63 protein-coding genes (1 of these 63 running past the window's edge) are annotated in these 81,938 nt (G+C 46.8%); 48 read left to right on the top strand and 15 right to left on the bottom strand.

Annotated features, from left to right (window positions below):
- Window positions 1-60 precede the first annotated feature (60 nt).
- From L4D76_RS02370 to yccS, 3 genes are all read right to left on the bottom strand, one after another.
- The gene (locus L4D76_RS02370; protein WP_428439321.1) at window positions 61-3,297 is read right to left on the bottom strand and encodes a DUF748 domain-containing protein; all 3,237 of its coding nucleotides are present in this window, start codon (window positions 3,295-3,297) and stop codon (window positions 61-63) included.
- Between the two features lie 534 nt (window positions 3,298-3,831).
- Window positions 3,832-5,346 carry an AGE family epimerase/isomerase gene (locus tag L4D76_RS02365; RefSeq protein WP_428439320.1) on the bottom strand — a complete coding sequence of 505 codons (1,515 nt, stop codon included), beginning with the start codon at window positions 5,344-5,346 and terminating at the stop codon, window positions 3,832-3,834.
- Window positions 5,347-5,559: 213 nt separating this feature from the next.
- Window positions 5,560-7,749: a YccS family putative transporter gene (gene yccS / locus L4D76_RS02360; protein ID WP_428439319.1), complete on the bottom strand. Its 2,190-nt coding sequence runs from the start codon at window positions 7,747-7,749 to the stop codon at window positions 5,560-5,562.
- Window positions 7,750-8,101: 352 nt separating this feature from the next.
- Between yccS and helD the strand changes: the two genes are divergently transcribed.
- Together helD and L4D76_RS02350 are read left to right on the top strand one after the other, a co-directional pair.
- Window positions 8,102-10,192 (top strand): DNA helicase IV, encoded by a 2,091-nt coding sequence (helD, locus tag L4D76_RS02355; RefSeq protein WP_428439318.1) that lies wholly within the window; start codon window positions 8,102-8,104, stop codon window positions 10,190-10,192.
- A gap of 675 nt (window positions 10,193-10,867) precedes the next feature.
- Complete coding sequence (locus tag L4D76_RS02350) at window positions 10,868-12,484, top strand: WD40 repeat domain-containing protein (RefSeq protein WP_428439317.1); 1,617 nt, start codon at window positions 10,868-10,870, stop codon at window positions 12,482-12,484.
- A 257-nt stretch (window positions 12,485-12,741) separates the two neighbouring features.
- On the opposite strand, the gene L4D76_RS02345 is transcribed toward L4D76_RS02350, so the two are convergent.
- The 4 genes from L4D76_RS02345 to torT all read right to left on the bottom strand — a co-directional run bounded on the left by L4D76_RS02345 (window position 12,742) and on the right by torT (window position 17,208).
- On the bottom strand, window positions 12,742-13,974 hold the full coding sequence (locus L4D76_RS02345; RefSeq protein WP_428439316.1) for an MFS transporter: 1,233 nt from the start codon (window positions 13,972-13,974) through the stop codon (window positions 12,742-12,744).
- 261 nt (window positions 13,975-14,235) lie between these two features.
- Window positions 14,236-15,216: an alcohol dehydrogenase catalytic domain-containing protein gene (locus tag L4D76_RS02340; RefSeq protein WP_428439315.1), complete on the bottom strand. Its 981-nt coding sequence runs from the start codon at window positions 15,214-15,216 to the stop codon at window positions 14,236-14,238.
- Window positions 15,217-15,493: 277 nt separating this feature from the next.
- A complete protein-coding gene (locus tag L4D76_RS02335) occupies window positions 15,494-15,952 on the bottom strand; it encodes a methylglyoxal synthase (RefSeq protein WP_428439314.1) in 459 nt (152 codons plus the stop codon).
- Between the two features lie 161 nt (window positions 15,953-16,113).
- On the bottom strand, window positions 16,114-17,208 hold the full coding sequence (gene torT, locus L4D76_RS02330) for a TMAO reductase system periplasmic protein TorT (protein ID WP_428439313.1): 1,095 nt from the start codon (window positions 17,206-17,208) through the stop codon (window positions 16,114-16,116).
- Between the two features lie 80 nt (window positions 17,209-17,288).
- On the opposite strand from torT, the gene torS reads away from it, so the two are divergent.
- A complete protein-coding gene (gene torS / locus L4D76_RS02325) occupies window positions 17,289-20,243 on the top strand; it encodes a TMAO reductase system sensor histidine kinase/response regulator TorS (RefSeq protein WP_428439312.1) in 2,955 nt (984 codons plus the stop codon).
- A 181-nt stretch (window positions 20,244-20,424) separates the two neighbouring features.
- A complete protein-coding gene (locus tag L4D76_RS02320; RefSeq protein WP_428439311.1) occupies window positions 20,425-21,897 on the top strand; it encodes a C69 family dipeptidase in 1,473 nt (490 codons plus the stop codon).
- Between the two features lie 123 nt (window positions 21,898-22,020).
- Here L4D76_RS02320 and fusA read toward each other — a convergent pair whose 3' ends face one another.
- Window positions 22,021-24,108 (bottom strand): elongation factor G, encoded by a 2,088-nt coding sequence (gene fusA / locus L4D76_RS02315; protein WP_428439310.1) that lies wholly within the window; start codon window positions 24,106-24,108, stop codon window positions 22,021-22,023.
- A 406-nt stretch (window positions 24,109-24,514) separates the two neighbouring features.
- The gene (locus tag L4D76_RS02310; protein WP_428439309.1) at window positions 24,515-25,372 is read right to left on the bottom strand and encodes a PA4780 family RIO1-like protein kinase; all 858 of its coding nucleotides are present in this window, start codon (window positions 25,370-25,372) and stop codon (window positions 24,515-24,517) included.
- 194 nt (window positions 25,373-25,566) lie between these two features.
- On the opposite strand from L4D76_RS02310, the gene L4D76_RS02305 reads away from it, so the two are divergent.
- Complete coding sequence (locus L4D76_RS02305) at window positions 25,567-26,028, top strand: RNA-binding S4 domain-containing protein (protein WP_428439308.1); 462 nt, start codon at window positions 25,567-25,569, stop codon at window positions 26,026-26,028.
- 707 nt (window positions 26,029-26,735) lie between these two features.
- Window positions 26,736-27,644, top strand: a complete 909-nt coding sequence (locus L4D76_RS02300; protein ID WP_428439307.1) for an aldo/keto reductase — start codon at window positions 26,736-26,738, stop codon at window positions 27,642-27,644.
- Between the two features lie 88 nt (window positions 27,645-27,732).
- On the opposite strand, the gene L4D76_RS02295 is transcribed toward L4D76_RS02300, so the two are convergent.
- Window positions 27,733-29,022: a rhodanese-like domain-containing protein gene (locus tag L4D76_RS02295; RefSeq protein WP_428439306.1), complete on the bottom strand. Its 1,290-nt coding sequence runs from the start codon at window positions 29,020-29,022 to the stop codon at window positions 27,733-27,735.
- Window positions 29,023-29,176: 154 nt separating this feature from the next.
- Here L4D76_RS02295 and L4D76_RS02290 point away from each other — a divergent pair, with 154 nt between their 5' ends.
- From L4D76_RS02290 to L4D76_RS02195, 20 genes are all read left to right on the top strand, one after another.
- The gene (locus L4D76_RS02290; RefSeq protein WP_428439305.1) at window positions 29,177-30,085 is read left to right on the top strand and encodes an META domain-containing protein; all 909 of its coding nucleotides are present in this window, start codon (window positions 29,177-29,179) and stop codon (window positions 30,083-30,085) included.
- Window positions 30,086-30,163: 78 nt separating this feature from the next.
- The gene (locus L4D76_RS02285; RefSeq protein ID WP_428439304.1) at window positions 30,164-31,177 is read left to right on the top strand and encodes a glycosyltransferase family 4 protein; all 1,014 of its coding nucleotides are present in this window, start codon (window positions 30,164-30,166) and stop codon (window positions 31,175-31,177) included.
- Window positions 31,178-31,358: 181 nt separating this feature from the next.
- Entirely contained in the window at window positions 31,359-32,675 is a 1,317-nt protein-coding gene (locus L4D76_RS02280; RefSeq protein ID WP_428439303.1) for a glycosyltransferase, read from the top strand.
- Complete coding sequence (locus L4D76_RS02275) at window positions 32,665-33,822, top strand: glycosyltransferase family 4 protein (RefSeq protein ID WP_428439302.1); 1,158 nt, start codon at window positions 32,665-32,667, stop codon at window positions 33,820-33,822. Before L4D76_RS02280 ends, L4D76_RS02275 begins: the two co-directional genes overlap by 11 nt.
- Before the next feature lies 1 nt (window position 33,823).
- Complete coding sequence (locus tag L4D76_RS02270; RefSeq protein ID WP_428439301.1) at window positions 33,824-35,272, top strand: lipopolysaccharide biosynthesis protein; 1,449 nt, start codon at window positions 33,824-33,826, stop codon at window positions 35,270-35,272.
- Between the two features lie 47 nt (window positions 35,273-35,319).
- A complete protein-coding gene (locus tag L4D76_RS02265) occupies window positions 35,320-36,693 on the top strand; it encodes an O-antigen ligase family protein (protein ID WP_428439332.1) in 1,374 nt (457 codons plus the stop codon).
- Window positions 36,694-37,141: 448 nt separating this feature from the next.
- Window positions 37,142-37,858, top strand: a complete 717-nt coding sequence (locus L4D76_RS02260; protein WP_428439300.1) for an acyltransferase — start codon at window positions 37,142-37,144, stop codon at window positions 37,856-37,858.
- Between the two features lie 10 nt (window positions 37,859-37,868).
- Window positions 37,869-39,011, top strand: a complete 1,143-nt coding sequence (locus tag L4D76_RS02255; RefSeq protein ID WP_428439299.1) for a glycosyltransferase — start codon at window positions 37,869-37,871, stop codon at window positions 39,009-39,011.
- Window positions 39,008-40,453 (top strand): GumC family protein, encoded by a 1,446-nt coding sequence (locus L4D76_RS02250; RefSeq protein ID WP_428439298.1) that lies wholly within the window; start codon window positions 39,008-39,010, stop codon window positions 40,451-40,453. The genes L4D76_RS02255 and L4D76_RS02250 overlap by 4 nt, the downstream gene beginning before the upstream one ends.
- Window positions 40,450-41,571, top strand: a complete 1,122-nt coding sequence (locus L4D76_RS02245; RefSeq protein ID WP_428439297.1) for a glycosyltransferase — start codon at window positions 40,450-40,452, stop codon at window positions 41,569-41,571. The genes L4D76_RS02250 and L4D76_RS02245 overlap by 4 nt, the downstream gene beginning before the upstream one ends.
- 20 nt (window positions 41,572-41,591) lie before the next feature.
- Complete coding sequence (locus tag L4D76_RS02240; RefSeq protein ID WP_428439296.1) at window positions 41,592-42,833, top strand: glycosyltransferase family 2 protein; 1,242 nt, start codon at window positions 41,592-41,594, stop codon at window positions 42,831-42,833.
- Window positions 42,834-42,889: 56 nt separating this feature from the next.
- The gene (locus L4D76_RS02235) at window positions 42,890-43,528 is read left to right on the top strand and encodes a sugar transferase (RefSeq protein WP_428439295.1); all 639 of its coding nucleotides are present in this window, start codon (window positions 42,890-42,892) and stop codon (window positions 43,526-43,528) included.
- A gap of 189 nt (window positions 43,529-43,717) precedes the next feature.
- On the top strand, window positions 43,718-44,026 hold the full coding sequence (locus L4D76_RS02230; protein WP_428439294.1) for an STAS domain-containing protein: 309 nt from the start codon (window positions 43,718-43,720) through the stop codon (window positions 44,024-44,026).
- Between the two features lie 23 nt (window positions 44,027-44,049).
- Entirely contained in the window at window positions 44,050-44,871 is an 822-nt protein-coding gene (locus L4D76_RS02225) for an OmpA family protein (protein WP_428439293.1), read from the top strand.
- A gap of 11 nt (window positions 44,872-44,882) precedes the next feature.
- A complete protein-coding gene (locus L4D76_RS02220; RefSeq protein WP_428439292.1) occupies window positions 44,883-46,997 on the top strand; it encodes an SLBB domain-containing protein in 2,115 nt (704 codons plus the stop codon).
- Window positions 46,997-47,740 (top strand): P-loop NTPase family protein, encoded by a 744-nt coding sequence (locus tag L4D76_RS02215; protein WP_428439291.1) that lies wholly within the window; start codon window positions 46,997-46,999, stop codon window positions 47,738-47,740. Before L4D76_RS02220 ends, L4D76_RS02215 begins: the two co-directional genes overlap by 1 nt.
- A 297-nt stretch (window positions 47,741-48,037) precedes the next feature.
- Window positions 48,038-48,874 (top strand): phosphate/phosphite/phosphonate ABC transporter substrate-binding protein, encoded by an 837-nt coding sequence (locus tag L4D76_RS02210; protein WP_428439290.1) that lies wholly within the window; start codon window positions 48,038-48,040, stop codon window positions 48,872-48,874.
- 148 nt (window positions 48,875-49,022) lie between these two features.
- Window positions 49,023-52,487 carry a PAS domain S-box protein gene (locus tag L4D76_RS02205; RefSeq protein WP_428439289.1) on the top strand — a complete coding sequence of 1,155 codons (3,465 nt, stop codon included), beginning with the start codon at window positions 49,023-49,025 and terminating at the stop codon, window positions 52,485-52,487.
- The gene (locus L4D76_RS02200; protein ID WP_428439288.1) at window positions 52,465-54,054 is read left to right on the top strand and encodes a SpoIIE family protein phosphatase; all 1,590 of its coding nucleotides are present in this window, start codon (window positions 52,465-52,467) and stop codon (window positions 54,052-54,054) included. Before L4D76_RS02205 ends, L4D76_RS02200 begins: the two co-directional genes overlap by 23 nt.
- 20 nt (window positions 54,055-54,074) lie before the next feature.
- The gene (locus L4D76_RS02195) at window positions 54,075-55,529 is read left to right on the top strand and encodes a sigma-54-dependent transcriptional regulator (RefSeq protein ID WP_428439287.1); all 1,455 of its coding nucleotides are present in this window, start codon (window positions 54,075-54,077) and stop codon (window positions 55,527-55,529) included.
- 70 nt (window positions 55,530-55,599) lie between these two features.
- Here L4D76_RS02195 and L4D76_RS02190 read toward each other — a convergent pair whose 3' ends face one another.
- Together L4D76_RS02190 and mobB are read right to left on the bottom strand one after the other, a co-directional pair.
- A complete protein-coding gene (locus L4D76_RS02190; protein WP_428439286.1) occupies window positions 55,600-55,752 on the bottom strand; it encodes a hypothetical protein in 153 nt (50 codons plus the stop codon).
- A gap of 163 nt (window positions 55,753-55,915) precedes the next feature.
- A complete protein-coding gene (gene mobB / locus L4D76_RS02185) occupies window positions 55,916-56,431 on the bottom strand; it encodes a molybdopterin-guanine dinucleotide biosynthesis protein B (protein ID WP_428439285.1) in 516 nt (171 codons plus the stop codon).
- A 369-nt stretch (window positions 56,432-56,800) separates the two neighbouring features.
- Here mobB and L4D76_RS02180 point away from each other — a divergent pair, with 369 nt between their 5' ends.
- The 10 genes from L4D76_RS02180 (at window position 56,801) to L4D76_RS02135 (ending at window position 66,378) form a co-directional block, all read left to right on the top strand.
- The gene (locus L4D76_RS02180) at window positions 56,801-57,286 is read left to right on the top strand and encodes a hypothetical protein (protein WP_428439284.1); all 486 of its coding nucleotides are present in this window, start codon (window positions 56,801-56,803) and stop codon (window positions 57,284-57,286) included.
- 126 nt (window positions 57,287-57,412) lie between these two features.
- Window positions 57,413-58,486: an endonuclease/exonuclease/phosphatase family protein gene (locus tag L4D76_RS02175; protein WP_428439331.1), complete on the top strand. Its 1,074-nt coding sequence runs from the start codon at window positions 57,413-57,415 to the stop codon at window positions 58,484-58,486.
- A gap of 80 nt (window positions 58,487-58,566) precedes the next feature.
- Window positions 58,567-59,700 (top strand): bifunctional 2-methylcitrate synthase/citrate synthase, encoded by a 1,134-nt coding sequence (prpC, locus tag L4D76_RS02170; RefSeq protein ID WP_428439283.1) that lies wholly within the window; start codon window positions 58,567-58,569, stop codon window positions 59,698-59,700.
- On the top strand, window positions 59,687-60,325 hold the full coding sequence (locus L4D76_RS02165; protein WP_428439282.1) for an alpha-ketoglutarate-dependent dioxygenase AlkB family protein: 639 nt from the start codon (window positions 59,687-59,689) through the stop codon (window positions 60,323-60,325). The genes prpC and L4D76_RS02165 overlap by 14 nt, the downstream gene beginning before the upstream one ends.
- A gap of 198 nt (window positions 60,326-60,523) precedes the next feature.
- Window positions 60,524-61,465 (top strand): LysR family transcriptional regulator, encoded by a 942-nt coding sequence (locus L4D76_RS02160; protein WP_428439281.1) that lies wholly within the window; start codon window positions 60,524-60,526, stop codon window positions 61,463-61,465.
- A 317-nt stretch (window positions 61,466-61,782) separates the two neighbouring features.
- On the top strand, window positions 61,783-63,279 hold the full coding sequence (locus tag L4D76_RS02155) for a reductive dehalogenase (protein WP_428439280.1): 1,497 nt from the start codon (window positions 61,783-61,785) through the stop codon (window positions 63,277-63,279).
- A 23-nt stretch (window positions 63,280-63,302) separates the two neighbouring features.
- Window positions 63,303-63,578 carry a tetrachloroethene dehalogenase gene (locus tag L4D76_RS02150; protein ID WP_428439279.1) on the top strand — a complete coding sequence of 92 codons (276 nt, stop codon included), beginning with the start codon at window positions 63,303-63,305 and terminating at the stop codon, window positions 63,576-63,578.
- Window positions 63,579-63,689: 111 nt separating this feature from the next.
- Entirely contained in the window at window positions 63,690-64,898 is a 1,209-nt protein-coding gene (locus tag L4D76_RS02145; protein ID WP_428439278.1) for an FMN-binding protein, read from the top strand.
- A complete protein-coding gene (locus L4D76_RS02140; protein ID WP_428439277.1) occupies window positions 64,898-65,038 on the top strand; it encodes a hypothetical protein in 141 nt (46 codons plus the stop codon). Before L4D76_RS02145 ends, L4D76_RS02140 begins: the two co-directional genes overlap by 1 nt.
- 197 nt (window positions 65,039-65,235) lie before the next feature.
- Window positions 65,236-66,378 (top strand): DUF3541 domain-containing protein, encoded by a 1,143-nt coding sequence (locus L4D76_RS02135; RefSeq protein ID WP_428439276.1) that lies wholly within the window; start codon window positions 65,236-65,238, stop codon window positions 66,376-66,378.
- Window positions 66,379-66,483: 105 nt separating this feature from the next.
- Here the strand turns inward: L4D76_RS02135 and amrA are convergent, their stop codons facing one another.
- Both amrA and amrB read right to left on the bottom strand, forming a co-directional pair.
- The gene (gene amrA / locus L4D76_RS02130) at window positions 66,484-67,071 is read right to left on the bottom strand and encodes an AmmeMemoRadiSam system protein A (protein ID WP_428439275.1); all 588 of its coding nucleotides are present in this window, start codon (window positions 67,069-67,071) and stop codon (window positions 66,484-66,486) included.
- Window positions 67,040-67,828, bottom strand: a complete 789-nt coding sequence (gene amrB, locus L4D76_RS02125; protein ID WP_428439274.1) for an AmmeMemoRadiSam system protein B — start codon at window positions 67,826-67,828, stop codon at window positions 67,040-67,042. Before amrB ends, amrA begins: the two co-directional genes overlap by 32 nt.
- Before the next feature lie 71 nt (window positions 67,829-67,899).
- On the opposite strand from amrB, the gene amrS reads away from it, so the two are divergent.
- The 4 genes from amrS to L4D76_RS02105 all read left to right on the top strand — a co-directional run bounded on the left by amrS (window position 67,900) and on the right by L4D76_RS02105 (window position 71,038).
- Complete coding sequence (amrS, locus tag L4D76_RS02120; protein WP_428439273.1) at window positions 67,900-68,982, top strand: AmmeMemoRadiSam system radical SAM enzyme; 1,083 nt, start codon at window positions 67,900-67,902, stop codon at window positions 68,980-68,982.
- Window positions 68,983-69,349: 367 nt separating this feature from the next.
- Entirely contained in the window at window positions 69,350-69,658 is a 309-nt protein-coding gene (locus L4D76_RS02115; RefSeq protein WP_428439272.1) for a glutaredoxin domain-containing protein, read from the top strand.
- Between the two features lie 443 nt (window positions 69,659-70,101).
- On the top strand, window positions 70,102-70,764 hold the full coding sequence (locus L4D76_RS02110; protein ID WP_428439271.1) for a TPR domain-containing protein: 663 nt from the start codon (window positions 70,102-70,104) through the stop codon (window positions 70,762-70,764).
- A gap of 67 nt (window positions 70,765-70,831) precedes the next feature.
- A complete protein-coding gene (locus L4D76_RS02105; protein WP_428439270.1) occupies window positions 70,832-71,038 on the top strand; it encodes a hypothetical protein in 207 nt (68 codons plus the stop codon).
- A 115-nt stretch (window positions 71,039-71,153) separates the two neighbouring features.
- Here the strand turns inward: L4D76_RS02105 and nrfA are convergent, their stop codons facing one another.
- The gene (gene nrfA, locus L4D76_RS02100; protein WP_428439269.1) at window positions 71,154-72,602 is read right to left on the bottom strand and encodes an ammonia-forming nitrite reductase cytochrome c552 subunit; all 1,449 of its coding nucleotides are present in this window, start codon (window positions 72,600-72,602) and stop codon (window positions 71,154-71,156) included.
- Between the two features lie 638 nt (window positions 72,603-73,240).
- Between nrfA and nrfB the strand changes: the two genes are divergently transcribed.
- From nrfB to L4D76_RS02060, 8 genes are all read left to right on the top strand, one after another.
- Window positions 73,241-73,843, top strand: coding sequence for a cytochrome c nitrite reductase pentaheme subunit (nrfB, locus tag L4D76_RS02095; protein ID WP_428439268.1), 603 nt, complete (start codon window positions 73,241-73,243; stop codon window positions 73,841-73,843).
- Between the two features lie 11 nt (window positions 73,844-73,854).
- A complete protein-coding gene (nrfC, locus tag L4D76_RS02090; RefSeq protein ID WP_428439267.1) occupies window positions 73,855-74,547 on the top strand; it encodes a cytochrome c nitrite reductase Fe-S protein in 693 nt (230 codons plus the stop codon).
- The gene (nrfD, locus tag L4D76_RS02085) at window positions 74,544-75,503 is read left to right on the top strand and encodes a cytochrome c nitrite reductase subunit NrfD (protein ID WP_428439266.1); all 960 of its coding nucleotides are present in this window, start codon (window positions 74,544-74,546) and stop codon (window positions 75,501-75,503) included. Before nrfC ends, nrfD begins: the two co-directional genes overlap by 4 nt.
- A 193-nt stretch (window positions 75,504-75,696) precedes the next feature.
- Window positions 75,697-77,682, top strand: coding sequence for a heme lyase NrfEFG subunit NrfE (gene nrfE, locus L4D76_RS02080; protein ID WP_428439265.1), 1,986 nt, complete (start codon window positions 75,697-75,699; stop codon window positions 77,680-77,682).
- Between the two features lie 21 nt (window positions 77,683-77,703).
- Window positions 77,704-78,240 carry a DsbE family thiol:disulfide interchange protein gene (locus L4D76_RS02075; RefSeq protein ID WP_428439264.1) on the top strand — a complete coding sequence of 179 codons (537 nt, stop codon included), beginning with the start codon at window positions 77,704-77,706 and terminating at the stop codon, window positions 78,238-78,240.
- Window positions 78,237-78,731, top strand: a complete 495-nt coding sequence (nrfF, locus tag L4D76_RS02070; protein WP_428439263.1) for a heme lyase NrfEFG subunit NrfF — start codon at window positions 78,237-78,239, stop codon at window positions 78,729-78,731. Before L4D76_RS02075 ends, nrfF begins: the two co-directional genes overlap by 4 nt.
- Before the next feature lie 228 nt (window positions 78,732-78,959).
- Window positions 78,960-81,053 (top strand): alkyl/aryl-sulfatase, encoded by a 2,094-nt coding sequence (locus L4D76_RS02065; protein WP_428439262.1) that lies wholly within the window; start codon window positions 78,960-78,962, stop codon window positions 81,051-81,053.
- A 225-nt stretch (window positions 81,054-81,278) separates the two neighbouring features.
- Window positions 81,279-81,938: the 5' portion of a sugar kinase gene (locus L4D76_RS02060; protein ID WP_428439330.1), read on the top strand. The gene runs 240 nt beyond the window's last position; the window shows 660 of its 900 coding nt (coding positions 1-660); it begins with the start codon at window positions 81,279-81,281; the stop codon falls past the right edge of the window.

Below are 81,938 nucleotides of genomic sequence, written 5' to 3'. Positions count from 1 at the left end.
CTCCCCCCCCGGCCCGAATAGTTACATAACTACTCGGGCCTGACATTGCATCTGGCGCCGTTAATCAGCGCTCAGAGCCAGCACGGCATGGCTTTCCTGTGTATTGAGCTGTGACTTGCTGTCCAGGAGAAAGATCCGCTCCGGATTGATCTTCTTGTCACCCACCATAAAGGTTTTGATCGCTCGTGCTCTGGCTTCGGCCAGATTCCCCAGTTCGTTGTGGCTGATCTCTTGTGCATTGAGCAACTGGTTATACATGCCTATATGCAGAACTGTTGTTATCTGGGCCGGATCCAGCTCTGCCTTGGTGGTGCTTGCCTTTTCCATCAGCAGCTGCTCCACCTTGGCACGTTCCGCGTTAATGTCCTGCTTCAGCTGTTGAACGAACAGACTTTCCAGCGCCGTGGTCAGTGGGCCGGATGCGGGGAAACGACTGGCGCTGAGATCCTGTGGCAGACTGGCAAGACCGCTGAGATGCAGCAGCTCCTGCTGTAATTTTTCTTCTGCCAATGCTTTGCTGTCATCGGCAAGGGCCACCGAGCCTTCTATGCTGACATTGAGTATAGGCCTGTCATCCAGGGCCTTAGCCAGCTTGCTAAGGCGATCCTGCTCTGCGTCATCAAGGCTGGAGAGCCCTGGCCGGAATTGTACATGACTGAGTTCCTCATCCGTGCCGGCCAGGTCGGCCAACAGGGAGAAGGGCGCCGTCACCGCCTTGGTGAGCACATTGGTGATGGCATTCATTATGATGCTGCCGAAGCTGAAATCGGGGCTATCGACATCACCCGACACTTCGAGTCCCAGATCTATGACCCCATGACGATCCTGCAACAGGGCAATACCCAGTGTCAGCGGCAAACTGGTGGCCAGATCCGATTCGCTTGGTTTACCCAGCTGCAGCTGATCGATGACCAGATGATTGCTGCCCTTTAGCTGATTGTTTTCCAGTTGATAGTTAAGTGCCAACGACAGCAGGCCCTTATCTATGTAATAGCCGACATAGGTACCGGAATAAGGGTTGACGGATGTCAGCTCCACGCTATTGAACACCAGATCCAGATCCAGGTAGGGAGACTCGAGCAGCGGGTTGATTTCACCGCTAAGTGTCATAGGGGCGTATTTGTCTATCTTACCTTTGAGATCAACCTGAGCCTTAGTGCCCGGAGTCGAGGACAGGTGGCTGATGTGACCCTCCAACGACTCTATGCCGGAGGCAAAGTTAGGGGTCAGGGAGTTGTCGGCGAAATAGGCTGAACCCTTGGCGATTTTAATACTGCCGATATCCAGCGCAAAAGCCTGCTCTGCTTGCGGTTCTGTTGTCTTCGGCGCGGATTGGGTGGTTTCAGTATCCTCCGCCAGAACAGTTTTGCTCTCTGGCTTGTTTTCCAATGTTGCATCCGCGGGCGTCTTGGTTTCGGTCGCCAGAATATCGCTGATATTGGTGCGCCTGTCTTTGGCGATCAGCACTTTGGCATAGGGTGCATCCAGCGTAATAGTGTCAATTTTCATCTGCTTGTTCTGCAAGTCAAAATGAAGTGCGTCTATAGACATCTGTTGCCATTTCAGCAGGGGCTGATATTTCAGCCTGTCCTTGATCAGCAGATCACCGATTGCAGCTTGCCCCTGATAAACGACTTTGCCCCGAGAATCGGCACTGAAATCACCGCCTGTACTCAAACTTCCGCGACTCAGTTGCAGGTTCAGAAAAGACTCCAGGTAGGGCTGGAACTGGCTGAGATCCAGCGCAGTTAATTGCAGTTTGCCGTCGATACCGAGTGTATTGGCATCCAGGCTGCCGCTGCTGCTGAACTGACCGCGCTCCTTGAGCGGCAGAGCCTTGGTGTCAGAACTTAAGCTGAGTGCCAGCTGATAATCCAGAGGCTGGCTCAAGTCGCTCAGCACAGCGCCGGTACTTAGTGTCAGCGGGTAGATACGCCAATGCACACCTTGGCTGATGAGATTCTCGGTGAGATTAAGATCGGTGTCTGCCATCTCGAAGCTATTGAGGCGTACCAGCCAGCCTTTGGCGGCGGCCTTATCTGCCTCGTCGGGATTGACCGGCGCAGATTCGACGACTGAAGACGGAACCGCATCCGAAGCCGTTTGCGCTGCTTCATCCGCTGCCATTTCATTGGCTGTGGTCGCTGAGTCTTCTGCCGCTTTGTCGCCGGCGGGCATAAAGAGCTGCTGCAGATCCAGACCTTTGTCGTTCAGGCTGGCATCAACCCAGATCCCCTGCACTTGCAGGGCTTGCAGATCCACAGTTTGCGAAGCACTGCTAAGGGCTATGCCATCGACCACCAGTTGGGGCAGTTTCACTTTTGGTGTTTCATTGTCATTGAACGCCAGATTGGCGAGAACAAAACGGCCCTTGTCAGTATCAAAGCTGAACTGTCCTTGCTCCTGCTTGAGATGAAATCTGGATTCAACATTGACTTCACCACTGCTTAATTTGGCTTTCATCAACTTGGCAGCAAAGGGCCAGAAGGGAGGCAGAGTGACTTTGGCCAGCGTCAGTTCACCGCGAACCTCCAGTGGTTGCAACTGGAATTGTCCCTTCAACTGCAACCGGCCTTGATCTGCACCAGTCACTGCAAAGGCATAGCGATTGGCCTCCGGGCTGAATTCAGGCTTTTTCTTATCCGCGGATGTGGTTTGTGCCTGGTTCAGAGTCAGCGCCTGTGAGTCCAGTTGCTGCAGGCTGAAGTTGAGTCCCTGATATTGAAGGTTGGCGCCGGTCTGCTGATCCTGAAAGCTAAAGCTACCTTGTTCGATCTGGATAATACGAGCGCGAAAGGCAGGAATGCCGGAGGGTGCTTTGTCCGCATCGGGCTGAGCTTCCTCACTCTGCTGCGCGGTCAAACGCTTAAGTATGTCGCTAAAGTTAAACTTGGGGTTGTCCTCGGCGGAGGCCAATCTGGTGATGTTGATCTGTGGCCGTTCAATATGAAGGTGATCCAGGCTTGGGGTCAATTGCAAAAGGCTGCGCCAGAAGCTGAACTCAAGCTCAAGGTGCTGCAGGCTGGCAAAGTTGGCGGGCTTCTCTTGCTCGCTGATTTCGATACCGCTAATCCGGGCCCGCAACAAAAAGGGGTTAATGCTGGCCTCAGCTATCCGGACGTCACGCCCCAGAAGTTCACTGAGTTTTTTTGGCGCTTGAGATTGGATGACTGCAGGTACAAGCAGCCCCAGCAGCAGGGCGTAACAGGCATAGGCCAACAATAGATAAGTGAGAACTCGCACTGATTTAGGAGCCCGCTTGAAGCGGCTGAAGGCGTGTATCAAGGCAATTTTCATACCAGAGTAAGATCCCTTGGTTGTCTTAGAATTATGATTGTCAGAGTTTAACCATTTTTTGTGACCCGTTAAATAAGGGGGCGGCATAGATTTTTAAAATATTTCATTAGAATCGACAGGAAAATCTGATGAATTGTTTGCAGTCTTGGATAAGCGTCGGCAACTTAATCCGGCGGTGCGTTACTGCCAGAAGACTTGAAAGACAATATCAACCATATTGCCGTCTGAACAGGATATGAAGAAAGGCGAGCAAGAACGCAACGAACAAGGAAAAGGCTCTGAAAAAGGTCAGGAACAAAGAGAAGATAACAGTAAGAAGTGGCGGAATTTCTGGGAAGATTGAGAAACCGATATTCGCTAGGATACTCCAAAGTAAAACGGTTAAATAAATCCCCCTCTACTTAACGGAAGAGGGGGGTGTTTATTTTTAAAGTCGGTCCGAAATTAACGAACAATCAGATCAGGCAGAATATCCAGAGCGCTGGAGTTCACATCACTGAGGAATTAAGGTGTCTGTCCAAGATACTTCTTATGTTAAGGGGTAATGTTGGTAAAGCTAATAACCTGCTTCTTAAACCCTTCTAACTCCCCGATCTCTCTACGAGACGTAATATCACCTTGATAATAGTAAGGCTCAATTTTCCCTTTATAGTCACTTGGCAACGCAAAATACAATTGCGCAGGCTTGCTATACCATTGCTGTGCGCTCAGATATCCAATCAGAGCGTGCTCGAATTGGTGGTAAGCATTGCCCCAGTGAAAAGCCTTGGTTTGCTTCGGGTCTAATCCTACACCACCATATTGTTGATCGACCCACACATCCATGTATTGAGTTTGAGTGTAGTAGAGATGATTAGTGGTGGTGCCATCCAGTAGATTGACCGTCATTGCTGCTTGGTCTAACTCAGCCCATTGCCAAGATGAGATAAAGTGATTGTAACGGCCACTTTTCCATGTCGGCACTTCATTAAGACTCTGCCATTGACTAAACAATGATTTAGAAAGAAACGGTTGAGCCTGATCTGTCGGCATTGAGTAGCTTGCACGTTCCAATGTAGTTCTCATACCTTGTTCACCCAGCTTCTGCCACTCATTTTGGTCAAAGTAGCGGCCAACTAAATAAGTCATCCAGAACGCCTTGATGGTATGGCCGTAATCGTTGTGTTTTGCATCTGGCATCATAACGGCTTTATGGTGAATAGCGCCGTAGAAGCGTTGCTCTTTTTCAGAATAGTACTGCTTAACCATCTGATCGGTTAGCCAGTAAAGATCGTCTCGCCACTTATTTTGTACAGATTTAGGCATTATCGGAGTTAACAGCAACAAATAACCGTTAATTTGATCAAGCTGGGCGACCAGCTCACGTTGTTTGTGACTCTGTTCGTCACCATCCTCTATCACCCAAAGCAGATCACTGTTTGCGGCTTGTTTATAGCGTTCAAAAATATATTCCTGCTGGTCTATCAATGCCTGTTCGACCACAGGATCTCTGGTGAGATAATAATAGAATGCCAACCCGACAATTGCGTACGCTTGATCTTGTGCGGTTCGTTGCTGCCACTTTAAGCCCGGTTTACCATCTTTAGTAAAGCTGACAAAACCGCCATTTTCTTGATCGCGTAAGTTCGCTAATAAATAATCAACACCAGCTTTTGCCAGCTTCAATGCCTCTTCATTTCCGGTTAGATGGTAAAGCACGCCATAGCCATATATCTGGCGTGATTTCATGCGTGTATATTCGCGTTCAAAGTAGGGATTTATCCATGACTTGTCTAGCTCAGGACATGGTTGACTGACATCAAGAAGACTGCCGTCGTCGCAACGAAAGGTTGGGAAATTACCAAGTGGAGCACCTTGTGCGGCTTCCATCATCCAATAAGGTTGAAGCCCTTTTGTAACATGGTTTAACCAGTCGTTACCCGATGGAAACTCTACCGTATTTGTCGATGATGCAACCGCACCAGTCGAGCACAATGCAGCCAGCAATAATGTGCTACACGTTCGGCGCATATATTTACCCGATAGACTATATAGAAACGACATATTCATTTTTAAATCAATTCCTTACATAAAATATGAATATATGCATTTGGATTAGCACATTCTGTCTACTGGTTCACAGAGTCGATCTACGGTTCGCATTGAACGCCATCAGCGATAAGAAGTTTTTCAAACTGAAAGCAAAAACTAATAATCCAATCACTTTGGTTTGTGTTGTGCTGCGCTTGACCAGATTGGTATTATTGGTTTTGCAGTTAAGGATCAACGCTGTGGAAGCAATGTCTTTTCTGCCGGTTTCCCGGTTCTGGCGGCAAGCTTATTGGCCAGAGAATGCAGCTCGGGCAGCATGCGGTGGATCAGGTGCAGCTGCTGCAATACCATTCGCACCGAAGTACAGTCTTCATCTCGCCACTGACCTAAGCGCTGTTCAAGATCGTTATCGGTATCGGGTGCCAGAGTGCAGGCATTGCCCGCTAATTGCTCGGCCAGGCAATCAAGGTGGGCATGAATTAGGCGGTGAGCCTTTGATACCAGATGGTTTCGTTCATCTTCCAGACGAGTACGATGAGCGCCTAGCGCGGAAATATAGCTCAGCATGGCATGGTTGAGCGTCAGAAAACGGAAGCTCTCGTCGGTGGCCATACGGTAACGGCCCGGCTCGGCCAGCATATTACTGATCGCGGTGCTTAACTGGGCATCGGTATTGTGGGCATCGCGGCGGGCGATCCGGTAGTTCAGGCTGTCTCTTTTACCAATCCGGTACTGGCCAATGATTTGGGCCAGGTAATCGCGATTGGTGGTGATCGCAGACGCCATCACTTTATGTAAGCGCTTTGCCTGCCAGTCGGGCAAGATGAAACTTACCGCCAGTACGGCTAACAAACAACCGAGCAAAGTATCACCCAGGCGCGGCAGTATTACCGCAAACCCTTCACCCAACTGGTTGAAACAGAATAACACCAGCAGGGTAATGAATGCGGTTGCTAAGCCGTAGCGAACCGTTCTGAATGCAAAAAAGAGGACTCCGGCTACGACCATGAGCACGAGTTGGCCTTCCTGTCCCGGGAATAAGTAGAGCAAAGGGATACCTGCCAGCAGGCCACCCAAGGTCCCCAATACCCGCTGAACCAGTTTCTGACGGGTTGCACTGTAGTTTGGCTGGCAGACAAACAGAGTCGTGAGTAAAATCCAGTAACCGCGCTCAAGTTCCAGCGCCTGAATAATGCCATAACCGACAGTCAGCGCGATGGCCATACGCAGCGCATGGCGAAATAGCATCGAATCAGGTTTGAGCTGGCTGACAATGCGCTGCCACAGATCTTTTGCACTACGGGCTTCGGTATCGGCCAGTTCGGTATCAGGATCCGTTTGCGCTACATCCGGGTTGCTGACGTTCGACATCTGGCGTTCGACGGTTGCCAGATTATTGAACAGATAATCGAGCTGGATCAGGTACGATCGCCATTGCGGATTATGCTGGTTTTTTAAATAGAGCAATGATTCTTGCAGTTCATCCAATGCTCGAACGCTTTCAGGGCCATGCTGATAGGGTTTCCCCATTGCAAGCGCACGAGAAATTTCACGGCAGGCGCGGGCTTGTGATGTCAATAATCGTTGGAAGCGGAACAATACATCACTGCGGTGGAAAGTAGCAGCAAGATCCTGGTAACGATAATGGGATGAACTGGCGCGTTCGTGGATATCTTGGGCCAGAAAATAGATTTTTAGAAATTTGTCGCCAGTGGCATCCGGTTGGCCACGTCGAGCACGGTGCAATAAAGTGGCTTTGGCTGCATTTAGTGCAGCCACTACGCGGGCATTTTTACTGGCCGCTTCTATGCGCAATGGCTGGGGGACCATGTTTGAAACCGGTTCAAACAACTTACTTTTACAATCTAAATAATAAGCAAACTCGCTGAAGACTTTAGACAGATTTTGCTGAACCGGTTGATTTGGCCACAGAACTTGCCAGATCAGCGACAGCAGACCATACCAGGTTGCCCCCGCGAGCAAAATGGTTGGCTGATACCATAGGTTCGGGCTGGTTGCTGCGCCCAGCATTGTATAGACCGCCAGCAATAAAGAGGCAAAGGCGATGCTGGCGTATCGGGCGCCCATGGCCCCGAGCATAATGAAGCCAAAGGTGGAGATAAATAACCCTATGCTGAACAGCACAGGATAATCAAACAGCATTTCGATAGACAGAGAGGCAATCAAAAAACAGGCCAGCGTCATGGCCAACCCTTTAATGCGGCCGGTCAGATTATCTTCAGTTTCAGCCAGTGCGGCAGCAATAATACCTAAGACCAACGGAGTGACTTCAGTCGTTGCCCCCAAATACCAGCAGGGCAGGGCAACACCGACTAAGGCGATAAAGACCCGAATACTGTAGTTAATTCGATCGTTAGCCCAGTAACGGCGTAAATTGGATCTTAAGCGGCTTTTCTGCATGTATGATTAACAATCTTCTGATAAATAGCGGCGAATGAACAGCTAGAATAGCAGGCTGATTATATACGGCCTGTCGTACTCTTTAAACACGGGAGCTAGCGCCCTAAAGATACCAAAGTTACGATAAAACCCTAGAGAAACGAGTGCGTAATGATTTATCAGCAGAAATTTTAAGCAATTAGTAATGGCATATACCCAAACCACTTCAAAATCTGAACTCTGCTCCTTGGGTAATTTGGGTATAGCATAAATTATTGGTAACCTACTGCCTCTTCGCACAACTCTGCGTATATCGACTCGGTGCAAGAAAAGGTAGCGGGATGGAAAATATGAAGCTTTTTTTGGTGACAGAATGCGTTTAAGTGCCGGTTGGTTAGCACAGTGGTTAGTACAGGGTGATTATTACAGTATCGAGCTGAGTGATAACAGTTTGATCCTTGATAGCCAGACAGAAGCAGATGTTATTCCCTTTGATGACTGGGACGGGGCGATCGAAGTCCGTCGCGGTGCCGTATGGGGATCGTTAGAGATAACCTCTGCTGATCAGCAATACTGCTGGACAGTTCATGGTCTGCCATGGCATCAGTGCAAACCCTTTGCGACACATCTGTTGGAAGCTTACCGTAACTGGGCTCGTGGCCGGGTCGATAAGCTTGACAGTTCCTTGCCGGACATGCTGCATCGCATTGATAATTTCGCGGGGCAGCAGGGCTACCTGCGCCAATCTGATCATCATAACTTGTGCCAGTTTCTCACCCATTCGCTGGGATCAACCGGGTTGACTCAGGAGCTGGCCGGATCTTTCCGTCCGATGGCGTTTGAGAAAATCGAACCCTGGCTAGACGATAACAGTGAATGGGTTGAACAAAATAACCAGCAATGGCTGACTCAGGAGTCCGAAAAGTGGGCCTCGTGGTTTGATCAATTTGAATCATCTCCGCTTAATCCTTCCCAACGCGAAGCGGTATTAATTAATCAGGATCACAACCTGGTGCTCGCTGGTGCCGGCACCGGCAAAACCAGTGTGCTGGTCGCGAGAGCCGGTTATTTAGTGGCGAATCAAGCCGCCCAGCCGGAAGAGATCCTGATGCTGGCTTTTGGCCGTAAAGCGGCACAAGAGATGAGTGAACGCCTCGGTAAAAAGGTCAACGACAGAATAAAAGTCGCCACTTTCCATAGCTTAGGTACTCAGATCATTGAGGCGGTAGAAGGTGAGAAACCCAATGTATCGCCGCTGGCGTTAGATGAAAAAGCACGCGGACAGTGGATTGCCTCCCTGCTTGCTGAGCAGTGGGAAACACCGGCCGCTGCGAAACGCTGGCAAAAGCACTTGACCCAGTGGCGTATTCCGGGCTTTAAAGCCGACAACTCGATGGAAAAACAAGCCAAGAGTGAACAGCTTGCAGCCTGGATCTGGCGTCATATTGAATTGCTCGGTCAGCGCGGGGCAAATAAATCGGCGCTGACTCAAGATATCGAGCAGCACGACAATTCAACCAGCAAAGCGCGAATGAAAAGTGAGCTAGGACTGCTGTGGCCTTGTTTTCGTGCCTACGAGCAGTACCTGAAAGCCAATAAACAGATTGATTTTAACACCATGATCCAAAAGTCGACGGAGTACGTTAAACAGGGGAAATACGCATCAAGCTGGCGCTTTATTATGGTGGATGAATATCAGGATATTTCGCCGCATCGTTTAGCGATGATTGAAGCCTTGTGTCAATCCGGTGGCGAAGACAAGCCAAGCCCGACGCTGTTTGCCGTTGGTGATGACTGGCAGGCGATTTATCGTTTTGCCGGGGCCGACGTTAATCTGACTACGGGGTTTGCTGAGCGTTTTGGTGCTTGCCACATTACCGAACTGGATACTACGTACCGCTTTAACAGCATGATCGGGGAAGTGGCAAATACCTTTATCCAGCAAAACCCACAGCAGCTTAAAAAAGAACTGGTTAGCTTTAAAAAACAAAAACGTAAAGCGGTAACCTTGTTGTGTCAGGATCTACTGGAACAGGAGCTGGTGCAACTGGCCTCGCAGAATGAAAAGCCGGTTACGGTGTTATTGCTTGGGCGCAATAACAAACAGAAACCAGAGAAGTTGCGAGCGTGGCAGAAGCAGTGGCCGCAACTGGAACTGTCCTTTATGACCTGTCATGCCAGTAAAGGCCGTGAAGCGGATTTCGTCTTTATTCTGGATGTGAATCGCGGGATATTCCCGGCTTATGATCGTGATACAGGGCTTGCGGCCTGTCTGCAGGCGCGACATGAAGGTTTTGCGGATGCTGAAGAGCGTCGTTTATTCTACGTGGCACTGAGCCGTGCAAAAAAACACGTTTGGATCTGTGCCGATCCAGAGAAGACATCACCGTTTATCAATGAGCTTATTGAGGATAAATATCCGGTAATGAATAAGATCAAGCGTAATAAAAAAAACGGTCGCTAAGGCCTGATGAGAATTATCTGTAGGTGCAGAGATATCGAAGAGTGTACCAAGCACTTGGGTTGCACCTGCTTTCAAATATCAGTTAGACGGTGGTGCGGATATTGAAGCAAGCTACATGATGACCTAGTCAAAGTGATGGAGTTTTATCGGTATTGTTGAAAATGACCTAATAAGGTCATTTACTCCAGTAAAGGTGCTTTCATTATTCACCAGGGAAGGAGTAGCTTTAAGTCTAATCACAATTCTACCAGAAACGTCAGCGAATCGAACCGTATATAAAACACTCAATCCTCTATCAATTTGAGGTTAATATTTTTTGATGACGAACTTTATCTGCCTGTCGACGACCACAACTTTATCATTACAGCTAATTCATTGTTAATAGGTAAAATATATGGGGGCTTCAGGCTTAAGTACCAGAAATCACCCGCTCATTACCCAAGAGTTGTGCTTCTTTTGGTATCACATATACCGTATTTCTCGTTGAAACATCTCTTTTAGAGAATTTATATTCTTATTTTTTTGCAAATTATTACCCACCGGGCTAGACGCAATTTCATTCTTTATGAAGTGAGTCGCAATCGTAGTGACTTCATCAGTAAGTAGATTAAAAAACAAACAGAATACCTTTAATCTCCGTTCTTTAACGGCGCGTTGGTTAATGAGGATGTATCTATGCTTGATGTTTATGGCAAAGGCGGTGTATGGAAGTCTGCTTTGCTGTTAATTGCCGCAGGTTTGCTTACGGCGTGTAATGATGACTCTGGTTCTGGGAAGAAATCGGTTCCAGTTGAAGAAAAGTCTGTACCTGCTGTATTTAATTTCACCACACTGGAAGCCTCGGCAGATAAAGACGGCACTTTTGTATTCACCTGGGATAAATCTAAACATGCAGAAACATATCAGGTGTGCCGCCAAGAGGACTCCCTGGAAGATCTTTGTGATCCAATAGGAAAGCCGGTTACAAGCACCACGCTGAAGTTAGCTAGTTCCGAAATTAAAGCAATTCAAGGGAACAGTTACTTTATCCGGGCTCGTAATGAGGTTGGCTACAAGGACTCCGGTGTACTGGACATGGCGCTAACTGATTTAATTTCATCAATTTCGCGTCTGGAAGCCAGCAATATCAGCGTGGACGCCTACTTTGGACATGTCACCAGTTTAAGCTCCGATGGCAAGACGCTGGCGGTTTCTGCTCCACATAATAGCGCAACCGTAAATAGTGGGGTGTATGTATTTAATCGCGGTGATAACGGCGTCTGGGGGGCTCCAGCGTTCTTGAAACACCAAGGATCCCCAGATAGTCGTTTTGGTAGTAGCATCAGTCTAAGTGGTGATGGCAAAACACTTGCCGTCGGTGCCCCACTTCATGAGGTGATACACAGTCAAGAAAACAACCCAGATGGTTCTATTACTAGATGGGGAGAGTTTTCTGGCAGAGTATTTGTGTATAGTCGTGACAACAAGGGGCGCTGGGGTGACCCTGTTGCTCTGAATAAAGGCGAGAAGCTAGGTGGTCGCGATCAGTTTGGTCATAGTGTAACCCTCAATGATGATGGCACTAGGCTGGTTGTCGGGGCTATATGGGAATACGTAAATCACGTTCAGTCTGGCGCAGCATATGTATTTGACCATCATCTACAAACAGGGTGGGGAGAACCTACGAAAGTTACGGCTCCCCTTACCAATATCAATGAGCAGGACGAGTTTGGCTACAGTGTCAGCCTAAGCGCGGATGGTCATATCCTGGCTGTTGGTGCGCCGTCCTATCGCGGCACTAGTGCTTCTCACCCCGGTAATGTCTATGTATTTGAGTGGAATACTAACGGTAATTGGGAAGCACCGCTGCGCCTTCAATCTAAGCATCCAAGAAACGCTGATCACTTTGGCTGGTCACTAAGCTTGAGTGGTAACAGCAATACATTAGCCGTGGCTCCTCCTTATATGGAGGGTGTGGGCCGAATGACGCATGTCTATCATCGTGATGCCAGCGGAATATGGAATACACAAACTCCAACCCTGCTGCATACGCCAGTAGGTGACTATTGGGGGGATGTAAGCCTGAATAACGATGGTAGTGTGTTGGCTGTTGTAAATGGCTTCAATGGCCGTGTAAATGTGTTTAGCCGAGACGACAGAGGGGTTTATGGTGCTCCAAGATATCTGGAAAACAAAGACTTTGGCAGCATCAGCCTGAGCGGTGATGGCAAAACGCTGGCTGTCGGCGCGAACACGGAAGATTCTAGCGACAACAGCGTGAAAGACGCGGGCGCTGTGTATATCTATCAGTAAACTACGTTAGCGTTAATAGTAGAATTTCCCCTCCGCCACGCTGGTGGAGGGGACTTTTCCTGTAAATGAAGTGTTCAACCTACGCATTAATGATGCGCTCAAAAAAAGCTGTAACTTCTTCTTTCGTTCTGATCCGAAACCATGTTTTTGCACAATCATCATTAACACCATCTGAGCATTAGATAAATTAAACCAAGGGTACATTTGGTATGTTTCCCTTGGTTTATGAGTATATTCGCCTTTTTTGTCAGCTGATACTAGGTTGTTGAGGATTGCAAGCGGCTTTGTGGCAACTCAATTGCAAACATCGATAGTGTGGCAACCACAACAATTATGGCGACCAGTTGCCAACCGGTAGCTATCGTCGTTTGTTGTATCACCCAGCCGATCCCTATACCCGATAAGGTACCGCCAAACTGATGAGTCAGAGAGTTCAATGACATGGCACTGGCCCGATAGTTGTTGGTTACCAGACTGTGAGTCAGGGTTTTCAGCATCGGCCCAATTAGACCTGTGCAGGCATACATGCCGATAAGTGCACAGCAAAACAGGGGCAAGTTCGGTGCTTTTGCCATCAAGAACAGGAAAATACTACTGGCAGCGAATGCTAACCAGAGTGCCAGTCCATAGTGCTGTTTGAGCCAGATCGTATATTTGGATGACAACCCATTGCCGATAGCACCCGCAAATGCGAAGGCGGCAGTGATAAAGCCAAGGATCATGGTTTGTTCAGCATTCTCTTGTAACAGCTGTACGCCGGGTTGCCAGTAGTTTTCGCAACTGGCTAAAGCAAAGCCGAATAAAAGCCTACCCAGCAGTATCAGCCTTAAATTATGATCTGTGCCGATGTATTGGACAGCATTAACTATTCGGCTCATAGGGGTGTGTTGTTCTGCATTATCGATCAGCTCAGGTTCATGAAGTACCAACTTGGTTACCAAGCACAGTAGTAGGTAAGACAAGGCGACAAAGCCAACATTGACAAAGTAGATATTATCCGGAGATAGGTGGATCCCAATCCATTGTGGCAACATCCCTCCGAGCAGTGCCCCCACAGCTACACCGATGGTATTCCACATCGCTGCAGCACCTAGTGCCTTGTGGGTGTCGTTTTCTCTACCCACCAGTTTGAGTTGCTCAACGTACCAGGAGTCTACCGTGCCTGAGCTAAGAGCCCGGCTGGCACCCGCCAGCATAGCTCCTGCCAGCATGGCGGGGAGCGTCAGCTCGACAAATAAGAAAAGTGAATAGGCCAGCACATTGAAAAGCAGTGCCCAGCGGTAGATACGTACTCGGCCATATTGATCGGCTAACCCACCGGTGGGGACTTCCAGAAGAACATTGGAAAGGCCAAATGCTGCACCAAATAAACCCAGTTCGAATAAATTAAGGCCACCATCTAATAAGAAAAGCGACATGATCGGTATCCAAACCCCTACCGTTCCCCAATGCCATCCTTGATGAATTCGATAGCGTAAATCCAGTGTCATTTCAGCACCTTATTTCAAAAAAATATCAATTCTATGCTGGACTTTGGCTATTTTTGCTTTGAAAATCCTGAACTACTTTAACCCTCAGATTTCAATAGATGGAGTGTTCTTTGTTAGCGATAACCTAATGATTTATAAAGAATGACTAAAGCCCAGTTACACAATATAAAATAAGGGTTAGAGTATGCTCTAAGTCAAGAGGTTTATTGCATTAACATTTAGAACTGGCGTTCTAAAACGGCCACCAAGGCCTGATGAGTATTATCCGACCTTGACCACCAGTTTGCCGCTATGGCGATGATCTTTCAGTTGTTGCAGGCCGTCGGTAAGTTGCTCAAAAGGCAAGACTTGTTCAACCATCGGGTCAAGCTTGCCTTCTGCAACGAGATTGCTCAGGCTGTTTCCGATATCGGCGAGGTGGTGAATATGCTCAGCGGTACCATGTGCAAAGGTGCCGTGTAAGGCGACTTCATGTATGCTCAGTGCCTTGGTGGTTGCCAGTAATGGTACTTGGTTGAACTGATCCGCGACCATGACGATTTGACCGTTATAGCGGATCAGGGCACTCATTATACTGCCCGACTTTGCCGATACACAGTCAATCACACTATGCAGTAACTGAGCTTCTGTCAGTTCGAACAGTCTCATTGCTACATTTTCTTTATCTGGATCGATGACGGCATCGACACCATAACCTAACAACCGCTGATGGTGTTTTTTTTCGGCAATGGCGAAAACGGTAGCGCCCGCCAGTTTCGCTAATTGGGCGGCAAACCCGCCGACACCTCCTCCTGCGCCGGTAATGGCAATTTGCTGGCTGGCTTCAATACGTAACTTGTCATAAACCGCCAGCCAGGCACTGTAACCTGCACAGGGCAGCGCGGCAGCATGATGGAATTCGAGTGTATCGGGAATACGGCTGACAGCCATTGCTTTGCAGGTGGCATATTCAGCAAACCCACCGGCAGAGCGGGGGTCGGCAAAAAAGAGAACCCGATCGCCGGGCTTGAAATTGATGACATCTCGGCCCACGTTTACGACAGTACCGGTAACATCAAGACCGATAATTTGCGGGTACTGCCAGGTAGCATAACCCCAGCAGGCCAGCTTATAATCCATTGGATTTAGCCCGACGGCGGCCACTTTTACGCACACTTCACCTGCGGAAGGAGTGGGTATCGGGGCTGTGGTGAGTTTCAGACACGCCAGCCCTTCCGGCAGGGTCAGTTTCCATGCTTTCATATGCCACTACCTCATTTATCGCGCATCGCATCTCAAGCGTTTGAAATAGCAATAACTGTTTATAATCTTATTCTTATACCAATCAGCATATATCCAATAATAAAATCTTGCCTCAATTTGGACTAATAAGTCTTCTTTATGAGAGATGGGTTATGAACTATGAGGTCGTAGAGGGAAAGCCGGGCGGGGTGCTAGGATCTCGAGAGCAAAAAGCCTTCAGTGAACTGAAGGCTTATAGTCTGAATCATACCAATCTGGCTTATTGTCTCTATTGGTATTAAAGAGTGCGCTCAGCCAGATAGGCGTCGTAATCCGGGATTTCGATGTCCACATCCTGAGCCAGCATAGGGGAGGTGATCATAAAGTTGGCGCTGGCGCGGTTGGTAGCAACCGGAACATTCCATACTGCAGAGATACGCAGTAAGGCCTTCACATCCGGGTCGTGCGGCACAGAATTTAATGGATCCCAGAAGAAAATCATCATGTCGATTTTGCCTTCTGAAATCATCGCACCTAACTGCTGGTCGCCACCTAACGGGCCGCTTAGCATGCAGTTGATATTCAGGCCGGTTTCTTTGGTCAACAGATGGCCCGTAGTTCCGGTGGCATAAAGCACATGATCTTTCAGTCTGTCCTTGTGCTCTAGTGTCCAGCGCAGAAGATGTTTTTTATAGTTATCGTGTGCAACTAAAGCGATGTGCTTGCTTTTTTGCATAGTACGCGTTGTGACTTGCATGTAGCGCTCCAATCTTCATATCCATTAATGAATAGAGTTATCATTTATAGCAGCATTAATATCAGAGCTCACTTGCGTTGTACAATCTAAATACTTGAAAGTATAAGCTGGCTCATTGATTTTCAATAAGCACCTCCTAAGAGGAATATCCTCACACACACCTAACGCACGACTTTATGATTAATCACATTGAAAGCCGGTCTGAACTCTGCAGGAGATAAGGATTCAAGGATGACCTGATCGGGTAAATGGTTGGGTGTTAATGGCTCAATTATTGGGGCCAGATCCAATTCCACGGGTTTATTTTCCAGATACCGTATAGCCTGATCGATAGAGAGCTTGGCTTGTTGGGCCATTTTATCGGTTGGAGAAAACAGAATTTTTTCCCGGCGCAGGCCGCGATAGACACCATGACTGAGGTAAGTTGACACGATCTTGATGTCATCTGTTTTCTTTTTTGCCCGTAATTCACTGATAGCCACTTCCGCGGCCACGGCACCTCCTGCAATATAGTCAATGTCCGGATGGGAGGTGAAAAGTTGCTGGATCAGATTACGTTGCAGCTCTTTGCTGTTATCAGCCCATAGGGTGGTTATGATTTCGATATCACTGTTTTTCACTGCGTCGTGAAATCCTTGGGTCACAGGCTTCGTTCCGCCTCGTTGCTTTGGGCCCGGCAGCCAGGCGACCTTCACTTTACCACTGCCTTTGGGGTGGCGCTTAGCCAGAAAATCACCAGTCTGTTTTCCCATGTAATACCAATCAACACCAACCTTCGCTTTAACATGCTGTTGAATGTCAGGATCATTCATGTCGATATCATTAATGGTAGCAAAAACGGGTATATTACCCGTGAGTTGAGAAAGCATCCCGTTGTAGGCTCTGCTGTCTACCGTACCTAAAATAATGGCATCTGCGCCCCATTGACGGCAGTAACTCAGCTGCGTTTGTTGTTTTTCCAGATTAGGGTAACCACCCGCTTCTAACACCGTGAGTTGAATGCCCGTTTGTTTCGCCTGTTCAATCATGCCGTAATTAATAGACAGCCAGTAAGAATCCTTCAGGTGCGGATATACCGCACAAATTTTCCACGGTTTTGAGGCTGACTGAAGTGGCTGATAGAGAATTGACTGTGGTTTTTTATCGACCGCAAATGGTGGCTGATGGGTGATCACCTGCCTCCCATACGCTGAGTGGAAAGATAAAAAGAGGAATAAAAAAGAAAAAACGCGCATTTTGAACATCATTATTAGCATCTATACCTATATCGCTGGCAAAATAGTAATGCTTTCTGTGGTGGGGTTAAACCCAATTTTTAGATATATGGTACCGATCTATGTCATTTACCCGAAACAGTATTGGTCGAAAACTACTGTTAGCCTTCTCAGCCATGGCCGGGCTGATGATGATTGCCGTGATCATTGGTGTGGCCGGTTTCTCGCTGGTTGCTAAAACCGAACGCACCGTTATTAATTCTGCGGTGCCGGCACTGGCAGAAGCGCGGCAACTATCCGATCTTAGTACACGTATTATTTTTACGGCTCAGGTACTGGCGAAATCGAAAGATGAAAGTGAACGCCAACGACAGGGGCGGGCACTCACTATTCATATCGAAGGGCTGAAAAAAAGCCTGAAAGCGTTAGATCGGTATTCATTTGAGACCGATCTGATGACGCCATTGGAAGAAGACGTCAAAAACATTGTCGATAACTTAGCGTTGTTAGGGCTGTTAGTGGGACGCCAGATTGATCTGCAAGAGCAAGTCCATCTTCTGACCGACGAAATGTCGGCGGCGACACAGCAGATTGATTCTTTATCGCAATCTCAGGTTTCTAATGCCAACACCATTGCCGTTGCTAACGTTTCACGTATCTATGATTTAGTGGCAGCGGGAGACAACTCGGCGGTATATCAAGCACTTGATAGCTTGGTTGAAGTCGATATGGATTTATCGGAGCGCTTGTTCGAACTGCGTTTCTTATCGCTTCAGGTGATTAATATACTTGATGATTCTAATCGACAGACAGATATCAAAGCACTTTCCGAGTTGAAAGCCCGCTTTATGAATGCCATTAGCGTGATGAGCCATCGGGTGAAATCGGTTGAAGATCCTAATCGTTCTTTGCAGTTGGGGGAGTTGACCGAAAGATTAAACCGAGGAGGTTTGCTTTTTGCAACATTGGAACAGCTGCTGCACGCCAAACAAGATGTTGAGCGGCTCGATCAACAGAATCTGATTTTGTTTCAACAGCTAAACACCCGGGTTGATGACATCATAGATGCTGCCAATGAGGATACTCAGCTTGCGATATCCGAAGTGGACGACACCCTGACACTGGCAAGAAATAGTCTGATTGGTATCTCAGCGATTGGTATGCTGGCACTGGTATTGATCATGTGGCGTTTTGTGTATGCCCGCGTGATCCGTCGGATCAATGACTACAGCCAGGCACTGCTGTCGCTGGCTCGTGGCGACTTGGAAATTAGCTTAACAATTAAAGGTGACGATGAGCTGGCCCAGATGGGGCGAGCGATCATAGTTGCACGTGATACCGCCTCAGAACGTTATCGTCTGGCGCAAGTTGAATCAAAAATCCGCCATGAACTGCAGCAGCATAAAACCAGTCTGGAAGGTCTGGTGGCACAGCGAACCAGTGAACTGGAAAAAATCAATGCGCGCTTAAATATTGAAGTGAAGAACCACTATCAAGCGCGAGCTGAGGCTGAAAAAGCCAACCGGGCAAAATCTGCCTTTCTCGCCACCATGAGCCATGAAATTCGTACCCCAATGAATGGGGTATTAGGCACCGCATCGTTATTGGGGGATACCGGGCTTAATCACCAACAGGCGAAATATCTGGAGGTGATCCACCGCAGTGGTGAAACCTTGCTCGATATCCTTAACGATATTCTCGACTACTCCAAAATTGAAGCGGGACACCTGGATATTCGTTCTGCAGATTTTTCATTGTCTGAACTGCTTACCGATGTCTATAACATGCTTGAGAGCCGCGCATTGGCGAAGCGTATTCAGCTGATCTGCGATATTGATGAACAGATCAATGATATTTGGGTTGGTGATGCGACCCGTATTCGTCAGGTATTGGTGAATCTGGTGGGCAATGCCATTAAGTTTACCGATGAAGGCCATGTGAAAATTCAGGTAGGCATGAATCCGCAGCAGGCTGATGAGCTGTTATTTAAGGTAGAAGATACCGGAATTGGTATTGCAGAGAGTGAGCAAGAGACTCTGTTTAACGCTTTCCATCAGGCCGAAGAGGGCCGCAAAGCGATTGGCGGAACCGGTTTGGGACTCGCTATCAGCAAGCATATTATTGCGGCAATGGATGGTGAGATAGGCCTGCACTCCACATTGAATGCAGGCAGCTGTTTCTGGTTCACGATTCAACTGGAACAAGGTAAGCAGTCTCAAGTTATTGAGAAGCAGGTAATGAACGTACCGTCGGCATTTATTTTGCTGGTGGAGGATAATCCGGTAAACAGCCTGGTAGCGGAAGGCTTTCTTAACCGCCTGGGCCATACCGTTGTTATTGCCGCAGACGGTAAAGCTGCTGAGCAAGCTTATCGCGAGCATGAGTTTGATATGGCACTGCTCGATATACATTTACCCGATACCGATGGGGTGACACTGCTTCACCGTTTGCGCCGAATTGAAGATGCTAAGCACGTTGAATCGTGGCATGAGCCAACCCCGATGGTGGCTTTTTCTGCTCATGTATTCCGCGAAGAAGTAGAAATCTATCTTACGTCCGGTTTTGCAGGTTTCTTACCCAAACCATTGGTTGAAAAGCAGTTAATTGAGACCATCAATAGTATTCTGAAAGGGGATAAACGCGTGGTGATAGAACAAGGAGCACTGGCGGTGGAGGAGAAGCTGGAAGAGGCGGAAACGGTTGAAGCTGACATTTGTGAAGTGAAAACGCTGACTGATGAGCCAATTTTACGAGAATCCGTATTGGGCAATGATCTGCAGGTGTTAGGCGAAGCTCAGGTCCAGCGCCTGATCAAGCTTTTTGCGACATCATCCGGTGAAACGCTGCAAAAGCTCGAAGCAGCAATTGAGGCTGGTGATATGAATGAAACATCCAACCACGCCCATACTCTCAAAGGCGCAGCTGGTACCATGGGGCTGATACGTTTGCACGACAGGTGTTCAGTGTTTGAAAAAGCAGGTAAAGAAGGTTCTGTTGATGGCCTGAACGTTGATGACCTTGCCGATGTATTCGAGCAATCCAAACAAGCACTGGAAGCGGCGTTTATTTCGGAATAATAGTAATAATTGCTCAGTAAAGTCACAAGTTAAGACTAAATCGGGATCCATGCCTTATTTCTTTAATTCTAGTTTCTTGTCTATAAATGGTGTGATTGTCTGCACATAATTGCATTTGCTAGGGGAATAAACTGACCGTGCAATTAATAAGCAAAATAATAATGACGCATGGAGAGATACGATGAACAAAACTTCTGTCACCTTACTGTCGGCTGCGATCTTGTCAGCATTAAGCATGAGCGCTAACGCATGTACTGGATTGATTGTCGGCAAAGGGGCTTCTGTTGATAGCAGTATCATGATTGCCCGAAACGAAGATTTTGGTATTAATAATTGGAATAAATATCTGGCTTACCGTCCGGCACAGATGAATGAAGCGGGCGAGTGGAAGCTTGGCAATGGCCTGACAGTGCCGATGCCTGCCCAGTTCTATGCCTATTCTGCGATTCCAGATTGGGATGCGAATACCGTTGACAGTGCGGGTAAATATTACGAAGAACGTGGTATTAACGAATTCAATGTGGCGGTTTCAGCCACAACCAGTGCGGAATTGAATGATAATGCCAAAGCTGCTGATCCACTGATTGATGATGGCATCATTGAAGCCATTATTCCGACCCTCATTTTACCGCAGGTCAAAACCGCGAAAGAGGGGGTTGAATTACTGGGTCACTATATTGAAACCTATGGGTCAGGAGAAGGGAATAGCCTGTATATTGCCGACGTCAATGAAGCCTGGTTATTTGAGATAGGCTCTGGCCATCACTGGATTGCGGCAAAAGTACCAGACGACAGTTATGCCATGATTGCGAACGGTTTGCGGGTACATGGCGTTAACCTCAATGATAAAAATATCATGCACTCAAAAGGGCTGCTGGAATTTGTAAAAGAGAATCAGCTGCTACAAACCCCCGACCCTAAGTCATTCAACTTTGCCAAAGCCTTTGGTGTTATCGGTGATACGTACAACGTCGACCGTGAATGGCTGGGGCAGAATATGCTCACGGCCTCAAACAAGCAGGAAACCCGTCAGCAACAGTATCCATTGTTTATGAAGCCCGATAGCAAACTCTCAGTACAAGATGTGGCGAATGTTCTGAGTGCAACCTACGAAGGGACAACACTGGCAGAAGATGGCGAGCGTCCCATGCGTGTTGAACGGCAGTTAGAATCGCACATTATTCAGCTGCGTAAAGAGATGCCTCATGAACTGCAGGGGATGATCTGGCAGAGTTATGGTGTTTTGGCTGAATCGGTATTGGTACCGATGTATGGCAATTTGCAAGACTATCCAACCCCATACACTATCGGTAGCGATACCTACACCGATGATTCTGCTTACTGGCAATTTAGAAGCTTGACGGCATTAGCGACAGCTAAGCCCGAGAAATATTTGCCGATGCTGAAAGCCATTTGGGATAAAGAAGAAACCAAGTTGTATAAGCAGGTCAGTAATATGGATCAGACTCTAAAAACGCTGTACAAGTCAGATAAACAAGCCGCATTGGATATGGCATCTGATTATTCTTATGGACAATTGCAGCGCACCTTAACGATGGCCACTGAAATTCGCTACAAAATGATGACCGACTTAACTAAAAGTACCGAGAAGAAATATTCAGAAGAAGAGTTTAAGAAAATTATGAGTTTGTGATCCCAACAGGGATATTCAAATAACGAAAAGCCTCTTCGGAGGCTTTTTCTTTACGCAATACAAAAAATAACCCCGATAGCTTTCACTATCGGGGTTATATCAGTTAAAGCTTAAAGGGAAGAATTACTTCTTCGCGTTAGCTGCTTTAACTTCTGCGATTACTGTTTCAGCAACGTTTGCTGGACATGGTGCGTAGTTTGCGAACTCCATAGAGAACTGACCACGACCAGAAGTCATTGTACGTAGGTGACCGATGTAACCAAACATTTCTGAAAGAGGAACGTCTGCTTTAATACGAGAACCTGTTAGACCAGCGGCTTGGTCTTTGATCATACCACGACGACGGTTAAGGTCACCGATAACATCACCAACGTGATCTTCAGGAGTGAACACGTCTACAGCCATGATAGGCTCAAGAAGTTGAGCACCAGCTTTAGGCATAGACTGACGGAATGCGCCTTTCGCTGCGATTTCAAATGCTACTGCAGATGAATCGACTGCGTGGAAGCCACCATCTAGAAGTTCAATTTCAACGTCAAGAACAGGGAAACCAGCTAGAACACCAGTGTCCATCATGCCCTTGAAGCCTTTCTCGATTGCAGGCCAGAATTCTTTAGGAACGTTACCGCCCACTACTGATGACTTGAATGAGAAGCCAGAACCCGGTTCGCCTGGCTGCATGATGTAGTCGATCTTACCGAACTGACCTGAACCACCAGACTGTTTCTTGTGTGTGTAGCTATCTTCAACTTTTTGAGTGATAGTTTCACGGTAAGCAACCTGAGGAGCACCAACCATAAGGTCAACGCCGTAAGTACGCTTAAGGATATCAACTTTGATATCTAGGTGAAGCTCACCCATACCTTTAAGGATGGTTTCGCCAGTTTCTTCGTCAGTGTGAACTAGGAAAGATGGATCTTCTGCAACCATTTTACCGATCGCGATACCCATTTTCTCAGAACCGCCTTTATCTTTAGGCGTTACAGCAATCGAGATTACTGGAGTTGGGAAGATCATCGCTTCAAGCGTACATTCGTGCTTAGGATCACAAAGAGTGTGACCAGTTTGAACGTTCTTCATACCAACAACTGCGATGATATCACCAGCTTGTGCGCTTGAAAGTTCGTTACGCTCATCTGCCTGCATTTCAACCATACGGCCGATACGTTCAGTCTTACCAGTAGCACTGTTAAGAATAGAATCGCCTTTATTCAGTTTACCTGAGTAGATACGGATGAAAGTAAGAGCACCGAAACGGTCGTCCATGATTTTGAACGCAAGCGCTTTTAGTGGCTCGTCAACAGATACAGTCGCTACTTCGCCAGTTGGCTCACCAGTTTCTGGATCAGTTAGCGGCTGTGGATCAACTTCCGTTGGAGACGGTAGGTAATCGATAACAGCATCAAGAATAAGTTGCATACCTTTGTTCTTGAACGCAGAACCACAGTACGTAGGGAAGAAAGAACAGTCACGAGTACCACGACGGATACACATTTTAACTTGTTCAATCGTAGGCTCTTCACCTTCCATGTACGCTTCTAGAAGGTCATCGTCTTGCTCTAGAGCAGTTTCGATTAGTTCTTCACGGTAAACTTCTACGTCATCAACCATATCCGCAGGGATTTCTTTGATTTCGTAATTTTCAGGAAGACCTGTGTCATCCCAAACGTATGCTTGACGGCTTAGTATGTCAACAACACCAACGAAATCGTCTTCACGACCAATTGGTAGAGTCATAACTAGTGGCACAGCACCAAGAACTTTCTTGATCTGCTCAACAACGTTAATGAAATCTGCACCCATACGGTCCAGTTTGTTAACGAAGATGATACGTGCAACTTCTGAGTCGTTCGCGTAACGCCAGTTAGTTTCTGACTGAGGCTCAACACCACCAGAACCACAGAATACACCGATACCGCCATCAAGTACTTTAAGTGAACGGTATACTTCAACTGTAAAGTCAACGTGTCCAGGAGTATCGATAACGTTAAAACGGTGGTCTTTCCAGAAACAGCTAACTGCTGCTGACTGGATAGTTATTCCGCGCTCAGCTTCCTGTTCCATGAAGTCAGTTGTTGATTCACCATCATGAACTTCACCGGTCTTGTGGATCTTACCAGTAAGCTTAAGGATACGCTCAGTAGTTGTGGTTTTACCCGCATCAACGTGCGCGAAAATACCAATGTTTCTGTATTTAGATAAATCTGTCATTGTCTTACTCTATAGAAAATGAGGTTCACAGTTCGGTGCCGGAGTATATCACCTATTACTGTGAACAGAACATAGGTTTAGGGTCATTTGATGAGCATTCGTGTCGCTTTTTTCAGAAAGACTGCCAAATGTTGCTTTCTAGCGAGTATTTGTTGGCGCAAATGGGCTAGTGAACGGCAGGATCTTGTCGTTTAGTTTAGTCTCTCTGGGGTAATTGTTTTTCGCGGCTGAAGCTTTTTTATCACCAACAGAAAATCTGCATAATAATAACGCAGAAATCACAAGGACATATCTGTAAGTAGTATATCTAAGTCACAGTAGAGAAACTTTCTGGCTGTTCCTTTTTAAAATACGACTGAAACAGCCCAGCCCAGATATTTGCTCAACCCGAGAAAACAGAGCTGGATTATCCCAGCTCTTCGGCTTCGCGCAGTCGTTCCCGACGATCTTGTTCTTCGGCAAAAACCGCTTTAATCTCTTCCAGCACGGAATCGACATCAGCCACTTCTGTACTTTCTTCAAAGTGACCCGTGAGTTCAACGTCAGGGTGCAATTCACCGGCTTCAAACAGGGCCCAGATTTCTTTGGCGTACTGGCTGTCTAGTAGTTCGGGGGCGTACTGAGCGTAGTAGCTCGTCATATTATTGACATCTCGCGCCAGCATCCATTGAGCATTGTTATTGGCTGCGGCATCGACAGCTTGAGGAAGGTCGATAATGACGGGGCCGTATCCATCCACCAAGACATTAAATTCTGACAGATCACCATGTATCAGCCCGGCGCAAAGCATGCGCTTCACATATTGCATCACAATGACATGGTCTTCACGAGCTTGTTCGGCAGACATTGATACATCGTTCAGGCGTGGTGCAACCATACCTTCATCATCAGTGACCAGCTCCATTAGCAAGACGCCGTCAAAGCAGCCATAAGGCTGGGGGACTCGTACACCAGCAGCCGCTAACGTATAGAGCGCATCGACTTCGGCATTTTGCCAAACTTGCTCTTGCTGATCACGGCCGAACTTGGAGCCTTTTTCCATCGCACGGGCGCGGCGGCTATTTCGTACCTTGCGGCCTTCTCGGTATTGCACGGCTTGTTTAAAGCTGCGCTTATCCGCTTCCTTGTAGACTTTCGCGCAGCGGACATCATTGCCGCAGCGTACTACATAGACACTGGCTTCTTTGCCACTCATCAGCTGGCGGATGACTTCATCCACTAAGCCGTCATCAACCAGAGGCTGGATTCGTTTCGGTATTTTCATCGCGTCTTTATACCTTAAACTTGCCATTAGCACGAACTTTTTTATGCATAATGTTATTCCGGCCCAGGTTGATTTTGAACAACACCCTTTGAATTACTCCCGTTGCTACAGCGTACCTTACACATTGCTAACCCTAAGCTGGCTTTGTGCGGTAGAATTCACATTATTAATTGGTAACTATTAGAGCCAGGCAAATGTCTCAGGAAGAAATTGAAGTTGAAGCGATTGGTATTGAGGTCTCTTCTCAGCCAATCGAACTATATAAAGTGTTGAAAATTGCCAATGCGGTGAGTGGTGGTGGTGAAGCCAAATTTGCTATCGCGGAAGGTTATGTGGCGGTGAACGGCGAACTCGAGCAACGTAAACGCCGTAAAATGTATGACGGTGATTTGGTCGAATTTAATGAAGAATACTATGTGGTGCTTTGTGATCAGCCCGTTCAGGAACCGTCAGAAGAAGTCGTAAAGCCGAAATCAAAGAAATCAGTAGATAACAAGCCAAAACAAAAGAATGCTAAACCAAGCAATAAAAGTACGGCCAATAAGAAAGCTAACAAAAGTAATAACAGTAATAAAGGCAGCCAGAAGAAGTCATCACAGCCCAAAGAGGCCAGTAAAGCTGACCAGTCGACAGGGCGTAAGCTAATCAGCTTTTAAGGTGACTGGCCAGGGAATGGCTACACATGAAAGTCAATTCTTGAGCCGGCTTCCACTGCAGTGGCTGGCGGTGCATCTCCTCGGCTCGAATAACCGGTAAAGTTATCAATAGTTGAACTCATGTTTGTATCTTCGATAATGACAGGCTGATGAGCTGTTTTTATCGAATGGGCATTTATGGGTTCTTTACCCTTCCAATACTGATCTCGAACGTTCTATACCCAAACCACCTTAAGATGCGAGATTCAGAGCTTCCTCTGGGAACTCAATTCGAATGAAATGTGTGTAGGAATGGCGCTCCCTTTCAAATACATTTTGTGAAGAAGTGATTTTCCAGAGGAGCTCCCAAAGGGCGAGTTTTATTGGCTTTTATTCTGTGTTAGCCATTCTCTAAATAGAACCACTATTTACTCAAATGGCTGCCTTGACTAAAAGCCAATGAATTCTCGCTGAACTCTGCATCTTAAGGTGGTTTGGGTATACACCTGATACTGTAATATTTGACATAGGGGCACCTTTTTAAACAATGTTTGCATGGTGTTTTTTTATGCTACCAAAGTGTTCAAAAAGTATGCAATAGAGTGAGTGTCAGGTGTTTGTCAATTTGTCCTAACCCGTACTCCAGTTCGAGGTATTCCGTTTGTAGCATTGCGGCTCCTGCGAAACAAGCCTAGGATGGAAACAGATTTTTCGGGAGGAAAAAGATCATGGTTGCAAAAGTTGAATTAACCCCGCAAGGCCCACAATTTTCTGAACTTGTTCAAGGTTATTGGCGTCTGGCTGATTGGGGCATGACAGCGCAGGAGCGTTTGTCATTTTTGAAGCTGCACATTGAGCTGGGAATAACCACGGTCGATCATGCTGATATTTATGGTGGTTATTCGTGTGAGCAGTTATTTGGTGAAGCCATCGTGCTGGAACCGAGCATTCGCGAGCAAATCGAGATAGTGACAAAGTGCGATATCAATTTATGCACAGAGCAATTTCCTAATCGCAAAATCAACCATTACGACACCAGTAAGCAGCACATCATTGGTTCTGTGAATAACTCATTATCTCGTCTGCATGTTGAGAATATCGATGTCTTGCTGATCCACCGGCCTGACGCATTAATGGATGCCGACGAAGTTGCAGAAGCTTTTTCTGAACTCAAACAGCAGGGCAAGGTGAACCATTTCGGTGTGTCGAATTTCTCCCATACTCAGTTCGACTTGTTGCAATCGCGTCTGGATGCACCTCTGGTGACTAATCAGGTTGAAATTAATCCTCTGAACTTTGAAGTCGTTCATGATGGCACGTTAGATCAACTGCAAATGAAACGTACTAAACCGATGGCCTGGTCTTGCCTTGCTGGTGGCGATATTTTCTCTGGCCAGTCAGAGCAACAAGTTCGTGTACGCAACGAGTTAGAAGCCATTCGTCAGGAAGTAGGTGCGGCAAGTATCGATCAGGTGATTTACGCGTGGGTGAAGCGTCTGCCATCGAATCCATTGCCAATCATCGGTTCCGGTAAGATAGAGCGAGTGCAAGCGGCAGTTGAAGCTCTCAGTATTGAGCTGACGCGTGAGCAGTGGTTCCGTGTATGGGCTGCGTCGAAAGGCCATGGTGTGCCATAATCAACGATCCTGAAAAACACTGTACCAATAAATAAGCCACCATAAATTAACTAATGGATGGTGGCTTATTTAAGGCTATTTCTTATCCCTATTGATATGAAATTTCGCCTGTCGAAGTCGGATTGGCTTTATCACCACTCCATTCGAACCAGCCGCCATCAAAAACGCTGATATTTTCCCATCCCATGACATAGGCGTAGAAGAACGTTTCAGAAGCACGCCAGCCGGTACCGCAATAGAAAGAGACTTCCTGTGATTGATTGATATTCCATTGCTGCCAGAGACTTTCGATATCTTTAGCACTTTTCATGGTGTCATCAGGGTTGCGGAAATCTTCAAGATGATTGGCATCGCTACCGGCGTGACCCCATTTAGAACCGGTAATACGTCCTTTGGGTTCGATATACTTATAACCACTGGTATTGCCGATATATTCGTCCCAGGTTCGGATACTGACTAATGATTGCGTATCAGGCGCCTTATTCAGCATGACCTTAGCTTCAGCTACATCAATGATCATATCTGGGTTCGCAGGGATCTTTCGGCCAAAATCGACGGATGTGTTGTTGCTTTTTAGCATCGGTTCGGTGACGTATCCGGCATTAACCCAGGCCTTCCACCCACCGTTAAGCAAACGCACATCTTCAACACCGGCATACATCATGATGTTGGCAGCGCGGGCGGCAGCCATGTTATTACGACCATACAGGATCACCGTGGTGTCGTAACGAATGCCCAGTTCTCGAATAACCTTGGTTAACTTCTCGTCACTGACCCGGTTCCACCATGGCTCAGATTCAATGTCATTGGTATTGAGATACAGCGCAGTTGGAATGTGAGAGACTAAATATTTAGTTGGAGGCCCCCAGGCAACCTCTACTAATTTATACTCTTTTTGGGGGGCATAATGAGGCTGCTTACCTTCCACGACTTGTTTTACCCATTCAGGCGTGACCAGTTGCTGGAAGCGAGGCAAAGCATCGAGTTGGCCAGAATACAGCTTAATTGGTTGGTCGATGGTATTAACCGTGGTTAAACCTTGCTCTTTCAGGGCTGAGCTCACAAGTGCGCTTGCCGTATCGTCACAATATAAATAGGTCGGTTTATCAACCATGACCTTTTTCTCGCTCAGCAGTTGCTTGAATTCCGCGGGTTCGATACTTTTCAGCCAGTCTGCATCTATATTGATTGCACCAGGAAAATGCCCACCATGTTTAGCTTCAGCTTCCGGCCAGCCGTTATAGTAGTTGCTGGAGCGACAGTCTATTACCTGAATATCCGAAGAGGGTTTAACTAATAGGTCGTCAAAGGTGATGGCTTGTAAATCAAAGCTGATAAGCATGATGACAGGTAATGCTGTTTTGCTGATAGCGTGCATCATAAAACCTAATTGATTGAAGAGATCTGATTATAGAGAACTAAAGCTCAGGAAAAAAAGCGTTTGATCATCTTCATGCAAAATACGATATGTATTGCCCCAATTGTTTATATGCTTAAGTGAATATGGCGGAAAAAATAATCAGGAGAAGCCGATGCGGTTAGCGTTATTTGTACTGATGGCATTATTGGCGACAGTCAGCCCGCAGTCAGAAGCTGAGAATGATCCGTTGATGTTGCCGGCACTGAAAAAAGCGAGCTATTCCGGATTCAATGATCAAAAAGAATTTGTGTTACTGACTGACGGTAAATGGGAAGGCGAACCGTATCAGCCCGGTGGTGCTGTCGCTCCACAAGTGCGGCTTATCGAAGATTTAGTGGTAACAGGCGATCTCGATGGTGATGGTAACGATGAAGCTGTTGTCCTGCTTAACTATACATCGGGCGGAACCGGACAGTTCTTGTATCTGGCGGTGGTGGATGAGCAACAGGATCAGTTGGACAATGTTGCCACCGAGTTAGTGGGTGATCGGGTCAGGATCCGCGACTTGCGTATTGAAAACAGTAAGATTGTACTCGATGTGGTGCAAGCCGGCCCTGATGATGCGGCTTGCTGCCCGGGAGAAGTGGCTGAACGCTTATGGCAATTTGATGGCCGCTCTTTGCAAGAAGAACAATCCGCCAAGGCGACCCTCCGATTGGTACCGGAAGTGCTGAGCGGCACCCAATGGGTATTGGAGGATTGGAAACATGATGAACCGGACTCCTCATTAACGGCTATTACACTGGTGTATAAAAATGGAAAATTTATCGGTCAATCAGGTTGTAATAATTACCTTGCTGCGATGAAAGTCGGTGATCTTCCTGGCGAAATAACGGTGTATCAACCTGCAGTTACCCGAAAAGCCTGTAGTGATCCCGATGTATCAGAAGCAGAAACCCGTTATCTACAACAATTACAAAACGTACATCAGTTCTCTTTCTACGCCGGAAAGCTTGGGCTGAGTTATGGTCAGGGATCGGATGCCGGAGTGATGTTGTTTACCGCGACCAGAGAAAAGTGAATCATGGTATCGGGTAAATCCTTCGCTTGGCCTGCTCTTTGCTTGTAGTTTCAATATATGACTCGCAGGGGGAAGACGATGGCACCGAGTAAAGAGATATGGCTATTGGTAGATAGTCAACGTAATGGCGGGATAGAGTCCCATATATTGCAGTTGGCTTCGGGGCTGCACCAGCATCATTTTCCCGTTTCTGTGGTGTTTTTTGCTGATTATGGCAAGCATCCACTCAAAGATGCCTTGGCTGAACTCGGCATCAGGGTACGAACCTTATCGCATCCGGTGTGGGGGCTATGGCCGATGGTTAAGAGAGAGAAACCTCGTCTACTGCATAGCCATGGTTATAAAGCAGGCATTGTCTCGCGTGTCATTGGCTCTCTGCGCGGGATACCTGTGGTCAGTACTTATCATGCAGGGGAACTCACCAAAGGTAAGTTGGCTGTCTATGATTTTATCGATAGATACAGCGCCATGTTGGCTGCGCAATGTTTGACGGTAAGCCAGCCTATTTCACAGCGATTACCCGTCGCCTCTTTGATGTTAAACAACTTTGTACAGACAGATAACGTGGCAATCGGCAGAGGGAAGCAATTGGCATTTGTGGGACGCTTGAGCGAAGAGAAAGGCCCTCAATTTATGTTGGAGATTGCAAAGCAGTTACCTGAATACTGCTTTCATATCTATGGTGATGGTCCTTTGGATCGCCAATTGCGTCAACAGGCACCTGTGAATGTAAAGTTTCATGGTGCCCAGTCAGATATGAGTAATATCTGGCCTGAGATCGGCTTATTAATTATGCCTTCACTGTTTGAAGGCATGCCAATGGCTGCGTTGGAGTCGATGAGCCGGGGTATTCCTGTGGTGGCCACTCAAGTTGGCGCATTGTCCGAGTTGATCAAACATGAAAGCAATGGCTGGCTACTGCCGGTGGCTGATATTGATGCTTTTGTTGATAAAATCCGGAGATGGCTGTTAATGCCGCCGGAGCAGCAAATGAGTATTCGCTTTCAAGCCCGGTATCAGGTAGAGACGAAATTTTCTGTTGATACCGTGATCCCTCAATTGATTTCCATTTATCAAAAGGTGAGCTGTTAATTGCAATATGGTTTTGCAAATTGCACTTCTGCTTAATACCAATCGGGATAATCAGCTGATTTGATTTTCAGTATTGATCTGTAATGCATGATTTTCAGTTAGATTAATAATTTTATTAAAACTTGGTTTGTTCCTTGCTTTTACAAAAGAGATAACGATAAAGAAGCAAGGGGAAACGGCTGTGACGGAGAATAAATTAAACCGAGCAGAAAAAGATAATGTTATTAATAACAGAAAAAATATCTTATTTGTACATTATGGCGAAAAGTGGATAAGAGGCAGTGAGCGTTGCTTATTGGATCTGCTGACTTATCTAGAAAGCCGAAGCTATCGTCCTGTGCTTTGGTGCAACAGTGAAGTTTTAAAAAAGGAGGCGGAAGAATTAAATATTCCAACTATCTGCCAGCCTTTTCCCCTTCTTTTCGCTGAGCAACCACCTCGGTTTGACTGTATTGGCTTTTATCAGTTAGTCAGGCAAGGCATTGCGTTAGTAAAGCAATATAACATTGACCTAATCCACGCCAATAGCGGTGCTCCTTGCCAGTGGCTCAATTGGGTGGCGCGTGCTTGTCATTTACCTCTGGTTGCGCATCTCCATAGCCGATATCCCTTATGGCAGCGCTGGGTACTTGGTCTTCATCAGGTTGATCATGTTATCGGCGTCAGTAAGCCTGTGATCGAACAGCTGCGGTGGGATGGCATGGCAGAAAGCAAGCTATCTGTCATTGCCAATGGCGTTGATATTCAAAACCTCAGCCAGCAACCCGTGGTGGATTTGCGGCAGAAGTTAAATTTACACCCCGGTACTTTTTTGATAGCCGCAGTCGGCTCGCTTATCTTCCGTAAAGGATTCGATATCGCGATAGAGGCGTGTGCAGCCTTAGAAAAACTGGGAGTTGACCTGCACCTGGTGATCATTGGAGAGGGGGAGGAACGGGCAAACTTAGAGCAGCAGCTATCTGAGCTGAAGCTGGAACACAGGGTGACTCTATTACGCGAACAGCCTGATGTTGTTGGTCACATGAAAGGGGGCTGCGATCTTTTGTTAAGCACCGCCAGGGAAGAGGTGTTTGGTTTAGTTTTATTGGAAGCCGCGTTGGCGGGAGTTGCTATTGCCGCCCCCAGAGTGGGCGGTATTCCTGAAGTTATAGTGGACCGGCAGACCGGGTTGTTGCATCAGCCCGGTAATGTTGACGAACTGGTTATTCACTTAAAAGCGTTAATGTTAGCACCAGAGCTGCGCATGCAACTTGCGGCTGCAAGTTACGAAAGACTTCAGGCGCAATTTTCAATTCAAGCCAATGTATTTAAGGTCACTGCGCAATATGAGCAATTGATAACGGAATATAGCAATCAAACGTTAATAAATAACGACATAAAAAGCCGTGGCACATCATGGTTTAACTTGTTTCGCTCAATTGCTCACAGTGGCATTTGGCAAAAATACTGGCCTAAAAGGTCATCGGTGGTTCAAGCGGGAGTTTCGGATGAAAATTAAAAAACATATTCTGGTTTGGGATGGTATCGCTTTTGCTGGCGGCTCCAAAAATGCCACTTTAAGCTTGCTGAAGACCTTAGATAGCAATCAGGTGGTGATCACTGTGATCACCAAAGATCCAACGTCTTGGCAGGGAATGCAATTAAAGAAGCTTCAGTTACTGGAGATGAGGTGGTTAGCCAATAAAACGCAAGGTGTGCTGTTTTTTATTAAACATCTGTTGTTGGTTTTTAATTTGGTAATTGCCAGGCTCAGGTTTGGTAAAATTGACATGGTACTTGGAGCCTCTGGTCCGGGGGGCGATTTCACTCTCTATTTTGCCCGGTTGCTATTTCGATTTGTGCTGGTGCAATTGGTGCATGGGCCTGTTGCATGCTCTCGGAGCATTGGACGCTGTTTAATAAAAGCAGATGCGGTGTTCTATTTGGCATCGACAGAAGAGTCGATCCAAAATGCACTTCACAGGTTCAGAGGCTTTTCAGAAGAGCTTGTTAACACTACTCGCTTTCAGGCGTTTAATAATGGGCTCTCACTGGAGCACTGGCCGCAAGCCTGCCAACAGCAACACCCCCAACTGTATTGGGCGGCATCTCTATTAAAGTGGAAAGGTTTAGATCTCTTTGTTCAAGCGTTGCAACAGCTCGATAGTAACGAACGCCCGCAAACCCATATTTGTTATATCCGACCCAAACAGATCAATCTGTTGATATCAAAAGCGCCGGTGGCATTGGAGCGGGTGCATTGGCATGAAATGCCAGACCATCTTGATAGAATTCGTGCCGAGAGCAATATTTTTGTTTCTACCAGCCACAGTGAGCCGTTTGGTTTATCGATTTTAGAAGCGATGGCGGCGGGTCATTGTATCTTGATCCCTGATGATGGCGCTTATTGGGATCAGGTGTTGGTTGACGGGGAGTGTTGTGTCAAGTATCAAGCGGGAAATGCCGCCGATCTGGCCGAGAAAATTCGTCAGCTCCAGGCCAATGACAAATTACGAAGGCGGTTAGGAAAAGCCGCGTTTAAGATCGCTCAAAATTATGTCGCCGATGATCTCTATCGGCCGTTAACCGAGAGGATCTACCACGCTTTAGGCATAACTCAGCCTAAGCTCAGCGGTTTGCCGCCGTTCGCAACAGAGAGGGTTTAATATGAGAACCCTCAAATTAACTGCATTTCACCAAGCGCTGCTTTATGGCATCGGCATTGTCATTATGAAAGGGCTTTCGATGGTGATGCTACCATGGCTTGCCTATCAATTAACTCCGGCAGAAATGGGGCGATTAGAGGTATTAACCAGCGTGGCGGTTCTGGGTAGCATTGTGTTAGCCATGGGGTTAGAAGATGCCTTGTATCGCTTTGTGGGGCTAGAGAAAAGCAATAGGCAAAAAAAGGAAATTGCTGCTCAGTTCTTTGGGATTTCACTGATTTTATCGGTTCTGGCGGTTTTTTTTGCCCCATTATTAGCGCAATTTATAAGCCAGTTGTTTCTGCAGCTCTGGTCCATTCAGCTTAATCGTTTAGATCTTATCTTCATTTTTTCTTTTTTGGCCTTAGAGGCCTTGGTAGCGGTTTGCCTGGGGTGGCTGAGAATTCAGGATAAAGCGGTTGTTTTTTTTCTGGTAACCGTCGGTCGGGCCTTGTTGCAGGCGATATTGGTTTTTACCTGTGTTGATATGGGGTTTGGTGTGACAGGTATTTTGGCTGCGGGCTTGGTGGCGACCCTGATACAAGCGGTCTGTTTGATCTGGATGCAAATGTTAGATACAGGCATGCAGCTCCGTTTCCGGAAGATAAAACCGGTATTGATCTATAGCCTGCCAATCGTCGGCAGTGGCTTAGTCAGTTTTCCATTGGCGGGGCTAGATCGCTGGCTGCTGTTAGGTGTTGTTGATCTGGAAACCATTGCCCAATATGGCGTTGCCAGTAAGTTTGCACTAGCCACCGTGTTACTTTTACAGCCATTTGGTATGTGGTGGTCGCCAAAACGCTTTGAATATTTAAATCGTAAAAATGGCCATCAGCAGGTTGTGAAATATATCTGTGTCGGGCTCTGCCTGACTTTCGTGATCGCTTTAGTTGTTTCTTTAGCATCGCCTTGGTTAATTCACCAGTTGTTCCCGGCCCATTATCAGCTTGCCGCACAATATACCTTGGGTTTGGTTATGGTGATGGCAGTCAAGGAGGTGGCTGAGCTGGTCAATATTGGCTGTTTTATTGGTAGAACAACCAAAACACAGTTTTTGGTTAACTTGATCGGCACTCTGGTTGGTCTTTCAACTATGGTGGCTTTGCTGTTCTGGGGTAACTACGGTGTCTGGGGGATCATCGGCGGTTTATTGTTGGCGCAGTTGTGCCGTCTGGGTTTGTTTGTGGTACTTAGTCAGGTTTACTTGCCTTTGCGCTATCCGGTTAAGAAACTGGCTTACATTGCCTGGGTTAGTTTTTCTATTCTGGCTTTAGCTCAGCTTACTCATAACCATGAGATACGCTTGTTCATCGCCTTCTCGGGCGGCCTGGTTCTGCTGTATCTTGCCGCGTCTTTGCAGCTGTTTCCGATGGCGACATTGCGTAATACCGTCAGGGAAAAGTGGCAATGAGCAATAGGCCGAAACGGACAGCGAACGATTTGGTATCGGTAGTGAAAATGGTGCCACCCCAACGCCGAGCACCCCCGGGTAACCTGTTGCTGGCGTTTGGTTCCTCCCTCTGCATCGGCGCCGTCTGGTATCTGGTGCCGCATCCTGCGGTTGCTGCTGTATTGGCTCTATTGCCTGGCGTGATTCTAGTGGTACTTGGCTACCCGTTTGTGATGGTGGTCTTTTTTGTCGTGTTTTCATTTTTTAGAATTCATGAGGTCTTTCCCCAGCTTTATTCTTTAAAGATCCCTCTGCTGCTCTCATTAGCTTCTATTTTCGCCCTCTGCTGGCACTTGATGATCAGCCAGAAAATAAAGGTCTATTGGCGCTTTGAATTGAATTTTATCGCCCTCTTTTTCTTTTGGGTGACCCTTGGGGTGATTTTGGCCAGTAATCAGTCGGTTGCTATCAGCTACTTTAAAGGGATTTACTGGAAAATTGCGCTGATGACCTTTGCCATCGCATGGTTGACCCGAACAATCAAAGATTTTGCCTTTGCTTCCCGCTTATTCACAGCGGCAGGATTAATGGTCGCTCTGGTGGCCTTAAACAATAAAATGACAGGTATTGGTTTAGTTGAAGGGGGCCGTGTCACCATCGGCCGAGATATAGGATCTGTGCTGGGGGATCCGAATGATCTGGCTTTGGTACTGATGTTTCCTGCCGCATTTGCTCTTAGTTTAATGCTTAATAAAGGGATTGGTTTTTTCAGCCGAAGTTTGGGCTTTATGAGTTTTATCTCTCTTTTTTCTGCGGTGATTGCCACCCAGAGTCGTGGTGGCTTGCTGGGGATCATGGCCGTTATAGGGGTGTTTGCATATCGGCGAACTCAATCAAAGAGCTTGTTCCTGATTGGTGGTGCGCTTGTTGCCGCTCTGTTATATACGGTTGCCGGAATTTCAGGGCGGGCATCTGGAGGGGCCGGTGAAGCCGGGATAGATGAATCTGCTATGGGGCGTTTATATGCATGGGAAGCGGCCTTTCATATGGCGTTAGAAAATCCCCTGTTTGGGGTTGGTATTGATAATTTCTATTATAATTATTATTTTTATTCAAAACATTGGGACGGGCTGAACCATGCTGTTCACAGCACCTGGTTTGGTGTTTTGGCTGAAACTGGTTTTGTGGGCCTGTTGGTTTTTATCGCCATGATCGCCATTTTAATTCGTAGTTCTCTGCGTAGCCTCGCAATAATTGAAGCGCAAACCTCTGCCGTCAGTCCTGAGATCGTCGCGACGGCACAAGCGGTCTTGACCGGTCTTATCGGTACCGTGGTTTCCGGTACGTTCTTAACCCAGGGATTCACCTGGCCTCTCTATATTTTATCTGCCTTAGTTTGTGCCACTGCCCAGTGGGTTGCTACCCATTTAACCGACGGGTAACTGATATACCCAAGTAACCTCAAGATGCTCGTTTCAGCGAGAATTTCCAGGTACTAAGGTCAGGCGCTGATTTGTAGATATAGTCGCTCTACATCAAAAATCAGCAACGCAACATTAGTGCCTGGAAAACTCGCCCTTCGGGAGTGATTCAGCCAGCCCACTTCTGTGTCAAATGCACTCGAAAGGACCCGTCATTCCTTCGCACATTTTCCTTGAATTGAACTGGCTGGTATCACTCTGAATCCTGCATCTTGAGGTAACTTGGGTATAGTAGCGCGGTTTGCATTTTGCTACTTCTCTCGGCGTTGCACTCGTTTATTTTCAAATGGCAATTCCACCAAGCACCAGATGCTAGTAAGTTGCTGATATTAAATTAATTTTACGGCTCTATGAAATATGGCTTAATCTGTGCAGTCTCTTGAACATTATCGGGTTCAAGAGGAATGTTATGAAAAGGCTCTCTGTTGCAAAGGCAAAGCGTTGGCTGAAAACCAGTAACCATCCATTGGCTCAATTTGTTATTCAGCTTTACTTTAAGATCCGTTTTTTTGAATTGCCAGCACCTCAGTTGCTCGTTAAACCCCTTTATTATATGTATCGAATCGGTCAAGGCGCCTGGGCCCATGCGACACGAATTGCATTGTGGACGCCTCTGTTTAAAAGTCAGCTCAGCAGCGACAAAGGTCAACTCTATCTCTATGGCGGCTTGCCATATTGTGCAGGAACGTTAGAGATCCATTTAGGTAATCAAGTACGAATTTGTGGGAAAACAACCTTTACCGGGCGGGTTTCCTCGCCCAAAACACCTCAGTTAATTATTGGAAATAATGTTGATATTGGCTGGATGACAACCGTGGCGGTAGGACGCCGCATTGAAATTGGCGATAACGTTCGTATTGCCGGGCGCACTTTGCTCGCGGGCTATCCCGGTCATCCGCTTAATTGTGCAGACAGAGCCGCCGGTTTTCCTGAAACAGAACAACAAGTGGGGGACATCATACTTGAGCGGGATGTCTGGCTGGCCACCGGGGTGACCGTCACGGCGGGGGTGTGTATTGGTGAAGGGACGGTTGTGGCTGCGGGGAGTGTGGTGACCAAGGATCTGCCTGCCTATGTGATTGCCGCTGGTGTTCCGGCTCGGGTCGTGAGATCTATCGAGAGGTGAGAAACGGACTATGGCAAAAGATTTGATTGTTTTTGGCGAAGATTGGGGCGGATTACCGAGCAGTACTCAGCACCTGATACGTCAACTGATGTTAAAAGCCGATCGTAAAGTGATTTGGATTAATTCCATAGGGCTACGAAAACCTCGCTTTAGCAGAAAAGATCTCGGTCGGTTATGGCAGAAAATAACGGCCGGTGCCACTGCTGCAAAGCAGGTTGATCCTGATGTTCAGTTATTGCCGGACCGGCAAAAGTTTCGGGTTGTAAACCCCAAGACCATTCCTGTGCCAGAGGGCCGTTTTCAACGACAGATTGCCGCCCAGTTATTAGTGTGGCAAATCAAACCTGTGATGAGAAGTATGGGCATAAAACAGCCCATTCTATGGACATCACTGCCTACAGCTGTGGATGTCGCCGGGCGCTTGGGGGAATCGGCATTAGTTTATTACTGTTGTGATGATTTCTCAGCATTGACTGGTGTCGATCATCAGGTTGTTCGCCAGAGGGAGTGTCAGCTGGTTCAGAAAGCAGAACTTATCCTGGCGGCAAGTGCATCTCTGTATCAGAAATTTCCACCGCTCAAAACACAACTTTTAAGTCACGGTGTTGATTACACGTTGTTTGCAACTCCATGCAATCGTGCCAGTGATCTGCCTGATGATAACAGACCAATCGCCGGTTATTATGGCTCTATCTCCGACTGGCTTGATTTCGCACTGTTAGAGCAGGTGATTCAATGTTTGCCAGATTGGCATTTTGTCTTTATTGGCGAGCAGCATGTTGATTGCTCATCGTTAACCAAGTACCCCCATGTGCACTTTCTGGGCCCCAGAGCCCATCATCAGTTACCTTCCTATGTGCAGCATTGGACGGCGTCACTATTCCCCTTTGTTGATAATGCGCAGATCCGGGCCTGTAACCCGTTAAAGCTCAGAGAATATCTTGCGGCGGGAAAGCCGATTGTTTCAACCTGTTTTCCGGCATTAAAAGAGTATCAGGATCTTATCTACCAGATTGAAACGCCACAGCAGATGGTTACTGCTCTGAACGATGCCAGGCACCATAGTATTCCATCACATGCCCGAGTAGCTGTCGCCACAGAGAGCTGGCAATCAAGAGCGGAGCAGCTTTCAACCTATCTGGAGGCACTATGAGTCTGCATTATCGGTTTTACTGCATCTTGGATGCAGCATGGCGAAGGCGATACCTGATTGTTTTGCCCATGCTGATCTTACCCGTGGTCGGGTTTGTTATTGGCAGCATGGCCCCGGAACGCTACCAGGCTCATACCAGTATGTTGATCCAAGAAACGTCTAAAATGAACCCGTTTTTGGAAGACTTAGCGGTCTCAGCCATGTTGAAAGAGCGTATGGCAGCGCTGAAAACCTTGTTACATAGCCGTCATATTCTAGGGGCTGTCGCTCAAGACCGCGGTTTATTAGATGCGGATACGCCGGATGTAGAGCGTGACTCTGTTATTCAGGAGCTGTCATCAGCCCTGTCAGTAAATATGGTTGGCAAAGATCTGATCCGCATCGATTATCGGTCGAGCCACCCAGAGGGGATGGCACAGACCCTCGAAACGGTCAGTTCGTATTTTGTCGAACAGCTTTTAGCTCCGGAACTATCTTCGATGCGAGATTCGAGCTATTTCCTGGAATTGATGCTAGAGAAAATGCGTCGGGATCTGGATTTAGCAGAGAAAAATCTGGCAGTTTTTCGAGATCAGAATACGACCCAATTACCTGAATACCATGCGGCGAATATCAATCGATTAGCTTCACTCAAACAACGCCTGGCAGAAAGAGAGGCTGAAATAGCTGGCGCTAAAAAAAGTCTGGGTGGTTTGGATCAGCAGTTATCAAAGACTAACCCTGTCGTAGGCAGACTCGAAGAGCAGATTGTTGCTATTCGTAGCCAATTAGCCATGTTGAGAGCCCGCTATCACGATGGACACAGTCAGGTGCAAGCCGCGATTCGCAATATGGCCCGTCTGGAGTCAGAACGGCTTCGTGTTTTGCAACAGGATGATGAATTTGTTGATACAGATAAGCTGTGGGATATCGTCAGTTCAGCGATGCTGGTTACAACGGAGAGTAAACATCAGCCGTTGCTTATTTCTCAACTTGACAGATTACAGCAGGCCCGTAGCCGTGTGGATGGTTTGGAGGAAGAGATCAGCAGCCTGAAACAGATGATTCAGACGTTAGAAATATCGACGTCTGATCTTGGTGAACAAGAGCGCCGCCTTGAGCAGCTAAATCGTGAGATCGCGGTGAAAAGGGAACTCTATCTGGAGCTTTCTAAACGTTATGAGATGGCAAAAGTGACAGGCTCTCTTGGGGATTTTGAGCAAGGGAAAAGGATAAAAGTGATCGATAGGCCGTTTACTCCAACTCGACCGACCAATTTACCCAGTTGGCTATTTGCCATTGTCGGCATGGTTGCGGGTGGCGCTTTAGGCATCGGCCTGGCGCTAATGGTCGAAATTGTCGACATCACGGCAAGGCGAAAGAGAGATGTCGAGTTATGGACTGGCGTTAAGGTTATCAGCCGTATACCTAAACTGGATCTTGAGGCAGGAGCAACGTTATGAAAACAGTTATTCAAGTGGTGCAGCATCTTCAACCGGGGGGGATCGAAACCTTAGCACTCGATCTGCAGCGGTTTAGTCAGCCCGAACAGCACAATTATATTTTGAGTCTTGAAGGGAGTATGGAAGAGGCTTTACAAAGCTGGCCCCGGCTGCAGCCTTATGCCAACAGATTGATTTTTTTAAATAAGCGGCAGGGTGTGGATTACCGTGCTTGCTGGCAGTTAAGGTGCATATTCAAAAAGCTAAAGGTTGATGTTGTTCATACTCATCATATTGGTCCATTGCTCTATGCCGGGTTGGCGGCCAGGGTGGCCGGAGTCGAGACGCTGATCCATACAGAGCATGATGCCTGGCACTTGGCAAATGATCAGCACTGCAAATTGCAAACCCGGGCGATTCGCATATTTAAACCCATTCTTGTGGCAGATGCTGAAAATGTGGCCAGAGGAATGAAGACTCACCTGAATATTGAGCCCGATGTCATTATTACGAATGGGATTGATACCCGTAAGTTTTCTCCGGGCTGCCAGCAAACGGCCAGAGAGAAATTTGGGATGCCGCAACACGCGACCATTATTGGTTGCAGTGGCCGTTTGGAATGGGAAAAGGGCCACACCTATTTGATAGAGGCGTTAACACGGCTCCCAAGAAATGTGCATATTGCGGTTGCCGGCCAGGGCAGCCTAAAAGCCAGGTTAATAAAACAAACCCGGGATTTAATGTTAAATCACCGGATCCATTTTCTGGGACGTATCGATGATATGCCGGCCTTTTATCGCAGCCTGGATCTATTTTGCCAGCCTTCGTTAAAAGAGGGGATGCCGTTGGCTCCATTAGAGGCGCAGGCGTGTGGTATTCCGGCAATTGTGACCACCGCCGGAGCGTCAAGAGAGTCTCTGTGCCATGACACCGGAAAAATCGTGAGAAAAAGAAACCACAGAGCATTAGCGGCCGCCATTACAGAGTTATTCGAACAATCTGTTTTACTGTTTCCTTTTGAGCTGGATCGTAAAAGTCCGAGGGCTTTTGTTACTCAGAAAGCTGATATCCGAGATACCGCTATGGCTTACGCCCGGTTGTATCAGGGAGAGCAGGAACGCCTGCATCCAGTAAGCTGAACTGATCAAAAGGAGGCGTTATGTTAATGCAAGTTTGTGCCACCCTGGCTCTGGTGCTGATTGTGTACCATCACCTGATTTACCCGTTACTGATAAAGCAGTGGTTCAAGAAAGCGGTAAACCGTCAATCCTCCAATCACAATATCTCTCGCCAGCAGGTCAATATACCGGGAATTACTTTAGTGATCCCCGCTTATAACGAAGCTGCCTATATTTCAGAAAAGATCGCAAACTTGGGTTTTATTGATTATCCGGCAGACAAGCTGCGGATCATCATTGCTTGCGATGGTTGTACGGATCAGACGGCGCAATTAGCACGAGTTGCAGCGAAACGGCCTGAAAATAGCCATCTGAATCTAGAGGTACGCGAGTTTAAGAATAACCGGGGTAAAGTGGCCATTGTGAATCAATTGGTGGCATCGCTTGATACGCCTTGGGTCGCTTTAAGTGATGTGTCGGCGCTTATTTCTATCGATGCGTTTAACGTTGCCCATCAGTATATGATCACCCCGGATGTCGGGGTGATCTGCAGTCACTATCAGTTACTGGAGCCGGGCTCAGAGGGGGAGGCGGCATACTGGAAGTATCAAAGCCAGATTAAAGTCTGTGAGGCCCAGGCGGGAGCGACGATAGGGGCACATGGTGCCTGTTATCTGTTCCGGCGGGATCGGTTTACCCCGATGCCTGAAGATACCATTAATGATGATTTTATTTTACCGATGACAATTGTTGCTCAGGGATATCGAGCCGTCTATGAGCCCGATTTGCATGCATTTGAGTTAGAAAAAGCCAGCCACAGCATGGATTATCGGCGCAGAATACGGATCTCTGCCGGTAATTTGCAGCAAGTTTTGCGTCTTAAAAGATTGCTGATGCCTCAATATGGTGCCATCGCCTTCAATTTCTTTTCAGGCAAATTTCTTCGTGTATTGATGCCCTATCTCATGCTGCTTTTACTGTTATTCACCTTGATCTTGAGCCGTGATAGCTGGGTGTGGGGTACATTGTTGATGGCACAACTGCTTGGTTACGCTTCAGCCGCCTGGGTGTATTTTATCCAGCTAGAAACGGCGTCATCTCAAAATAAGCTCGGGGAGATAAGGCCAGTTAGTTGTTTGGCGCGCTGGGGAGAAAAACGGCTGCTGCAACAGCCCGGGATCGGCAAGGTGATGAAGTTGATTAATTATCTGGTCGCGGGGCATTTGGCGAATCTGCTTGGTTCTCTGCGTTATATCTGGGGATTGGAAAAAGGACGCTGGTAAGAAATCAATATCCGTTCACGTTGTTGATAGGTGCAGTCTGATACAAGGAGAGACTTATGAATGTTCAATATGTTGATCGAAAGACACTCATCGGAAAAAGATCTTGCGATATTTTTGCTGCAGTTGCTGGCCTACTGCTTTTTCTTCCTCTTTTCCCGGTAATTGCCATGGCCATTAAGCTTGATTCGAAAGGGGCGGTATTTATATCTCAAATGCGGATCGGCCGTGCTCGACCGGATAGAACCGAGCTTTTATTTATGCTTAAGTTTCGCAGCATGCGACTGGATGCGGAGGCTGCTTCTGGTGCCGTGTGGGCCAGGGAAAGCGATCCCCGCATTACCCGTGTGGGGCGTTTCTTGCGTAAAACACGTTTAGATGAATTACCACAGCTGCTCAATGTATTGCGGGGAGAGATGTCCTTAATTGGTCCTCGTCCTGAACGCCCTTGTTTTTATCAGAAACTTGAGTCTCAAATCCCATATTATGTCGAACGGACCTACGGTTTGGCACCGGGGATCACGGGTTTGGCTCAGGTGAATCAGGGTTATGATACGTGCATTGAAGATGTACGAACCAAAGTTGCCTATGACCATGGTTATGCCATCGCACTTTCAAGCTTTAATAGCTGGATCAAAACTGATCTTGCGATTGCCTTTAAAACCATCGAAGTAATGGTTAAGGGAAGGGGCCAATAAAATCTCGCTGAAATGAGCATCTTGATGTCACTTGGGTAGGTGCATTTGCAATTTGCAACTTGCAAATGCACCTACTTCCTCATAATGCCTCCATTTATCCTATTGAATAATATCGGTTTATTCATTGGCATGCTTTTAGCATTAACCTGTTTAATTGATTGGATTAGTCACAGGAGCAGGCAAACATATATGGATATCAAACGAACTATTACCGAATGTGGTGATTTAATTGTCAAACTCGACGGGGATTTTGATGCGTTGAGTGTGGCTGAGATCCGCCCTGACTTCGAAGCGATAACGGCAGAAGATCAGCAACAGCAGATCATATTAGATCTGAGGCAGGTTGGTTTTATCGACTCATCTGGTATTGGCGCCATTGTCTTTTTATATAAACGTTTAAAAGCCGAAGGTCGCGGACTGGAGCTGACGGGGGCCCGTGGTCAGCCAAAGCAATTATTGGAGTTATTAAGAATTCATCAAGTAATTTCAATCCGCTGAGGACGTCGTAGGGAGCAATACGTATGCGAGGCATAAATGTTATCTGCTTGACTGGACTATTGCTTTGGTTGACTGGCTGTAGCAGCAGTTTCCCCCTTGGTGGATATGGCGGCTTTGCTGAGCATCACTATCAGAGTCTTTCCCCGGTTGAGGCTGGCGAGCCATTAACTCCGGAACATGGTCTGCGGTTTGATTTTGAGTTAAGCCGTCAACTGTTAAAACTGTTAATCGTTGATGGAGCAGAGTTATGTTTTCCTGCCACCGTAGCCCAGGCAAGAGAAAGAGAGCAGCGAATTGGGCGTGAATTAGCTGGTGGCTTAGAGTTTGATGCCGCTAACGATATCCTGATACAACGCAATCAGTTAAATCGGCTGGAACGTCAACTTTCTGCGGCTTTATCTTATCAGACTTGCCGGCTAGATCCGGATCAATTGGATCTGAACCCGGTGTCGGTGGCGACGGAGATTGAACAGCTTCTAAATGCCGACAATCAGTTTGCATTTGGTTCCAGTGAACTAAACCCTAAATATATTGGCCGGTTGGCTCAGGCTGTCGTCTTGCTGAACCAATTTCCTCACTACAGTTTACACGTTATTGGTCATACAGATCAGGTCGGCGATGAGAGCGACAACCATCAGTTATCTATGTTGCGAGCGCGGCAAGTGAGTCGCTATTTGCAAATCTTTGGTATGGATAAAAGCAAAATTGAGGTTTCTGCTCTCGGGGAAACCGCTCCTTTAGCGGGTGGAATGTCTGCTCAGAACCGATTGGTGAATCGCCGGGTTTCAATTGCTTTGGTTGAAAGTATTGGTGTTCACCAGACCACAACTGTTACTCATAAATAAAGGCGCTTGATATGTTCAGATTTATAGCACGAGTTTTATGCATGAGCCTGCTGTTTATCTCTTGTTTTACGTCGGCTTCAGTGTCGAAGCAGACCAAGGTTCAAGTCGGTGATCTGATCGCGGTTTTTTTACCCGGTGAAGAGAATTTGCAACAGGACCTCAATGTGGATAAACAGGGCCGTATTACCCTTCCTGAAGTGGGTACTGTGACCGTTGCGGGTTTAACAGAAACAGAGCTTAAAGCGTTAGTGAAGGAAAAGCTTGGTGGTGTCTTTCGCGATCTGATGCATCTCTCTGTCTATGTTAAAGAGACACGGGTATTGGTGCAGGTGCTAGGTTATGTCGATAAGCCCGGGCAGGTGCTGCTGCCAGCCAGTGCAGGCATTCAAATGGCTTTAGCAAAAGCGGGTGGGGTAAGATCCGGGGCTCAACTCGATAAGTTGCAACTGCGTCGTAAAGATTCAATGCAAGAGTTTAACTATAAGGCTTATTTGGACTCGGGGAATGAATCCTATCTTCCCCAGTTGCGTTCACTGGATACTCTGTTTGTGCCAGCGTCACCGATGATCGGCAATATTGAAGTGGAATTTGATGCAGCTAAAATGACGGATGCCGGGGATGCGGCAGCTGATCGAAATGCGGTGAAGGTCTTTGGTGAAGTGAATCGTCCGGGCAGTTTTTCCTATAAAGCCAATATTTCATTGGTTGATCTTTTAATGCGTGCCGGAGGGGTTACGCGTTATGCCGGTGTGGAGCAGATCCGGGTGATCAACCATAACGAACCCAATCTGTTTAATTTAAAACAGTATTTAGATACAGGAGATAGTCAACTTCTACCGGCACTCTCTTCCGGTGCAACCATCTTTGTTCCGCGTCAGGAGGAGGAGATCAAATCAGGTGCCAACATGGTGTATGTCATGGGTGAAGTCTTTAAGCCTGGTGCCTATGAAGGTAAAGAGGGCGCGACCTTTATGGATATTCTTGCCAATGCGGGCGGGCCGACCCGTTTTGCCGAATCGCGACAAATTCGCATTATTCATGCAAATGGCGAAGTGCGCCCCTTTGATATGGCGGCTTATACCGAAGGTCTGGTGACGCAGATACCTGAGATTGGAGCCGGTGACGCGATTTTTGTTCCTGAAAAAACCGATATGAATGAAAAGTCCTGGCTTAAAGTCGCGCCTAATCGCGCGGTACGGGTGATAGGGGAAGTTGTACGTCCCGGTCGGTTTGAGTGGTCAGATGAAATGAATTTGATGGATTTGCTGGCCCATGCCGGAGGTCCTAAGTCGCGCGCAGACACGGCTAATATTGAACTGCTTATTCCGGATGGGCGTGGGAATAACCGCACGGTCATTTTTGATTTAGATAAATATATAAAACAAGGTCATGGAGAAGCTCGCTTACCGAAAATCAAGGCGGGTACTGTGGTTCGGATCCATGATTTGCCGCAAGGCCCTTCAGATAATAAATCGCAATGGGTGCGCCAATCCTCCGATAAGTCGATATATATCATGGGGCAGGTCGGTGCGCCTGGCCGTTATCGATTTAATAGTGAGATGACTTTTTTAGATATTTTGGCGGCGGCGGACGGACCTACCGACAAAGCCGATATTCATAACATCCGGATCAGCCATAGCGACAAAGGTCGTCCCAAAGTCACCAAGCTGGATCTCGGTCTCTATTTTGAAACCGGAGATCAGCAGTTACTGCCGCAAATTACCACCGGCGATACCATTTATATTCCAGAAAAAAATAGAATTTGGCTGAATCAGACCAAGGAAACCACAGTTCGAGTGCTCGGTGCGGTGAATCGCCCCGGCCGCTACCGCTTTAATGACTCCATGACCTTGTTAGACCTGTTAGCAGAGGCTGGCGGAACTAGCTCTGATGCCTACATCAATAAAATAACGGTGGTGAATCTTTCTTGCTGTAAAGATCAGGCGCGTAGTTTTGATCTGACGGAGTTTAGTAAAACGGCAGATTTCACCACCCTGCCGGTGATCAGAAATGGCGACACGGTTTATGTGCCAGATAGGAAAGACTCTCTTGGTTATAAAACCCGACAAACGGTTGGTGATATTTTCCGCCTGGTTTCCATTGCTTCCTTGCTGGGGGTGTTTTAATGAACGTTGTACATTATCAACAAGAAGTTGAACAGCTCTATTCTCGAACCTTAGCGCAAGGTATTCGCTCATTGGCTATCTGCTCTGCGCTGCCTCAGCAGGGGGCAACAACCATATTAAGAGTGTTAGCACAGCGTAATGTACTGGCTGGTTATTCAACCTTGCTGGTGGATCTCAATATAGCCAGTCCGGGTATTTTAAAGGTGATCGATCTGCCTTGCGAGTCGACCTTATCTCAGGACCATAAAACGCCTTTAAATGCGGTTATCCCTTGTTTGTCAACGCCGCAACTGGTGTCCTTTGCCGATAGTGATTCAGTGTTTAATGGCATTGGTATTCCTCAGGACAAGAGCAGTCTGATGAGGTTGCGAGAGCCGGAGGTATTGCGACAGCTGATCCATAGCTGGCAGCAAGAATATGATACTGTTTTAATAGATACGACGGCATTACTGGCAACGGGTGGCCATGCGGTTCCGGCTCAACAGGTGGCCAGTGCCTGCGATGCCTGTTTGCTGGTGGTACTTTCCGGGCATTGTACGCAAGCACAGCTCGTAGATGCCGTTGAATGCCTTAACCATCAGCAGGCCAATTTGGTTGGCACTGTGATGAATGATCAATATCAGCCAAAACTGATTGATGAGTTAAAAAGAGAATTACATCGTATAAACAGGCAGCTTCCAAGATTGGTACGCTGGGCGAGCGGAAAATTAAACGGTCTGTCTCTGCTTTCGATGGACATTTAAACTATACCCAAGTTACCTCAAGATGCAGGATTCAGAGTGATGCCAGCCAGTTCAATTTAAGGAAAATGTGCGAAGGAATGACGGGTCCTTTCGAGTGCATTTGACACAGAAGTGGGCTGGCTGGCATCACTCCCGAAGGGCGAGTTTTCCAGGCACTAATGTTGCGTTGCTGATTTTTGATGTAGAGCGACTATATCTGCAAATCAGCGCCTGACCTTAGCACCTGGAAATTCTCGCTGAAACGAGCATCTTGAGGTAACTTGGGTATAAAGGGCAATCATAAGGAAAGGGGGGAAGATGGTAAAACAAACTTTCATCAAATGGGGGCCGGTCTTACTGCTTTTAGTCGCCCAGGCGTCTATGGCAAAGACATATACTTTTGGAGTTGTGCCCCAACAGTCAGCCAGTAAGCTGGCCCAGCTTTGGACTCCGATTGTGTTGCATTTAAGCGAGCAGACCGGACTGGAAATTCAATTTGCAACCGCACCCAATATCCCAACCTTTGAAAAAAGGCTGGCAGCGGGTGACTATGACTTTGCTTATATGAACCCTTACCACTTTACCGTGTTTAATCAAGATCCCGGCTATCACGCTTTAGCCAAGGCGAAGAATAAACGGATTAAAGGCATTATAGTGGTGCGCAAAGATAGCGGCATTACCGATCTGAAGCAGCTAAATCTGCAATCCCTTGCTTTCCCTGCTCCTGCTGCCTTTGCTGCCAGCATTTTAACCCGCTCTCACTTGAGTGATATCGGTGTGAATTTCACCCCTAAATACGTATCTTCCCACGATTCAGTCTACAGCACAGTGGCGAAGGGGTTGTATCCGGCTGGAGGGGGAGTAATGCGAACCTTTAACAATATACCGGATACGGTACGCAAGCAGTTACACGTGCTTTGGACCACACAGGGTTACACCCCCCATGCGTTTGCGGCCCATCCAAAGGTAAATGCGGCAGATCAGCTGAAGTTACAACAAGCGCTCATCCAGATGGGTCGCTCGCTTAACGGCATGGCTTTGTTAGAGTCAATCAAGCTTAAAGGTATCGAGGCGGCACAAAGTAGAGATTGGGATGATGTCAGGCGTTTAAGAATAGAGTTGTTAGATGATCTGGTTGATCCTCTGGCCGAATGATCCTTAGTCGTCATTCGGCGTGAGAGAATATTAACAATTACGATGTAATTTCTGGTCGATAGAACTATGGTTTATAAACAGTAACACAGTCATTTTATTGCCAGCTTTATCAGTTGGTTGAGTATAGAACAACAGGGATGGGGCCATATTGAGTTTTCGATTAAAAACCATTCTCGGCATTGCTGTAATTGAAACGGTACTTCTGGTCATACTGGTGCTGAGCGGCATCCGTTTTCTGTCTGATTCAAATGGCACACAGTTGCAGCAGCGGGCCCAGACAACCATTCAACTGTTTGCCAGCGCGGCAAAAGATGCAGTATTGGCAACAGATTTAGCCAGTTTAGACAGCATTACTCAAGAGGTAGCTGCCAACCCTGATGTGGTATATGCCAGAGTCAGTAACAGAGACATAGTATTAGCGGAATCGGGACAGCCAGAAGCGTTAAGTCATGAAATTCGGGTTGATACCGATTTTTCGTTAATTGACGATGGTATTTTTGATGTGCGTTATGAGATACAGGAAGGTGGCTATGTGTATGGGGTTATTGAGTTAGGCCTTTCAACCAGCTCGATTGAACTATTATTAGCACAAGCCAGACGCTGGGCTACCGGTATCGCAACGCTAGAAGTTGTCTTAGTTGCTGTATTCTCTTTTATTTTGGGTACTTATCTTACCCGACAACTGCAACTGCTAAAAACCTCATCGGTCAATATCCGTCGCTTTGGCCCCGGCTTTCAACTGCCGGTGAGCGGCCAAGACGAGCTGGCGGATCTGGCCAATGAGTTTAACCGGATGTCTGTCAGCCTGGCCCGGTCTTATCGAGATCTGGAACAATCCTCTGAAGAACATCGTATTTTGGCTGAACGGGCAAGCCGAAATGAGGCGATGAACCAAGCCGTACTGTCCGCTTCCTTAGATGGCATTATTACCATCGATCACCACGGGGTTATCGTTGAGTTTAATAAGGCGGCAGCAAGTATTCTGGGCTGGTCGCAGGAAGAGGCGATCGGGGAAAATATGGCGCAACTGATCATGCAGGAACCCTTTCGAGCGGCACATAATAAAGAAATGGCCCATTATCTGGCAACGGGAGAAGGGCCTGTCCTTGGCAAGCGACTGGAGCTGCAGACGTTGCATAAGTCCGGAAAGATCATTCCGATTGAGATTGCCATCTCACCAATAGATCTGGGTGAGCATACCTTTTTCACCGCCTTTATCCGCGATCTCTCTGCGAGGAAAAAAGCAGAAGAGGAACAGCGCCTCGCCGCTCAGGCTTTTGAATCAATTGAGCCGATATTTATCACCGATTCTAAGGGCTGCATTCTTCGGGTAAATAGCGCCTTTTCCAACGTCACGGGTTACAGCCGTCAGGAGGTGACAGGGAAAAATCCCAATATATTGTCATCTGGCCGTCACGATAAAGCCTTTTATCTATCGCTTTGGGAGGCGTTACTGGCAAAAGGGCAATGGAGTGGCGAGATCTATAATCGGCGTAAAAACGGTGAAATTTACCTGCAGCGTTTAACCATTACCGCAGTACGTGATGAGAGAGCGGTCACAAGCCACTACATTGCGCATTTTATAGATATTTCAGAGCAAAAAGCGAATGAAATAAGTTTAAAGCAAGCGAGAAAGCTTGCAGAACAAGCCAGTGAAGCCAAGAGTCGTTTTTTAGCAACGATGAGCCATGAGATCCGCTCGCCGTTAAATGCAGTGATCACGATGAGTAGCCTATTGCTGGAATCTAAATTAGATGCTGAGCAGCAGCGATTTGCCGATATTGTCAATCAAGGCGGTCAAACCTTAATGGCTTTGATTAATAACATCTTGGATTTTAGCAAGATTGAGTCGGATCACCTGGAGCTTACCGCGGCATGGTTTGATCTGAAATTCACCGTCGAATCTGTTGTCGAGTTGTTAGCTTGTCAGGCTGGCTTAAAACAGGTTGAAGTTAATCTGGTAATCTCACCACAAATTGCGCATCAGTACTGGGGGGATGAGCTAAGAATTCGTCAAATTCTGACTAACTTGATCAGCAATGCGATTAAATTCACCGATCAAGGTGGGGTGATCGTGCGTTTATATCCGGAGCTTGATACCAAGGTGGTCATTGAAGTTGAAGATTCTGGTATTGGCATCGATATCAAGCACCAGCAAGATATCTTCGCTGAGTTTGTGCAGCTGGAAAATGATGATAGCCGTCGCTTTGGCGGTACCGGTCTGGGGCTGGCCATCACGCAACGCCTGGCTAATAAAATGGACGGTCAGATCTCGATGACAAGCGAATTGGGAAAAGGGACCTGCTTTAAGGTGAAATTGCCTCTGGGTTATCAGATGAAGGAAACAACGCCACAATCCGCTGATCAGCAACCAGAATTTGTGGTGGCTTTATATCTGAATAATCCGGTATTAACCCAAGGACTGAAAGAGCAGCTGAATAGCTGGCACATACCCGTTGAAGATTTGAGTGAAAATCTATCTATTTCAAGTCATTTGTCACGAGTGATCTTCTTGGTTGATGAAGATGTAGAAACAAAGCAGCTCGCGTTTTACAAGGCGCTAAGCCAACGGTTGGATTCAAATAAAGATTGGCAATTTGCAACGTTATTACCAATTCAAAAATTTCGCTCAGCGTCTGTAACCAAGACAAAAGGTTATGACCTGGTGTTCTCAAAACCTCTTACTCAAGCGCAGTTTTTTTCGGCTTTTACGGACACTCAGTGCAGCACCCTTGAAAAGAGAGATAATAAATCAACTGTACAAGAACAGGGTGAACTTACTAAAAGGCAGGTGTTGCTGGTTGAAGATAACCTGACAAATCAAGCGGTTGTACGGGCGCTGCTGGCCAAGGAAGGGATAGAGATCGATATAGCCGAAAATGGGGAGGTAGCCGTGGAGCTGGCGCAGGCTAAGAAGTTTGATCTGATATTGATGGATCTTGCGATGCCGATAATGAATGGCATTGATGCAACAAAAAAAATCAGATCACAGACCGGAATAAACCAAACCAGTACTATTATTGCCATGACGGCCAACGCCTTTGCTGAGGATAAACAGCGCTGCTTAAATGCCGGCATGGATGATTACATAGCCAAGCCATTAAATGTGAAGCTGTTTAGACAAAAGTTATACCATTGGCTTGAAAAGAAGGGGCAGCACAAAGAGCTGAGAGGGAAAAGAGAAGAGACGGAGCAAAAAGAACAACAGCAGGTTTCCAGCGTGCAACCTGAGCCCGGAGCATATCAAGATATGCTTGATAGCAAAGTGATGACACAGCTTGTAAATGATTTGAGTCAGGATGTATTGCTTAAAATCATCAAGCTCTATATTGACGAAACTGAGAAGCGCATGCGGGTAATGGCTGAAGCTGTGAAACAGAGAAATTGGACTTTGCTTGAATCGGAGGCCCACCAGCTTAAAAGCAGCTCAGGAAGCATTGGCACAACACGATTACAGCAAAAGGCACTGGCGATTGAACTGGCAGCCAGAGCAGAAGACCGCGCCGAGGTTGAACGCCATAGCTCTGATCTTTTACCGCTTTGCCAACAATCAATTTTGGGATTAAAACAGTTTGTTGAAGAGAGGGAAGATGACACAACGACTGCTTTATGACACGAAGAAAGAGGCCAAACTTGAGTCGGTGCGAGAAATTCGAGTGATTTTGCTGCGCCTACTGAGTCTAAAAAGAGTGGGTGAGGCGTTAGCAAACCGTATCAGCCTGGCTTTTACCGAAGCGGCAACAAATATTATCAAACATGGCAATCCAAAAGCCGCAACGCTCCAAGTCACACTGAGCCAAGATGGCGCTCATTTTTACTTGGCGCTAATGGATGACGGTGAACCATGGGATATAACCAGGCAATCATATCAGGGGCTTGATAGTGTATTAAAAGAACATGAGTCTGGCCGAGGCCTTGAGCTGATTAATGCATTCGCTGATACGGTTGATTACCAACCAAATCATGCCGGTAATTTCCATTGTTTGAGTTTGTCCTGGTCTTTACCGGAAAAGTGCCATCAGCCCCGAATATTAATTGTTGAAGATGAGCTGGTGGCGCAAAACTTATACCGCAGCTATTTGTCTGAGCGCTATCAGATCGATATCGTTGCTGATGGCATGCAGGCTTTAACTCAATTCAAAAAACATGATTATGATCTCTTACTGTCAGATATTAACATGCCCCGTATGGATGGGATGAGTTTGCGGGAGCAATTACTGGAACAGAAAAATGGTCAGCTGACCCCGTTTATCTTTTTAACAGCGGCAGATAATTCCCAGCTAATTGAGCGTGCCAATTTTTTGGGAGTCGATGATTATCTGCAAAAGCCTGTAAATAAAAACCAACTATTGCAATCAGTTGACCGGGCAATTTACCGTTCGGTTCAACTGAAAAAAGCCATGGGTGAGATGATTAACGAACGTATCTGTGGTTCTTTATTACCTCAAACTCCATTGGATATGCCTTATTGGCAATGTCAGCTTCAGCAAAGTCACAGCGAACGAGGTGGTGGTGATATTTTTCACTTTTATCCATTTAAGGATGAAACAGGAACAGAGGCCGGTTTAATTATGCTGGCAGATGTCGAAGGCCATGACGAAACCGCTAAATTTTTTTCCCATGCCTTTGCCGGCTATTTAAGAGGAATAATTCAGGGTTACTTGGATGGCGCATCGGCGGCATTAACTGTGGGTGCCGTGTCGATCGAACATTTGATGCAACAGATCTCAAATGGCATCTATATGGATAGGTTACTAAGCCAATCCACAATTACCCTCTTATTGCTCAGTGTTCATAGTGGTGGAATAGTGCGTATTGTCAGTGCCGGTCATCCGTCGCCGTTTATATTAGGTGCAGGATCTATGCGTCAATTGGACGTGGGTGGCTTATTACCCGGATTAATAGAAAATGCCCGTTATCAAATGACGCAAGTTGAAATTAAGCAATCAGAACGCCTTGTTTTATATACAGATGGCTTGTTAGAGTCAAAAACACCGGCACAATGCTTTGTTGAAGCAGATATTTTGCAGCGATTAAACGAGAGCATTGCCCACCCGCCGGATCGCGCGGCACGGCAACTTATTGAACACTTTGAGCAATTGGTTGACCCACATGCGCAAGATGACGCCACCCTTATTTTACTGCAGGCGAAAGAATCAGTTTCTCTGCAAAAAGGATAATCAGCTAAAAGGATAGGGATATGCAGCAATTACCAAAGGTACTCTTGGTCGAAGATACACCGATGTTGGCCATGACCTATCAGCACTATTTGAAAGATGAGCCCATTGAGTTGCTGGCGGTTGCTACAGGTAAAGAAGCCATGGCAACGATTGATGAATTTTTGCCTCAACTGTTATTGCTTGATTTGAAACTGCCTGATATGGATGGACAGAAGGTGCTGCAATGGCTTTCAAATAAGCACCCATCTGTGACTGTGATGGTTATGACGGCGCACAGTTCGGTTAACGTGGCGGTGGATGTGATGCGTTTAGGGGCAAAAGACTTTCTGGAAAAGCCTTTTGATGCCGCTCGTTTACAAACGACGGTTCGCAATATGCTGGAACAGCACCAGTTACAGCATATTGTGCAGCAATTACAGACATTTGAACGTCAGAAATATCATGGATTTATTGGTTCAAGCTTAGCGATGCAAGCTGTATACCGGATCATTGATGCTGCTGCTTCAAGCAAAGCCACGGTGTTTATTACCGGTGAAAGTGGCACCGGCAAAGAAGTGTGTGCAGAAGCCATTCATAAACAGAGCCCAAGAAAAAAGAAGCCGTTTATCGCCTTAAATTGCGGTGCTATCCCCAAGGATCTCATGGAGAGTGAGATCTTTGGTCATATTAAAGGCGCATTTACAGGCGCTATTTCTGAGCGGAACGGTGCTGCCAGCCTGGCTGATGGCGGCACACTATTTCTTGATGAAATTTGTGAAATGGACATGGAGTTGCAAACTAAACTGTTACGCTTTGTTCAAACCAGTTGTTTTCAAAAGGTGGGCAGCGGCAAACAGGAGCAGGTTGATATTCGCTTTATCTGTGCAACCAACCGAGATCCGCTGACTGAAGTCGCTGCCGGACGGTTTCGCGAAGATCTCTATTATCGTTTGCATGTTGTACCTATTCATTTGCCGCCATTGCGCGACAGAGACGAAGATATAATTGAAATCGCAGAACATTTTCTAAAAACCTATGCAGCGGAAGAGGGGAAGCAGTTTAACTGCTTTTCAGCAAAAGTATTGGCTCGCTTTTTAAGCTACGAGTGGCCGGGCAATATTCGACAACTGCAAAATGTAATTAGAAATATTTTGGTATTGCACGAAGGCGTGGCAGTTGAACCATTCCATCTGCCTCCTCCCTTAGATCAAGTTTGCGATACGTCTGAGACATTAGGGAGAATGCAACAAAGGGTGGATCATAGTGCCCTGAACAATATCGAGCCGAAGGCTGGACGAATATCTGCAGATAATCTATCAGTGGTAATAGCTGCCCGTAGAATGGGTGAAATAAGGCCACTGGCTGAGCTTGAGCGCGAGATCATTGAGCAGGCGATAACCTTATGTAACGATAACATTCCCCAAGCGGCGCGCTATCTGGAGGTTAGCCCTTCGACGATCTATCGAAAAAAACAAACATGGGAAAACAATGAGTGATGGCAATTTGGGGTGTGTTGCAAACAGGAGAAATGCAATTATCTCTCCTGTTGTTTTCTCTTGTGGTTCATTATTGTTCTATGACCTTAATGCCGCCGTCTTGCTGTACCTGCTTTAACAGTGCTTGTCGTTGCATTTCTTTGTCTGATAAAGCTGTTGGCTGTTCTGCCTCTTGTTCATCATTTTGCTGAGTGAAGTTGTGAATTTGAGTGAAAGTTAGCATTTGTAATGGCTCTATGTTGTGTGTGCTTATGCATAAATAATGTCGCAGAGTGGTTAATAAATCATCATCCCTAACTGTTTTTTTTAGGGATGAGCTGCAAGGCGTAGATCACAACCGTTCGGCGAACGGGCATGTCTGACTGCTTACCGGCGGAGATAAGAGCTTATATATCTTGCAGCCATTGCACGATAAATTCAGCAATGTAGTGTGGCTGGTTTAAATCTAGCACCGGTAACGGAATGTTCTGCGGCGGTTCGCTGTCTGTGGCAAAAGCAATAATATGAGGATCATTAGGGTAGAGGAGAGGTTTCCCATAAGCCGGGCGGTGAATTTCAATCTTAGGAAAAGCGTTGTCGCGAAAACCTTCTACCAGCACTAAATCCAGCTGGTTATGATCGAGTTGGTTCAGGCATTGTGCCAGCTTCGGTTCATCACGTTCTGGATCTGGATACTCGAAGTAGAGCATATGACGGGCTTTTGTCGCGAGTAACGTTTGAGCGCACCCCGCATGGCGCAGGCGATAGCTGTCTTTCCCTGGTACATCAGGGTCGATGTCATGGTGGCTGTGTTTAACCAGACCTATACGCAGATCATGCTGCTTTAATTCGGGGATTAATTTTTCCAGTAAGGTGGTTTTTCCTGAACCACTGTAACCTGCAAAACCGATTATAGGCGTCATATTTGTCTCGGAAATAAAATGCATTCGGCGATCTTAAAGCAAAATGGCCGTAACGTCATGGTGTCATTATTGCGGTTAATTGCCGCTCGCCAGAGCTGGCCTCATATTTTTACTCTTTAGTGGCATATACCGTCTAAAGTTATTGTGTAGCTTGCTTACTTTTAGTTATGCCTGTTTCAGTAAGTGGTCGTAATAGGGGGGGGAATGAAAGTTTGAAGATGAATAACGGCGAGTGTAAATAGCAAAGAGGTTAACCCATATTTATCTGTGATAGATGGAAGATGAACAGGATAGCGTCGTTCATTATCACTGAATATATCCAAACTACGGGTTTGGGTATGAATCATCAACGGCATCAGGGAGAGTGCTATGTGGGCAACGTTGGATTTTGAAGCATCTGGATTATCAGATCAATCGTACCCGATTGAAGTGGGGTATTCCTTACCCGATGGCAGTGGCGACAGTCTGTTAATAAATCCCTTAACAGCAAGTGATGTTTGGCAGCATTGGGATGAGTATGCTGAACATGAAATTCATCAGATTTCACGTAAAGAGCTTGAAGTTAATGGCAGCCAGGTTGTTGAAGTTTGTCAGCACCTCAATAATGTTCTCGGCAAATTCGAACATGTCTTTTGCGACAGCCAATGGGATTTATTCTGGCTTGGTCGACTCTATCATTCCGCACATATGCGCCCCTCTTTTACGCTCACCGAAGTCGGTCATTGGTTAATGCAGGAAAATGGTATTGAGCGTGCCCGTTTCCAGCTGGCACTGGAAGAGCAAGGTCCGGTCAAACATCGTGCAATGCATGATGCAGAGAAGATACGGCTGGCAATAACGCGTCTGGTTGGTTAGTCAGTTGAAAACCCGTGCGTTACAGCTGACGGGTAAATCGTTACAATTCAGCTCACTATCTCTTTATTCATACAAGAGCGATCCTTGCTAACTCAAACTGTACGTATAGCGTTGTTTAATATCTCGATGTCTGATCCGGTTGAAGGTCAGATCCTCAAACAAACTTCTACAGCAGATAATGGCCGTTTTTCTAAACTTGCGGCCATTATTCAGCACGTTCGTCCCGATGTCTTACTGTTATGCGAATTCGATCATCCCGGAAAAGGGGGCGATGATGGTGCATTAGCAAACTTTTGTCGCCACTATCTGGCTGAATCCCAGCATCAACAGTCTGCAATTGAGTACCCTTATCACTATGCTCCGGCAAGTAATACCGGTTTACTGAGTCCATTTGATTTGAATGGTGATGGTGAATTGACGTTACCGGATGACGGCATTGGTTTTGGTGAACATCATGGCCATTTCAGCTTCGTTATCCTGTCACGTTTCCCTATTCAACAGCATCAGATCCGAAGCTGGCAACAATTGCTGTGGCAAGATATGCCCGACCATTGCATGCCTGAAGGTTATTACAGTGATCAAGCAGCCGGAGTCTTGCGGTTGTCGTCGAAGAATCATCTACTGATACCTATAGAGGTTGAACAGCAGGTTATTAATCTGCTTTGTTGTCACCCCACACCGCCAGTTTTTGATGGTGAAGAAAAGCGTAACGCCCGTCGAAATCATGATGAGTTACGCCTGTTAGCCGACATTATTAACAGTGCTGATTATCTGGTGGACGATCAGGGGCAAAATGGTGGTTTATCTGATGGCGATAAGTTTGTGGTGATGGGCGATCTTAATGCTGACATGATCGACGGTGACGGGATCAAAAAGCCAATTCGTGACTTGCTGTATCACCGCCGGATCAATCGTTCCGCCAGCGCTGGCAAACTAACTCCCAAAAGTTTAGGTGGTCGTTTTCTTCAACCTCGGCAGGTTCGTGCCGGTCGAAAAAACGAATGGACACACCTCGATGGGCTGCGGCTTGATTATGTTCTGCCTTCAGACAACCTATCGGTTAAGCAATCTGGTGTTTTTTGGCCGGATAAAAAAGATCCGCTTCGTCATCTGATCACCGATGAGCGGGGGCGGGAAAGGGCGCAAGCGGGCTCTGATCATCGGCTGGTATGGGTTGATATTGATCTGACAGCGTTGTAATAAAACAAGCATAAACAATTTGCATATTCTGACCTATCTTTAGAGGGGATCCTCTTTTCTTTAAAGATAAGGAGTTGGTTATGCTTGGTAAACACAAAGTGTTGAGTGGTGAAGGGTTACGCGGGCAAAGTGCGGGTTCGACCGCACTTTGTACTGTCGGTAAAACAGGTACAGGGCTCACTTACCGTGGTTATGATATTACGGATTTAGCCGAACACGCCGAATTTGAAGAAGTGGCTTATCTGTTGTTAAAAGGCAAGTTGCCAACCCGGACAGAACTGGCGGCCTATAAGACCAGACTGATCTCATTTCGTGGTTTACCTCTGGCGTTAAAATACACATTGGAGCAGATCCCGGCAGATGCCCATCCGATGGATGTTATGCGAACTGGCTGTTCAATGCTGGGTAATCTGGAGCAGGAACATGACTTCAGTGAACAGCTGGATAAAGCTGATCGCTTGCTGGCGTTATTGCCCGCGATCCTCTGTTACTGGTACCGTTATAGCCATCATGGTGTGCGGATTGAAACCTATTGTGATCAGGATAACCTCGGGGGCTATTTTTTAAAGATGCTGACCGGAAAGACGCCTTCTGATCTTCATATACAGGTCATGCAATGTTCACTGGTTCTGTATGCCGAGCATGAGTTTAATGCCTCGACCTTTTCGGCCCGTGTCTGCGCATCAACCTTGTCTGACCTTCATTCATGTATTGCAACTGCGATTGGTACATTGCGCGGGCCATTACATGGGGGGGCTAATGAAGCGGCGATGGAGATGATCGAGTGCTGGCAGAGCCCGGATGAAGCGGAAGCGGGTATTTTGCAGATGCTGGCAAATAAAGAAAAAGTCATGGGTTTTGGTCATCCGGTTTACCGCGAATTCGATCCCCGCAACGTACTGATCAAACGGTGGGCGAAAAAGCTGGCTGAAGAGGCCGATGATTCGGTGCTGTATGATATGTCCGAACGTATTGAGCAGGTAATGAAGCGGGAAAAAGACCTGTTCTGCAATGTCGATTTCTTCCATGCCCCGGCGTATCATTTTATGGCGATCCCTACCAAGTTGTTTACCCCGATCTTCGTGATGAGCAGGGTGACAGGCTGGGCGGCACATGTGTTCGAACAGCGAGCGCATAACCGTATTATCAGGCCAAGTGCTGACTATATTGGTCCGGATCCTCAGGACTGGTTGCCGATTGATGAACGGCACTGACAATGTCGATCTTTTCGAGTCAGCAGACGAAACCGGGGAATGGATAACCATTCCTCAGGGACGGCTGTACTGGGCGCCACACTTCTTTTCAGCGCAACAGGCTGATGATTATTTTCAACACTTATCGAACGAACTGAACTGGCAACAACAATCGATTAGGATGTTTGGCCGTCAGGTATTGCAGCCTCGTTTGCAGGCATGGTGCGGGGATGTTCCGTACACCTATTCCGGCCTGACCATGAAACCGGATCCGTGGACACCGACCTTGCAATCGATAAAAACCGCCTGTGAGCAGGTGGCTGGGGTGTCGTTTAATTCGGTACTGGCGAATCTCTATCGCCATGGACAAGATTACATGGGCTTCCACCAGGATAATGAAAAGGAGCTTGGTTCTCAGCCTGTTATCGCGTCGGTCAGTTTCGGTGAAGAGCGTCGTTTTGTTTTAAAACATATCGAGACCAAACAAAAGATGGAATTTGCCCTGCATTCCGGTTCGCTATTGATCATGGCGGGTGAGACTCAAACCTGCTGGTCCCATTCCGTACCCAAGACTCAGAAAACCATGCAACCCAGAATCAATCTAACGTTCCGCCAGATTATGTCGGTTAAATACCAATGCCATTAACTCTGGCTGAATTGATCAGATAATTTATGAAATTGGTACAAGTAACCACTTGTTCGCAATTACATCTAGTGCCTTGGGTATACTGGATCTTTTTTGCACAATTTGTCTTAAGTTCTTTGCTACGGTATAACGCTTATTATTTTAAGAGGGTATTTGATATCCCTTTGTGCAACTTTTTACGGAAGCCCCTGTAAGACTATGATTAACATCTCAGTTGACGATCTCAAGCTCATCAATCTTATTTCCAGCCAGGGCAGTTTTGCCAAAGCTGCAGATATACTTAACCTGACCCGGCCAGGCGTGAGCCGACGGATAAAGTCTATCGAAGACGGTTTGCAAATCTCGCTCTTTAAACGCACAACACGAAAACTCGAATTAACCTATGAGGGCCGGCGCTTTGTGGATCATACCGTGGCGATGGAGCAGCATTGGATCCAAGCGATAGGAGAGATACAGAGCCAGAGGGCCGAGCCGACAGGCAAACTGACCGTATGTAGTTTGGATGTGCTTAACCGGCGTCTGACGCAAAACTGTTTAGCCGATTTTATAGCTCAGTATCCGAAGATTGAGCTCTCGCTGCTAACCACCCACGAGCCACCGGCAACCAATAAGTTTGATGCTGATCTTATGCTGCATATCGCCCCGTTAGATGAACAGGCATTTATTAATGAGCCCATAGTGCTCTGTCAGCAAAAATTTTATGCCAGCCCAGCCTATCTGGCAAAAAACGGCGTGCCTCAGCACCCGAGAGAGCTGGGCGCTTACCATGCTATTGAATGTACCGAGCAGGCGCGTGGACGCGAACCTGGCTACTGGTTATGGTTTGAAGATGAAATAGCCCATCAGGTAAAAATCAACAGCCGCATGCAGTGCGACGAGTTGGAAGCAGCCATGAATATGGCACTGAACGACTGCGGCATTGTCTGGTTGCCCGAGTATTTGGTCCGGCAATATGTTGCAGATGGGCGTTTGGTTACTCTGTTTAACGGCAAATTTGCGAACTCGGTTATTATTTATGCTATTTATCCAAGAATTCAGTATTGCCCGTCTACGACGAAGACTTTTATTCACTTCATGCGTTATAACAAGCAGTTTGGCGTGCCGCTGCCGCCTCAAAATAATCCCATTTACCTCCCCTGAGAGCTAAAGTGAGGTAACGCACGACACAAATGAGACTTAGATCACGCTTTTACTCAAAAAACTAGGGTTATTACTTTCTGGGGGGATCGGCTAACTTTGGGCGAACGTGCCCCCTGCACCCACTCTTTGATACTATTTATTATGATCTGAATCATCTTTTGCGTGGCACCCTCAATGTCCCGATGGTTTCTCATTTCGTATTGTTCACCTTATTGATAACAGTCTATGATCATTGGCTGCATTTTTCCGGTTGGTTTCCGTCCCTATCATATCCTTACTCGTTATGAGGCTTTGCCCTGTGGATAAGGAATTAAGTAATGACTTCGAAAAAATCACCCCATCCGGATGATCAGCAAAAGATTGAAATTAAAGATACAACTGATGGAGATGATGTAAATAAATCCCGCCGCAACCTCTTTAAAATGGGTGCCGGTATTGCTGCCGCAACGGCAGTCACCGGCGCAACGGGTGCTTTTGTTGCCGACCGTATCCATGGCGTTCAACATGATAGCTTTCCGGTTCCTCTGGATCCTGAAGTACTCAAACCCTTTCCCCAGCGCAATTCCATGTGGACCTATGCCCTCAGCCCAAAATTAGCCCTGCAATATCCGGCCAGAAACCAAACCTTCGAAAACGGCTGGAACTTCCAGAAAGAGAGCATGAAATTCATGCGCGGCATGACGGATATCAATTATGCAGCCGACTGGGCTGAAGAAAACGGGCAGAAACCGGGAGCGTCACAACTGGATACTGCACTCTGCTTTGGGGGATGGGCACCGCTCAGTGCGCTGGCACCAATGCAGCATATGATGTTGCCTGATCACGGCGTACACAGTTGGAATCAGGGCCCGGTTGATCTCCCGCCGCCGATCGGTCGTGTTGATCAGGTTGCGAAGAAGCGTTGGGAGTTTGCCTCGGGTGAAGAAGCGGCCATGGCAATCAAATCAGCCGCGCGACTCTATGGTGCCGTTCGTTGTGGTATTACCCGCAACGATCCGCTCTGGAACTTCGATCCTATCTACGATGTACAAAAAGATAAGGAAGTCTCCTGGGATGAGTTCCCGTTTAAACCAAAATCGGTCATCGTGTTCCTGTTGGACATGGATTATGCGGCCATGTCGACTGCACCTTCGAGAATCTCAGAAGCCACGGTAGGCAACGGTTACTCGATGATGTCATTTGTCGGCGCCAGTTTGAGAAGTTTTCTTCATGGCCTGGGCTATCAGGCGGTGGTTTCCGGCAACGATTTAAGTAACAGCGTGGCTTACGGCATCGCTGCCGGACTGGGCGAAGGTGCCCGAAATGGCCAGCTCATTGTTCCGCGTCTCGGCCCCCGAGTCCGGATTGCCAAAATTTATACCGATCTGGAATTACCGGAAGAGGCATATGACAAGCCGCGCAGTTTCGGCATTATGGATTTCTGTACCAAATGTAAACTGTGTGCCGATGCCTGTCCGTCCAACGCAATTTGCACCGATGACGAACCGAGTTGGGGACCGACCTATGAAAACGGTGATAACCCGGATTATGCATGGCACCACCAGAATGGAGTCAAAAAGTTCTATAACGATGCAAAAAAATGTATGAAGTACTGGGTAGACAGCCACACCGATTGTGCAGCCTGCGTCACCGCATGCCCGTGGAATAAGCCGGATTTCTGGCATCACCGATTGATCGACGCCTCCAATGCCTTTACGGGCGGATCGGTTCACACCTTTATGAAAGTAATGGACGAGGTTTATGGTTACGGCAACACCTTTGATGAGCAAGCGGTTCATGACTTCTGGAAAACCGGTAAAGATATCGAAATTTAACTTTGACAGCGAGGAGCAAGATTATGATGGCGTTAATGTGGTACCTGCTGGGTATGTTAACTACGGCGGGCGTTTGGGCTTACGTCAAACTTAAAGCGCACTACCGGCTAGACTGGCGGGCGAAGCTCGGACTGTTGGCCTCGGCAGGCAGTCTCTGGTTTTGCTTCGCCTGGTCCTGGGCCTCGTTTGCCGAGCGAGAGCCTCAGTCAGGGGCAATGGGGCTGCTGATGTTCGGCCTGCAGGCCCTGATTATTTTTGCGGGTACCTGGCGTCTGTTTATTGCCCCTGCTAATAAATAAGCTTTTTAAATTCAAGCGGCAACAGCCGCAGTTTGCCGATGTTTTTTGCGCCCGGCACAAAAAACATCGGCCCTTATCTCCCTAAACTATCCTGTGCAACAAAGGCATCCCATGTCAGATTCAAATTCCACCAGGAAAAAACACCGTAAGAAAGTGAAGCGATCAAATTGGTTAGTTTACTTTTGCTATATTTCTCTACTGCTGGCTGCCATAGCCGGCAACTATTTGCAACACAACGACCAGAGCCGGGTGATATTTGATTATTTCGGCTCAAGCGTGCAGCAAGCCGCAGGCGACAGCCCCTGGGCCTATATCATGCAGCAGGCTAACAAGACGTATCCAATAATCACCGCAAAGGGAAACGGCTACGGCGGTCCGCTCAGCGTCAGCGTAAAAATCGACGAAAAGAGCCGCAAAATCGTCGAAGTAGACCTGCTGCAACATAAAGATACACCAGCCTATATTGCCCGGCTGGAGCGTAAACACTTCTTAAGACAGTTCAAGGGCAAAGCCTTAAACAGTGACTTTCTGGTTGATATCGATATTGATGGGATCAGCGGAGCCACCTATTCAACCAAAGGGATCAATCTTGCCGTACGTGATGCAGCTCATCAGGTGGCGAGTCAGCTGGATATGCCAAAACCCTGGCAGGCGCGTCCGTTTAATTTCTCGATAAAGGACGTTGTTCTCACTCTGGTGATCATCGCGGCGATATTCAGTAAAAAAGTACCGAGGCAATACCGTAAAGGCTACGATCTGGTGATGTCTGTTGTTGTTGTGGCTACCATGGGTTTCTGGCTCAACAGCTCTTTGTCGCTTAATGCCTTTGGCAGTCTGTTTCTGGGCTACCTGCCTGACTGGCACTCCCATCCCGGCTGGTATATTTTGATGAGCAGCGTGCTCGCCTCGCTGCTGTTTATGGGGCGCAACATCTACTGTAACCAGCTCTGTCCTTTTTATATCATCCAGCAATGGCTCAATAAGCTGAGTGGACTCAACTTTTCACCGGCCAAACGACTGTTGGATAATGCTAAGTTCGGCGTTAACCTGCTGTTATGGCTATCTTTGATATTGATCTTTTTATCTCGAACACCGGCCATCACTTCCTTTGAGCCCTTCGCCATGATGTTCTCGCTCGAAGGTGTCGGTATCCAGTGGTATATCCTGCCGCTGGCACTCATCGGCTCGGCTGTAATGAATAACTTCTGGTGCCGGTTGTTTTGCCCGGTCGGACGATTACTCAACCATTCGCTGGAAATACGCTCCAAGGCAAAAAATAAGCTTTTGAGGGCAAAACGCATCCGAGTTAAGGCGGTTTGATGAATAAAGAAAATGAAGTACCGGCGGCCAGGCGCACTAAGCCAAAGTGGCAAGCGTATATCAGCAGTACGCTGTTTTGTATTACGCTTTTATTGGTCTTTGGCTTTATTGTGCAAGAAGGCCTGCGCTGGTTGACCTAGCATAAAAGATATTAGGCCGCTGATATCAGCGGCTTATAACGCGGATGGGGGACGATAGCGCGTTTCCGAGCGTAAACATGTCAGATCGAGTGTGAATCACAGCAGTGCAGTATAATATTATCTCGTAGCGTTTTTCTGCATGCAGGGTTGGTATTGTCGCTGGCTTAATAGAATAAGTGCGATAGACGGGGAGTTGTATGAAATCATTAACGATAGGCCTGCCACTTTTTATTTCTTTGCTGGTGGCCCCAGCTATTTCCAGTACAGAATCTGCGCTTTCCTCTCAAGGTTCTGCTCTTGCCAGTAAAGAGCAAGCAATAACTAATCAGGCGGAGATCACATCCAGCTTTAAGCAAGATGCTCAGCTGATCCGCGATAGCTATGAAGCGAAGTTATTTACGTTACCGGCGTTTAAATCCGGCCATTACGGACTGAGAATGTATCGTCAGACGCTGGATAATAAATATGAAGCGGCGGTATGGTCAGATATGGCACGGGTTGCCAGTCGCTTAAATAAGTTTGCAACCGAAGTTTATACCCCGGAGCAGATCCAGGCATATTCCAATAAGCGTATTGAAGGCTATCTAGATGAAACGAGTGAGCGCAGTAAATTACGTTATGAAGCGACGAAGCAAATGCCGGAATACCTTTATCTTGGTGTTGATTTGCTTGGTTCAATGGCGCGTGCGAATGAGTATGGTCTGAAACACCGTGAAGATGCCAAATTACACCAGGTGATCCGTCGTTATGATTTTGCCAAGTACGCAACAGATGAAGCGATGATTAAAGCCTGGGCGGCTCAGTTGGCTAATCAGGTGTACTGGTTGCGTCAGTTAGGCGAACAGGATGTGGTCGACGACTTTATTGCCGCATTCAGGAAAGCCTACCCGGACAGCAACGACAGTAAGCTGTCAGAACAGCAGTTCGGCAATAAAATTTATGGGCTAACCCATATTATCTTTGCTGCATCTGCGTATTACCAGCATCAGATTAACGAGCAGGATTTCCACTGGGTGTATGACTATTATCGAAACAACATTGATACGATTATCGCCCGGGCGAAGGAAGATGTGATTGCCGAGGTGGGGATTAACTTCCTGCTGGCAGGGTTAGGTGATGATCCTGTTGTTTTGAAAACGCAAAAGGCGATTCAACAAGCCTTGAATCGTGAACATGGTCTGGTGCCATCGGTGACGGGTGGTGTCGAATTAAGAGATGGCGAACACCGTAATGTGCTGGCAATTATGCTGCTTGACTGGAAAGGGCCGCATGTGGCGCCAACGATCACTAAGCAACCTGATATGTTTGACTCTGTGCCGTATGGTTTAGTGGCGAAATAAAGTGCTTGTATCTGCCAGCACACGCGAACAAAAAGGCGAAGCATGATTTCGCCTTTTGTGTTTGTCTTTTCCGATAACCATGAAAACCACTAATTCTCGCGGCACTTAGAAATATTTGCCTTTGATACTGCTGACCGTGAAGGTGCTGACCTCCATATCGGGTGACCAGTAGGCTGCATTCCAGCCAGCTTTGACTTTCAGCTGACGAATGAAATCTCTCGGCTTGGGCAACTTTTCCCACACCTGGGGTAAGAACAGTGCTTGTTTGTGGTTTTTTGTCAGGATCACACCGACCTTATTGTTAGCCAAATAATCGAGTAATTCTTGCTCCGAGTTAATCATCAGCCTTTCTGGTTCAGAAAGTACCGACACTTCAATGGATAGTTTATCGAGTTGATCTTTAGTCAGCGGCATAAACCGATGGTCCTGATAGGCACTGGCTCTTGCTTTGTTGTGTACTTCCAGTACCAGGGGAGAATAAGCCGCTGTTGCGCCGAGACAACCTTGCAGTTCACCATTAACTTCCAGGGTGACAAAACAGGCGGCAGGTTCTAATAACTTGTTGCTGTATAAATCAAGCTGCGGGGCGTTTATTTCACCAGTCGATAAATGTCCTCGAATGGCTTCACGAGCAATATCTAACAGTTGGGTTAGTTCCCCTTTACTCAATTTCTGATATGAGATAACTGACATATCCAACGACTCTCTCCTTATCTCCGGCGGTGTCACCGGAATTTTTTAAATCCATACGTGTAAGTTGGTAGCCCCGTTTTTTTGCAAGTAATAGCAATGCATTAATCCCGGTCGAGCCACATGCCTGCTCGGGTGTTAATGATGGTTCAAAATGTTCGATTAAAGAGCATGTGTTTTTATCGATACTTTGTGCTTCAGCATAACGATGGAAATGGCTCAGATCGCTGCTGACAACCAACAGGGTATTGTCTTGCTGCCACAAGTCATCGATGAGATTGGCGACCGTGACCGGAGAGACATTGCCGGTTAACAGCGGCAACAAAGTAAACTGATGCAGACAGGTTTGCAGAAAAGGCAGTTGTACCTCAAGACAGTGTTCTAAGGCATGTGCCTGATCTGACACTTCCACATCTTCTATTTTCTGCAGTTGTTCGATGGCTTGTGTATCAATAGGAACGTTGCCTAACGGGGTGGCGAAATAGTGCGCGGAAGGTAGCGCACAGCCCTGAAAATAAAAGCGATGACTTGGCCCGATAAGTATGACCCTTTCGATCTTGTCTGCCAGGCCCTTAAGGTGGCGGTATGCCTGGGCGGCCGTTTCACCGGAATAAATATAACCGGCATGAGGCACGATAAGAGCACGTATCGAATGACGCAAAGCAGATTGAGGTTTGAGCCAGTTATCTAACTGACTTTGCAACTGTTGTGCGGATTGATCGTAGAAGCTACCTGCCACTGCCGGGTATCGAATATTCATAGAAATCACACGGTTATTTTCAACGGGACTATATTTAGTATAGGTAGTAAATTTCTATTGTGAGCACGGAGATGCAATTAGCCCCCAGCTTTTTTAAAACCCAATACTGGCATCGTCTGGATGATGGCAGGGTCGTGTGTGATCTTTGTCCGCGTCATTGTCGATTACGGGATGGCAAACGCGGCGCCTGTTTTGTGCGGGAGGCACACGAGGGTGAAATCGTGCTGACCAGCTACGGGCGTTCCAGCGGTTTTTGTATCGATCCCATTGAGAAGAAACCCTTAAATCACTTTTATCCGGGCAGCTCAGTGTTATCGTTTGGTACGGCAGGTTGTAATCTAAGCTGTAAATTCTGCCAGAACTGGGGGATCAGTAAATCTCGCGAGATTGATACGATAGGCGAGCAGGCGATGCCGGAGCAAATTGCACAAGCTGCCAAACGGTATGGTTGTGACAGTATCGCGTTTACGTATAACGATCCGGTGATCTTTATGGAATATGCCGTGGATGCCGCCCAGGCCTGCCATGAGCTGGGTGTTCACAGTGTTGCCGTCAGTGCCGGGTATATTTGCGATGATCCAAGAATGGAATTCTTCCGGTATATGGATGCCGCCAATATTGACTTAAAAGCTTTTACCGAGCGTTTCTACCATAAAATCTGTAGCGGGCATCTGGCTCCGGTGCTCGATACTTTACTGTATTTACGTCATGAAACTCAGGTGTGGTTTGAAATCACCACGCTGTTGATCCCTGGTGAAAATGACAGCCCGGCAGAGTTAGAAGAATTGACGCGTTGGGTGTATGACAACTTAGGCCCAGATATACCTATTCATTTCAGTGCCTTCCATCCTGATTTTAAAATGCTCGATAAACCGAGAACACCGCCTGAAACCGTTCAGAGAGCGAGAGAAATCGCGATGAAAAACGGGCTCAATTATGCCTATGTGGGTAATATTTATGATGAAGCGGGTGACAGTACCTATTGCCCGCAATGTCATCATAAAGTCATATCCCGTGATTGGTATCAGATTGGCGAGTATGGCCTGACAGATGATGGTCATTGTAAGCATTGCGGTTATCAGTTAGCCGGGCGTTTTTCTGCCAGAGGTAAGGCATTTGGTCGTAAGCGCATTCCGGTTAAGATCGGTTCGTAGTTGGTATATACCCAAATTACCTCAAGATGCAGAGTTCAGCGAGAATTCATTGGCTTTTATTCAAGGCCGCCATTTGAGTGAATAGTGGTTCTATTTAGAGAATGGCTAACACAGAATAAAAGCCAATGAAACTCGCCCTTTGGGAGCTCCTCTGGAAAATCACTTCTTCACAAAATGTGTTTGAAAGGGAATGCCATTCCTACACACATTTCGTTCGAATTGAGTTCCCAGTGGTAGCTCTGAATCTCGCATCTCGAGGTAGTTTGGGTATTGATGAAAATCAACGGATCACTCTTACAGGGTTTTACTCGTCTCTCGCTTTCCTTTATCTTATTGCGATCAAGTCAATCAGCCTTATTGGAAAACCATGTCTAAAATCACCATTGAACAGTTAGCACAATACCAGAACCTGGTAATCACCCAGCCTCATTGTCCATTCTGCGTCAAAGCAAAAGCCATTCTCGATGATCGTGGTACCGAGTACACCACGTTGGTTCTGGGTACCGATCTGGTAAAAACAGAGATGATTGAGTTTATCGAACAGACCGCAAATGTCACGGTACGCACCGTTCCTCAAATCATTCTTGATGGTAAGTATATCGGTGGGCACGATGACTTGGTTGCTTTCCTTGATCGTCAGGTTGATACCGCGGAATTGGGTGATTTCGAACTGTAAGTTTGATGTTACAGATCGCCTTAATATGCGAGATTCAGCGCTTTATCACTGAGCGCTATATCTAGTACTCTTTCACATAAATTATGAATAGTTGAAGAGCCTAAATCCGTCATCCCGGAATCGAGGTACGAGATATCCGGGATCCAGCTCTGATCGTGTGTGCCTTAGATTCCGTATAAGTTCGTTCCTCACTTTACGGAATGACGACGTTTTGTGACTGAACTGGTCAAAACTTCTGTGATTAAGTACTAGGGGATATTTGTTTGTAAGAAGGCTCCTTCGGGAGCTTTTTTCGTTTTTGTTTCTTGCGCATCGGTACTTGATCCAGGTTAAGTTAACGGGTTTGAAGTGGTGTTCTGAATGGTTAGATAATTAATGGAATTGGTATTAAATACAGGTAAAATATAGCCAACAATTTACAGGATGATATAACGGTTGAATGCGTGATTGAGTTAGGGATAGGTATAGCGACAGTCGTTGTCGCCGGTCTTGCGATAATATGGCTGATGCATTTTCGCGCAGCAGAGAAGCGAAGGTCCATTCCGCTGGTGATGAGCCTCTGTCTGGTCGGGCTTTCGGCCGGTTTTTATTGGCTGCTGGGCTCTCCGCAGTACCAAACAGAGCTTGTATCCGAAGTGGCTAATGATGAATTTGCCGGTATGAGCGCAAAGGAGATCAATCAACGTCGTATCGAAGAAATTCAACATAAGATCCGTGAAGATAAACAAAACAGCGAGGCCTGGTACACATTGGGCAACGCCTATATGTATGTGAGCGAGTTTGATAATGCCGCTGTTGCGTTCAGTTATTCAGCCCGTTTGGCAAAGCAACCTCAAGCCAATATTTTTTCTGCGCAAGCGACCGCCTTGTATTATGAAAATGGCCAGCAGGTAACGGAACAGATCCAGACACTTATTAAGCAAGCATTGACATTGGATAAGGACAACTTACCCGCACTGATGCTGCTCGCTTCTGATTATTTTCTCAACGCCCGTTATCAGAAAGCCATTGATACCTGGCAACAAGCCTTAGACAGCGAGCGCTCTGATCTTGATCGGGTCGCGTTAATCTCAGCGATCAACCGGGCGAAAAAGTTAGTTCGATAACGGCCTTACTACTTAAAGCGGGATCTCTGTATACTGTCTTAAGCAAAAAAACTGTATAGCGAAAATTATGAAGCTCAATTTTTCTGAATTAAATAAACAGACCAAGAAATCTTTTGGCGATCAGCGTGCGGTCATTAAGCGCGTAATGCAGGGGAAGACCGTTCTATGCCCTGAATGTGGTCAGCCATTACGTCTGGTTCCGCCTGAGACCAGCGATAAGCCGGGGATTGCCTGCGCCAAAGGGTGTACGGTCATTGAGTTAGACTTTTCGTAACTATTTATATCGGTTGGTATTGGCTCAATAACGTCATCGATACTTATAAATTAGCTTGAAACAAAAAAAGCCAGCGAAATGCTGGCTTTTGTATTTCTGTGGTATCAGTCAAGTCTTAGTAAGTTGCTTCACGCGCGTTTGCTTGTTTATTCCACTCTGGAACAACGGTTTTCAGGAAGTCTTCCTTGTCAGCGTTGAGCTTATCCATATCCATGCCAAGCGCTTGTTGTGCTTTAGCTTTGGTTGAAATGTCAGGAAGCTGAATTTCCGTCGTAATGCCTTTGGTTGCCAGCAGACGAACCACTTTCGTACGGGCATCAGCCGCTTTATCAAGCGCGGTACCAAGAATACGTAATGCAACTTCAGGTGCATGCATGTGAACGCCATGAGAAGCGATAGCGTAATCCCAGCGCCACTGAGCATGACGGATATCCATCTGGATAGGCTTCATCTCTTCTTCGGTAGCGCCAGCATCCCAGGCAGCTTTTGCTTCAAAGTGAGCGGCAGCGATTTGCTTCTCAGCTCTTAGCTTCATTTCTGTTACGCTTGTCTTACGCGCCGCGACAATATCTTGCATGGTTTTCTTGTCTTGGGTGTGGCACTGCGCACAAGTGTCTTCGTAGCGATCAAAAGGATTACCGACTTTGTGGTCGGTAAACACGGTACCGTCTTCGTTTTGCACTTTAGGCATATGGCAATCAATACAAGTGACATTGTTTTTACCATGAATGCCTTCACGCCAAGTTTCATAACCCGGGTGTTGTGCTTTCAGCATCGGTGTTTTAGAAACGGCATGAGTCCAGTCTTTGAAACCAAGTTCATCATAATAAACTTCCATTTCATCAACGGTGGTACCTTTGTCCCATGGGAACTTCACGGATTTATTTGGCCCGGTGAAGTAGTACTCGACGTGGCATTGGCCGCAGACTTGCGCTTGCTGATCGAAGCGAGACTGATCTTCAAACTTCTTACCAATGGTTTCCATTGCACGCGCGGCATAAGGGCGTGATAGTTGAAGTGCCGGCTGACCTTCAGCAAACTCTTTGCTTCCGGTATTGTGACAGTCTGAGCAACCAATAGCGTTGTTGATTTCAGCGCCCAGGCGAGCCCATTTGCCTTCGAAGTAACCGTCTTCACCTCGATCGTCAATCACACGAGCCACATCCGGGCTCTTACAGCTCCAACAAGCCATAACCATAGGGCCTGATTTTTCATCTTTCGGACCGCCGGTACGCAGGGTTTGACGCACATCCGTCACTGCATAGAAGTGACCACGCGCTTTATTATAATCTTTCGAGAACCCATAGCCCGCCCAGAGGATCACCATATTGGGATCTTCCTCTAGCGCGTCTTCAATCTGCTCGCTTTCTTTGGTAGCTTCCCAGGTTTTATATTGATCGCTATGGCTCTTCGCAAATTGTTCGTTGCGAGGCTCAAAGCGCATTGTTTCTTTCTGCTCAGCGGTTGTGGCCTGTTCAGACGTAGCCAACGCATTAGTCGATAAGCACAACGCTGACAAGATAGCTGCCACTGCGACAGTATTTCGCGTCCATTTCTTACTCACGATTTGTCACTCCAGTTTTCTAATTATTAAATAAGCCAAGCGTTGTGAATGCGGCTAATTAAGCAAGAAGAATTGAAGTTCGGCCAAATAATATCAAAAAAGAAAGGGGTATTCATAAATATTAATGTTTTGCTGCTTTGGATTAATCAAAAATGTGATGTCAAATATAACGAAAATCAATAACCACACCTACCCCTAAAGGGGTATTGTAGATATTTGTGTCAATAATACCCCTTAAGTGGTATTTACAAGCGGGTACTTGGTGGTGGTCTATTTTCAATATAACCTTTTCCAATCAATAGGTTGTGGTGAGTTGTTTCTTGATCTCAATCATAAAAAGTTCATTTCTGATGCTACTTAAGAGGTAATTGTAATCCGTCTCAATTTTTCATAATCCAAAATATTATTTAATATGCCTGTTGAGCGTTGTGGCTAATCAATCAAGTAAATAAGAATTATTTTCAACTGTGGTCAAAATTCACTTCGTAGTATTCGCTCCTGGTATAAATAACCGCCGGGATAGAATCGCTATGGAGGAAAATGATTTCGCAGGCTCTTTATATACAAAATTTAAATATAAGCACCGATTGCAACTTGTCGTATAAGTTTTGCAATTACGGAAGATGAAAAGGTGAATAATGGGCAATTGTAAAGTGGCCATTAATACGATGCTTACATTCTTTGTAACGATCTGTATTTTTGGTTTTTCCATGAATGTTGCCGCCGACTCAGATACTCAGGAAGCCACAGTCGCTAATCCTGTTGTGATAAATCAAGGGTCCGGTCAACATGTTGTCAAATTTATAAGGGATCGAGATTACGCCTGTACACAATGCCACAAAGATGAAAAAGACGTACTGAGAGGGGCACATGCTGACGCCATTCATGCGCAAACTAATCGGGAAGTCACTTGTGTTGATTGCCACAGTAAAGTCGGTAAAAACCATCGTGATGGTGCGGTTGAAGTGACCAAGTTTGCCCAGGCACAGTCAGTGGCGGGTTCTGAGAAGCCAGCAGCTGATCCGGCGTGGATCAAGCAGCAGAATAATACTTGTGTTAACTGCCACGAACCGAAAGATCTGAGCGAGGTTAACTGGACGCATGATGTGCATGCGCTGGATTTATCGTGTGCGTCTTGCCATACCATGCATCCAAGTGCCGATCCGATGAAAGGTATTGAACGAAAGTCGAAAATTAAGATGTGCGTCGACTGTCACTCAGACCTGATAAAAGAGAAGTAGGAGATGATGGTATGACGTGTTCAAGACGAAATTTTTTAGCCGGTGCAGGTGCCGTAATTTTCACAACGGGCGTGAGTGCCGGTGGGTCGCTATTAGGGCGTCAGTCGCTGGTTGCTACCATGGAAGACGGAACTAAGCGTTATGGCATGGTACATGATGAAACATTATGTATCGGTTGTACCGCTTGTACCGATGCGTGCCGTGAAGTTAACAAGGTGCCTGAAGGGGTATCCCGTTTAGAGATTGTTCGCAGTGAGCCACAAGGGGAATACCCTAATGTGGATTACCAGTTTACCCGTATTTCTTGTCAGCACTGCGACAATGCGCCATGTGTCCATGTTTGCCCGACCGGGGCATCTTTTAAAGATCCCGAAACAGGCATTGTGGATGTAGACCCATTTAAATGTGTCGGTTGTGGTTACTGCCTGGCGGCGTGTCCTTATAAGGTACGTTTCTTTAATCCTGAAACAAAAGCCGCTGATAAATGTGATTTTTGCCGTAAGACCAATCTTAAGGAAGGTAAGTTACCTGCCTGTGTTGAATCTTGCCCAACAAAATCCCTGACGTTTGGTGATTTGAATGATCCAAATAGCAGTGTTTCCAAGTTGTTGGAACAAAAAACGGTTTATCGCTCGAAAGTGGAATTAGGTACGCAGCCGAAGCTGTATAAAGTGCCTCATGGAAAAGGGGAGATAAAAGGATGAGTATGACATTTGCCGATGCCTTTTATTTTGACTCATTAGTTTGGGACTGGATCATCGCGATTTATCTGTTCCTGGCCGGTATGTCTGCCGGGGCAGTGATGATTGCAATTTACCTTAAGCGTAAAGTGATTCAGGGTCACCCGAGTGCTAATGGGATCATTAAAGCGACAGCCATTCTTGCACCTTTTGGCATTATCGCGGGTTTAACGATCTTGATTTTCCACCTGACAAAGCCATTGTCATTCTGGAAGATCATGATTTTCTATAACACCAGCTCTGTAATGTCGATGGGGGTTCTGTTATTCCAGGTGTACATGGCGGTACTGTTTGCCTGGTTAGCGATTATTTTCAAAGATGATCTGCTTAAGCTGTTGAATGGCCGATTGCCCATTGCCGATAAAGTAGTGGGTTTGATCAGTAAATATGAAAATAGCATTGAGCTGTTTCTGGGCTTTTTAGCGGTGATGCTTGCGGCCTATACCGGCTTCCTGCTTTCAGCACTGAAAACCTACCCGTTACTGAATAACCCGATATTGCCAATTTTGTTCTTGTTCTCAAGTCTGTCATCAGGCGCTGCTGCCTGCTTGTTGTTTGGTATTATTGGGTTCAAAGAATCAGCTCATAGCGCATGTGTAAAATGGATCCATCAGTTTGAACGTCCGGTTGTGATATTTGAATTGTTTGTTCTGTTTGCCTTTTTTTCCGGTCTGTACTTTGGTGGCGGCCAGAAAGAAGCGGCGGCTATCGCTGCGATTGGCGGGGGATTCTGGGCGACCTGGTTCTGGTATGGTGTTATTGGTGCAGGCATGTTAGTGCCGCTTGGCCTGAACGCAATCAGTCCGCAAGGGGTTAAGCATAATAAAGCCTATATTATGCTGGTGACGTCCCTGAGCCTGATGGGTGTTCTGATGCTGCGTACTTTTATTCTGTACGCAGGACAAATGACGCTAGTCTAGCTACCTGACAAGTAAGTTAATAATGGAATCGTCACGGGTGACCGTGACGATTTCTTTTGGTTAATATCCAACCACAATAATTCTGGTGAATTCCGGCCTTTTATGATCGAGTTCAAAGTGGGGCATTCAGCGTTACTGGATGATGTACCCAAAACACCGTTAAAGTGTCAGTTTATTATTATAAGGAAATTGAATGCTCCCTGAAGTCGGACATTACGCATTAATACTCGGGTTTGTCTTTGCGTTAATGGGTGGGACGATTCCGCTATATGGTTTAGCTAAAAAGGACTCATACCTTATCCGCTATGCATGGCCGTTAAGTTATGGCGCTTTTTTCTCTGTCACGACAGCAATTGTGTTGCTGGGGTACAGCTTCGCCGTTGATGATTTTTCTGTTGCTTATATTGCACATCACTCAAATTCTCAGTTACCGCAATTTTTCAAAGTGGCAGCCGTATGGGGCGGCCATGAAGGATCCTTTCTGTTTTGGTTATTTTCGTTAACCGGATGGGCGGCGGCAGTTGCCTATTATTGCCGTAACAAAGATGAACAGTTTATTGGCCGGGTGCTGGTGATTCTGGCATTGCTGGCAGCAGCCTTCAGCCTGTTTACCCTGCTTGCTTCTAACCCCTTTCTGCGTATATTTCCGATGCCTGCAGAAGGGCGTGATTTAAACCCGATGCTGCAAGATGTCGGGCTTATTTTCCACCCGCCGATGCTGTACTTGGGTTATGTCGGTTTTGCTGTCAGCTTTGCGTTTGCTTTAGCGGCGCTTACAACGACCAGCGATACTGTCAGTCCGGCATCCTGGGCGCGCTGGAGCCGACCATGGACACTTAGCGCTTGGGTTTTCCTTACCGGAGGTATCGCGTTAGGCTCATGGTGGGCATATTATGAATTAGGCTGGGGCGGCTGGTGGTTTTGGGATCCCGTCGAGAACGCTTCGCTGATGCCGTGGCTGACGGGTACGGCATTGCTGCACTCGCTGATCATTACCGAGAAACGCAAAGCCCTCACAAGCTGGACATTATTACTGTCGATTTTTACTTTTTCACTGAGTTTACTCGGTACTTTCATTGTCCGGTCCGGGGTATTGACCTCAGTGCATGCGTTTGCCGTTGATCCGACACGTGGCTTAGCCTTGCTCGCTATTCTTGGTGTCATATTACTGACATCACTGACGCTGTTTGCGCTTCGTTCCGGGCGATATATCAAACCTGTTCGTTTTGGCTTTTTGTCTCGCGAAGCGGCATTTCTAGCGGGTAATAGTTTATTTGCCGTGGTGACGTTAACCATTTTGCTTGGAACATTTTATCCGATGGTCTTTCAGGCGTTTGGCTTGGGTAATATTTCTGTTGGTGCACCGTATTTTAATAGTTTGTTTATACCGCTGAGTTTCCTTCTTTTTGCGTTTATGGGCTTAGCCCCGTTAATTCGCTGGCATCGTGCATCTTCAGATGACTTCATTACCCGCATTCTGGCACCGATGGCGGTTTCTGTCGTTTTGGGCGTTGCGCTGTCTGTCATGTTTGAAGGTGGAATTAATCTGGTTGTATGTATCGCTTTCATCATGGCGTTGTGGATCACGCTAACCTCGGTGCAGACTTTGTATATGGATCAGAAGTCACGCAAAGGCTGGAAATTTGACCGGAAATGTTGCCGTCAGTTGGCAATGGTCACCGCCCATGTCGGGGTTGCTACCGCCTTAGTCGGAGCGACGCTGGTGAGTTACTACGCCGAAGAAGTGACTAACAAGATGGGGCCGGGTGATCAGCTGGAGCTGGGTGATTATCAGTTTCATTATCGCGATACCGAGTTACTGATTGGGCCAAACTACACCGCAGAACAAGCCAATATAGAGGTAGTACAAGAGGGCGAAAGCCTTGGCATGATTGAACCTCAGCGTCGCCATTACACCGTGCGTACCATGAATATGAGTGAGCCGGGCATTCTATGGTCCTGGCACGGCGATATCTATATCACCTTAGGGGAGAAGCTTAATCGAACAGATTATGCAGTCAGGATCCAATATAAACCTTTTGTACGCTGGTTATGGCTGGGCGGGATCTTAATGATGTTAGGTGGAACGCTTGCGGTATTAGCCCGAATTAACGTTAACGCTTACCAGCCTTCGGATAAAAAAGAACAATTGATACCGACGATTATTGTTTGGAAGTAAGAAGACAAAGGATTGAGAATAATGAAAATGATGCGCTTTCTGCCACTTGCTATGGTCTTAGCTGCCGGGTGTTTACTGGTGCTGGGAATGGAAAGCAAAAATGCGTCGGTTGCTTCACCGTTGGAAGGCCAGCCAGTGCCTGAATTTGCGTTACCAAGTTTACAGCATGAGCAAAGTACGATTACTCAAGCCAGCTTGACCGGAGAAGTTCAGTTACTGAATGTGTGGGCCTCATGGTGTGGTATTTGTAAGTCGGAACATGAGTACCTGAAGCAATTGGTTAGCCAGCAGGCCATTCCAATCGTCGGGCTGAACTACCGGGATGACAGGCAGGGGGCATTGGATGTGTTAAAGCAATCGGGCAATCCCTACCGGCAGGTGATTTATGATCCTCAAGGGGCGTTAGCGCTGGATTTAGGTGTCTATGGCACCCCTGAAACGTATTTGATTGATAAAAATGGTGTCATTCGTCATCGTTATACGGGGGCATTAACCCCGACCATCTGGCAGCAACAATTTGCACCAAGAATAGAGCAGTTAACGAGTCTTACCCTATGATAAATCCGTACCTTAAAACAGCACCGTTTTTTCTGAAAAATCATATCAAAGCTTTATCGGCGGGAAGCGTTTTAGCATTATTTTCTTTACTCGTCACCGTGCAACCTGCGTATGCTCAGGCCGATCAAACCTTTATTGCCGCAGAGACTCGGTTAGTCGAATCGGTGGAAACTTTTCAGTTTCGTTCACCTCAAAAGCACAAGCGGGCGATGGCCCTGGCAAAGAACCTGCGTTGTCCGCAATGTCAGAACCAGAATCTAATTGAATCAAATTCGCCAGTAGCGAAAGATCTGCGCCTGAAAGTCTATCAGATGGTGAATGGTGGAAAGTCTGATCAACAAGTCATTGATTTTATGACCAGTCGATTTGGCGATTTTGTGTTATATCAGCCAAAATTCGAACCCAAGACTTATGTGCTGTGGTTGGGACCGATCCTGATATTGCTTGCGTTTGTCTGGGGGGCAGTGCGTTCGATTCGACGCCATCCTTAATGACTACGCGATAACCTGCGCCAAACCCATAAACTGGAATCGGTAATCAGTTCAGATACCCGATTCCATTTGTAGCAAAAAATTTCCGTCGATTGAGCTTTGTTATTTTTATTTTTCTCAGATGCGTTTATGCAACGTGTTGATTCTTTTCTATACTGGAAATTGTCCACGATACTAAGATGTGGACCGAAGCCGGAAGTAAACGCCTATAAGAGAAAGGTGACAAAAATGAGAAATAAAAGAATATTGGCGGTTGTAATATCCTACGTGCTGCTTGGCGGTATTGCTAATGCAACAGGTGGCGGCGGTGTATTGTCAGATCCGGGGGCCGCCGAGGGTAAGCATTTTCACCCTAAAGGCAAACTTCCCTCAACGTACACGGTTGATGCCCAGCAAAAACAACGCGAGAGTTTACCATTTTCTGATAAACGTGACTTTGAGGAAGCGAAGCGCGGTTTTATTGCCGCCCCTGGTTATAAGCAGATAAAGGCAGAAGCCGGTCATGTTGCCTGGGATATGGCTAGTTACGAGTGGTTGCTGCAAGATAAAGCGTTCGACAGCCTCCATCCATCACTTCAGCGCCAGGCTGTACTGAATATGGCTTATGGCCTTTATGAAGTTGTACCTGATAAAATTTATCAGGTTCGCGGCTTTGATCTGGCCAATATTAGTTTTATCAAAAGTGATAATGGCTGGATTATCTTTGATCCTTTGACTGCAAAAGAAACCGCCGCCGCCGCACTTCAGTTTATTAATGAGCAACTCGGTGAGCGGCCGGTTGTTGCGGTCGTCTATTCACATTCACATGCTGACCATTTCGGTGGCGCACGTGGTGTGGTTAATGAGGACGAATTGAAAGCCGGTAAGATTAAGATTATTGCTCCTGTCGGTTTTATGCATCACGCAGTCTCTGAAAACGTCTATGCCGGCAATGCAATGAATCGCCGAATGTTCTTCCAATATGGTGTGCTACTACCACGTAGCCCGTTTGGTCATGTTGATCAATCGATTGGTAAAAATACCGCGGCAGGGAATACGGGGCTGATCCCGCCAACGGTGATTATAGAAAAAGATATAGAAGAGCTGACCGTTGACGGTGTGAAAATGATATTTCAGAACACACCGGGAACGGAAGCACCGGCTGAAATGAATACCTATTTCCCTGATTTGAAAACATTTTGGGCTGCTGAAAATATCACCGGTACGGTACATAATATTTATACCCTCCGTGGTGCTCTGATCCGTGATGCTTTGGAGTGGTCAAAGCAGATAAATAATGCCCTTTATATGTTTGGTCAGGAAGCCGAGGTGATGTTTGCTTCGCACAGCTGGCCGCGCTGGGGCAATGATCGTATTCAGGAGGTGATGCGGACACAACGCGATATCTATGCCAATCTGAATAATGAAGTACTGCATCTGGCGAACCAGGGGGTGACGATTAATGAGGTACATAATCAATATAAGCCGCCGAAGAGTTTGCAACAGCAGTGGACTGCCCATAGTTATCATGGCTCAGAGCAGCATAACAGCCGTGCAGTAATCAATCGTTATCTGGGTTATTGGGATGGTAATCCGGCCACTTTGATCCCGCTTTCTCCTCGTGATTCAGCGCCGCTTTATGTCGAGATGATGGGCGGGGCCGATAATATCATCAAGAAAGGCCAGGAGCTTTTTGATAAAGGCGAATATCTGCAGGCATCAGAGATCCTTAACAAACTGGTCTATGGTGAACCTGATAACCAGCAAGGCAAGGATTTGTTAGCCGATGTCTTTGAACAGATAGGTTATCAGCAGGAAAGTCCGAGTGTACGAAACAGTTTTCTTGCCGCCGCTTATGAATTACGTAGCGGAATTCCTAGCGGTGCTTCACCGAAGACATCTGGGCCAGACGTAATACGAGCCATGTCTACCAGTTTGTGGCTGGATTTCCTTGCGGTTCGCCTCGACAGCAAAAAAGCCGAAGGCATTAATTTTGTTATCAACTTGGTGACACCGGATAATGACGAGAAATATGCCGTAGAGCTGAGTAACGCAACGCTGACGAATATCAAAGGTTACCTGGCTAAAAAGCCGGATCTCACAATCACCATTAATCGTTCTGAACTTGAACAGGTGATGATGGGAGCAGTTACCTTTGACGAACAGATTAAATCCGGTAAAGCGAAGTTAGAAGGTGACAATAAGCCTTTTGAACAGCTGAAGACCATGTTGGTACATTTCACACCAGATTTTGAGCTGATGCCAGGGACCAAAGGAGAGTCAGTGAAACCAGAACTTAACACGTTTGAGCAAGAGCCATCCGGTAGTTCAGCAGGTGGCTGACAGTATTTTACTTAATATCCTGAAACATAAGTAAAAGAGGGAGGCTGGTTGTCTCCCTCATATTTTATATCAACGAACAGAGCTGCTATGGCGGAATAATTCGCTAAAACTCGGGAAAATGCAGGTCTTTGTTGTGCTGTAAGGTCGCCAGCTTCAATTACTCTTTTAAGAACAGCAAAAAAAAATGAAGGTGATAGTGTGAAAATTGCATTTTTCGGAGAGTGTATGGTCGAGTTGAGTGGCCAGCCTCTGCAGCGTACCTTCGGTGGTGATACTTTAAACACGGCATTGTACCTGTCGAGATTAAGTGTTTCTCGCAACCACTCGGTCAGCTATGCAACGGCTTTAGGCATTGATCATATTAGTCAGGATATGCTTTTATCATGGCAAGCTGAACATATTGATACTGCAATGGTGCGTAAAATTGCGGATAAATTACCGGGGTTGTATCTGGTCGAAACAGAACCAAACGGTGAGCGTCATTTTCATTACTGGCGTAATGACAGCGCAGCAAAGTTCTATTTTTCTGATTCATCTTCGCCTTCACCTTTAGAGCAAGCCATTGATGCACAGCAGTTTGATGCCTTGTATATCAGTGGGATCAGCTTTGCAATTCTGGCCGAAGATGCGAAAACAGTATTGATCACTTTGCTGGAGAAACACAAAGCTAATGGCGGTAAAGTGTTGTTTGATAATAACTTTCGCCCTCAGTTATGGACCGCGAAGCAAGCACAGTATTGGTATGCCCAAATATACCCTTTTGTTGATATTGCGTTGATCACTGAAGACGATGACCGACGAATTTGGGGCGAGACGGATATTATTGAGCGTTGCCAACAGTTCGGTTGTAATGAAGTGGTGATCAAGCGCGGCAGTGAACCTTGT

The organism is Photobacterium sagamiensis (assembly GCF_050337085.1).
Taxonomy (GTDB): Bacteria; Pseudomonadota; Gammaproteobacteria; order Enterobacterales; family Vibrionaceae; genus Photobacterium; species Photobacterium sagamiensis.
This window is presented reverse-complemented; position numbering and strand designations above follow the sequence as displayed.

What these genes read in the sequence shown, in the direction of transcription:
- L4D76_RS02370 (WP_428439321.1), bottom strand. Translation starts at nt 3,297, where the DNA reads ATGAAAATTGCCTTGATACACGCCTTCAGCCGCTTCAAGCGGGCTCCT.
- L4D76_RS02365 (WP_428439320.1), bottom strand. Translation starts at nt 5,346, where the DNA reads ATGAATATGTCGTTTCTATATAGTCTATCGGGTAAATATATGCGCCGA.
- yccS (WP_428439319.1), bottom strand. Translation starts at nt 7,749, where the DNA reads ATGCAGAAAAGCCGCTTAAGATCCAATTTACGCCGTTACTGGGCTAAC.
- helD (WP_428439318.1), top strand. Translation starts at nt 8,102, where the DNA reads ATGCGTTTAAGTGCCGGTTGGTTAGCACAGTGGTTAGTACAGGGTGAT.
- L4D76_RS02350 (WP_428439317.1), top strand. Translation starts at nt 10,868, where the DNA reads ATGCTTGATGTTTATGGCAAAGGCGGTGTATGGAAGTCTGCTTTGCTG.
- L4D76_RS02345 (WP_428439316.1), bottom strand. Translation starts at nt 13,974, where the DNA reads ATGACACTGGATTTACGCTATCGAATTCATCAAGGATGGCATTGGGGA.
- L4D76_RS02340 (WP_428439315.1), bottom strand. Translation starts at nt 15,216, where the DNA reads ATGAAAGCATGGAAACTGACCCTGCCGGAAGGGCTGGCGTGTCTGAAA.
- L4D76_RS02335 (WP_428439314.1), bottom strand. Translation starts at nt 15,952, where the DNA reads ATGCAAGTCACAACGCGTACTATGCAAAAAAGCAAGCACATCGCTTTA.
- torT (WP_428439313.1), bottom strand. Translation starts at nt 17,208, where the DNA reads ATGCTAATAATGATGTTCAAAATGCGCGTTTTTTCTTTTTTATTCCTC.
- torS (WP_428439312.1), top strand. Translation starts at nt 17,289, where the DNA reads ATGTCATTTACCCGAAACAGTATTGGTCGAAAACTACTGTTAGCCTTC.
- L4D76_RS02320 (WP_428439311.1), top strand. Translation starts at nt 20,425, where the DNA reads ATGAACAAAACTTCTGTCACCTTACTGTCGGCTGCGATCTTGTCAGCA.
- fusA (WP_428439310.1), bottom strand. Translation starts at nt 24,108, where the DNA reads ATGACAGATTTATCTAAATACAGAAACATTGGTATTTTCGCGCACGTT.
- L4D76_RS02310 (WP_428439309.1), bottom strand. Translation starts at nt 25,372, where the DNA reads ATGAAAATACCGAAACGAATCCAGCCTCTGGTTGATGACGGCTTAGTG.
- L4D76_RS02305 (WP_428439308.1), top strand. Translation starts at nt 25,567, where the DNA reads ATGTCTCAGGAAGAAATTGAAGTTGAAGCGATTGGTATTGAGGTCTCT.
- L4D76_RS02300 (WP_428439307.1), top strand. Translation starts at nt 26,736, where the DNA reads ATGGTTGCAAAAGTTGAATTAACCCCGCAAGGCCCACAATTTTCTGAA.
- L4D76_RS02295 (WP_428439306.1), bottom strand. Translation starts at nt 29,022, where the DNA reads ATGCACGCTATCAGCAAAACAGCATTACCTGTCATCATGCTTATCAGC.
- L4D76_RS02290 (WP_428439305.1), top strand. Translation starts at nt 29,177, where the DNA reads ATGCGGTTAGCGTTATTTGTACTGATGGCATTATTGGCGACAGTCAGC.
- L4D76_RS02285 (WP_428439304.1), top strand. Translation starts at nt 30,164, where the DNA reads ATGGCACCGAGTAAAGAGATATGGCTATTGGTAGATAGTCAACGTAAT.
- L4D76_RS02275 (WP_428439302.1), top strand. Translation starts at nt 32,665, where the DNA reads ATGAAAATTAAAAAACATATTCTGGTTTGGGATGGTATCGCTTTTGCT.
- L4D76_RS02270 (WP_428439301.1), top strand. Translation starts at nt 33,824, where the DNA reads ATGAGAACCCTCAAATTAACTGCATTTCACCAAGCGCTGCTTTATGGC.
- L4D76_RS02265 (WP_428439332.1), top strand. Translation starts at nt 35,320, where the DNA reads ATGGTGCCACCCCAACGCCGAGCACCCCCGGGTAACCTGTTGCTGGCG.
- L4D76_RS02260 (WP_428439300.1), top strand. Translation starts at nt 37,142, where the DNA reads ATGAAAAGGCTCTCTGTTGCAAAGGCAAAGCGTTGGCTGAAAACCAGT.
- L4D76_RS02255 (WP_428439299.1), top strand. Translation starts at nt 37,869, where the DNA reads ATGGCAAAAGATTTGATTGTTTTTGGCGAAGATTGGGGCGGATTACCG.
- L4D76_RS02250 (WP_428439298.1), top strand. Translation starts at nt 39,008, where the DNA reads ATGAGTCTGCATTATCGGTTTTACTGCATCTTGGATGCAGCATGGCGA.
- L4D76_RS02245 (WP_428439297.1), top strand. Translation starts at nt 40,450, where the DNA reads ATGAAAACAGTTATTCAAGTGGTGCAGCATCTTCAACCGGGGGGGATC.
- L4D76_RS02240 (WP_428439296.1), top strand. Translation starts at nt 41,592, where the DNA reads ATGTTAATGCAAGTTTGTGCCACCCTGGCTCTGGTGCTGATTGTGTAC.
- L4D76_RS02235 (WP_428439295.1), top strand. Translation starts at nt 42,890, where the DNA reads ATGAATGTTCAATATGTTGATCGAAAGACACTCATCGGAAAAAGATCT.
- L4D76_RS02230 (WP_428439294.1), top strand. Translation starts at nt 43,718, where the DNA reads ATGGATATCAAACGAACTATTACCGAATGTGGTGATTTAATTGTCAAA.
- L4D76_RS02225 (WP_428439293.1), top strand. Translation starts at nt 44,050, where the DNA reads ATGCGAGGCATAAATGTTATCTGCTTGACTGGACTATTGCTTTGGTTG.
- L4D76_RS02220 (WP_428439292.1), top strand. Translation starts at nt 44,883, where the DNA reads ATGTTCAGATTTATAGCACGAGTTTTATGCATGAGCCTGCTGTTTATC.
- L4D76_RS02215 (WP_428439291.1), top strand. Translation starts at nt 46,997, where the DNA reads ATGAACGTTGTACATTATCAACAAGAAGTTGAACAGCTCTATTCTCGA.
- L4D76_RS02210 (WP_428439290.1), top strand. Translation starts at nt 48,038, where the DNA reads ATGGTAAAACAAACTTTCATCAAATGGGGGCCGGTCTTACTGCTTTTA.
- L4D76_RS02200 (WP_428439288.1), top strand. Translation starts at nt 52,465, where the DNA reads ATGACACAACGACTGCTTTATGACACGAAGAAAGAGGCCAAACTTGAG.
- L4D76_RS02195 (WP_428439287.1), top strand. Translation starts at nt 54,075, where the DNA reads ATGCAGCAATTACCAAAGGTACTCTTGGTCGAAGATACACCGATGTTG.
- L4D76_RS02190 (WP_428439286.1), bottom strand. Translation starts at nt 55,752, where the DNA reads ATGCTAACTTTCACTCAAATTCACAACTTCACTCAGCAAAATGATGAA.
- mobB (WP_428439285.1), bottom strand. Translation starts at nt 56,431, where the DNA reads ATGACGCCTATAATCGGTTTTGCAGGTTACAGTGGTTCAGGAAAAACC.
- L4D76_RS02180 (WP_428439284.1), top strand. Translation starts at nt 56,801, where the DNA reads ATGTGGGCAACGTTGGATTTTGAAGCATCTGGATTATCAGATCAATCG.
- L4D76_RS02175 (WP_428439331.1), top strand. Translation starts at nt 57,413, where the DNA reads ATGTCTGATCCGGTTGAAGGTCAGATCCTCAAACAAACTTCTACAGCA.
- prpC (WP_428439283.1), top strand. Translation starts at nt 58,567, where the DNA reads ATGCTTGGTAAACACAAAGTGTTGAGTGGTGAAGGGTTACGCGGGCAA.
- L4D76_RS02165 (WP_428439282.1), top strand. Translation starts at nt 59,687, where the DNA reads ATGAACGGCACTGACAATGTCGATCTTTTCGAGTCAGCAGACGAAACC.
- L4D76_RS02160 (WP_428439281.1), top strand. Translation starts at nt 60,524, where the DNA reads ATGATTAACATCTCAGTTGACGATCTCAAGCTCATCAATCTTATTTCC.
- L4D76_RS02155 (WP_428439280.1), top strand. Translation starts at nt 61,783, where the DNA reads ATGACTTCGAAAAAATCACCCCATCCGGATGATCAGCAAAAGATTGAA.
- L4D76_RS02150 (WP_428439279.1), top strand. Translation starts at nt 63,303, where the DNA reads ATGATGGCGTTAATGTGGTACCTGCTGGGTATGTTAACTACGGCGGGC.
- L4D76_RS02145 (WP_428439278.1), top strand. Translation starts at nt 63,690, where the DNA reads ATGTCAGATTCAAATTCCACCAGGAAAAAACACCGTAAGAAAGTGAAG.
- L4D76_RS02140 (WP_428439277.1), top strand. Translation starts at nt 64,898, where the DNA reads ATGAATAAAGAAAATGAAGTACCGGCGGCCAGGCGCACTAAGCCAAAG.
- L4D76_RS02135 (WP_428439276.1), top strand. Translation starts at nt 65,236, where the DNA reads ATGAAATCATTAACGATAGGCCTGCCACTTTTTATTTCTTTGCTGGTG.
- amrA (WP_428439275.1), bottom strand. Translation starts at nt 67,071, where the DNA reads ATGTCAGTTATCTCATATCAGAAATTGAGTAAAGGGGAACTAACCCAA.
- amrB (WP_428439274.1), bottom strand. Translation starts at nt 67,828, where the DNA reads ATGAATATTCGATACCCGGCAGTGGCAGGTAGCTTCTACGATCAATCC.
- amrS (WP_428439273.1), top strand. Translation starts at nt 67,900, where the DNA reads ATGCAATTAGCCCCCAGCTTTTTTAAAACCCAATACTGGCATCGTCTG.
- L4D76_RS02115 (WP_428439272.1), top strand. Translation starts at nt 69,350, where the DNA reads ATGTCTAAAATCACCATTGAACAGTTAGCACAATACCAGAACCTGGTA.
- L4D76_RS02105 (WP_428439270.1), top strand. Translation starts at nt 70,832, where the DNA reads ATGAAGCTCAATTTTTCTGAATTAAATAAACAGACCAAGAAATCTTTT.
- nrfB (WP_428439268.1), top strand. Translation starts at nt 73,241, where the DNA reads ATGGGCAATTGTAAAGTGGCCATTAATACGATGCTTACATTCTTTGTA.
- nrfC (WP_428439267.1), top strand. Translation starts at nt 73,855, where the DNA reads ATGACGTGTTCAAGACGAAATTTTTTAGCCGGTGCAGGTGCCGTAATT.
- nrfD (WP_428439266.1), top strand. Translation starts at nt 74,544, where the DNA reads ATGAGTATGACATTTGCCGATGCCTTTTATTTTGACTCATTAGTTTGG.
- nrfE (WP_428439265.1), top strand. Translation starts at nt 75,697, where the DNA reads ATGCTCCCTGAAGTCGGACATTACGCATTAATACTCGGGTTTGTCTTT.
- L4D76_RS02075 (WP_428439264.1), top strand. Translation starts at nt 77,704, where the DNA reads ATGAAAATGATGCGCTTTCTGCCACTTGCTATGGTCTTAGCTGCCGGG.
- nrfF (WP_428439263.1), top strand. Translation starts at nt 78,237, where the DNA reads ATGATAAATCCGTACCTTAAAACAGCACCGTTTTTTCTGAAAAATCAT.
- L4D76_RS02065 (WP_428439262.1), top strand. Translation starts at nt 78,960, where the DNA reads ATGAGAAATAAAAGAATATTGGCGGTTGTAATATCCTACGTGCTGCTT.